The organism is Streptomyces lincolnensis, from assembly GCF_021173675.1.
GTDB lineage: Bacteria > Actinomycetota > Actinomycetes > Streptomycetales > Streptomycetaceae > Streptomyces > Streptomyces lincolnensis_B.
Map to the genome: position 1 here is coordinate 571,689 of NZ_JAIHON010000005.1, position 115,343 is coordinate 687,031.

93 protein-coding genes, 3 tRNA genes and 1 pseudogene (2 of these 97 cut by a window edge) are annotated in these 115,343 nt (G+C 70.9%); 26 read left to right on the forward strand and 71 right to left on the reverse strand.

Annotated features, from left to right (window positions below; genetic code table 11):
* Positions 1–426, reverse strand: partial view of an MFS transporter gene (locus tag K4B79_RS16825; protein ID WP_269463519.1) — the 5' end (the start) only. The gene continues 1,047 nt to the left of window position 1, outside the view; 426 of the gene's 1,473 nt are visible here — the first part of the coding sequence; it begins with the start codon at positions 424–426; the stop codon falls past the left edge of the window.
* Positions 427–546: 120 nt separating this feature from the next.
* Here K4B79_RS16825 and K4B79_RS16830 point away from each other — a divergent pair, with 120 nt between their 5' ends.
* Complete coding sequence (locus K4B79_RS16830; RefSeq protein WP_232027400.1) at positions 547–1,398, forward strand: helix-turn-helix transcriptional regulator; 852 nt, start codon at positions 547–549, stop codon at positions 1,396–1,398.
* Between the two features lie 68 nt (positions 1,399–1,466).
* On the opposite strand, the gene K4B79_RS16835 is transcribed toward K4B79_RS16830, so the two are convergent.
* The 7 genes from K4B79_RS16835 to K4B79_RS16865 form a co-directional block, all read right to left on the reverse strand.
* A tRNA-Ala gene (locus K4B79_RS16835) sits at positions 1,467–1,539 on the reverse strand.
* Between the two features lie 93 nt (positions 1,540–1,632).
* Positions 1,633–2,289 carry a histidine phosphatase family protein gene (locus K4B79_RS16840; protein ID WP_232027401.1) on the reverse strand — a complete coding sequence of 219 codons (657 nt, stop codon included), beginning with the start codon at positions 2,287–2,289 and terminating at the stop codon, positions 1,633–1,635.
* On the reverse strand, positions 2,286–2,729 hold the full coding sequence (rsfS, locus tag K4B79_RS16845; protein ID WP_232027402.1) for a ribosome silencing factor: 444 nt from the start codon (positions 2,727–2,729) through the stop codon (positions 2,286–2,288). The genes K4B79_RS16840 and rsfS overlap by 4 nt, the downstream gene beginning before the upstream one ends.
* Before the next feature lie 97 nt (positions 2,730–2,826).
* Positions 2,827–4,617, reverse strand: coding sequence for an LCP family protein (locus K4B79_RS16850; RefSeq protein WP_232027403.1), 1,791 nt, complete (start codon positions 4,615–4,617; stop codon positions 2,827–2,829).
* Between the two features lie 16 nt (positions 4,618–4,633).
* On the reverse strand, positions 4,634–5,344 hold the full coding sequence (nadD, locus tag K4B79_RS16855) for a nicotinate-nucleotide adenylyltransferase (RefSeq protein ID WP_232027404.1): 711 nt from the start codon (positions 5,342–5,344) through the stop codon (positions 4,634–4,636).
* A 79-nt stretch (positions 5,345–5,423) separates the two neighbouring features.
* Entirely contained in the window at positions 5,424–5,588 is a 165-nt protein-coding gene (locus K4B79_RS16860) for a hypothetical protein (protein WP_232027405.1), read from the reverse strand.
* Between the two features lie 107 nt (positions 5,589–5,695).
* Positions 5,696–5,857, reverse strand: a complete 162-nt coding sequence (locus tag K4B79_RS16865) for a hypothetical protein (RefSeq protein ID WP_232027406.1) — start codon at positions 5,855–5,857, stop codon at positions 5,696–5,698.
* 133 nt (positions 5,858–5,990) lie between these two features.
* On the opposite strand from K4B79_RS16865, the gene K4B79_RS16870 reads away from it, so the two are divergent.
* A complete protein-coding gene (locus K4B79_RS16870; protein WP_232027407.1) occupies positions 5,991–7,097 on the forward strand; it encodes a M48 family metallopeptidase in 1,107 nt (368 codons plus the stop codon).
* 56 nt (positions 7,098–7,153) lie between these two features.
* Here the strand turns inward: K4B79_RS16870 and K4B79_RS16875 are convergent, their stop codons facing one another.
* From K4B79_RS16875 to proB, 5 genes are all read right to left on the reverse strand, one after another.
* Positions 7,154–8,314: an SCO2583 family membrane protein gene (locus tag K4B79_RS16875; RefSeq protein WP_232027408.1), complete on the reverse strand. Its 1,161-nt coding sequence runs from the start codon at positions 8,312–8,314 to the stop codon at positions 7,154–7,156.
* 99 nt (positions 8,315–8,413) lie between these two features.
* On the reverse strand, positions 8,414–9,001 hold the full coding sequence (locus K4B79_RS16880) for an SCO2584 family spore wall biosynthesis protein (RefSeq protein ID WP_445276262.1): 588 nt from the start codon (positions 8,999–9,001) through the stop codon (positions 8,414–8,416).
* 149 nt (positions 9,002–9,150) lie between these two features.
* Positions 9,151–10,437, reverse strand: coding sequence for a glutamate-5-semialdehyde dehydrogenase (locus K4B79_RS16885; RefSeq protein WP_232027410.1), 1,287 nt, complete (start codon positions 10,435–10,437; stop codon positions 9,151–9,153).
* A 170-nt stretch (positions 10,438–10,607) separates the two neighbouring features.
* Positions 10,608–11,087, reverse strand: a complete 480-nt coding sequence (locus K4B79_RS16890) for a hypothetical protein (RefSeq protein WP_232027612.1) — start codon at positions 11,085–11,087, stop codon at positions 10,608–10,610.
* Positions 11,088–11,312: 225 nt separating this feature from the next.
* Positions 11,313–12,419, reverse strand: coding sequence for a glutamate 5-kinase (gene proB, locus K4B79_RS16895; RefSeq protein WP_232027613.1), 1,107 nt, complete (start codon positions 12,417–12,419; stop codon positions 11,313–11,315).
* Positions 12,420–12,843: 424 nt separating this feature from the next.
* Between proB and K4B79_RS16900 the strand changes: the two genes are divergently transcribed.
* The gene (locus tag K4B79_RS16900; protein ID WP_232027411.1) at positions 12,844–14,850 is read left to right on the forward strand and encodes a CDP-glycerol glycerophosphotransferase family protein; all 2,007 of its coding nucleotides are present in this window, start codon (positions 12,844–12,846) and stop codon (positions 14,848–14,850) included.
* Positions 14,851–14,905: 55 nt separating this feature from the next.
* Here K4B79_RS16900 and K4B79_RS16905 read toward each other — a convergent pair whose 3' ends face one another.
* From K4B79_RS16905 to K4B79_RS17000, 20 genes are all read right to left on the reverse strand, one after another.
* A complete protein-coding gene (locus tag K4B79_RS16905) occupies positions 14,906–16,129 on the reverse strand; it encodes a glycosyltransferase family 2 protein (RefSeq protein ID WP_232027412.1) in 1,224 nt (407 codons plus the stop codon).
* Positions 16,130–16,350: 221 nt separating this feature from the next.
* Positions 16,351–18,462 (reverse strand): CDP-glycerol glycerophosphotransferase family protein, encoded by a 2,112-nt coding sequence (locus tag K4B79_RS16910; protein WP_232027413.1) that lies wholly within the window; start codon positions 18,460–18,462, stop codon positions 16,351–16,353.
* 158 nt (positions 18,463–18,620) lie between these two features.
* Positions 18,621–20,120, reverse strand: a complete 1,500-nt coding sequence (locus tag K4B79_RS16915; RefSeq protein WP_232027414.1) for a bifunctional cytidylyltransferase/SDR family oxidoreductase — start codon at positions 20,118–20,120, stop codon at positions 18,621–18,623.
* A 227-nt stretch (positions 20,121–20,347) separates the two neighbouring features.
* Positions 20,348–21,541, reverse strand: a complete 1,194-nt coding sequence (locus K4B79_RS16920; RefSeq protein ID WP_232027415.1) for a hypothetical protein — start codon at positions 21,539–21,541, stop codon at positions 20,348–20,350.
* Positions 21,542–21,660: 119 nt separating this feature from the next.
* Positions 21,661–23,211: an alkaline phosphatase D family protein gene (locus K4B79_RS16925; RefSeq protein WP_232027416.1), complete on the reverse strand. Its 1,551-nt coding sequence runs from the start codon at positions 23,209–23,211 to the stop codon at positions 21,661–21,663.
* Between the two features lie 166 nt (positions 23,212–23,377).
* The gene (locus tag K4B79_RS16930) at positions 23,378–25,018 is read right to left on the reverse strand and encodes an FG-GAP-like repeat-containing protein (RefSeq protein ID WP_232027417.1); all 1,641 of its coding nucleotides are present in this window, start codon (positions 25,016–25,018) and stop codon (positions 23,378–23,380) included.
* A 152-nt stretch (positions 25,019–25,170) separates the two neighbouring features.
* Positions 25,171–26,610, reverse strand: coding sequence for a GTPase ObgE (obgE, locus tag K4B79_RS16935; RefSeq protein ID WP_232027419.1), 1,440 nt, complete (start codon positions 26,608–26,610; stop codon positions 25,171–25,173).
* A 104-nt stretch (positions 26,611–26,714) separates the two neighbouring features.
* Positions 26,715–26,969: a 50S ribosomal protein L27 gene (gene rpmA, locus K4B79_RS16940; RefSeq protein WP_007381992.1), complete on the reverse strand. Its 255-nt coding sequence runs from the start codon at positions 26,967–26,969 to the stop codon at positions 26,715–26,717.
* Positions 26,970–26,983: 14 nt separating this feature from the next.
* Complete coding sequence (gene rplU / locus K4B79_RS16945) at positions 26,984–27,304, reverse strand: 50S ribosomal protein L21 (RefSeq protein ID WP_007381993.1); 321 nt, start codon at positions 27,302–27,304, stop codon at positions 26,984–26,986.
* Positions 27,305–27,483: 179 nt separating this feature from the next.
* Entirely contained in the window at positions 27,484–28,077 is a 594-nt protein-coding gene (gene rfbC, locus K4B79_RS16950; protein WP_232027421.1) for a dTDP-4-dehydrorhamnose 3,5-epimerase, read from the reverse strand.
* A 10-nt stretch (positions 28,078–28,087) separates the two neighbouring features.
* Positions 28,088–30,088: a glycosyltransferase family 2 protein gene (locus K4B79_RS16955; protein WP_232027423.1), complete on the reverse strand. Its 2,001-nt coding sequence runs from the start codon at positions 30,086–30,088 to the stop codon at positions 28,088–28,090.
* Entirely contained in the window at positions 30,085–31,008 is a 924-nt protein-coding gene (gene rfbD / locus K4B79_RS16960; protein ID WP_232027425.1) for a dTDP-4-dehydrorhamnose reductase, read from the reverse strand. The genes K4B79_RS16955 and rfbD overlap by 4 nt, the downstream gene beginning before the upstream one ends.
* 134 nt (positions 31,009–31,142) lie before the next feature.
* Positions 31,143–32,141, reverse strand: coding sequence for a dTDP-glucose 4,6-dehydratase (gene rfbB / locus K4B79_RS16965; RefSeq protein ID WP_232027426.1), 999 nt, complete (start codon positions 32,139–32,141; stop codon positions 31,143–31,145).
* Positions 32,138–33,205 (reverse strand): glucose-1-phosphate thymidylyltransferase, encoded by a 1,068-nt coding sequence (locus K4B79_RS16970; RefSeq protein ID WP_232027427.1) that lies wholly within the window; start codon positions 33,203–33,205, stop codon positions 32,138–32,140. The genes rfbB and K4B79_RS16970 overlap by 4 nt, the downstream gene beginning before the upstream one ends.
* A 255-nt stretch (positions 33,206–33,460) precedes the next feature.
* Positions 33,461–37,699 carry an Rne/Rng family ribonuclease gene (locus tag K4B79_RS16975; RefSeq protein WP_232027428.1) on the reverse strand — a complete coding sequence of 1,413 codons (4,239 nt, stop codon included), beginning with the start codon at positions 37,697–37,699 and terminating at the stop codon, positions 33,461–33,463.
* A gap of 260 nt (positions 37,700–37,959) precedes the next feature.
* Positions 37,960–38,724 (reverse strand): TIGR03936 family radical SAM-associated protein, encoded by a 765-nt coding sequence (locus K4B79_RS16980; protein ID WP_232027429.1) that lies wholly within the window; start codon positions 38,722–38,724, stop codon positions 37,960–37,962.
* A gap of 48 nt (positions 38,725–38,772) precedes the next feature.
* Positions 38,773–39,906, reverse strand: a complete 1,134-nt coding sequence (locus K4B79_RS16985) for a hypothetical protein (protein WP_232027430.1) — start codon at positions 39,904–39,906, stop codon at positions 38,773–38,775.
* Between the two features lie 15 nt (positions 39,907–39,921).
* On the reverse strand, positions 39,922–40,449 hold the full coding sequence (locus K4B79_RS16990; protein ID WP_232027431.1) for a GNAT family N-acetyltransferase: 528 nt from the start codon (positions 40,447–40,449) through the stop codon (positions 39,922–39,924).
* 258 nt (positions 40,450–40,707) lie between these two features.
* Positions 40,708–41,862, reverse strand: coding sequence for a M20 family metallopeptidase (locus K4B79_RS16995; RefSeq protein WP_232027432.1), 1,155 nt, complete (start codon positions 41,860–41,862; stop codon positions 40,708–40,710).
* 33 nt (positions 41,863–41,895) lie between these two features.
* Positions 41,896–43,545, reverse strand: coding sequence for an AbgT family transporter (locus tag K4B79_RS17000; protein WP_269463520.1), 1,650 nt, complete (start codon positions 43,543–43,545; stop codon positions 41,896–41,898).
* Positions 43,546–43,599: 54 nt separating this feature from the next.
* Here K4B79_RS17000 and K4B79_RS17005 point away from each other — a divergent pair, with 54 nt between their 5' ends.
* Genes K4B79_RS17005 through K4B79_RS17015 form a run of 3 tightly spaced genes read left to right on the forward strand, consistent with a single transcriptional unit; the run spans position 43,600 to position 46,660 of the window.
* The gene (locus K4B79_RS17005) at positions 43,600–44,688 is read left to right on the forward strand and encodes an Lrp/AsnC family transcriptional regulator (RefSeq protein WP_232027433.1); all 1,089 of its coding nucleotides are present in this window, start codon (positions 43,600–43,602) and stop codon (positions 44,686–44,688) included.
* The gene (locus K4B79_RS17010; protein WP_232027434.1) at positions 44,685–46,079 is read left to right on the forward strand and encodes a M20 family metallopeptidase; all 1,395 of its coding nucleotides are present in this window, start codon (positions 44,685–44,687) and stop codon (positions 46,077–46,079) included. Before K4B79_RS17005 ends, K4B79_RS17010 begins: the two co-directional genes overlap by 4 nt.
* Positions 46,076–46,660 (forward strand): TerD family protein, encoded by a 585-nt coding sequence (locus tag K4B79_RS17015; RefSeq protein WP_232027436.1) that lies wholly within the window; start codon positions 46,076–46,078, stop codon positions 46,658–46,660. Before K4B79_RS17010 ends, K4B79_RS17015 begins: the two co-directional genes overlap by 4 nt.
* 93 nt (positions 46,661–46,753) lie before the next feature.
* Here the strand turns inward: K4B79_RS17015 and K4B79_RS17020 are convergent, their stop codons facing one another.
* Positions 46,754–47,878, reverse strand: a complete 1,125-nt coding sequence (locus tag K4B79_RS17020; RefSeq protein ID WP_232027437.1) for an amidinotransferase — start codon at positions 47,876–47,878, stop codon at positions 46,754–46,756.
* Positions 47,879–48,082: 204 nt separating this feature from the next.
* Between K4B79_RS17020 and K4B79_RS17025 the strand changes: the two genes are divergently transcribed.
* The gene (locus K4B79_RS17025; RefSeq protein ID WP_232027438.1) at positions 48,083–48,778 is read left to right on the forward strand and encodes a DUF899 domain-containing protein; all 696 of its coding nucleotides are present in this window, start codon (positions 48,083–48,085) and stop codon (positions 48,776–48,778) included.
* An 80-nt stretch (positions 48,779–48,858) separates the two neighbouring features.
* On the opposite strand, the gene K4B79_RS17030 is transcribed toward K4B79_RS17025, so the two are convergent.
* The 14 genes from K4B79_RS17030 to K4B79_RS17095 all read right to left on the reverse strand — a co-directional run bounded on the left by K4B79_RS17030 (position 48,859) and on the right by K4B79_RS17095 (position 67,558).
* On the reverse strand, positions 48,859–49,950 hold the full coding sequence (locus K4B79_RS17030) for a DNA polymerase III subunit beta family protein (protein WP_232027439.1): 1,092 nt from the start codon (positions 49,948–49,950) through the stop codon (positions 48,859–48,861).
* Positions 49,951–50,083: 133 nt separating this feature from the next.
* Positions 50,084–50,410, reverse strand: coding sequence for a CbrC family protein (locus tag K4B79_RS17035; RefSeq protein ID WP_232027440.1), 327 nt, complete (start codon positions 50,408–50,410; stop codon positions 50,084–50,086).
* A 177-nt stretch (positions 50,411–50,587) separates the two neighbouring features.
* On the reverse strand, positions 50,588–52,561 hold the full coding sequence (locus K4B79_RS17040) for a TIGR03960 family B12-binding radical SAM protein (protein WP_232027441.1): 1,974 nt from the start codon (positions 52,559–52,561) through the stop codon (positions 50,588–50,590).
* Between the two features lie 89 nt (positions 52,562–52,650).
* Positions 52,651–54,156, reverse strand: coding sequence for a CYTH and CHAD domain-containing protein (locus K4B79_RS17045; protein WP_232027442.1), 1,506 nt, complete (start codon positions 54,154–54,156; stop codon positions 52,651–52,653).
* Between the two features lie 86 nt (positions 54,157–54,242).
* On the reverse strand, positions 54,243–55,442 hold the full coding sequence (gene rodA, locus K4B79_RS17050) for a rod shape-determining protein RodA (protein WP_232027443.1): 1,200 nt from the start codon (positions 55,440–55,442) through the stop codon (positions 54,243–54,245).
* Positions 55,439–57,685 carry a penicillin-binding protein 2 gene (gene mrdA / locus K4B79_RS17055; protein ID WP_232027444.1) on the reverse strand — a complete coding sequence of 749 codons (2,247 nt, stop codon included), beginning with the start codon at positions 57,683–57,685 and terminating at the stop codon, positions 55,439–55,441. The genes rodA and mrdA overlap by 4 nt, the downstream gene beginning before the upstream one ends.
* A 146-nt stretch (positions 57,686–57,831) precedes the next feature.
* Positions 57,832–58,509, reverse strand: coding sequence for a rod shape-determining protein MreD (gene mreD, locus K4B79_RS17060; RefSeq protein ID WP_232027446.1), 678 nt, complete (start codon positions 58,507–58,509; stop codon positions 57,832–57,834).
* A gap of 12 nt (positions 58,510–58,521) precedes the next feature.
* Positions 58,522–59,463 (reverse strand): rod shape-determining protein MreC, encoded by a 942-nt coding sequence (gene mreC / locus K4B79_RS17065; protein WP_232027447.1) that lies wholly within the window; start codon positions 59,461–59,463, stop codon positions 58,522–58,524.
* Positions 59,464–59,605: 142 nt separating this feature from the next.
* A complete protein-coding gene (locus K4B79_RS17070) occupies positions 59,606–60,625 on the reverse strand; it encodes a rod shape-determining protein (RefSeq protein ID WP_004931372.1) in 1,020 nt (339 codons plus the stop codon).
* Positions 60,626–60,921: 296 nt separating this feature from the next.
* Positions 60,922–61,335, reverse strand: a complete 414-nt coding sequence (ndk, locus tag K4B79_RS17075) for a nucleoside-diphosphate kinase (protein WP_232027448.1) — start codon at positions 61,333–61,335, stop codon at positions 60,922–60,924.
* Between the two features lie 94 nt (positions 61,336–61,429).
* Positions 61,430–61,792, reverse strand: coding sequence for a DUF4233 domain-containing protein (locus tag K4B79_RS17080; protein ID WP_232027449.1), 363 nt, complete (start codon positions 61,790–61,792; stop codon positions 61,430–61,432).
* A gap of 10 nt (positions 61,793–61,802) precedes the next feature.
* Positions 61,803–63,287, reverse strand: a complete 1,485-nt coding sequence (folC, locus tag K4B79_RS17085; RefSeq protein WP_232027450.1) for a bifunctional tetrahydrofolate synthase/dihydrofolate synthase — start codon at positions 63,285–63,287, stop codon at positions 61,803–61,805.
* Positions 63,288–63,473: 186 nt separating this feature from the next.
* Positions 63,474–66,098 (reverse strand): valine--tRNA ligase, encoded by a 2,625-nt coding sequence (locus K4B79_RS17090; protein WP_232027451.1) that lies wholly within the window; start codon positions 66,096–66,098, stop codon positions 63,474–63,476.
* Positions 66,095–67,558, reverse strand: coding sequence for an RNA-guided endonuclease InsQ/TnpB family protein (locus K4B79_RS17095; RefSeq protein ID WP_232027453.1), 1,464 nt, complete (start codon positions 67,556–67,558; stop codon positions 66,095–66,097). Before K4B79_RS17095 ends, K4B79_RS17090 begins: the two co-directional genes overlap by 4 nt.
* Positions 67,559–67,740: 182 nt before the next feature.
* On the opposite strand from K4B79_RS17095, the gene tnpA reads away from it, so the two are divergent.
* On the forward strand, positions 67,741–68,208 hold the full coding sequence (tnpA, locus tag K4B79_RS17100; RefSeq protein ID WP_269463614.1) for an IS200/IS605 family transposase: 468 nt from the start codon (positions 67,741–67,743) through the stop codon (positions 68,206–68,208).
* A gap of 86 nt (positions 68,209–68,294) precedes the next feature.
* Positions 68,295–69,251: a hypothetical protein gene (locus tag K4B79_RS17105; RefSeq protein WP_232027457.1), complete on the forward strand. Its 957-nt coding sequence runs from the start codon at positions 68,295–68,297 to the stop codon at positions 69,249–69,251.
* 93 nt (positions 69,252–69,344) lie between these two features.
* Here K4B79_RS17105 and clpX read toward each other — a convergent pair whose 3' ends face one another.
* From clpX to K4B79_RS17130, 5 genes are all read right to left on the reverse strand, one after another.
* Positions 69,345–70,631 (reverse strand): ATP-dependent Clp protease ATP-binding subunit ClpX, encoded by a 1,287-nt coding sequence (clpX, locus tag K4B79_RS17110; RefSeq protein WP_232027459.1) that lies wholly within the window; start codon positions 70,629–70,631, stop codon positions 69,345–69,347.
* 183 nt (positions 70,632–70,814) lie between these two features.
* On the reverse strand, positions 70,815–71,495 hold the full coding sequence (locus tag K4B79_RS17115) for an ATP-dependent Clp protease proteolytic subunit (protein ID WP_306501478.1): 681 nt from the start codon (positions 71,493–71,495) through the stop codon (positions 70,815–70,817).
* Between the two features lie 50 nt (positions 71,496–71,545).
* Positions 71,546–72,151 carry an ATP-dependent Clp protease proteolytic subunit gene (locus tag K4B79_RS17120; protein ID WP_232027615.1) on the reverse strand — a complete coding sequence of 202 codons (606 nt, stop codon included), beginning with the start codon at positions 72,149–72,151 and terminating at the stop codon, positions 71,546–71,548.
* 280 nt (positions 72,152–72,431) lie between these two features.
* Positions 72,432–73,814: a trigger factor gene (gene tig, locus K4B79_RS17125; protein WP_232027460.1), complete on the reverse strand. Its 1,383-nt coding sequence runs from the start codon at positions 73,812–73,814 to the stop codon at positions 72,432–72,434.
* 207 nt (positions 73,815–74,021) lie between these two features.
* Positions 74,022–74,098, reverse strand: a tRNA-Pro gene (locus tag K4B79_RS17130).
* Positions 74,099–74,300: 202 nt separating this feature from the next.
* Here K4B79_RS17130 and K4B79_RS17135 point away from each other — a divergent pair.
* A tRNA-Gly gene (locus tag K4B79_RS17135) sits at positions 74,301–74,371 on the forward strand.
* A 52-nt stretch (positions 74,372–74,423) separates the two neighbouring features.
* Here K4B79_RS17135 and K4B79_RS17140 read toward each other — a convergent pair.
* Positions 74,424–74,618 carry a hypothetical protein gene (locus K4B79_RS17140; RefSeq protein WP_059191782.1) on the reverse strand — a complete coding sequence of 65 codons (195 nt, stop codon included), beginning with the start codon at positions 74,616–74,618 and terminating at the stop codon, positions 74,424–74,426.
* Positions 74,619–75,117: 499 nt separating this feature from the next.
* Between K4B79_RS17140 and K4B79_RS17145 the strand changes: the two genes are divergently transcribed.
* On the forward strand, positions 75,118–76,302 hold the full coding sequence (locus tag K4B79_RS17145; RefSeq protein WP_232027461.1) for an acyltransferase family protein: 1,185 nt from the start codon (positions 75,118–75,120) through the stop codon (positions 76,300–76,302).
* Here K4B79_RS17145 and K4B79_RS17150 read toward each other — a convergent pair.
* From K4B79_RS17150 to K4B79_RS17165, 4 genes are all read right to left on the reverse strand, one after another.
* On the reverse strand, positions 76,299–76,784 hold the full coding sequence (locus K4B79_RS17150) for an HD domain-containing protein (RefSeq protein WP_232027462.1): 486 nt from the start codon (positions 76,782–76,784) through the stop codon (positions 76,299–76,301). The two genes, K4B79_RS17145 and K4B79_RS17150, sit on opposite strands and share 4 nt — an antisense overlap.
* Positions 76,781–79,240 (reverse strand): FtsX-like permease family protein, encoded by a 2,460-nt coding sequence (locus tag K4B79_RS17155; protein WP_232027463.1) that lies wholly within the window; start codon positions 79,238–79,240, stop codon positions 76,781–76,783. Before K4B79_RS17155 ends, K4B79_RS17150 begins: the two co-directional genes overlap by 4 nt.
* The gene (locus K4B79_RS17160; protein WP_232027464.1) at positions 79,240–79,995 is read right to left on the reverse strand and encodes an ABC transporter ATP-binding protein; all 756 of its coding nucleotides are present in this window, start codon (positions 79,993–79,995) and stop codon (positions 79,240–79,242) included. Before K4B79_RS17160 ends, K4B79_RS17155 begins: the two co-directional genes overlap by 1 nt.
* 403 nt (positions 79,996–80,398) lie before the next feature.
* Positions 80,399–81,580 carry a PP2C family protein-serine/threonine phosphatase gene (locus K4B79_RS17165; RefSeq protein WP_232027465.1) on the reverse strand — a complete coding sequence of 394 codons (1,182 nt, stop codon included), beginning with the start codon at positions 81,578–81,580 and terminating at the stop codon, positions 80,399–80,401.
* A 162-nt stretch (positions 81,581–81,742) separates the two neighbouring features.
* On the opposite strand from K4B79_RS17165, the gene K4B79_RS17170 reads away from it, so the two are divergent.
* On the forward strand, positions 81,743–82,996 hold the full coding sequence (locus K4B79_RS17170) for a GNAT family N-acetyltransferase (protein WP_232027467.1): 1,254 nt from the start codon (positions 81,743–81,745) through the stop codon (positions 82,994–82,996).
* A gap of 7 nt (positions 82,997–83,003) precedes the next feature.
* Here K4B79_RS17170 and K4B79_RS17175 read toward each other — a convergent pair whose 3' ends face one another.
* Entirely contained in the window at positions 83,004–83,813 is an 810-nt protein-coding gene (locus K4B79_RS17175; RefSeq protein WP_232027468.1) for an Fpg/Nei family DNA glycosylase, read from the reverse strand.
* A gap of 48 nt (positions 83,814–83,861) precedes the next feature.
* Between K4B79_RS17175 and K4B79_RS48630 the strand changes: the two are divergent.
* Positions 83,862–84,038: pseudogene (locus K4B79_RS48630) on the forward strand (cobyrinate a,c-diamide synthase); the annotation flags it as partial.
* 70 nt (positions 84,039–84,108) lie between these two features.
* Here the strand turns inward: K4B79_RS48630 and K4B79_RS17180 are convergent.
* The gene (locus K4B79_RS17180; RefSeq protein WP_232027469.1) at positions 84,109–84,594 is read right to left on the reverse strand and encodes a ribose-5-phosphate isomerase; all 486 of its coding nucleotides are present in this window, start codon (positions 84,592–84,594) and stop codon (positions 84,109–84,111) included.
* Positions 84,595–84,809: 215 nt separating this feature from the next.
* Between K4B79_RS17180 and K4B79_RS17185 the strand changes: the two genes are divergently transcribed.
* Positions 84,810–86,273, forward strand: coding sequence for an amino acid permease (locus tag K4B79_RS17185; protein ID WP_232027470.1), 1,464 nt, complete (start codon positions 84,810–84,812; stop codon positions 86,271–86,273).
* 71 nt (positions 86,274–86,344) lie between these two features.
* On the opposite strand, the gene K4B79_RS17190 is transcribed toward K4B79_RS17185, so the two are convergent.
* The gene (locus K4B79_RS17190) at positions 86,345–88,549 is read right to left on the reverse strand and encodes a serine/threonine-protein kinase (protein ID WP_232027616.1); all 2,205 of its coding nucleotides are present in this window, start codon (positions 88,547–88,549) and stop codon (positions 86,345–86,347) included.
* A 276-nt stretch (positions 88,550–88,825) separates the two neighbouring features.
* Here K4B79_RS17190 and K4B79_RS17195 point away from each other — a divergent pair, with 276 nt between their 5' ends.
* Positions 88,826–89,569, forward strand: coding sequence for a hypothetical protein (locus K4B79_RS17195; RefSeq protein ID WP_232027471.1), 744 nt, complete (start codon positions 88,826–88,828; stop codon positions 89,567–89,569).
* A gap of 92 nt (positions 89,570–89,661) precedes the next feature.
* Complete coding sequence (locus K4B79_RS17200) at positions 89,662–90,987, forward strand: FAD-binding oxidoreductase (RefSeq protein WP_232027472.1); 1,326 nt, start codon at positions 89,662–89,664, stop codon at positions 90,985–90,987.
* Here the strand turns inward: K4B79_RS17200 and K4B79_RS17205 are convergent.
* Entirely contained in the window at positions 90,977–91,552 is a 576-nt protein-coding gene (locus K4B79_RS17205; RefSeq protein ID WP_232027473.1) for a biotin transporter BioY, read from the reverse strand. The two genes, K4B79_RS17200 and K4B79_RS17205, sit on opposite strands and share 11 nt — an antisense overlap.
* Before the next feature lie 301 nt (positions 91,553–91,853).
* On the opposite strand from K4B79_RS17205, the gene K4B79_RS17210 reads away from it, so the two are divergent.
* Positions 91,854–93,236 (forward strand): amino acid permease, encoded by a 1,383-nt coding sequence (locus K4B79_RS17210; protein ID WP_232027475.1) that lies wholly within the window; start codon positions 91,854–91,856, stop codon positions 93,234–93,236.
* On the opposite strand, the gene K4B79_RS17215 is transcribed toward K4B79_RS17210, so the two are convergent.
* A complete protein-coding gene (locus K4B79_RS17215) occupies positions 93,237–95,429 on the reverse strand; it encodes a tetratricopeptide repeat protein (RefSeq protein WP_232027477.1) in 2,193 nt (730 codons plus the stop codon).
* Positions 95,426–95,845: a hypothetical protein gene (locus K4B79_RS17220; RefSeq protein ID WP_232027479.1), complete on the reverse strand. Its 420-nt coding sequence runs from the start codon at positions 95,843–95,845 to the stop codon at positions 95,426–95,428. Before K4B79_RS17220 ends, K4B79_RS17215 begins: the two co-directional genes overlap by 4 nt.
* A gap of 149 nt (positions 95,846–95,994) precedes the next feature.
* On the opposite strand from K4B79_RS17220, the gene K4B79_RS17225 reads away from it, so the two are divergent.
* On the forward strand, positions 95,995–96,636 hold the full coding sequence (locus tag K4B79_RS17225; RefSeq protein WP_232027481.1) for a superoxide dismutase: 642 nt from the start codon (positions 95,995–95,997) through the stop codon (positions 96,634–96,636).
* Positions 96,637–96,762: 126 nt separating this feature from the next.
* Here K4B79_RS17225 and K4B79_RS17230 read toward each other — a convergent pair whose 3' ends face one another.
* From K4B79_RS17230 to K4B79_RS17240, 3 genes are read right to left on the reverse strand one after another with little or no spacing between them, the layout of a single operon-like run.
* Positions 96,763–97,539 carry an SAM-dependent methyltransferase gene (locus tag K4B79_RS17230; protein WP_232027483.1) on the reverse strand — a complete coding sequence of 259 codons (777 nt, stop codon included), beginning with the start codon at positions 97,537–97,539 and terminating at the stop codon, positions 96,763–96,765.
* A gap of 4 nt (positions 97,540–97,543) precedes the next feature.
* Positions 97,544–98,224, reverse strand: coding sequence for a histidine phosphatase family protein (locus tag K4B79_RS17235; RefSeq protein WP_232027485.1), 681 nt, complete (start codon positions 98,222–98,224; stop codon positions 97,544–97,546).
* Positions 98,221–99,678, reverse strand: a complete 1,458-nt coding sequence (locus K4B79_RS17240) for an FGGY-family carbohydrate kinase (RefSeq protein ID WP_374208477.1) — start codon at positions 99,676–99,678, stop codon at positions 98,221–98,223. The genes K4B79_RS17235 and K4B79_RS17240 overlap by 4 nt, the downstream gene beginning before the upstream one ends.
* A 175-nt stretch (positions 99,679–99,853) precedes the next feature.
* Between K4B79_RS17240 and K4B79_RS17245 the strand changes: the two genes are divergently transcribed.
* From K4B79_RS17245 to K4B79_RS17260, 4 genes are all read left to right on the forward strand, one after another.
* Positions 99,854–100,888, forward strand: a complete 1,035-nt coding sequence (locus K4B79_RS17245) for a 2-hydroxyacid dehydrogenase (RefSeq protein WP_232027487.1) — start codon at positions 99,854–99,856, stop codon at positions 100,886–100,888.
* A 154-nt stretch (positions 100,889–101,042) separates the two neighbouring features.
* Entirely contained in the window at positions 101,043–102,470 is a 1,428-nt protein-coding gene (locus tag K4B79_RS17250) for an FGGY-family carbohydrate kinase (protein ID WP_232027488.1), read from the forward strand.
* A 98-nt stretch (positions 102,471–102,568) separates the two neighbouring features.
* Positions 102,569–102,811, forward strand: a complete 243-nt coding sequence (locus K4B79_RS17255) for a hypothetical protein (RefSeq protein WP_232027489.1) — start codon at positions 102,569–102,571, stop codon at positions 102,809–102,811.
* 10 nt (positions 102,812–102,821) lie between these two features.
* Positions 102,822–104,753 (forward strand): glycosyltransferase family 2 protein, encoded by a 1,932-nt coding sequence (locus K4B79_RS17260; protein ID WP_232027490.1) that lies wholly within the window; start codon positions 102,822–102,824, stop codon positions 104,751–104,753.
* 465 nt (positions 104,754–105,218) lie between these two features.
* On the opposite strand, the gene K4B79_RS17265 is transcribed toward K4B79_RS17260, so the two are convergent.
* Positions 105,219–105,881, reverse strand: coding sequence for a mycothiol-dependent nitroreductase Rv2466c family protein (locus tag K4B79_RS17265; protein WP_232027491.1), 663 nt, complete (start codon positions 105,879–105,881; stop codon positions 105,219–105,221).
* A 171-nt stretch (positions 105,882–106,052) separates the two neighbouring features.
* Here K4B79_RS17265 and pepN point away from each other — a divergent pair, with 171 nt between their 5' ends.
* From pepN to K4B79_RS17280, 3 genes are all read left to right on the forward strand, one after another.
* On the forward strand, positions 106,053–108,641 hold the full coding sequence (gene pepN / locus K4B79_RS17270; protein WP_232027492.1) for an aminopeptidase N: 2,589 nt from the start codon (positions 106,053–106,055) through the stop codon (positions 108,639–108,641).
* 208 nt (positions 108,642–108,849) lie between these two features.
* On the forward strand, positions 108,850–109,896 hold the full coding sequence (locus K4B79_RS17275; RefSeq protein ID WP_232027493.1) for a hypothetical protein: 1,047 nt from the start codon (positions 108,850–108,852) through the stop codon (positions 109,894–109,896).
* Positions 109,897–109,916: 20 nt separating this feature from the next.
* Positions 109,917–110,471, forward strand: coding sequence for a GNAT family N-acetyltransferase (locus K4B79_RS17280; RefSeq protein WP_232027494.1), 555 nt, complete (start codon positions 109,917–109,919; stop codon positions 110,469–110,471).
* A gap of 87 nt (positions 110,472–110,558) precedes the next feature.
* On the opposite strand, the gene K4B79_RS17285 is transcribed toward K4B79_RS17280, so the two are convergent.
* Both K4B79_RS17285 and K4B79_RS17290 read right to left on the reverse strand, forming a co-directional pair.
* The gene (locus K4B79_RS17285; RefSeq protein WP_232027496.1) at positions 110,559–111,695 is read right to left on the reverse strand and encodes a serine hydrolase domain-containing protein; all 1,137 of its coding nucleotides are present in this window, start codon (positions 111,693–111,695) and stop codon (positions 110,559–110,561) included.
* Positions 111,696–111,730: 35 nt separating this feature from the next.
* Positions 111,731–112,882, reverse strand: a complete 1,152-nt coding sequence (locus tag K4B79_RS17290) for a serine hydrolase domain-containing protein (RefSeq protein WP_232027498.1) — start codon at positions 112,880–112,882, stop codon at positions 111,731–111,733.
* A 289-nt stretch (positions 112,883–113,171) separates the two neighbouring features.
* Between K4B79_RS17290 and K4B79_RS17295 the strand changes: the two genes are divergently transcribed.
* A complete protein-coding gene (locus tag K4B79_RS17295) occupies positions 113,172–114,410 on the forward strand; it encodes an RNA-guided endonuclease InsQ/TnpB family protein (protein ID WP_232027499.1) in 1,239 nt (412 codons plus the stop codon).
* Here K4B79_RS17295 and K4B79_RS17300 read toward each other — a convergent pair.
* On the reverse strand, positions 114,407–115,343 hold the 3' portion of the coding sequence (locus tag K4B79_RS17300; RefSeq protein ID WP_232027500.1) for a TIGR03767 family metallophosphoesterase. Its footprint extends 839 nt past the window's final position; only the last 937 of its 1,776 coding nucleotides appear in the window; its start codon lies beyond the right edge, outside the window — the gene reads right to left on this strand; it ends in the stop codon at positions 114,407–114,409. The two genes, K4B79_RS17295 and K4B79_RS17300, sit on opposite strands and share 4 nt — an antisense overlap.

Sequence of the window (115,343 nt, forward strand, 5' to 3'; positions counted from 1 at the left end):
GCTGAGCACCTGCGGGATCATCACCGCCGATCCCGCTCCCTGCACCAGGCGGAACACGATCAGTTCGGTGGCGCCCTGCGCGAGACCGCAGGCGAGCGAGGCCGCCGTGAACAGCGCGAGCCCGGCGAGGTGGATCCGGCCGTGGCCGAACCGGGCGCCGAGGCGGGCGCCGGTGATCAGCAGCACGGAGTAGGTGATGGCATATCCGGCGATCACCAGCTGGAGTTCGCCGCCGGACGCGTGCAGGTCGGCGCCGATGGTGGGTGCCGCGACGTTCACGATGAACACGTCGAGCAGCGCCATGAACTGGGCGGCGAGGACGAGCGCGAGCAGCGGCCGGGACCCGTTGTCAGTGGTGGACGCTTTACTGGTCGCAGGATGTGGAACGGGCGCGGGACCCGGTTCCGTCCGGGATGGTGTCGTCATGCCGTCGAGCCTGACGACGCCCCGGTACGGGTGCCGAGAGCCCGTCGATGCTGGTACTGACAGCACCTGGCAGGGGACGGGCCGGGTACCGAGGATGGTCGTGACGAGGGGGACGTGACGATGACGACGACACAGCGACGGCGGCCCGAGCTGGCCGCGTTCCTGCGCAGCAGGCGGGCCCGGGTGACTCCGCGGGACGTGGGGATGCCGCCGGGCCTGCGGCGCCGCACGCCGGGGCTGCGCCGCGAGGAGGTCGCCCAGCTCTCCGGTGTGGGGGTCACTTGGTACACGTGGCTGGAGCAGGGACGGCCGATCAACGCCTCCGCGCAGGTGCTGGACGCGGTCGCGCGCACCCTCCGGCTCGACGCGCCGGAGCGCGAGCACCTGTACCACCTCGCCGAAGTCCCGTACGCCGCCGCCCCCGAGGCCCTCACGCGCGCCGTGGGCCCGGAGATCCAGGGCATCCTCGACGCCCTCGTGCCACGTCCGGCCGTGGTCTACACCTCGCGGTACGACATCCTGGCCGCCAACTCCGTCTACCGGGCCCTGTTCCTCGCCGGGGTGTCACCGTCCGAGGGCCTTCCCAACGCCCTGTGGGAGTTGTTCGCGGTGCCCGAGGAGGACTGTCCCCTGATGTTCCGGGACACGGAGCTGCCGGTGATGGTGGCGACTTTGCGCGCGGCCTACGGCGTGCATGCCGGGGAGCCGGCCTGGGAGGGCTTCATACGCGGGCTGTCGGCGGCGAGCCCGCTGTTCGCGCGGCTGTGGGAGAGCGGCGACGTGGCCGAGCCCGGGCGGCGGGTGAAGGGCTTCCGGCACGCGGAGCTGGGCGAGCTGCACATGACGTCGCTGTCCCTGTCGATCAACGGAATGCCGGAGTGCCGGATCGTGGTCTACACACCGGAGGACGAGGAAACCGCACGGCGCACGGCCCTGTTGGGCTCCCGGGGAACAGAAAATCCCGCCCCTTGAGGGACGGGATCTTCATCACCGATCTTTGACAACTCAACAGAGTGACAACCCGACAGAGTGTCGATCTGTGGAGCTAAGGAGAATTGAACTCCTGACCTCCTGCATGCCATGCAGGCGCTCTACCAACTGAGCTATAGCCCCGCGCGTTCTTCCCGCTCGGCGGGCGAACAAGAAGAACTTTAGCCTGCGACCTGCCGGAAAGTGAAATCCGGCTCCGCCGGGCCGTGAGGCCGCTCAGTCGTCGTCGCCGAGCACCGGTTCCGGGAGGGTGCCGGCGTTGTGCTCCAGCAGGCGCCAGCCGCGGGCGCCCTGGCCGAGCACGGACCAGCAGCAGTTGGAGAGACCGCCGAGGCTCTCCCAGTGGTGGGCGTCCAGACCGAGGAGCCGTCCGATCGTGGTGCGGATCGTGCCGCCGTGGCTGACCACGACGAGCGTGCCCTCCTCGGGCAGCTTCTCGGCGTGCCGGACCACGACGGGAGCGGCGCGGTCGGCGACCTCCGACTCCAGTTCGCCGCCGCCCCGGCGGACCGGCTCGCCGCGCTTCCACGCGGCGTACTCCTCGCCGTGGCGGGCGATGATCTCCTCGTGGGTCAGCCCCTGCCAGACGCCCGCGTAGGTCTCGCGCAGGCCCTCGTCGTGGGTCACCTCCAGGCCGGTGAGCGCGGCGAGCTCGGCGGCCGTGTTCGCGGCCCGCTTCAGGTCGGAGGCGATGATCGCGTCGGGCTCCAGGGAGGCGAGCAGCCGGGCGGCGCGGCGGGCCTGGGAGACGCCGGTCGCGGTGAGCTCGACGTCCGTGGTGCCCTGGAAGCGGCGCTCCACGTTCCACGAGGTCTGGCCATGACGCCAGAGGATGACTCGGCGGCCCCTTCCGGGCCCGGTGAAGGTGCTCACCGCAGCTCCCCGAACTCGGTGGCATCCTCCTCGGCCGCCAGCTTGGCGTGCTCCTCGGCCTTGCCCCGGGTGGCCTTGGCGTCGGCCGGGAGCTCGATCTCAGGGCAGTCCTTCCACAGCCGCTCCAGGGCGTAGAAGACGCGCTCCTCGCTGTGCTGGACGTGGACGACGATGTCGACGTAGTCGAGGAGGATCCAGCGGGCGTCGCGGTCGCCCTCGCGGCGCACCGGCTTGGCGCCGAGCTCCTTGGAGAGCCGCTCCTCGATCTCGTCGACGATCGACTTGACCTGGCGGTCGTTGGGGGCGGAGGCGAGCAGGAAGGCGTCCGTGATCGACAGCACATCGCTGACGTCGTAGGCGATCACGTCGTGCGCGAGCTTGTCGGAGGCCGCCTGCGCGGCGGTGGTGATGAGTTCCAGGGAGCGGTCAGTCGCGGTCACTACAAGGCTTTCGGTCGGCGGTCACGTGACCTCAAGGGTCTCACGACCGCCGAGGGCACCCCACGCGTTTGTCGTCGCACGTGGGGTGCCGCCCCGGTCAGGAGGACGACGGCTTGTAGTCCTGGCCGAGGATCACGGCGACATCGGCGTTGGCGGAGACGCTGCCCTTGGACACCGCGCCGTCGGGCAGGCCCAGGGTCTTGGCGACCTCGGTGGCGTTCTGCTTCTCGGCCGCGTCCGCGTAGAGGACCTTGGAGGTGGCCCGGGACGCCGAGGCCGTGCCGCCGTCGAGGAAGGTGAAACCGCCGTTGAGGAGGACCACGCGGGTCTTCTCGGTGTTGTCCCTGACGCCGGTGGCGTTCTGGACGGAGACGCTGACGGCCGCGTCCTTGTCGGGGCTCTTCGCGGCACCGCCGAGGACGTCCTTGACCACGCTCTCGCTGGCCGACGCGCTGAGGGTGCCGTCGGCCTGGACGGGCAGCAGCGCGGTCTTGTAGTCGCCGCCCTTGGCGAGGTCGGCGAGCTTGGCCAGGAAGGTGCCCAGGTCCTTGTCGGTGAGCGGCGGCTCGATGATCTGGCCGAGCGTCTGGACGGTGACGGTCGCGCCCTGGGCGTCGGAGGACAGCTTGCGCAGCACGCCCTGCATGACCTGGCCGAACCGCTCCAGCTGGGCGTCCTGGGCCTCGCCGGAGGCGCGGTAGGTGGCGTAGGCGACGGCCATCTTGCCGCTGAGGGTCTGGTCCTTGCCCTTGCTCACCAGGGGCGCCTCGCCCTTCTTCTTGGCGGCCGGGTCGGGCACGTCGATGTTGGTGTCGACGTTGATGTTGCCGACGAGGTCGACCAGGTTCTGGAGGTAGGGGGTGTCCAGGCGCCAGGTGCCCTCGATGTCGGTGCCGAGGACGGTGTCGAGCGAGTCGACGGTGCCGGAGGAGCCGTCCTCGTCGACGGACTTGGCCAGCGTGGTCGTGGTGCCGTCGTCGTCGGTCACGACGAGGGAGTTGGGCAGCAGGACGGTGGTGCCCCGCTTGGTCGTGGTGTTGTCCACGAGCAGCGCCGTGGAGGTGCCGCCCCCCTTGGTGTTGTGCAGGTGGACGACGATCACGTCACGGTTCTGGGCACCCGCGGCCGTCGCGGTGCCGGTCTTCTCGTCGCTGGACGACAGGCCGGGCAGCTTCCCGGCGTACCAGAGGTAGCCGACGCCGCCGACCGCGACCAGCGCCAGGACCACGACGAGGGCGACGAGCCGGCTGCGGGCGCGGCGCTTGGCCTCCTCGCGGCGCTCGGTGCGGTTCTCGGTGAAGTTCAGCCAGTCGATGACGTCCTCGGAGTCGGCGTCCGGGTCCTCGACGAAGGCGAACTGCTCGGTGCGGTACTCGCGTTCGCCGTCGGCCGACTGGTCCCGGCCCAGTTCGGCGTACGGGTCCTCGGCGCCCCGGGGACGCTCCTGCTGGGCCGGGGCCTCCGGCTCCGCCGTGGGGCCGCCCTGCTGCGGGATGTAGGCGGTCTGCTCGGCGACACGGGGCTGCTGACCGCTCGCGGCGGCCCGGCCGTAGGGGTCGTACGCCGTCCCGGGCGCGCCGCCCTGCTGAGTGGCGTTGCCGTAGGCGTCATAGGGCGGCACAGGCGCCTGCCGGCCGGTGCCGTACGGGTCGTAGGCCGGCGTCTGCTGCTGACCGCCGGCGGCGTACGGGTCGTAGCCGTACCCCTGCTGCTGCGCGTACGGGTCGTACGGCTGAGGAGCGGGCTGCTGGTGCTGCTGGGCCTGGCGGTGCTGGACCTGCTGGTACACGGGCCGGCCGTACTCGTCGTAGCCGACGATCTCGTACTGGCCGCCCTCGTACTGGTCGCCCTGGTCGCCGCCGTGTCCCGCGTCGTATCGGTCGTTCACCGGTGCCCCTCTCGGCTCACTCGCCGCGGTACAGCTCGCGCTTGTCGATGTAGCGCACGACTCCGTCCGGCACCAGATACCAGACGGGGTCGCCCTTGGCGACTCTCGCACGGCAGTCGGTGGAGGAGATGGCGAGAGCGGGGACCTCGACGAGCGAGACGCCGCCCTCCGGGAGGCCGGGGTCGGACAGGACGTGGCCAGGCCGGGTGACCCCGATGAAGTGCGCGAGGGAGAACAGCTCTTCCGCGTCCCGCCAGGTCAGGATCTGGCCGAGGGCGTCCGCGCCGGTGATGAAGAAGAGGTCGGTGTCGGGGTTGAGCGCCTTGAGGTCGCGCAGGGTGTCCGTCGTGTAGGTCGGGCCGCCGCGGTCGATGTCGATGCGGCTGACGGAGAACTGCGGGTTCTCGGCGGTCGCGATGACCGTCATCAGATAGCGGTCCTCGGCCGCGGAGACCGCGCGGTGGGTCTTCTGCCACGGCTGGCCGGTGGGGACGAACACCACCTCGTCCAGGTGGAACTGCGCGGCGACCTCGCTGGCCGCCACCAGGTGCCCGTGGTGGATCGGGTCGAACGTTCCGCCCATGACGCCGAGACGGCGCTTGCCGGGGCTCGACGGGCCGTTTCCGGGACCGTCGGTCCGCCCGGCCGGCGGGCGGTCCCGCGTGTCGCTCGCCGCGTCCTCAGGCGTGTCGTTCGCCGGACCGGTAGGCATGTCCTGCTCTCCCATGCGTGCAGACCCTACCGGCCCGGCCTGAGGGCCCCGGCCGCCGGACGCCCGGAGCGCCCCGGTACGGGCAGGGGGTGACTCAGCGGTCGCGGTTGAAGCGGGTGGTGATCCACAGCAGAAGCATCAGGATGACGAAGGCGGCACCGCCGACGACCGCCGGGTTCAGGCTCTCGTGGTTGCCGCCGTGCTCCTCGCCCTCGGCTGCGAGGGTGACCAGCTGGGTGGCGGCGCTGTGAAGGCTCATCTTCTGCGGGACCTATCGGTGAGGGCGGGAAAAGATGTCGGCCCATGGTAATCGGGAGCCTGCGCGGCGATCACGCCGACTCCGCCATCGGGAACCTTCCCGTCGCCTCAGTCGTCCTTCCGCTTGTACCCCCGCAGCAGGAACCACGCGGTGAGCACACAGCCCAGCACCATCACGACCAGGACGATCCGGAGCAGATTCCCCGGCCCTTGCCGCTCGGCGGCGCTCGCGGCCTCGGTGAGCCAGGCGGCTGCGGGACTGTGCTCCATGGCGTGGAACTCCTTCGCTGTAGTGCCCGTCCACGGTATCTCCGCCTAGGCTGGGCTCTGCTTCGGGGGCGCAAAGGACCGCACAAGGGTCTGCAAAGGTCAAAGGGCCACTCACACGCGCATGGGGGATCACATGTCCGACGACGGCCACCAGCAGAACGGGCACGAGAACGTACCGAGCAGGCAGCGCAGGCGTTTCCCCGGGATCTCCTCGCGCGCGTACGAGCACCCGGCCGACCGCTCCGCCCTGGTGGCGCTGCGGAAGCTGAGCGGTTTCGACACGGTCTTCAAGGCGCTCAGCGGTCTGCTGCCGGAGCGCAGTCTGCGGCTGCTGTTCCTGTCCGACTCGGTGCGTGTCTCGGACCAGCAGTTCGCGCACCTCAACGACATGCTGCGGGACGCCTGTTACATCCTGGACCTGGAGAAGGTCCCGCCGATGTACGTCAACCAGGACCCTCAGCCCAACGCGATGTGCATCGGTCTGGACGAGCCGATCATCGTCGTGACCACGGGACTCGTCGAGCTGCTCGACGAGGAGGAGATGCGGGCGGTCGTCGGCCACGAGGTGGGGCACGCGCTGTCCGGCCACTCCGTCTACCGGACCATCCTGCTGTTCCTGACCAGCCTGGCCCTGCGGGTGGCCTGGATCCCGCTCGGCAACCTCGCGATCATGGCGATCGTGACCGCGCTGCGCGAGTGGTTCCGCAAGTCGGAGCTGTCCGCGGACCGTGCGGGCCTCCTGGTCGGCCAGGACCTCACGGCCTCGATGCGCGGGCTGATGAAGCTCGCCGGCGGCAACCACCTGCACGAGATGAACGTGGACTCCTTCCTGAAGCAGGCCGAGGAGTACGAGGCCGGCGGCGACCTGCGCGACTCCGTGCTGAAGATCCTGAACGTGCTGCCGCGCTCCCACCCCTTCACCACCATCCGGGCCGCCGAGCTGAAGAAGTGGTCGGAGTCCCGCGACTTCCAGCGGATCATGGACGGCCACTACCCGCGGCGCAGCGAGGACAAGGAGACCTCGGTCACGGACTCCTTCCGCGAGTCGGCCTCCCACTACGCCACGCACGTCAAGACCTCCAAGGACCCGCTGATGAAGCTGGTCAGCGACATCGCCGGCGGGGCCGGTGACCTGGGCGGCCGGGTCCGGCGCGGCTTCGGCGGCTTCGGCAACGCGGCACCGCCGCGCGAGGACGAGCCGCCGACGGACACCACCCCGGACGACCGCGACCGGAACTGACCGAACGGGCTCACCGGCCAGGCTGATCAACCGGACACCGGACTGATCGACTCGGGCTACACCTTCGGCTGCGCGCTGATCGCCAGCGACCCGCACAGCGCCGTCGCACTGCCCGTCGCGTACGGATCCGTGCCGGCCGGCCCGCCCGCCTTGGCGGTCTGGCCGGCCAGCAGCGGGTGCAGGCGGTTCGCGGAGTCCTCGGCGCAGGACAGCGGCCCGGCCTGGACGTAGGAGACGACGAGCTGGGCGGTGTGCAGGCGCAGGTCGTCCCGGTCGAAGCGGAAGTGCAGCTCGCGCCGGACGGTGAACAGCGACACCTCGGCCTCGGCCCGGGCCCGGTCACCGGCCTTGTCCTCTGCCGCCCCCGCCGCCCCCGCCGCCCCTGTCGGCTCTGTCGGCCCCGCCGCCCCCGCCGCCCCCGCCTTCCCCACCGGCCGCAGCGCGTACACGAACGTGTGGTCCGCCGTGACCTCCAGCGTGGACGCGTCGGTCTCGGCGGCCTGGAGGGTGCCCTGGACGCGGATCCTGTCGTCGGCGAGTTCCAGGGCGGCCGGGTCGAAGCGGACGAGCCATCCGGTGGGCGCGTGCCGTCCGTCGGCGGCGGGACGGTCGAAGCTCTCGTCGAACTGGTCGAGTTGGTCGGCGTCGAGCAGCACCCGCACCGGCCGGACCTGCCCGCCGGTGAGGACCCCCGGATCGAGCGAGGACCGCACGATGTAGTCCTTGGCGGTCATCAGGGCGTCCACCACCTGGCCGTCCGAGAAGTGCGCGGTACGCCGGGAGGCGGGCAGCGGGATGCCCTCGGCGCCGATGCGGTACTGCGCGGCGGGGCTGTGCGCGTACAGGTACTCGGGATCGGTGTGGCCGGGCACCCTGCCCTGGGGGGCGAGCGGGATGACGGTCATCCGCGCGGGCTCGACGGTCGGCTGGGCCGTGGGGGTCTGGTAGGGGTGCCGTACGCCCATGTAGATCGCGGTACCGAAGGCCACGGCGATGAGGACGACCAGGATCAGCGCCTGCCGGGACAGTCCGCGGCGCACGGGCTGGCGACGCCGTACGGCGGGCGCGTGGTCGGTGATGCGCTCCTGCGCGGAGAACTCCTGGAGGCGGGCAGCACGGACGAACGACTCGTCGAAGACGACGGATCGGTACTCGTCGTCACCACCTCCGGGGCCGCCCTCGGGTGTCCCCTCAGGTGGGTCTCCAGGCCCTCCCATATCTTCAGAGTAGGTCGCGGAGGGCTCGGGTAAACGCCCCGCTGTGCGACAAGTTCTGACAGGTTCTCACCAGGACCGGCCACATCCCGCCGGGCGGTGTCAGGGCGTGCGCGGGACCGCGGACACGGCCGGCTGGGAGTAGTCCGCGGACGCGGAGGGCGTCGCCGAGGTGCCCTGCTCCATCTCGGTCGAGGCGGGCGGCAGCGGCTGGTCCCGGCCGCCGGAGGAGGCGCTGCGGTAGACCGCCGCGAAGGCCAGCGCGACCATGCCGATCCCCATCAGCAGGGCGAGCAGCCAGGCGACGGGGCGGTGCCAGCGGACCTGTTTGCCGTACGTCCCGGAGGCGCCGTAGCGGCGTTCCCATGCCTGAGGGTCCTCGGTGTCGTCCGGGTCGTCGAGGTCCGGATCATGGCCGAAACCTCCGGGGTCGTCGGAGCCGAAGCCGTCGTCGTAGCGCTCGCCCCTGCCGTGGGCGCGGCGGGCGGCCTCGGCCTCGGAGGCCTCGGCTCTCGCCTGGGCGGCGGCCAGGAGGCGTTCCACGGCGGTCGGCTCGTGCACCACGGCCGCCCGTACGAAGGCCTCGTCGAAGACCACGGAGGCGAACTCTTCGTCCGACACCCCGCGGTCGTGGTCGTCGTCGGGCTCCCAGCCGTCAGGGAACGGCGTGCCCCCCACGTCCTCCGGCACGGATCCAGAGTAGACCTGGGGGGTCAATTTGGGCAGACGGTATGGAAATTCATCTGCCGTGTGAGACAGCTCTCGTGCGGCACGGACACCGCGCCCGGGCGCGTGCCCAGCGCATATGCCCAGGCCGCGCGCCCCCTGTCCGTCGGGCGTCAGCGCCGTACGTGACCGTCGCCGGTGACGATGTACTTGGTGCTCGTCAGCTCCGGCAGGCCCATCGGGCCGCGCGCGTGCAGCTTCTGCGTCGAGATGCCGATCTCCGCGCCGAAGCCGAACTGGCCGCCGTCGGTGAAGCGGGTGGAGGCGTTCACGGCGACCGTCGTGGAGTCGACCAGCTGGGTGAACCGGCGTGCGGCCTGCTGGGAGGTGGTGACGATGGCCTCGGTGTGCCCGGAGGTCCACAGCCGGATGTGCTCGACGGCCCTGTCCAGCGAGTCCACGACGGCGGCGGCGATGTCGTAGGAGAGGTACTCGGTCTCCCAGTCCTCGGCCGTGGCCTCCACGAGGGTCGCCTTGGAGTCCTTGGCGTAGGCCATCACGCGCTCGTCGGCGTGGACGGTCACGCCCGCCTCCGCGAGGGCGTCCAGGGCACGCGGCAGGAACTCGGGGGCGATGTCCTGGTGGACCAGGAGGGTCTCGGCGGAGTTGCAGACGCTGACCCGCTGGGCCTTGGAGTTGATCAGGATGTCGATCGCCATGTCGAGGTCGGCGTGCGCGTCGACGTAGACGTGGCAGTTGCCGGTGCCGGTCTCGATCACCGGGACGATGGATTCGGAGACCACCGTCCGGATCAGCGAGGCACCACCGCGCGGGATGAGCACGTCGACCAGGCCCCGGGCGCGCATCAGCTCGCGCACGCTCTCGCGGCTCTCGCCGGGCACCAGCTGAACGGCGTCGGCGGGCAGCCCGGCACCGCCGACGGCGTCGCGCAGGACCCGTACGAGGGCGGTGTTGGACTCGTAGGCGGAGGCCGAGCCGCGCAGCAGGACCGCGTTGCCGGACTTCAGGCACAGGGCGGCGGCGTCCACGGTCACGTTCGGGCGGGCCTCGTAGACAATGCCGACCACTCCGAGCGGGACGCGGACCTGACGCAGGTCGATGCCGTTGGGCAGGGTCGAGCCGCGCACCACCTCGCCGACCGGGTCGGGCAGCGCGACGACGTCCCGCACGTCGGAGGCGATCGCGCGCACCCGCTCGGGGGTGAGCGTGAGCCGGTCGACGATCGACTCGCTGGTGCCGGCCTCGCGGGCCTTGGCGATGTCCTTGGCGTTCGCCTCGACGATCTCGCTCGTACGGACCTCCAGCGCGTCCGCGATGGCGAGCAGCGCGTCGTCCTTCTCGGCCCGCGGCAGCGGGGCGAGGTCGGCGGCGGCGGCCTTGGCACGGTAGGCGGCCTGGGTGACCGGGGACATGGAGTCGTACGGCGAAAGCGTGGTCATGAGGGAAGCGTAGTGCGCCCCGCTCACGGACCCACCGGTCATTCCACACCCCGAGACGGAACCGATAGGCGCCACTCGCCCTCTTTTGCCCCCCACGCACCGCAGCCATCAATTGAGGAACCCCAACGGCGCGCAACCAGGTCCGCGAGAGCGACGCCGGTTCAGGCGCACTAGAAGGGATGGACGCCCACCGGTGACGCCGGCGCGGGACCGTATCCCTCGGAGATGCGCTGGTGATACGTCTGGCGGTCGATGACCTCCAGGCCAACGATCTCCCAGGGCGGGAGCCCCGCGGTCTGCCGGTGCTCGCCCCACAGCCGCAGGGCGACGGCGGCCGCGTCGTGCAGGTCGCGGGCCTCCTCCCAGTACCGGATCTCGGCGTGGTCGTTGGCGTATCTGCTGGTCAGGAGAAAGGGGTGGTCGTGGGCGAGCTGTTCGAGGGCGCGCCGGACCTCCTTCAGCGGGGCCTCCTCGCCGGAGACGCTGAGCGTGACGTGCCACAGGCGCGGGAGGTCCTCGGGCTCGCCCTCGAAACGGTCGCCGGCCGCCACGCTCGTCAGGGCACGCCCCTCGCCGACCGCGCGCGCGGCCGCGCCCGAGGCGCCGCCGGCACCACCGCGGGACGCCGCTGCCCCTGCCCCAGGGCGCACTCGCCTCACGACGGCCTCCTTTACGCGATGACCGAGCCGCACAGCCCGGTCGTGGTCGTGTCCTGCGGAACATGTCCCCGAGACTGTCCCTGAGACAAAGTGGAGCAGGCCGCACGGGCTCGCGGGGCGGTTTTGCGGAACGTCCACCTCAGGGCGACGCTCTTGTCAGGTCGTTCACCCCGTTTTCGGGTGTCACACGCACCGGCCGCGGTCCGGCCCAGGCCGTCAGGGGTGCAGGATCACCAGATCGTCGCGGTGCACGACCTCGCGCTCGTACGCGGGACCGAGCTCGCGGGCCAGCTCCCGGGTGGAGCGGCCGATCAGCCGGGGGATCTCCTTGGCGTCGAAGTTGACCAGCCCGCGGGCCACCGCGCGCCCCTCGCCGTCCCGCAGCTCGACCGGGTCGCCCGCGGTGAACTCGCCCTCCACGGAGGCGATCCCGGCCGGCAGCAGCGACTTGCGGCGCTGCACGACCGCCTGCACGGCACCGTCGTCCAGGGTCAGGGAGCCCTGCGGGGTGGAGGCGTGCTGGAGCCACAGCATGCGGTCGGCGGAGCGCTTGTCGGCGGGGTGGAAGTAGGTGCCGGTGTCGCCGCCGGACAGCGCGTCGGTGGCGTGGATCGCGCTGGTGAGCACGACGGGGATGCCGGCGGCGGCCGCGATCCGGGCGGCCTCGACCTTGGTGACCATGCCCCCGGTGCCGACGCCCGCCTTCCCCGTGCTGCCGATGTCCACGCCCGCCAGTTCGGCCTGCCCGCGCACCTCCGCGATCCGCGAGGTCCCCGGCTTGCTGGGGTCGCCGTCGTAGACGCCGTCCACGTCGGACAGCAGGACGAGCAGGTCGGCGTGGACCAGGTGGGCCACCAGGGCCGCGAGGCGGTCGTTGTCGCCGAAGCGGATCTCGTCGGTGGCGACGGTGTCGTTCTCGTTGACGATCGGCAGGGCGCCCATGGCCAGCAGCTTGTCGAGGGTGCGCGAGGCGTTGCGGTGGTGGGCGCGGCGGCTCATGTCGTCGCTGGTCAGCAGCACCTGGCCGACGCGGACGCCGTAGCGGGCGAAGGAGGCGGTGTAGCGGGCCACGAGCAGGCCCTGGCCGACGCTGGCGGCGGCCTGCTGGCGGGCCAGGTCCTTGGGGCGGCGGCGCAGTCCCAGCGGGGCGAGTCCGGCCGCGATGGCGCCGGAGGAGACCAGGACGATCTCCTTCTCTCCCCCGCTGCGGCTCTTGGCGAGGACGTCGACGAGCGCGTCGACCCGGTCGGCGTCCAGACCGCCGGAGGCGGTGGTCAGCGACGAGGAACCCACCTTGACGACGATCCTGCGAGCCGAGTTCACGGCCTGCCTTGCCCCTGCCACGTTGCTTTCCGTCCCCTCGCACATCGGCTGACCGGCAATTTACGCGAAGGGGGCCGGGTGGTGCGCACCGGTCCATCCCCCGGACACGCCATGTCACCCCGCGCTCACCCGGAGGTCCGGGACACGCGCGTGTCGTCCGGAGGTCGGCGCGCGTTAACCCGATCGTCCGTCTTGCGACGACCTTGGAGTGACCGCAGTGCTCAGACGCCTCCCCCGCCGACGGCCCCCCGCGCAAACCCTCCGCACCGAGACCGCCCGTACGAAATCCCCTCGTACCAAAACCCCCCGTGCGAAGTCTCCCCGCACCAAAACCCCCCGTACGAAACCCCTCCGCACCAGGCCCGCCCGTGAGAAAACCTTCCGCCTCCGGCCGCCCGCCGTACCTCTGCCCCGCCCCCAGACCGTGGTCAGGGCGCTCGTCGTCGCCGTGCTCGCGGGCGCGTTCGTCGCGCAGACCGTCGCGGCGCTGCGGCCGCACATTCCGCTGCTGCTCGCCGCCACGGCCGTCTCGCTGGCCGCCGAGGGCGTCCTGTACCGGTGGCAGCGGGGCGTGGTGTCGTTGTTCGCCAAGTCGCAGGCGGACCTCACCGTGCGGCACGTGCTGCGGGACCTGCTGCTCGTCGTCGGGCTGCTGCGGGTCGGCGAGCAGGACCGGGAGACCGCCTACGCCCCCCTCGTCGCCGGTCTGCTCGCGTTCTACGCGCTGCACTGCGCGATCCAGGCGGCGTCCGTCCTGGTCCGCCGCACCCGCACGCTGCCGGTGGTCACCCGGAACATCGACGCCTCCGCGCTGCGCCTGTCCCCCGCCCCGCCCGCGCTGCTGCGCCGCCCCGGCCCCCGGCTGCTGGCCTTCGGCCTGCCCTCGACCGCCGGTCTGCTGGCCACGGCGGCCACCGGCGAGCCCGTCGGCGCGGCCTTCGGCATCGCCGTCTCGCTCGGGCTCGCCCTGAAGGGCCTGTACGACCTCCTCCTGCGGCTGCTGCCGAGCCGCCGTCCGGCGGGCGAGCAGGAGGTCCTCGACTGGTTCGACGCGTGGCTGGCGGAGTACCGGCCCACCGTCGGGCTGTACTTCTCCGGCGGGGCGTCCTCGGCGTACCAGGCGAACATGTGGCTGGAGCCGCTGGCGGGGCTCCAGGGCCGGCCCCTGATCGTGCTGCGCGAGCGGTTCATGGTGCAGAAGATCGCGGCGACGGACGTACCGATCGTCTGCCTGCCGAAGGTGTCCACCCTGATGCGTCTGGAACAGTCCTCGCTCGAGGTCCTGGTCCACCCGTCGAACTCCGGCAAGACCTCCCAGGTCCTGCGCATCCCCACGCTGAAGCACACCTTCGTCAACCACGGCGAGAGCGACAAGCTCTCCTCGTGCAACCCGTACGCGAAGGCCTACGACGAGGTGTGGGTGGCCGGTCCCGCGGCGCGCGAGCGGTACGCGACGGCCGAGGTGGGCGTCGAGGACAAGGACGTGGTGGAGATCGGCCGCCCGCAGCTGGACGCCGTACGGCCGTACGCGGGCCCGCCGGCCGGTGACCGTACGACGGTGCTGTACGCGCCGACCTGGGAGGGCTGGGACGGCAACCCCGGGAACACGTCGGTGATCGAGGCCGGCGAGAACCTCGTACGGGCGCTGCTCGCCGACCCCGGGGTCCGGCTGCTGTACAAGCCGCATCCGCTGACCGGGTCGGTGGACGCGCGGGCGGGGGCCGCCGACCGGAGGATCCGGGAGCTGATCCGGGCGGCGAACCGTGAGGAGCGGGCGCCGAAGCGGACCGCGCCGGACGCCGAACTCGACCGCCTCACACGCGAGTTGGACCGGCTCACCACGGCCACCTTCCGGGCCTCGGCGGACCAGACCGAGCGGATGCTGCTCCAGGGCGTGCCCGAGCCGGGGCGGGCGGCGGCGGTGGCGCGGGCCACGGCGGCCTGGGAGGAGGCGTACTGGGCCGCGCTGCCCGCGTCCGAGCACCAGATCGTCACCGACGTCCGGCCCGCGCTGTACTCCTGCTTCAACCAGGCCGACCTGCTGGTCAGTGACGTGTCGAGCGTGGTCAGCGACTTCCTGGCGAGCGGCAAGCCGTATGCGGTGGCCAACACCAGCGGCCTGTCCGAGGAGGCGTTCCGCTCGGCCTTCCCCACGGCGGGTGCGGCGTACGTCCTGGCACCGGACGCGGCCGGGGTGCCGGAGCTGCTGGCCGCGGTACGGCATCCCGAGCGGGACGAACTCGCGGGCGCGCGGGCCGAGTTGAAGCGGCACCTGCTCGGTCCCGACGAGCCCGTGTCCCAGGTGCGCTTCGACCGTGCCGTACAGGCCCTGTGCGCGTCGGCGCGGGAGCACCGGGCGCGGATGGCGGACCGGGCGGCGGCGGAGCTGCCCGCTCAGCGCAGGGAAACGGCTCCCGCCACATCCGCTTGAGGAGAACGGCCGGACCGGGCCACCGCCCCACTCGGTCCGGCCGGGAAGGCCGCCGTCAGGCCGCCGCGGCCCGCCCGCCCGGTGTGTTCGCCCGGGTGGACAGCATCCGGCGGGCCTTGCGGCCTGCGCGGCGGAGGAAGATCTCGACCTGGCCCTCCCGGTAGCCGGGGAAGGCGCGGGCCTCGCGGGGTTCGGCGCGGTAGACCGCGTCGGGGATCCCGGCCTCGGCGTCCCGGAAGCGCGGGTAGTCCAGGTAGAGGCGGCGGCCCTTCTTCTCCAGGACGGCCGGTGCCTCCTTCCTGGCCCGGAGGAACTCCACGACCTCCAGGAGGAGGTCGGGCCGCCCGGTGGCCAGCAGGTGCAGCCGCAGGCGCTCGTTGACCCGGAGCCGCCGGGCCACGTCCGCGTTCCAGTAGGCGTCCATGAGGGGCTTGGCCAGTTCGAGCTTGTGCCGCCGGACCTCTTCGCTGTCCTTGAGGAACGGCGGCCCGAACTGGGGAAGCAGCGTGACGAGGAACGGGCGGACCATCAGCACGTCCCGCTTGGGACCCGGCGGGAGCATCTCCGCGAGGAGGGTCATCAGGGCGCGGGCGGAGTCGAACCGCAGGACGTAGCCCCCGGTCCGCGTCACGTGCTTGCCGTCCTCGCGGCCGACCAGGTAGTAGCAGGTGTAGTCGGCGATCACGGAGACGCCGTCCGCCCTCAGATACGCCTCCATCGTGAACAGCGCGTCCTCGCCGGTCCACAGGGACTCGTCGAACCGCATGTGGTGCCGGGTCAGCAGGTCGCGGCGGAACAGCTTCTGCGCGCTCAGCGTGAACTTGATGTTGGAGGAGTAGACGTCGGTGCGCTGGAGCGTCTCGCCCCACATCGACCCCGGCGGCTTGCGGTTGACGCCCTCGACCCTGCCGAGGACGACGTCCGTGCGGTTCTCGTCGGCCATGGCGACCATCCGCGCGAGGGCCTCGGGGCCGAGCCGGTCGTCGGCGTCCAGGAAGAAGACGTACCGCCCGGCGGCCTTGCCGAGTCCGACGTTGCGCGGGCCGCTGGGGCCGCCGGAGTTCTCCTGGCGGATCACCGTGACGGGCATGGGGGCGCGGGCCGCGAACTCCTCCAGGTACTCGCCCGTCCCGTCCGTCGAGCCGTCGTCGACCGCGACGACCTCGATGCGCGCCGGGTCGAGGGTCTGTGCCTCGACGGACGCCAGGCACTCGACCAGGTAGGGCATCGCTTCGTACGCCCCGATGATCACGGTCACATCAGGCTGCGCAACGGTCACTCTGCCCCCTTGTCACGGAGAATTTCCTCCGAAATCCCTCTTCGGCAAGCTGCTAGACGGCCGAGTACGGAAACCGGTTGCTCGGGCGGGACCGGTTCGTGACTCACCTCACGCGCGCTCGCGCACGCGTACTCGTCTCGCGTACGCGTAGTCATACGGAAAAGGGCCCGGTTTTCGAGGATCACTCCTCGACAACCGGGCCCTTCCTGGCACGGACTCCGTCAGGCGCCCACGCCGTCCGCCTCACCGGACGGCCCCGACCCCCGCTGCACGGGCATCGCCTCCGCCAGCTCGCCCTCGGACTCCGCGGCTGCGGCGGCCCGTGACTCCTGGCCGACGTTGCGCGCCTCGGCCTTGATCGCGAGGTTCGCCACCGCGGTGTTGAACTGCTCGATGGAGGTGGGCTCGTCCGGGCCCAGCAGATACCGCTTGAGCTCGCCGCGGTCCGCCGCCAGCGGGTCCTTGGCCGGCTCGCGCACGGCGTCGAGCAGCCCGCCCAGCTCGGCGGCGCTGTTGGACAGGATGGTGGCCGCGCGCACGGCGGTGTTCTGCCGCTTGAACTCCTCCACGCCCAGCTCGGCGGAGTCCGTGACGGCGTACGGCTTGCCGCTCGCGATGAAGTCGGAGACCACCGACGAGATGTCGGAGACCATCGCGTCGGAGACGTTGAAGCAGTCGTACAGCCGCGGCTCGGCGCCGGTGATCACCCGGTGCTCCCATTCCGGGAAGGAACGCCAGTAGGCCTCGTTCCACTCGCCGCGCAGGCGGGCGATCTCCTCGTGCTTCTTCACGTCGACCACGCCGTCGCGGGTGGCCTCGGCCTCGTCGCCCTTGTCGCCGCCGTTGCCCGCCAGCGCGGCGAGCCGGGCCTCGATCCGGGCCAGGTCGGCCTTGGCCCGCTCCTGGACGGCCGTCTCGGCCGTGTAGCGGGCGTCGGCGGCGCGCTCGGCGGTGGCCTTCTCGATCAGCGCGGTGATGCGCCGGTGCGCGGCGTCGGCCTTGGGGAGGACCGTGCCGGTGAAGGGGTGCGGCTTGTAGAGGACGCGGACCGGCGGGTCGGCCTTCAGCAGCTTCTTCACGATGTTCTCGCCGGCCAGCATCAGCGAGGTGTTGCCCGGGTTGCCGTCCCAGCCCTCCCAGGTGGGGGCGTAGAGCACCGTGGGCAGGTCCGCGGCGGGACCGTCCTCGCGGCTGCGGATCGGCGCCAGCTGCGGGCGGCCGACCTCCACGATGTCGTCGTCGCGGACACCTACGTCGGCGATGGCGTACCGGTCGCGGCCCGCGCGGCCGGCGGTCCACACCTCGTCGTAGACCTTGCTGAACGGGTTGACGCTCGCCAGCTTGTCGCTGTCGCCGTGGCCGATGAAGACGTGCTTCATGGTGGGGACGCGCAGCAGGTGGATGTTCTTGCCGACGTTCGCCGCGTACAGCGCGACGCGCACCGTGGACAGGTCCATGTTCATCAGGTGCACCCCTCCGGGCACGCAGATGACGGGGACCGTGGTGGGCGCCAGATTCTGGAGGATGACCCGCTCGCGCAGGATGATCAGCGGCTTGGAGTCCAGCTGCTCCATGGTCTCCAGCCACATGTTGACCTGGTAGGCGGAGTCCTTGGAGCCGGAGAAGTACAGCACCGTCTCGGGCTGGTACTCGCGCAGCCAGCCGTCGACCGCGACCAGCACCTGCTCCGCGTTCGGCGGGATCTTCTTGCCGCGCACGTACGGCATCAGCGCCGCGACGTACAGGGTGCCGACGCCCAGCGTGACGGCGATGCCGATGAAGCCGGCCACGGCCGAGTCCAGCTCGGCGGAGACGAGTATGCCGACCACGGCCGCGAGGTCGAGGTGGAGCATCTTCTCCGCGGAGCGGTTCAGCAGGCCCTGCGGCGGCGCGTCCGGGATGCGGATGCGGGAGGCCAGGTCGACGTTCCGGGTGGCGACCGGCATCCGGCGGCGGTTGCGGATCAGGGTGACCAGCGCGCCGTGCGGGGCCTGGAGGCCGTAGAACGCGATGAAGCAGGCGGTCGCGCCGTAGAAGATCAGGCTGTCGGAGAGCTCCAGACGGGCCAGCAGCAGGATGAGCAGAAGCTGTCTGATCAGGAACCGGATCGACAGCCCGGCGCGCACCTTGCTGAGGCGGTTGATCAGATAGCTGCCCTGGCGGTGCAGATAGTGGTCCGCAAGGTACGTCACGGCGGTCGCGGCCGCGAAGGCAGGAACGCTCGGGACGAGCGCGGCCACCATTATGGCGGGGTACCCCGCCAGCATGAGGACCGCCGCGGCCAGCTCGGCCGCACTGCCCACCCGGGCGACGCGAATGGCGGTGGTTATCACTGAGAACCTGCTCTGGGAGGGGTGCTGGTTGTTAGGACGGAAAAGTCCGGAAAAAGTATTGTGAACGCTTCTGAAAATTTACGGACTCAGGCCCCTGCGAATGCGCCGTGAACGGGCAGCCACAGAGGCCTGAATGGCAGAAGACTATTTGTTTCTGATTATGCCACGCCGTCCTGCCGGTCCAGGACACTGGCCAGTGCCTGCTCGAAGCCGGAGGCCTTTCCGGCGGCCGCCGTCGGGTCCTGCTGGCGGACGTCGATGACGTGTCCGGTCAGCTCGGAAAGCAGCACGTCGAGCGAGGTACGGGCCACGGCCTCGGAGGAGAGCAGGCTGCCCGCGGGCTCCTGGCCGAAGGCCTTGGTGCGCATCGGGGTGGCGGTGCGCTCCGGGTTGATGCAGTTCACCCGGATGCCGTCGCCGGCCCACTCGTCGGACAGGGCCTGGGTGAGGTTCACCATGGCGGCCTTGGTCGAGGAGTAGAGGCTGTACTCGGCGCGACCGCGGGTGTAGCTGCTGGAGGTGTACAGCAGCAACTGGCCCTTGGTCTCGGCGAGGTACTTGTACGACGACCGGGCGATCTGCACCGGGGCCAGGTAGTTGACCTTCAGCGCTTCCTCGATGGTCGCGTTGTCGGTCTCCGCCAGCTTGCCGATGCGCAGGACGCCCGCCGTGTTGACGACGTAGTCGATGCGCCCGGTCTCGGCGTACGCCTTGGAGAGCGCGTCGTCGACCTCCTCCGGGTTCTCGACGTGGGTGCCGGTGGTGGAGCGGCCCAGCGCGTAGACCTTCGAGCCGTAGGCCTCGGCGACTTCGCAGATGTCCTTGCCGATGCCGTACGAGCCGCCGAAGACGACGATCGTCTTGCCGGTCAGCAGCTCGCGGTAGGCCTCCTCGGAGACCTGCTCGGGCGCGGCGGTCGAGGCGAGCTGGAACAGCTTGTCGGCGATGAAGACGTCGACGGGCTGAGTGACCTTCATGTTGTACTCGTCGCCCGCGACGACGTGGATCGGCACGTCGGGCAGGTACTTGAGCACGACCGAACAGTCGTCCGTGGCCTGGAAGTTGGGGTCGCCGGCGGCGACCTGGTAGGCCCGCTTGATCGTCGACAGCTTGAACGCCTGCGGGGTCTGGCCGCGGCGCAGCCGGGAACGGTCGGGGATCTCGGTGATGAACTCGCCGTCCTCGCCGTGCGTCCGGGTCACGATGATGGTGTCCGCGGACGGGATGGCGACGTCGACCGCCTGGAAGCGCTCCAGGGCCGTGACGCAGTCGTCGATGACGCGCTGCGAGAGCAGGGGGCGTACGGCGTCGTGGAAGAGGACGTTCAGGTCCTCGCCGTCGGCCAGCCCCTCGCCCAGGGCCTCGATGGCACGCTCGGTGGTCTCGTTACGGGTGGAGCCCCCCTCGATGATCCTCTTGACCTTCTGGAACCCGGCCTTGGCGACGATCTTCTCGACGTCGGGCACGTATCCCGGCGCCATCAGCACGATGATGTCGTCGATCGAGTCCGCCTTCTCGAAGGTGGTCAGGGTGTGCTCGATGACTGCCTTGCCGGCGATCTTCAGCAGCTGCTTGGGGATCGACAGACCCACCCGCTGGCCGGTGCCACCGGCCAGGATCACTGCGGTGGTACGGGGCTTGGCTATGTGCTGGGACACAGGTTGACCTACCTTGGGGCGACAGGGAACGTGGAAATGGTCCCACTCTTAGTTACCGCAGTGCAAGGTGAGCGCTGTCCACCGCATATGTGCGCGCAACCTGTCATTCACCTTGCACTCCTGGTGATTGAGGGGAGACACGTTCCTTCGAAGGAGTGGTCGCCCGCGGAATTGCTGTGAGTAACTCCACAGGGTGTTCGACATTGCTGAGAGTGACGTTCGGGCCGTCAGCGCCTTCGCAGCCTCCTCAGACAGCGGTGTCCGAGCACCTTCACGAGGTCCTTCGAGGGCGTCTGGTGAACGGCGCGCGCCCTGGCCGGCGCGGAGTGCCGCACCGGCGCCGCGGCCGCCGCGGCGAGTGCTCCGTACAGCGCCTGAGCGGCCACCTCAGGGGCGATGAGCGGCTTCGCGGGCACCGCCTCCCCGGCCGGTTCCGGTACGGCGGACAGCAGCGCGGGATCGCCGAGCACCCGTACGCCCAGCGCGCCGATGCGCTCCGTCATGTCCGCGCCGATCCCGGCGGCGGCCTCCACGGCCCACCGCGGAGTGCGGATCTTCACGTCGCCGGGACCGGGAGTGCACGCGTTCTTCATATGCATCACGGCGCCGTATCGGACGAGCCGCGAATAGAGCTCCTCCGGTAGTTCATTTCCTCGGAATTCCTTATTAAGATTCCGCAGCATTTCGGTCTCGGCGAGGGTGAGTGAACGGTTCGCCGCGTCCGGAACGGGCTGGAGGAGATGCGCGGGCAGCCCGAGAAGCCGTTCGAAGGTGCGCATGAGACCGTCCCGGTCGCGGTCGTCGACCACGACGACGGTGACCCGGCCGGGGCCGACCACCCGGGCCCAGCGCTCCACCAGCCGGTCGTGCCGGTGGCGGTGCCAGAAGCTGGGGTTGGGCTCCTCGTACGGGGCCTTCCTGAGCATGTGGTCGAGCCAGTTCTCGTAGCCCATGCGCAGACCGTTCTGCACGTACTGCTGCCACTGCGAGGGCATGATCCGCGTCAGGGGGCGCAGGGTGACCAGGACGTGCACGCGGTCGCCGCCGAGCTGCTGGACCACGCGGGCGATCGTCCCGTCGTCCTGGGCGTCGGCGAAGAACTCGCTGCTGATCACCGAGGTGCGCCGGCCGCCGGCGCGCACCTGGTCCAGCAGCTGCTCCCAGTGCCGCTCGGTGGGCCGGGTGTTGCCCATCATCCCCGGCCGGGCGCAGGCGGCCAGGACGGCCTCCATCGGATGCCGGGTGGCGGCCGGGAAGGCGACACCGCGTTCGGCCATCGCCTCCTTCGCCTCGAACAGCGCCCCCTGGATGGAGGTCGTGCCGGTCTTGTGGGGGCCGATGTGCAGCAGGCGGGTGCCGGTGGGCAGCGGAGGGATCCCGGCGTTCACCCCGGCGTCATCGTTCGTACAGTCCGTCTCCATGGTCAAAGGACGGTAAGAGGAGTTCCTGAGACTGACGTGAGAGAGACCTGGGACATGAATAAGTCCCAGGTCTCCGTGGTGCCCGAGGTGCTGCAGGCGCCAGAGGTCCTGAACGGTGGTCAGACGAGCCCGACGCCCGGCCGGCCCGCGTCCACCCGCAGCCGGGCCAGGGTGCTGGGCACGGCCTGCGGTTTGAGGACGGTGTCGACCACCCGGACCTGCGCGTCGATGCGGTCGCGGCGGACGTCGAAGAGGTGGTAGCCGCGGTGGGCGTCGATGAACTTCCAGTGCGGGTTGTCCGGCATCAGCGGGTCCCACTGGCGGTGGAAGGCGTCGAGGTCCTGGTCGCCGTTGCTGGAGATGGAGGTGCCGACGAACTCGGCGCCCACGACCTGGGAGGCCGGGTTCGCGTAGTCCGTCTTCAGGTCGCTGATCATCGTCAGGTGGCGGTCGCCGCTGAGCACGACCGGGTTGCGGACCTCGCGGAACTCGTCCAGGAGCGCGTTGCGTTCGGCCTGGTAGCCGTCCCAGGCGTCGTAGAACCAGAGCTTGCCCTCGCCGATCTGGAGGTCGGTCTCGGCCATCATGATCTGCGAGGCGATGAGGTTCCAGCGGGCGGGTGAACCGTGCAGCCCGTCGAGCAGCCACTGCTTCTGCTCGGCGCCGAGCATGGTGAGCGCGGGGTTCTGGGCGCCGGCCTGGCTGGTGGCCTGGTCGCTGCGGAACTGCCGGGTGTCCAGGACGCTCAGGCGGGCCAGCCGGCCGAAGTCGAGGCGGCGGTGCATGCGGATGTGCGGGCCGTTCGGCACGGCGGTGGCGCGCACCGGCATGTGCTCGTAGTAGGCCTGGTAGGCCGCGGTCAGCCGGGCCACGAAGGCGTCGTGCGGCTGCTTGTCGGGGTCCTGCGGGATATCGCCGGCGAAGTCGTTGTCGACCTCGTGGTCGTCGAAGGTGACCACGAAGGGCGCGTTGGCGTGGATCTCGGCGAGATCGGGGTCCAGCCGGTACTGGGCGTACCGGTTGCGGTACTGGGTGAGGGTGTACGGCTCTCCCGTGCCCTCGTGCCGGCGGATCGCCGTCGCGGAGGGCGCCGACTCGTAGATGTAGTCGCCGACGAACAGCACGACGTCCGGGTCCTGGGCCAGCATGTCGGCGTACGGCGTGAAGTAGCCGTTCTGCCAGTTCTGGCAGGAGGCCAGCGCCACCCGCAGATGGCCGCCGGTGCTGTGCGCCGGCGGCGCGGTGCGGGTGCGGCCGGTGCGGGAGATCTGGCCGCCGGCCCGGAAGCGGTACCAGTAGACACGGCCGGCGCGCAGACCGCGTACGTCGACGTGAACGCTGTGCCCGTATGCGGGCAGGGCCTGGGCGGTGCCCCGGCGGACGACCTTTCTGAACCGTTCGTCCACGGCGACCTCCCACTGCACCGGCACCGCGGCGTCGGGCATGCCGCCGCCGTTGAGCGGGTCCGGGGCCAGGCGCGTCCACAGCACGACCCCGTCGGGCAGCGGGTCGCCGGAGGACACGCCCAGGCCGAAGACACCGTCGGGCAGCGGTGTCTCGGCCGCCCGCGCGCTGTTCGGCAGCCAGAGCTGTGCGGAGGCCGCGGCGCCGACCACGGCGGCACCGGCGGTCAGAAAACGGCGTCGGTCGGGCGATGTTGCTCCGGTCATCAGCAAACTCCCTTGCCTCTCTGGCCTCGTGGACACTGGGAAGCTCACGCCCGCGGACGGACGGTCCGCTGAACCGCAGGCCTCGCGTGCATGACAACTAGGAAGACAACAAAAGACCCGTTGCGGCACAAGAACTCATTCTTGCCGCAACGGGCCTGACAGATGATCAGCCGACGAAGTTCGATCCCAGTCGTGCCGCCGTGCCGTTCACTCCGAGGGCGGAGCTCCCCCAGGAAGTGGTGCCCTTCTCCCCCACGAGGGTGGACGGGATCGGCGAACCGCCCGGCACCACGACGTACTCCGCCCGGGACCGGAAGGCCCACACATACCCGGCGTTCGCGTTCTCCCCGGGCGCGCCGACGGCCACGTCGGCCAGGCCGTCGTGGTTCGCGTCGCCGGTGAACAGGGCCTGGCCGAAGACGTCGCTCTTCTCGGCGGCCCCCGGCACACCGTTGTCGTTCTGTGTGTACACCTGGTGGTACGGACCGGCGCCGGTCAGCCCGCCGGCCCTGCCCTTCAGTACGACGACGGCGCCCGCGTCGGGCCAGGCGTCCCGGTCCGTCGGGGTGCCCAGGTCCTCGCCGGGCACGCCGGTGACCACGTCCGGGTATCCATCGCCGTCGACGTCGGCGAGGTGGATGTCGGTGCCGAAGCGGTCGCCCATCTCGGGCTCGCCGGGCACCCCCGGGCTGGACTGGTTGAGGAACTGCGCCTTCACCCCGTCGGGCCCCTGCGCGGTGCCCGGGATCCAGGCGACCCGCCCGCCCTTGGCGAGATAGGTGTCGAGGTCGCTGTCGTGGCCGTCGATCGTGCGGCCCACGACGATGTCGTCGTAGCCGTCCCGGTTCACGTCCCCGACGTCGAGGTTCTCGCCGCCCTGGAGTCCGGCGCCGTCGATGTCGTAGACCAGGGTGTAGGGCGTGAGTCCGGCGCGCGTGCCGTACCAGTAGACGATCCGGCGGGAGTCGAAGTAGTTCTGGTCGTTCTCCGCGGCGACGACGTCGGTGATGCCGTCGCCGTTGATGTCACCGGCGGCCAGGTCGAGGACGGCGCTGGAGTACTTGTCCGGAACCAGCTGCTCGCCCTTGGCCGAACCGTTCCTGCCGAAAGGGCCCTTGAGGACACGCAGGTCGTGGCCGTTCTGGACGGTCACCAGGTCGGTCGCCCCGTCGCCGTGGACGTCGGCCGCGGTGAGCCGGCCCTGTGTGCCGAGACGGTCCTGGGCGCGCCGGCCGGCGGCCAGGGAGGCGGCGCCGGACAGGCCCCGGGCGCCGCCCCAGACGACCTCCACATAGCCGGAGTCGGTGCCGAAGGAGGTGTCCTCGCCGCCGACGCCGACGACCAGGTCGGTGTATCCGTCCCGGTCCAGGTCGGCCGTGGTGAGCGCGCTGCCGAACCGGTCGCCCTTCTCGGCGGTGCCGGGGACGCCGGTGCTGTTCTGCGTGAGCAGCTTCCGGCTGCCGCCGATCCAGCCGGTCCGGCTGCCGTACTGCACGGCGACGTATCCGGCCTGCGCCCTGCCGCCCACGGTCGCCGAGGGCGCCGCGACGGCGAGGTCGGCGTATCCGTCGCCGTTGAAGTCGTCCTGGATCCTGGTGGCCGAAGGGGCCGAAGGAGCCGAAGGAGCCGAAGGAGCCGAAGGAGCCGAAGGAGCCGAAGGAGCCGAAGGGGCCGAAGGAGCCGAAGGAGCCGAAGGAGCCGAAGGAGCTGATGGGGCCGAAGGAGCCGAGGGAGCCGCCTGGGCCGTCGGCAGGGCGAGGCCGGTGGCGGTGAGGAGGGCGAGTGCGACGACGAGGGTACGTCTCATGGGCTCGACTCCGGGAAAGTAAGGGGCGGTTGACCAGAGAAGAGGTCAACCGCCCCTCCCTGCTGCCCCGTACGACTCACCGCACGGACAGAGGGTTGTCCCGCCGTATGCCCGGACTCTCCCCGGAGTTCACTCCGGACCGGAGGTGCGCTCTAGAACGGCTCGAAATCGTCGAACTCCTGGGACGCCTCGTCCCGTTCGGCCTGCTTGTCCCGGCGGCGCTGGGCCGCGGGGCGGGGTGCCTCGAAGCGGTGGTCCTCGCCGCGGCGGCCGAGCATCTCGGCGCCGGCCATGACCGTCGGCTCCCAGTCGAAGACGACGGCGTTGTCCTCGGGGCCGATGGCGACGCCGTCGCCCGAGCGGGCGCCCGCCTTCATCAACTCCTCTTCCACACCGAGGCGGTTGAGGCGGTCGGCGAGGTAGCCGACGGCCTCGTCGTTGCTGAAGTCGGTCTGCCGCACCCAGCGCTCCGGCTTCTCGCCGCGCACCCGGAACAGCCCGTCCTCCTCCTGCGTGACGGAGAAGCCGGCGTCGTCCACGGCCTTGGGCCGGATGACGATCCGGGTCGCCTCCTCCTTGGGCTTGGCGGCCCGCGCCTTGGCGACCACGTCGGCCAGCGCGAACGACAGTTCCTTCAGCCCCATGTGCGCCACCGCGGACACCTCGAAGACGCGGTAGCCGCGCGCCTCCAGATCCGGCCGCACCATCTCGGCGAGGTCCTTGCCGTCCGGGACGTCGATCTTGTTCAGGACGATCATGCGGGGCCGCTTGTCGAGCCCGGCGCCGTACTGCCGCAGCTCCTCCTCGATGACGTCGAGGTCGGAGACCGGGTCGCGCTCGGACTCCAGCGTGGCCGTGTCCAGGACGTGCACGAGGACGCTGCACCGCTCGACGTGGCGCAGGAACTCCAGGCCCAGGCCCTTGCCCTGGCTGGCGCCCGGGATGAGCCCCGGCACGTCGGCGATCGTGTAGACGGTCGAGCCGGCCGTGACCACGCCCAGGTTCGGGACGAGGGTGGTGAAGGGGTAGTCGGCGATCTTCGGCTTGGCGGCACTCAGCACCGAGATCAGCGAGGACTTGCCCGCGCTCGGGTAGCCCACCAGGGCCACGTCGGCGACGGTCTTCAGCTCCAGGACGATGTCCTGGAGATCGCCCGGCACACCGAGCAGCGCGAAGCCGGGGGCCTTGCGACGGGCGGAGGCCAGCGCCGCGTTGCCGAGCCCGCCGCGGCCGCCCTGGGCGGCGACGTACGAGGTGCCGTGCCCGACCAGGTCGGCGAGGACATTGCCAGCCCGGTCCAGGACGACCGTGCCGTCCGGCACCGGCAGGACCAGGTCCTGGCCGTCCTTGCCGGAGCGGTTGCCGCCCTCGCCGGGCTTGCCGTTGGTGGCCTTGCGGTGCGGGGAGTGGTGATAGTCCAGGAGCGTGGTGACGGACTGGTCGACGGTGAGGATGACGTCACCGCCACGCCCACCGTTGCCGCCGTCGGGGCCGCCCAGCGGCTTGAACTTCTCACGGTGGACGGAGGCACAGCCGTGGCCTCCGTTACCCGCGGCGACATGCAGCTCGACGCGGTCCACGAAGGTGGTCATGGGATGTGCCTCCAGTTACGTACGGGATTGTCTTTGTACCAACACGCGAAAGGCGGACCCGCTTCCCACCAGGGAAGTGAGGTCCGCCTCGCGAAAGCTTCCGATCAGGCGACCGGAACGATGTTCACGACCTTGCGGCCACGGTGGGTGCCGAACTCCACCGCACCGGCGTTCAGCGCGAACAGCGTGTCGTCGCCGCCACGGCCGACGCCCGCACCCGGGTGGAAGTGGGTGCCGCGCTGGCGGACCAGGATCTCGCCCGCGTTGACGACCTGACCACCGAAGCGCTTCACGCCGAGGCGCTGAGCGTTGGAGTCACGACCGTTACGGGTGGACGATGCGCCCTTCTTGTGTGCCATCTCTCCTCAGTCCCTTACTTCGCAGCCGCGGGGATCTCAGTGACCTTGATCGCCGTGTACTGCTGGCGGTGGCCCTGACGACGGCGGTAGCCGGTCTTGTTCTTGTAGCGAAGGATGTCGATCTTGACGCCCTTGTGGTGGTCCACGACCTCGGCCTGGACCTTGATGCCGGCCAGCACCCACGGGTCGCTGGTCACAGCGTCGCCGTCGACAACGAGCAGGGTCGAGAGCTCGACCGTGTCGCCAACCTTGGCAGTGGAAATCTTGTCAACCTCAACGATGTCGCCGACAGCAACCTTGTGCTGGCGACCACCGCTGCGCACGATGGCGTACACGCGGATCTCACTCTCTCGCTCGGGGACGGCACCCCCGCAGTCCAGCCGCTCGGCGGAGCAGGCGGCCTCTCCCGGCCGGAAAGCCCGGGAGGAAAAGGTTTACGGGGATGTGGCGTGTCACCTGTGGACACGCCGACGGTCAAGGTTACGGGGCCGCTCAGGTCCGGTCAAACCGAGCCTCAGCCGCCGAGGCTCTCCCGGTACGCCACACAGTCCTCGTAGCGCGGCAGCAGGCCCTGGGCCTCCGCCTCCGCCAGGGTGGGCGCCTGCTCGTCCTTGGCGGACAGCAGCGGGACGACGTCCGCGGGCCACTCGATGCCGAGGGCCGGGTCGAGCGGGTGGACGCCGTGCTCGCGCTCGGGGGCGTAGCCCTCGGAGCACAGGTAGACCACCGTGGCGTCGTCGGTGAGCGCCATGAAGCCGTGCCCGAGACCCTCGGAGAGGTAGACCGCGTGGTGGTCCTGGTCGTCCAGGCGGACGATCTCCCACTGGCCGAAGGTGGGCGAGCCGGTCCGGATGTCCACGATCACGTCGAGGACCGCGCCGCGCACGCACTTGACGTACTTGGCCTGGCTGGGCGGCACGTCCGCGAAGTGGATGCCCCGCAGGGTGCCCCGGCTGGAGACCGACATGTTGGCCTGGGCCAGGCTCAGCCGGTGGCCGACCGCCTCGGCGAACACCGGGGCCTTGAACCACTCGTGGAAGCTGCCGCGGCCGTCGGGGAAGACCTTCGGCTCGTGCACCCAGGCACCGGAGATGGAAAGAGGTCGCATCACAGAGTCCTCAGCTCTTCTTCTGGTTCGTCAGAGCGCGCTTCAGGCGCCCGGCGGCCCGGCGCCACAGCGGACGCGACTGGGCGGGCCTCTTGGGCGCGGCCGCCTTCTTCGCGCCGGGCTTCGCCGGCGCGGTGTGCCGGTCGATCACCCGGGCGGTTCCGTCGGCGGCCACGACCACGTCGACCGGGAGCCGGGTCCACTTTGCCTCACCGCGGGCCGCGGACGGCACACCGATCCGGACCGCCCAGCGCTTGCCGGTCAGCTTCTCCAGCGGCAGCGGGGCGCTCACGGTCCGGCCGTCCAGCACGGCGTCGGCGGGGAACTTGCCCACGTTCTTGCGCTCGAAGCGCAGCTGGACCGGGTCGCCGGAGTCCGCCGCGAGGTGCAGCGGCAGCGGGAGCCGGACGGTGGAGCCCTCGACCACGGCCTCGGCCGGGTCCATCAGGGTCACCGCCTGGCCCTCCAGCTTGCCGGTGTGCTGGTCGACGTCGAGGGAGAGGTTGCCCGGTCCGTCGGTCCAGTACGGCAGGACCAGCCGGCGCGGCTCGCCGGTGAGCGCGGCCATGCGCTGGGCCTCCACGTCCTCGCCGCGCACCGCGCCGAGCCGGGTCTCCTTGCTCCAGCCGCAGGACTTGATGCGCAGGTGGAGGTCCCAGATGCCCTTGCCGAGCGGCTTGCCCGCCGCCGCGGTCTCCGGGTCGAGGACCGCGCGGGCGGTGATCCGGAGCCGGAAGGTGCCGTCCTCGGCCTCCACGCGGTGCAGTTCGCAGTCGACCGGGAGGTAGTACTGCGTGGCGTCCTCGCGGTGCCGGGCCACCAGGTCCACGTCGCTCTTGCCGACGGGGGCGTCCAGGGTGATCTTCTGGTCGGCCAGCGCCTTCAGTGCCTCCTCCGAGAGCGGCAGGTCGAGCAGGTCGCGCTCGCCCTCCCGGCGGAAGGTCATCGGCTCGCCGTCTACCTGGTACTCGGAGGTGAAGCCGACGGTCAGCGCGCCCTTCTCCCAGGCCAGGGAGTCCAGGCTGCCGGTGGGCTTGATCCCGGCCTCCCAGCGGGCGAGGGCGCGGATGTCCTCGTAGTGGTCGGCGGCGATGAGCCCGGCCACCACGCGCTGGGTGGGGGCGACCTTGGCGAACACGCCCGGCCCGAAGCGCTCGGTGACGACACCGCGGATCTCGCGGTACAGCTCCTCGGCGTAGTCCTCGGGGAGCTTCAGGAGCCGGTTGCCGCGCAGTCGCTCCACCATCTCGTTGCGCAGCCAGCGGCTGTAGAGCTTGTCGCGGACGGCACCCGGCTCGGTGAGTTCCTCGACCACGTCGAGAGCCTCACGGAGGTTCGTGAAGTAGCCGACCGGGTCGAAGCGCTGGAAGCCGGCGTTGGAGCCGTCGTCCCGGGTGATGTGGTAGTAGCACAGGTAGTCGCCGAGCACGGAGACGTTCTTCGCCCGCAGGTAGGTCTCCACGACGAAGACGTGGTCCTCCAGCCGGCGGCGCCCCTCCTTGAAGCGGATGTCGTGCTCGTTGAGGAACTCCCGCCGGAACATCTTGTGCGGGGTGAGGCTGTCGATCAACGGCGCGTTCGCGACCGTGGCCTTGGGCCGGTTGACCCGGAACAGCTCCTGCGGGACCGGCCGGCCGATCCCGGCCATCTTTCCTACGACGACGTCGGCCTCGTTGGCCTTGCCGTACTCGTACATCCGCTCAAGGGCCTCGTCGCCGAGCCAGTCGTCGTGGTCGACGAACATCACGTACTCGCCTTGGGCGGCCGCGATACCGGTGTTGCGGGGCTTGCCCGACCAGCCGGAGGACTCCTGGTGGATGACGTGGAAGTGCGGGTGCTCGGCCGCGAGCTGGTCCAGGCGGGCCGGGGTCTCGTCGGTGGAGCCGTCGTTGACGAAGAAGACCTCGAACTCGTCGGGGGTGAGGCTCTGCCGCAGCAGGCCCGTGATGCAGTCCTCGACGTACTTGCCGGGGTTGTAGACCGCGATGACGACGCTGACCTTGAGTGTCACGCCGTGTTCTCCTTCGTCTGGACCCGGTGGATCTCCGGGAAGGCCTCGGTGAGGGCCGCGCGCCAGTCGCGCAGCGGCTCGATGCCGGCCTCGGCGAACCGGCCGTGACCGAGGACGCTGTAGGCGGGTCGGGGGGCGGGGCGTACGAACGCCTCGCTGGTGGTGGGGCGGACCCGGTCCGGGTCGGTGCCGAGGAGCGAGAAGATCTCCCGGGTGAAGCCGTACCAGGTGGTCTCGCCGGAGCTGGTGCCGTGGTAGATCCCGGCCGGGGCGGTACCGGCCAGGGCGCCGCGGCCCAGGGCCAGCAGCAGTCCGGCCAGGTCGGCGCTCCAGGTGGGCTGGCCGCGCTGGTCGTCCACGACGTCCAGGGTGTCCTTGACGCCCTCCAGCTTGATCATCGTACGGACGAAGTTGGGGCCGCCCGCGCCGTACAGCCAGGCCGTGCGGACCACGTAGCCGTGCTCCGGCAGCGTCTTCAGGACGGCCTGCTCGCCGGCCAGCTTGGTGCGGCCGTAGGCGCTGCGGGGGGCGGTGGGGGCGTCCTCGGCGTACGGTTCCTCGGCGTCACCGGCGAACACGTAGTCGGTGGAGACATGGAGCAGGACGGCGCCGGTGCGGGCGCAGGCGGCGGCGAGGTGGGCCGGGCCGTCGCCGTTGATGGCGAGCGCCTCGTCCTCCCGGCTCTCGGCGTCGTCGACGGCGGTCCAGGCCGCGCAGTTGACGACGACGGCGGGCCGGTGCCGTTCCAGGGCCTCCTGGACGGCCGCGGGGTCGGTGAGGTCCAGCGCCGCGCGGTCCAACGCGACGGCCTGCTCGCCCTCGGCGGCCAGCACGGCCAGCACGTCCTGGCCGAGCATGCCGCCCGCCCCGGTGACCAGCCAGCCGGTCGGGGCGCTTGCCTGTTCCTGGATCGGGTTCATGCCTTCTTCTCGTCCTCTGTGCAGGATGGCGCGGGTGTGGGGGATGTCGCGGGCCATCACCGGTCACCCGGGGGCACGCGGAGAACGACCAAACGGGCCCGGGGCGAACCCGGGCCCGAGGAGTCGGGGGCGCGTCAGCCGAGGGCCGCGCGCTCCTTCAGCGGTTCCCACCATGCACGGTTGTCGCGGTACCACTGCACCGTTTCCGCCAGACCCTGCTCGAAGCTCTTGCGGGGCTCGTAGCCGAGTTCCTCGCGAATCTTCGTGCAGTCCACCGAGTAGCGGCGGTCGTGGCCCTTGCGGTCGGTGACGTACTCGACGCTGGTCTCCCAGTCGGCGCCGCACGCCTCCAGCAGCAGCCCGGTGAGCTCCTTGTTGGAGAGCTCGGTGCCGCCGCCGATGTTGTAGACCTCGCCGGCGCGGCCCTTGGTGCGGACCAGCTCGATGCCCTGGACGTGGTCGTCGATGTGCAGCCAGTCGCGGACGTTGCCGCCGTCGCCGTACAGCGGGACCTTCTTGCCGTCGAGGAGGTTGGTCACGAAGAGCGGGATGACCTTCTCGGGGAAGTGGTGGTGCCCGTAGTTGTTGGAGCAGCGGGTGACGCGCACGTCCAGGCCGTGGGTGCGGTGGTACGACAGCGCGATCAGGTCGCTGGAGGCCTTCGCCGAGGAGTACGGCGAGTTGGGCTCCAGCGGGTGCGTCTCGGGCCAGGAGCCCTCGTCGATCGAGCCGTAGACCTCGTCGGTGGAGATGTGCACGAAGGTCTTGATGCCCGTCCGGTGCGCGGCGTCGATCAGCGTGTGCGTGCCGACCACGTTGGTGCGCACGAACTCCGCGCCACCGTCGATGGAACGGTCGACGTGGGACTCGGCGGCGAAGTGGACGACCTGGTCGTGCTCGGCCATCAGCTTGCCGACCAGCTCCGGGTCGCAGATGTCGCCCTGCACGAAGGCGAAGCCCGGGTGCTCGCGCACCTCGTCGAGGTTGGCCGGGTTGCCCGCGTACGTCAGCTTGTCCAGGACGGTGATCGAGACGTCACCGGGGCCTTCGGGGCCGAGCACGGTACGGACGTAGTGCGAGCCGATGAAACCGGCACCGCCGGTCACCAGGATCCGAGTGGCGGGGGTTGTCATGAAGATATCTGCACCTTGCTGTGATCACCGAGCACGAGCCGGTGGGCCTTGGGGTTACGGGGGGCGGGCGTGACTTCGACATCGCGTCCGATGAGCGAGGCCTCCACCCGGCGCACACCGGTCACGGACGAGCCGCGCAGCACGATCGAGTACTCGATCTCGCTGTCCTCGATCCGGCAGTCCTCCGACACGGACGTGAAGGGGCCGATGTACGCGTCGTTGACCACCGTGCCGGCACCGATGATGGCAGGCCCGACGATACGGCTGCCACTGACCCGCGCGCCCGCCTCGATCCGGACTCGGCCGATGATCTCGCTGGCCTCGTCGACCGTGCCCTCGGTCACCGGCTCCACGGTCTCCAGGACCGACCGGTTGACCTCCAGCATGTCGGTGACGTTGCCGGTGTCCTTCCAGTAGCCGGAGATGGTGGTGGAGCGGACGTCGCGCTTGTCGTCGATCAGCCACTGGATGGCGTGCGTGATCTCCAGCTCGCCGCGCCAGGAGGGCTCGATGGAGCGGACCGCCTCGTGGATGGCCGGGGTGAACAGGTAGACACCGACCAGCGCGAGGTCACTCTTGGGCTGCTTCGGCTTCTCCTCCAGGCCCACCACCCGGCCTGCGCCGTCGAGTTCGGCGACGCCGAAGGAGGTGGGGTTGGGGACCCGGGTCAGCAGGATCTGGGCGTCGGGCCGCTCCGCGCGGAACTCCTCCACCAGACCGGTGATGCCACCGACGATGAAGTTGTCGCCGAGGTACATGACGAAGTCGTCGTCACCGAGGAAGTCCTGCGCGATGAGGACGGCGTGGGCGAGGCCCAGCGGTGCTTCCTGCGGGATGTAGGTGACCTTGATCCCGAACTGGGAGCCGTCGCCGACCGCCTCGCGGATCTCGTCGGCGGTGTCGCCGACGACGATGCCGACCTCGCTGATCCCGGCGTCCGCGATCGCTTCCAGGCCGTAGAAGAGCACGGGCTTGTTGGCGACCGGCACCAGCTGCTTGGCGGAGGTGTGGGTGATCGGGCGGAGGCGGGTACCCGCTCCCCCGGAGAGCACGAGTGCCTTCACCTGATGTGCCCCAATACTGTCCTATAGGGGGATGTAACCCCGCTGTATGAATTTGCCGACTATCTCGGCTCACATCATAACCGCGACGGCGGAACGTCGATTCACGGATCGTTCGCACATTCGACACCCGTAAGACGGTCTCCAGGCCACCGGGGTTGTAAGCGAAACGCAAAGAATCACGATCCGTGAGAAAAACGTGATCCGCCCCCGGTCCGATGGACCGGGGGCGGATCACGTATGTCACGGCGTGGGGCGTCAGGCCTCGTCCGCCGTGGTCGAGACGGACGGCGCCGACTGCTGCTCGGCCGCCACCGTCTTCTTCGCGGCCGCCTTCTTGGCGGTCGTCTTCTTCGCGGCGGTCTTCTTCGCCGCTGTCTTCTTGGCCGCCGTCTTCTTGGTGGCGGCCTTCTTCGCCGTGGCCTTCTTGGCCGTCTTGCGGGCCGTCTTCTTGGCCGGAACCGCGTCCTCGGCGGGCGCCTCGGCGGCCGGGGCCTCGTCGGCGGTGGCCGCGGGGACGACCACGACGGCCGCCTCCTCGGGCGCGGTGGGCGCGGTGGCCTTGCGCACGGCGCGACGCCTCGGGCGAGCCGGGGCGGCGCTCTCGGCGGGCGCCTCGGCCGGGGTCTCCGGCTGCGGCTCCGGAGCCTGCTCGGCCTGCGGCTCGGCGGCCGGCGCGGTCTCGGCGACCGTCACCACGGCCGCCTCGGCACCCGCCGGGGAACCGGCCGGCGCGGAGACCTTGCGGGTGGCCCGACGGCGCGTACGGCCCTTGGGGGCCGCCTCCTCGGCGGCCGGGGCCTCGACCACCGGGTCCTCGGCGGCGACGGGCTCGGCCTGGGCGACCGCGGCCGGCTCCGGCTGGACCGGACGGGTGATCTCGTCCTCGGCCGTCACGTCCTGAGCCGTGGGAACCTCGGCCGGGGCCTCGGCCTGCGCCTCCTCGCGCCTGGCGGCGCGCTTGTCCGCACGCCGCTCGTCGCGCTTGTCGTCACGGCGGTCCTCGCGCTTGTCATCACGCTTGTCGTCGCGCCGGTCCTCCCGGTTCGGAGCCCCTGCCGGGGCGGACGCCCGACGGCTCGCCCGGCGCCGGGTACGGCCACGGCCGGCCGCGGCCTCCGCCTCGGCGACGCTGCTGTACAGCTCCTCGTCGGGCACGAAGTCGGGCTCGGCGAGCGCCATGGGCTCGGCGACCTCGGCGGCCACTTCCTCCGCGGTCTCCTCGACGGCCTCGGCGCTCTCCACTGCCGCCTCGTGCTCGTGGACATGCCCGTCGCCGCCGCGGCCGCGCTTGCGCCGCTTGCCACCGCCTCCGGCGGAGGACGGCTGCTCCATGTGGACGATGACACCGCGGCCGTTGCAGTGGACGCAGGTCTCGGAGAAGGACTCCAGCAGGCCCTGGCCGACCCGCTTACGGGTCATCTGGACCAGGCCCAGCGAGGTGACCTCGGCGACCTGGTGCTTGGTCCGGTCCCGGCCCAGGCACTCCAGCAGGCGCCGCAGCACCAGGTCCCGGTTGGACTCCAGCACCATGTCGATGAAGTCGATGACGATGATGCCGCCGAGGTCGCGCAGCCGCAGCTGACGCACGATCTCCTCGGCCGCCTCCAGGTTGTTCCTGGTGACCGTCTCCTCCAGGTTGCCGCCCTGGCCGGTGAACTTGCCGGTGTTGACGTCGACGACGACCATCGCCTCGGTCCGGTCGATCACCAGCGAACCGCCGCTGGGCAGCCAGACCTTGCGGTCCAGCGCCTTGGCGAGCTGCTCGTCGATCCGGTAGGTGGCGAAGACGTCGACCTCGGAGGTCCACTTCGACAGCCGGTCGGCCAGATCGGGCGCGACGTGCGAGACGTATCCGTGGATGGTCTCCCAGGCGTCCTCGCCGCTGACGACGACCTTGGTGAAGTCCTCGTTGAAGATGTCGCGGACGACTCGGACGGTCATGTCCGGCTCGCCGTACAGCAGCGTCGGCGCGTTGGAGCTGCCGCCGTTCCGCGACTTCTTCTGGATGTCCTCCCACTGCCCCTGGAGCCGCTCGACGTCACGGCGCAGCTCGTCCTCGCTCGCGCCCTCGGCGGCGGTGCGCACGATGACGCCCGCGTCCTCGGGGACGATCTTCTTGAGGATGGTCTTCAGCCGGGCCCGCTCGGTGTCGGGCAGCTTGCGGCTGATGCCGGTCATGGAGCCCTCGGGGACGTACACGAGGTAGCGGCCCGGCAGGGAGACCTGGCTGGTCAGACGGGCGCCCTTGTGTCCGATCGGGTCCTTGGTGACCTGGACGAGCACCGACTGGCCGGACTTGAGGGCGGACTCGATGCGGCGCGGCCCGTTGGCCATGCCGAGCGCCTCGAAGTTGACCTCACCGGCGTACAGGACGGCGTTGCGGCCCTTGCCGATGTCGATGAAGGCGGCCTCCATCGACGGCAGCACGTTCTGGACCTTGCCCAGGTAGACGTTGCCGACGTAGGAGGTGGACTGCTCCTTGTTGACGTAGTGCTCGACGAGCACGCCGTCCTCCAGGACGCCGATCTGCGTACGGTCGCCGTACTGGCGGACGACCATCACACGCTCGACGGCCTCGCGCCGGGCCAGGAACTCGGCCTCGGTGATGATCGGCACGCGGCGCCGGCCCTGCTCGCGGCCTTCCCGGCGGCGCTGCTTCTTGGCCTCCAGGCGGGTCGAGCCCTTGATGGACTGCACCTCGTCGGACGCCTCGGCAGCCCGGTCCCGGGCGGGCCGGGGCTCGCGGACCTTGACGACCGTGCGCTCGGGGTCGCCGTCGCCGGGCTCGGCGTCGACGGCGGTGTCACCGGCGCGACGGCGACGCCGCCGGCGCCGACGGCTGCTGCTGGATCCGGACCCGCCGGACTCCTCGTGCTCGTCCTCGTCCTCGCCGTCCTCGGCGTCCTCCTCGGCCTGCTCGGCCGTGTCCTCGGCGTCCTGGGCGGTCTGCGCTGCGAACTCGTCGCCGTCGGCCTCCTGGCCCTCGCTCGACTCGCCGTCGGCGGAGTCGCCCCGACGGCGGCGACGGCCGCCCCGGCGGCGACGGCGGCGCGAGCCGGTCTCCTCGGTCTCGTCGTCGGCCGCGTCCTCGGCCTCCTCGGCGTCCTCGGGCTCTTCCTCGACGACGGTCTCGGCGGCGGGCCGGGCCTCGGGCTCCTGCCCGCCCCGGCGCCGGCGCCTGCGGCGCGAGGCACCCTGTTCCTCGGCGAACTCCTCGGTCTCCTCGACCGCTTCCGGCTCTTCGGCCTCTTCCGGCACCGTCACCGCGGCGGCCTCGGCGGCCGCCCGCTCGGGCGTCTGGAACTGCGGCTCGGTGAAGACGGGCGCCTGGAACACGGCCATGGCCGGACGCGCCGGCCGACGCGGGGCGTCGTCGTCCCCGGCGTCCGCGCCACCGGCCGACCGCGCGGGCGCGGCGAACCCGGTGGCGGCCTTGCGCACGGCCCGGCGACGCCGCCGCGGGGCCGCGTCCTCGACGGACGCCTCGGCGGCGGGGGCCTCGGCGGCGGGCGCCGCCGGGGCTTCGGTCTCGGGGGTGCTGGTCACCACGGCCTCCTCGGCCGACTCGGAAGTGACGCCGGCACCGCTCGCCGCGGGCGTCTCGGCGGGCGCGGTCACCCGACGGGTGGCACGCCGACGCGTACGACGCGGAGCGGCGTCCTCGGCCTCGGTCTCGGCGACCTCGGCGGTCCCCGCCGGTACGTCCACCGGCTCACCCGCGTTCTCGGCGGTCCGGGCGGCCTGAGCGGCCTCGACGGTCTCGTCGGCGGCGGCCTGCGGCGCGCCCGTGGGCGCGGTGGCACGACGGGTGGACCGCCGACGCGCACGGCCGGCGGGAGCGGCCTCCTCGGCCGGGGCGGGAGCAGCGGCCTCGACGACGGTCTCGTCAGCCACCTCGGCCTTCTCGGGCTTCTCGGCCGCTTCGGCGGTCTCGGCGGCAGCGGCGGGCGCGGTCACCCGACGGGTGGCACGCCGACGCGTACGACGCGGAGCGGCGTCCTCGGCCTCGCCGATCTCGGGAGTCCCGGCGTTGTCGGCGGGCCCGACAGGCTCGGCCTGCTCACCGGCATCGGCGGCGGCCGTCACGGGCACGACCGTCTCGGCGGTCTCGACCGTCGCGGCCGGTCCGGCGGGCGCGGAAGCGCGGCGCGTGGCCCGCCTGCGCGGACGACCGGCGGGAGCGGCCTCGACGGCCACCGCGGTCTCCTCGGCGTCGGCGGCACTCTCGATGCCCTCGACGCCCTGGTCCTTGTCCTGATCCGCGTCCGTGTCCTCGTCGACGGTCTCGTCGGCGACCGCTTCGGTCACGAGATCCTCGGCGTCGGCGGCCGGTATGGCCGGCGCGACCGTCTCCTCGGGTACGTCGGCGGCGGCGACCGGCGGACCCGCCGGCCGGGAAGCGGCACGGCGCCGACGACGCGGCGGCAGGGTGTCGCTGGGAGTGTTCGGTTCGGAGCCCAATGTGGACTCAGTGGGTTCGGTCGGTTCGAGCATGCGGGCTTTTCTCCCGTCAGGCTCCCGGGCGCCGCGCCTGGTCCGGCGAGAATGCCGGTGACGTCCGCGGCTCGCGCTGTGCGCGGTGCCGCCGTCCGGGGCGCGGGCGCCGCACGGGAGCTCTCTGTGTCCTGTCTCGCCGGTTCCGTACGCCGATTGCGTACGGCCTGGCGAAAGTCTTCTGGTCGGTGCGCTGCCCGACCCAGGTGGCTCCCGAGTACGAGGGCGGCGCTACGACGTCCGTCCCTTCGGAACCTTCCTTACGCCGGCGCCGTCGCGGCGGCAGCGGGAGCGGCCTTCGAGAGGGCCGTCGCTGCCTCGCGGTCGGGCGCGAGCGGGTCGGTCACCGTGCCGGTCTCTTCATCGAACAGCCCCTGCGCCAGCCTGGTCACCGCTGCGGGGACCGGCGGCGCCAGGTCGGCCACGGCGCGGAGACCGGACAGGACGTCGTCGGGTCGTACGGCAGGCGTCACGTGCCGAACAACCAGCCGCAGTATCGCACAGGGCTCGTTGTTCGGCCTATCGGCCTGGGAACTGTGCGTTTCGAGCCGGACGACCGCCGATCGGGCGTCGAAGGTCCGTACGCCGTTCTTGGTGGTGCGCTGGACCTCGACGGTCTCCGCGGTGGTGAACAGCGCCACCGCCCGCTCGGCCTCGGCCGGGTCGACGCCGTCCAGCCTGAGCTCCCACACGGAAGCCGTCAGCCGGTCGGCGAGCCCGGAGGTCCGGGCCTCGACCGCCTCGATGATGTCGAGGCCGGTGGGCATCGACTCGTCGAGCAGGACCCGCAGCTGCTCCGGGTCCCGTGCCTGGGTGAGCGCGATCTCCAGGTACTCCGCCTCACTGCCCGTGCCGGTGGGTGCGGCATTGGCGTACGACACCTTCGGATGCGGCGTGAACCCCGCCGAGTAGGCCATCGGCACCTCGGCGCGGCGCAGCGCGCGCTCGAAGGCGCGCTGGAAGTCACGGTGGCTGGTGAACCGGAGGCGGCCGCGCTTGGTGTAGCGCAGTCGGATGCGCTGCACCGCGGGTGCGGGCGGCGGGCCTTCGGGCTGTCGCTTGCCCAGTGTCGTTCAGTCCTTCGTGAGAGCGGTCGTACTGCTACCAAGAGTACGTGTCTCGCGGCCCGTAGGTTCCCGGTGGGCCACCGGTTCCGGCCGCCGCGGTTCGCCGAGGAGCATCCGCCGGAAGTCTGCGCGGGCCTGCCGTACGGAGTCACGGGCGGTGGCGAGGGCCTGTCGGGTGGCCCGTCCCACGGCGCGCGCGGCCTCGGTGGCGGGGCGCAGCACGGTGTCCCGGATCACGTGGCCGACGGGGGTCAGGACGGTGCGGTACACCCAGCGCACCGGCTCCACGAAGATCCACCGGAAGAGGGTCGCGAGGAACCGTCCGACGGCCAGCGAGATGTGCCCGGCGACCCGCCAGGCGTGCCCGAGGGCGTCCCGGATCTCCCGTCCGACGACGGCGAGGAGGCGTCCGACGGGCGTGAGGATCCAGCGCCACACGGCGAGCGCGGGCAGGACGAGCAGGATCCGGGCGATCCAGTACAGGGCCGTTCCGATGCCGGTGACGATCACGCGCGCGAGCCACGCGACGCCCTTGGCGCACCAGACGACCGCGTGTCCGACGGGCGTGAGGATCCACGCGTACACCCAGGTCGCGGGTACGACGAACAGGTACCGCGCCAGCCAGGCCAGGGCGGTGTACACCCCGAGCCCGACGGCGGCGAGCACCGCGCCGACGCCCCTCAGCACCCACAGGAAGGCGTGCCCCACGGGCGTCAGCAGCCGCGTGTACATCCAGGCCAGCCCGGCCCCGATGCCGCGGGCGATCCAGGCGATGCCGTGGCCGAGGGGGGTCAGGACGGAGCGGTAGAGCCAGACCAGGGGGACGACGACCAGGACGTTCCCGAGCCATCCGAGCGCCCGGCCGACGGGGACGACGACGTACCGCCACAGGGCCACCCAGGGCCAGACGAACAGCGCCCGCCCGATCATCAGCAGGGTCCAGGCCAACGCACGCCCCACCGGCCGCAGCACGGTGTCCCGCAGGAACCGGCCCGCGACGACCAGTGCGTCCCACACCATCCGCACCGGGACGACCAGCACGAGGACGACGATCCGCACGGGGATCCGGATCGCGACGGCGAGACACCCCTCGGGGTTCTGCCGCGGGGGCTGTTCGGGGGTCCGCTTCTCCAGGTCCATATCCGTCTGGACGCCTCAGTCGCCCGTCCGGATCCAGTACCGCAGCTTTCCGCCCCGTTCGTCCTCGAATTCCCCACCACCGGCTTCGATCACCTTGCGGGAACCGGTGTTGGTGGTGTCGCAGGTGACCAGCACACGGTCGATCCCGAGGTCCCGGCAGACGGGCAGGGCCCGGCGGAGCATGGCCGTGGCGTGGCCGCGCCGCCGGGCGGTGGGGCGCACGTCGTAGCCGATGTGGCCGCCGCGCTCCAGGAGGAAGGGGGTGAGGCGGTGCCGGATCGCGAGTCTGCCGAGGAAGGTGTCGTCCTCGACGTACCAGAGGGTCGTCATGGGCACCCAGTCCGGCCGGCGCGGCCGTGCCACCTCGGCGCGCAGCATCGCGACGTAGGCCGCGAACTCCGCCGGGCCCCGCCACTTCTCGCCGTACTGCTCGATCTCCTGGGCGATCAGGGTGTCCGGGTCCGTGCCCGCGGTGGCGAACTCCCCCATCGCTTCGAGGAAGGAGGCGCGGAAGCGGACGTCGGGCGAGGTCAGGCGGGGCATGTCCTCATGATGGCGAGTGGTCGGGTCGCACGGCCACGGCTTTGGTCGCGCAACCACGGTTTGGTCGCACGACCACGGATTTGTCCTGCACGGGGTGGGAACCTCGGCGGGCCGGGCGGTGTACCAGAAGTGACAGGCGGCTCGCGGACGGGCCGCACGGGGACGGTCCGGCCGGAGGTTGGGATGCGGGGGCTTCGACATGAGCGCGATGACGGCCGACGGCGTGGACACGCCCGGCAGGGGCCGTCCGGGCTCCGTTCACCCCGCGCTCGCCGTCAGCAGGCCTGCGATCAGGGCCGTGCGGGTGGGGAGGTGTTCCAGGACGACGTGCTCGTGCCGGGCGTGGGCGCCGTCGCCGACCGCGCCGAGACCGTCGAGGACCGGGCGGCCGAGGGCGGCCACGAAGTTGCCGTCGCTCGCGCCGCCGACGGAGGTCTCGTGGGCGGTCCAGCCCAGCTCGGCGGCGATCGCCTGGGCCTGCTTGAACAGCAGCCGGGAGGCGGGGTTGGGCACCATCGGGGGGCGGGACCAGCCGCCGGCGAGCGTGACCGAGATCCGGGGGTCGGAGGGCCGCAGGGCGGCGAAGGCGGCGTCGACGCGGGCCGTCTCGGCGGGTTCCGCGATCCGGACGTCGATGCCGCAGCGGGCGCGCCCGGCGACGACGTTGCGTCCCGTACCGCCACTGATCACCCCGACGTTGACCGTGGTGCCCAGCTCGGGGTCGCCCCACCCGACCATCCGGGTGACGAGCTCGGCCAGGGCGTGCACGGCGCTCGCGCCCCGCTCCGGGTCGAGCCCGGCGTGCGCCTCCACACCCTCCACCGTCAGCTCGAAGATGCCGCCGCCCTTGCGGCGCGTCTTCAGCGCCCCCTCGGGACCGGCCGACGCCTCGCACACCAGGGTGGCCGCCACGTCCTCGCTCAGCCGCTCGACGTGTGCCTGGGAGGCCGGGCTGCCGATCTCCTCGTCGCCGTTGAGGAACAGGCGTACGGCGGGCCGCGGCAGGTCCAGTTCGCGCAGCAGCCGCAGCGCCCACACCGCCTGCATCAGACCGCACTTCATGTCGAACACGCCCGGCCCGCTCGCCCGGCCGTCCTCGGTGATCCGGAACGGCCGCTCGGCGAGGGTGCCGGCCGGCCACACCGTGTCGTAGTGGCACAGCACCAGGACCGTCTCGGGCGAGGTGCCCTCGTAGAGCAGTTCCAGCATGTCGCCGTGCGGGCCGCCGTCGTGGTGCCGCCGCTCGTCCGGCGGGCCGAGGCGGCGGCGGGCCCACTCCTCGATCGCGGCGAGCCCGGCGGTGAGCAACTCCTTGTCGTCACTGGGGGTTTCCAGCTCGACCAGCATGCGCAGGTCGTCGGTCATGTCGGGCAGGGCGGTGCGGGCCAGGGACTGGACGCGGGACAGGGACACGGGCGGCTCTCCTCGTACGGGTGGGGTCGGTGGTCAGCGGACGGGCGCCCCGGGTCCCAGCGGGATGCCCAGCGCCCACCAGGCGTAGAACAGCAGCGTCCAGGCGACCAGCATGGTCAGGCACAGCGGCAGGGTCAGGGACAGCAGGGTGCCGATGCCGGCCGAGCGGCGGTAGCGCTGGATCACGCCCAGGGTCATGACGAAGTACGCGCTCATCGGGGTCATCGCGTTGGTGCAGGAGTCGGCGATCCGGTAGACCGCCTGCGTCACCTCGGGCGAGATGTCGAGCAGCATGAACATCGGCACGAACACCGGCCCCACCAGGGCCCATTGGGCGGAGCCGCTGGTGACGAGGAGGTTGATGCAGGTGCACACCAGCAGTACGCCGAGGAAGGCCACCGGTCCCGTGATGCCCGCCGACTTCAGCAGGTCGGCGCCCCGGATCGCCATGACCTCGCCGACACCGGTCCACTTGAAGTACGCCAGGAACTGGGAGATCGCGAAGAACAGCACCAGGATCGGCGCCATCTCGCGCAGCCCCTTCGCCATGTGGTCGGGGATGTCCCGGCCGGTGCGCACGGTGCCGACGGCGTGCCCGTACACCGCGCCGACGAGCAGGAACGCCACCGCCAGGACGACCGCGACACCGGTGAGCACCGGCGACTCCACGATGCTGCCGCCCTCGCCCCGCAGCGGCGAGGAGGACGGGATCATCGTCACGACGATCAAGGCGGCGTAGCCGAGGAACGCGAGGCCCGCCCGGCGCAGGCCGCGCCGCTCCTCCTCGCGCAGGGTCAGCAGGTCCGTGCTCGCGCCGTCGCCACCGCCCGGGGCCGCCGGGTCCGCAGCCGCGCCCTCGGGCTCGTCCTCCTCGGGCATCTCGGCCACCCGCCGGGCGATGACCTTCTCGGTGACGACGGTGACGACGACGGCCAGCACGACCGACGATCCCAGGGAGAAGAAGTAGTTGGACAGCGGGGTGACCACATATCCGGGATCGATGGTCTGCGCGGCGGCGGTGGTGAGCCCGGAGAGCACCGCGTCCGTGGGTGTGACCAGCGGACTGGCGTCGTACCCGGCGGACACCGACACGAACGCGACGACCGCGCCCAGCATCGGGCTGCGCCCCACGGCCCGGAAGGCCATCGCGCCGAGCGGCACCAGCACGACGTAGGCGGCGTCGGAGGCGGCGTGCGCGACCATCGCGGTGAAGGCCAGCGTGAAGGTGAGCCAGCGGGCCGGGACACGGGCGACGGCGGCCCGCAGCATCGCGGGCAGCAGTCCGGACCGGTCGGCGACGGCCACGCCCAGCATGACCACGAGGATCGTGCCGAGCGGCGGGAACGTGGCGTAGTTGGTGACCGCGTCGCTGATCATCATCCGCAGGCCCTCGCCGGAGACGAGGCTGTGGACGGTCACGGTCTTGTCGGTGGCGGGGTTCAGCGCCGAGGCACCGGCGGCGGACAACGCCCAGCTGGCGAGGGCCAGGACGACGCTGAGCACGCCGAACAGCCAGAAGGGGTGCGGCAGTCTGTTGCCGAGGCGCTCGATGCGGCCGAGCACCCCGAGCAGTCGGGAGAGCGGTTTCGCGGGGCGGGGTGTGGTGGCGGTCACCTCACCTATTGGCGACCAAGAGACAGGATCATGCAAGTAAAATGCAGATGTCGCTTGTATCGTTCTCATGAATCCGCAGACTGACGGATTCGTTCTGTGGGCATCTATGGGTGAATGGACGACATGACGGCTCTGGACGATGACGACCTCGACCTCGTCGCCGCGCTCCAGCACGCCCCGCGGGCCCCGCTGAGCCTGTTGGCGGAGGTGCTGGGGGTCTCGGCGAGCACCGCGGGGCGCCGGCTGGCCCGGCTGGAGTCGGACCGGCTGCTGCGGGTGATCGGCCAGCTCGACTGGTCCGTGTCCGGCGAGGGCAACCCGTGGCACGTGTGGGTGACGGCGGAACCCGGCCGCGCCCCGGAGGTGGCCCGGCGCCTGGCCGATCTCCCCGAGAGCAGCCATGTGGCGGTCACCGCGGGCCACTCGGACGTCTACTGCGCCGTCCAGCCGGCCCGCCGCGACCGCACCACCGACCTGCTCTCCCGCACGATCCCCGCCACCCCCGGAGTCCGCTCGGCCCGCTCCGAACTCATCCTGTCGGCCACCACCAAGTCCGACTCCTGGCGCCTGCCACGGCTGGCCGAGGGCCAGGTACGACGGCTCACCGAGCACGCGGCCCCCGACCGTGCGGTCGATCCCCCGCCCCACCGCGCCACCCTCACCGACGACGAACTGCGCACTCTGCGCCTGCTCGCCACCGACGCCCGGGCGTCCGCCGCCCAGGTCGCCCGCGAGCTCGGCATCGGCCAGTCCACCGCCTACCGCACCACCCAGTCCCTGCTCCGGCGCGGCCTGCTCCGCCCCCGCGTGGAGATCGAGCCCGGCCTGCTCGGCTACGCCCTGGAGGTCGCCGTCACCCTGACCGTCGCCCCCAGCGCGACGGCCGGACTGGCCCGCTCGCTCGCCCGGCACCCCTCGGCCCGGTACGTGGTCATCACCGCCGGCACCTCCTGCGTGCTCCACCACGGCGTCTTCCGCGACGAGGAGGGCCTCGCGGAGTTCCTCACCCGGGATCTCGCCGACCTGCCCGGCGTGACGTCCTTCGACGTCTGCGTCGTCCTCGACGCGCTGCGCCGCCACTGGCTCGACCGCGACGACGGCCGCCTGGCGGCGCACGACAAGCCGGACGACGCGCATGGCGAGCGGACAGCCGCGCACAACCGGTCGGAAGCCGCGGACGACAAGCCGGAGAACGGAACCGACCCCGCATGACCACCCGCGAGACCGCCATCGCCCGTGCGACCGCCTACTACGACTCCGGCGCCTTCCTCACCGACCTGCGCCGCCGGATCGCGATGCCGACGGAGAGCCAACCGCCCGCCGACACGGCCCGTCTGCACGCCTACCTGAACCACGAACTCGCCCCCGCCGCGAGCCGTTTGGGAGCCGAGGTCCGCGTCCTCGACAACCCGGACCCCGCCGCAGGCCCCTTCCTGCTCGCCCACCGCCACGAGGCGGACGGCCTGCCCACGGTTCTGGTCTACGGCCACGCGGACGTCGTCCCCGGCCAGGACGACCGCTGGCGCGAGGGCCTGTCCCCCTGGCACCTCGTCGTCGAGGGCAACCGCCTCTACGGCCGCGGCACCGCCGACAACAAGGGCCAGCACACGGTCAACCTGGCCGCCCTGGAACAGGTGCTGACCGCGCGCGGCGGCCACCTCGGCTTCAATCTGAAGCTGCTGATCGAGACGGGCGAGGAGTCCGGCTCCCCGGGCCTGCACGAGTTCTGCCGCCGTATGAAGGACGACCTGGCCGCGGACGTCCTGATCGCCTCCGACGGCCCCCGGCTCGCCGCCGACCGCCCCACCCTGTTCCTCGGCTCGCGCGGCGCCGCCAACCTCCGCCTCCGCGTGCCCCTGCGCGAGGGCGCCCACCACTCGGGCAACTGGGGCGGCGCCCTGCGCAACCCGGCGACCGTCCTGGCGTCCGCCCTCGCGACCATGGTCGACGCCCACGGCCGCATCCTCGTGGAGGGCCTACGACCGCCCGCGATCCCCGCGCCGGTCAGGGCGGCGCTCGCCGACCTCACCGTCGGCGGCGGCCCGGACGATCCCGACGTCGACACCGACTGGGGTGAGGCGGACCTCACGCCCGCCGAGCGCGTCTTCGCCTGGAACACCCTGGAGGTCCTGGCCCTGTCCGCCGGGGACCCGGCCAAGCCGGTGGGCGCGATACCCGGCAGGGCGCATGCGGACGTCCAGCTCCGTTTCGTCGTAGGCACGGACTGGGAGCGCCTGGCGGAGATCGTCCGGGCCCATCTGGACGCCCACGGCCTGCCCATGGTCGAGGTCGAGGTGCTCCAGGCGGTGCCCGCGACCCGGCTGAGCCCCGACTCCCCCTGGGTGCGCTGGGCCGCGGAGTCCCTCCACCGCACCACCGGCAAGACCCCGGCGATCCTCCCCAACCTCGGCGGCACCCTCCCCAACGACGCCTTCGCGGAGATCCTCGGCCTGCCCACGGTCTGGGTGCCCCACTCCCACCCGTCCTGCGCCCAGCACGCGCCCGACGAACACCTGCTGGGCCCGGTGGCCCGGGAATCCCTGGCCGTCATGGCGGGACTCTTCTGGGACCTCGGGGAAAGCCGGGGCACTATGGGCGCATGATTACGCTCACGAAGGAAGACGGCCCGGCCGACCTGGACGGCGTGACGCACCTGGCCATCGGGGTCTCCTGGGACCCCACGGCCGGCGCCAGCGGCGGAGTGCTGGGCAAGCTGCGCCGCAAGACCGGCACCGACCTCGACCTGATCGCCATCGCCATGCACGACGGGGACCCGGTCCGCCTCGCGGGCCTGGACTCCCTCGACCCCATCGGCAACGGCTCCCTCCTGCACAGCGGCGACAACCAGACCGGGCACGGCGACGGCGACGACGAGACCGTCACCGTCGAGTTCGCCAAGATCCCGCCGCACATCACCTCGATCGTCTTCGTCGCCGCCGCCTACAAGAAGGGCAGCTCCTTCCAGAAGGCCCGCAACATCAGCTTCAAGGTCTACGACGCCACCGGCGGCAGCACCCAGCAGGTCGCCGACATCTGGCCCTCCATGCTCACCTCGGACAACGGCTGCGCCGTGGCCAAGGCAGTCCGGTCCGGCAGCATCTGGAAGCTCCAGGTCATCAACGACACCGGCAAGATCAAGCAGGGCGACCAGCTGGCCCTGATGCGCTTCGCCGCCAGCAAGTAGCCGCCGGCCGGGGCCCCTCGGGACGTACGCCGCGGGTGCGGTGCGTCTGGCACAGCACGACTCAGGCGCAGCACGACTGACGCGCAGTCCGCCTCAGGTGCAGTACGACTCCAGGGTGCCCCGCCGCCGGACATCGAGCGTCGCGCAGTGGAACGATCCGCCGAACGGCGCGTAGTGCAGCAGATCGCAGGGGATCGGCTCGAAACCCCACCTCTCCAGCGCGCGCAGCATCCCCGTGTGATGCCGCTCCGCGATCACCCGCTTCTCGTCGATCATCAGCACGTTCAGGCTGAGCCACTTGCCGCACATCGACGTCACCCTGAGCAGCGGCTCGTCGATCGGGTCGGGCTCCGGCGCGACCAGGATGTCCCACGAGTCCAGCGCCTCGGGCAGCCGGTCGGGATCGACGTACTCGGGATTGATCAGCGCCTTGCCGGGCCCGAGCGGCAGGAACGTGGTGTCGATGTGCATCGGCGTCTGGCAGCCGCTCTCGATCTCGTGGACGCGGTAGCCGGGTCCCAGATGGCGGCGCAGCCACTCGATGCCCATCCGGTTGGTGACATTGCTCGGCGTCACGAACAGATCGCGCCCCGCGCGCACGAAGTCCGCCGCGTCGAACACCGGCTCGAACTCGGTGAGGATGCGGCGCACCGGCTCGCCCTCACCCGAGACCCGGAAGTCCGTCTCGAACAGCTCCTCGGTGAGCTGCGGCTTCGGCGCCGACGTCCAGCGGGCCCCGCGCCGGAAGTAGTCCTTCAGGATCCGGCGGTAGGAGTGGGTCTCGAAATACCGGCACGGCCACGCCATCGGCGTCTCGATGATCTCGTCACCGATCACGAGCAGACTGTCCCGCGGACAGGTGTTGCAGAACCCCCGCGACGACCAGTCCGGCGTACCGAAACGCCGCCGGTGATTAACCGCGTCGGGCCGCACGACCGTGACCCCGAGCCCCTCCAGCAGCGCGACGAACCCGTCCAGCTCCTGCTGCGCCCGCTCGATCAGCAGCCGCGGATATCTGAAACCCGCGACCATCCCCTGCACCCGCCCCGCCCACACCGGCATGTTGCACGACACCACCGGATGCCTGGACGGAATCGTCGCCCCCTCCAGTCGCCCTACGACGACCTCCTCCAGCGGATCCCACTCGTTGTGCGAACTGACGGGCGCCACAAGGGATTCCGCACGCCTGTCGGTCACGCCACTCTGCACCACCGTCATGCCCAGCCACTCCCGATCACCGTGACCACCACGACCCGGGCAGCCCTCGCCCCCTGCCCACGCGTCAGCTACCACGTCCCACGAAACGCGCCCCCCAAACCAGCGGCCCCGCGGCGACCCGGCCGGATACCGATGAGTTCTGGAGCCCGACGGGGTCTGCCTCAGCGGAAGGGAAAACCGCGCACGAGCTCTGTAAGGGGAACCATGACCACCCACGCACTACCGCCCGTCGTCGACGCCGCGACCTGGGAACAGCGGCTCGAGGCCCTGCGTACCCGGGAGAAGGCGGCCACGCGGGAGCTCGACGCCATCGCCGCCGAGCGCCGCCGGCTGCCGATGGTCGAGCTGCCCGACTACACCCTGGAGGGCGAGGACGGACCCGTGAGGCTGGCGGACGTCTTCGACGGCAAGCGGCAACTGATCGTCTACAACCACATGTGGACCGACGGCAACGAATGGCAGTGCCCGGGCTGCACGGGGTTCACCTCGCAGTACACCCGCCTGGACTTCCTGGACAACTACGACGCCCGGTTCGTCATCGTCACCCAGGGCCCGATCGAGGAGGCCCTCGCCTACAAGCGGCGGGTCGGCAACCGGATGACGTGGTACTCCACCGCGAACAGCCCTTTCGGGTCCGACGTCGGCGCACCCCCGGACGCGGGATTCGCGGTCAACGTCTTCCTCCGCGACGGCGACACCGTCTACCGCACCTGGCACACCGACGGCCGGGGCACCGAACAGCTCAGCCACACCTTCGCCCTCATCGACCTCCTGCCGTACGGCCGCCAGGAGGAATGGCAGGACTCCCCCGAGGGCTGGCCCAAATCCCCCACCTACAGCCGCTGGTCGACGTCCAAGGACATCGCCGCGCTCTACGGCCCGGGATCCGACGACGGCTGATCCGGCGGCGATCGATCCGACGACGACGCATCCGACGGCGACCGGCGGTCGGGCCGGTTCAGGGCGGGGCGCCCGTGCCGTCAGTCCTCCAGACGGACCGGCATCAGGACCGAGAAGGCGCCCTCGTCGTCGGGCCGGCGGATCGCGATCGGTGCTGTGGGGGCGCCGAACTCCAGGATCAGGCGGTCCCTGGCCCCGGCGGCCAGCGCGTCCAGCAGGAACGCGCGGTTGACGGCGACCCGGTTCGGTTCGCCGTCGCCGTCGCCGTCGGCACCGTCGGCACCGTCGGCGCACAGGGTCACCATGCCCCCGTCCTCCGCCCTGAGCACGCTGAGGTCGGGCGCCCCCACCTCGCCGGAACGGACAGGACCCGTCTCCAGGGCCTTCCGGAAGGCCGCCACCTCGACCAGCGCGCGGCGTCCGCCGGGCACCGGCAGGAGACGGCGGTAGTCGGGAAAGTCGTGGTCGAGGCACTGACCGGCCGCCTGCCTGTCCCCGGCCTCCAGGGACACGCGGTCGCCGTCGACGGAGAGCCGCACGGGCCCCTCGCCGTCCAGCAGCGCCCGCATCGCATCCGCGAGGGGGCCGGGCACGATGACCTGCACGCGACCCCCGTCGTGCCCGGCGACACCGGCCCGCCCGACGGCCATGCGGTACCGGTCGGTGGCCACCACATGGAGGCTCTCGCCCTCGATGTCGAACAGGACCCCACCGAGCATCGGCAGCTCCGGGTCTGAACTCGCCGCGAACCGGACCGTGTCCAGCGCGGCGGCCAACTCGGGCGCGGCGACGGACAGTCGGACGGTGGCGCTGCGGAGCGAGGTCATGACGTTCTCCCTGTGATCGAGTAGTGCTCGGAGCGCGGAGAACTCGCCGCGGGCATCGGACAGCCCCTGCTCAAGACGGCGCAGATGCGCCTCCAGCAGCTTCCGGACCAGATCACTGTCCGCACCGGACCAGCCGGCCAGCACCAGCCGGATGTCCGCCACCGGCATCCCGGCCCGCCGCAACCGGGCCAGCACCCGGGCCTCTTCGAGCTGCCCGGGCTCGTACCACCGATAACCGCTCACCGGATCCACCCAGGCCGGAACCAGCACACCCGCACGGTCGTAGAACCGCAGGGCACTCACCCCCAGACCACTGCCACGGGCCATGTCGCCGATGCTGCGCATGTCGCTCTCCACACCCGGCACTCTGGCCCCTGAACAAGGTCGAGGGTCAACCCCCACCCACACCAACACCCACCGGCACCTCGACATGCGTGCAGCCCCGTTGAGGGGAAAGGCACGTCTGGGTCGGGTTTGTCTACGAGGCGTCGGCGTAGGCGAGGTGGGTGCCACAGACCGTGCAGCGGAAGAGCATGGCGCTCGCGCCCTGCCCCAGGTGGGTCAGGAAGCTCTCCAGCTGCGATGCGTCGTGCCATCCGCCCATCCGCAGGTCGCTCCGAAGCTGGTCGCGTGCCTCGGGGTGGGCGGCGAGTTCGGTGTGTCCGACCTCACCGAGGGTGACATGCTCCAGGATCTCCTCGCCGACCCCGGCGAGCCCGTACGAGTCGGCGAACTCACCCTCAACCGGTACTGCGCTCGCAACAGGATCAGGGTGATAGCGGAATACGGGCAGGGCAGCGCTCACCAGCGAGCCTTCCTGTACCAGAAGGTGACCGCGTTGGCGCGGGTGGCCCGAGCACGGGACACCGACGGCGCCGACCGACGAGAGAGTGAGACACCGACCGCGGACAGTACAGCCGTCACCCCGCCCTCGCCGGCCCCCGCCGGCGCCTCAACCACCCGATCGAGCGGCTCACTCAGCTCAGTGAGCGTGACCGCTGGGCGCCGGCGCCGCGTTCTTGACCGTAAGAGGCAGCAGCTTCTTCCCGGTCGGTCCGATTTGGATAGCCGTGTCCATCTGCGGACACACCCCGCAGTCGAAGCAAGGCGTCCAGCGGCAGTCCTCGACCTCCGTCTCGTCGAGGGCGTCCTGCCAGTCCTCCCAGAGCCAGTCCTTGTCCAGGCCGGAGTCCAGGTGGTCCCAGGGGAGGACTTCCTCGTAGGTCTTCTCGCGGGTCGTGTACCAGTCGACGTCCACGCCGAACGCGGGCAGCGTCTTGTCGGCGCAGGCCATCCAGCGGTCGTAGGAGAAGTGCTCGCGCCAGCCGTCGAAGCGGCCGCCGTCCTCGTAGACGGCCCGGATGACGGCGCCGACGCGGCGGTCGCCGCGGGAGAGGAGGCCCTCGACGATGCCGGGCTTGCCGTCGTGGTAGCGGAAGCCGATGGAGCGGCCGTACTTCTTGTCGCCGCGGATCTTGTCGCGGAGCTTTCCGAGGCGCGCGTCCGTCTCCTCGGCGGAGAGCTGCGGGGCCCACTGGAAGGGGGTGTGGGGCTTGGGGACGAAGCCGCCGATCGACACCGTGCAGCGGATGTCGTTCTGGCCGGAGACCTTGCGGCCCTCGGCGATCACCCGGGTCGCCATGTCCGCGATCTGGAGGACGTCCTCGTCGGTCTCCGTCGGCAGGCCGCACATGAAGTACAGCTTCACCTGGCGCCAGCCGTTGCCGTACGCCGTGGAGACCGTCCTGATCAGGTCCTCTTCCGAGACCATCTTGTTGATGACCTTGCGCATGCGCTCCGAGCCGCCCTCGGGGGCGAAGGTCAGGCCCGAGCGGCGGCCGTTGCGGGTCAGTTCGTTCGCCAGGTCGACGTTGAAGGCGTCCACGCGGGTGGAGGGGAGGGACAGGCCGATCTTGTCCTCCTCGTACCGGTCCGCCAGGCCCTTCGCGATGTCGCCGATCTCCGAGTGGTCCGCCGAGGAGAGCGAGAGGAGGCCGACCTCCTCGAAGCCCGTCGCCTTCAGGCCCTTCTCGACCATCTCGCCGATGCCGGTGATGGAGCGCTCGCGCACCGGGCGGGTGATCATGCCGGCCTGGCAGAAGCGGCAGCCGCGCGTGCAGCCGCGGAAGATCTCCACCGACATGCGCTCGTGGACCGTCTCGGCCAGCGGGACGAGGGGCTGCTTCGGGTACGGCCACTCGTCCAGGTCCATGACCGTGTGCTTGGACACGCGCCACGGAACGCCCGACTTGTTCGGTACGACACGGGCGATACGGCCGTCCGGGAGGTACTCGACGTCGTAGAACGCGGGGATGTAGACGGAGCCGGTCTTCGCCAGGCGGAAGAGGACCTCCTCGCGGCCGCCGGGCTGCCCCTCCGCCTTCCACTCACGGATGATCCGGGTCATGTCGAGCACGGCCTGCTCGCCGTCGCCGATGATCGCCGCGTCGATGAAGTCGGCGATCGGCTCGGGGTTGAAGGCGGCGTGTCCGCCGGCCAGCACGATCGGGTCGTCCGGGCCGCGGTCCTTCGACTCCAGCGGGATGCCCGCCAGGTCCAGCGCCGTCAGCATGTTGGTGTAGCCGAGCTCCGTGGAGAAGGAGAGGCCGAAGACGTCGAAGGCCTTCACCGGCCGGTGGCTGTCCACCGTGAACTGCGGGACGCCGTGCTCCCGCATCAGCGCTTCCAGGTCCGGCCACACGCTGTAGGTGCGTTCGGCGAGGACGCCCTCCTGCTCGTTCAGGACCTCGTAGAGGATCATGACGCCCTGGTTGGGCAGCCCGACCTCGTAGGCGTCGGGGTACATGAGCGCCCAGCGGACGTCGGACGACTCCCACGGCTTGACGGTGGAGTTGAGCTCTCCGCCGACGTACTGGATCGGCTTCTGCACGTGCGGGAGCAGAGCTTCGAGCTGCGGAAACACGGACTCTGCGGCCGCAGCGACTTCGGCAGGCATCTCGCGAACCTTCGTGAGCGGGACTGAACTGACAGGGGTGACCATCAAGACTAACGCGGCCACGGCCACCCCTCGCACGCCCGAAGGGCTCAGAGGTCCGCCGCCGCGTCCTTGACCTCGTCCCAGAACCCGGGCAGCTCGGCCTCCACGGTCGCGGCCCGGTGCTCCTCGCGCCCGTACAGCAGCCCGTACGTGAACGCGCTCTCCCCCGCCGCGTGCGCGACCGCGGACAGCTCGCGCAGGGTCCCGCGGGCCATGACGCTGTCCTGATGCTCACCGAGCAGGTTCTGGAGGGACTTCATGGACTTGACCAGGTCCTTGGCCGGCTTACCGAGGGCCGGACGGGCCGCCTCCGCCGCGTAGCGGGTCCGCTTGGTCTTCTTACGGGCCTCGTGGATGGCGACGTCCCGGTCCGTGCCGGGGTCCAGCTCCAGCGCCTGCCCGACGAGCGCGGACACCTTCGCGAAGTCCTTCTTCACCGCCTCGGGGATCACCTTCCCGGGTTTCTTCCCGGCCGCCTTCAGCAGGGGCGGGTCGGCGAGCAGTGTGTCGAGGGCATCGAGCAGGGCCAGGTAGCGGCGGGAGTCGAGGATCCCGATCAACCGGCCGCTCGCGCCGCCGGTCCGGTCACCCGCCCAGGCGGCCAGCCGCTCGGCGACCGGACCGGAGACCAGCGTGGCGGGCACCTGGTCCAGGGCCGCGGACAGGCGTTCGTTCAGTACCTCGCGATCCCGGTCCACGCCCAGCTCACCGGCCAGCCACTTCAACTCGTCACCGATCGGTTCGGTGATGGCCCGGTCGAGGATCTTGCCGAACGACTTGAAGGTGCTGCGCATCCGGCGGGTGGCGACACGCATGCTGTGCACGGAGTCCTCGACGTTGCGGCGCACGGCCGGGTCGAGTTCGACGATCGCGTCCCGCTGGTCGCGGACGTAGGCGAGGACGTGGTCACCGGCGGTCACCGGGGCACCGGGGGCGGCGGGCCGACGCTTCTTCTCCGGCGCCGTCTCCGCCAGCGCCCGCGCCAGCTTCGACACCGACGTCGAGGGCCGCACCCCCGCCTTGCGCAGGCGTTTCTCCACCTTGTCGAGGAAGGCCGGGTCGCCCCCGTCGGCCAGTTCCACCTCGATCTCGGTCCACTGGGCGCTGCCGCCCTCCCCCGTGAGCCGCTCGGCCCGTACCGCGTCGACGCTCACCTCGGCGAGCAGCCGTCCGTCGCCGTCCACCAGGTCGCGCACGTCCCGGTCCGAGCGCAGCCGCACCACGGGCCGCAGCTCGGCGTCGCGGACGCGGGAGCGGACCAGGCCGGCGAGAGCGCGTGGCACGGTGTCGGAGAGCGGCGCCTGGACCTCGTCCCGCACGCCCGGGGCCACCGGGAACTTCAGATGCCAGCCCGCGTCCGATCCGCCGGTGCGGCGGCGCAGGGTGAGCGCGGACGCGGCGAGGCGTTCGTCGACGGTGTCGTAGTAGGTGGCGTCCAGGTGCGCGACTCCCTTGTCGATCACGGCCGCGACCCCGGCGACGCCGGTCAGGTCCGGCAGCCCGCTCTCGTCGGACTCGTACTTTCGCTCGATCTCGCGCTTGATGTCCGCCATGACCCGAATCTAGTGGGCGAAGGCCCGTTACGGCAGGGGGCACTGTGGATGGCCCCCGGGGAAACCGGGGGCGACCACACGTGCCGTCAGGCCGACATGGGCCGTTGCACCCGGATGGACTGCAACAGCCCCACCGCCACCCAGACCGCGAACATCGACGAGCCTCCGTAGGACACGAACGGCAGCGGCAGGCCCGTGACCGGCATGATCCCGAGGGTCATACCGATGTTCTCGAAGGCCTGGAAGGCGAACCAGGCCACGATCCCGGCGGCGACGATCGTGCCGTAGAGCTCGGTCGTCTCGCGGGCGATGCGGCAGGCGCGCCACAGGACGACGCCGAGCAGCACGATGATCAGGCCCGCGCCGAGGAAGCCGAGTTCCTCGCCCGCGACGGTGAAGACGAAGTCGGTCTGCTGCTCGGGCACGAACTGGCCCGTCGTCTGCGAGCCGTGGAACAGCCCGGCGCCCGTCAGGCCGCCCGAGCCGATGGCGATACGGGCCTGGTTGGTGTTGTAGCCGACGCCGGCCGGGTCGAGGCTGGGGTTGGCGAAGGCCGCGAAGCGGGCGATCTGGTACTCGTCCAGGATGTGCAGCTGCCATACGGCGATGGCGCCGGCCGCGCCCGCGCCGATCAGCCCGAACACCCACCGGTTGGAGGCGCCGGAGGCGAGCAGCACGCCCAGCACGATGATGACCATCACCATGACCGACCCGAGGTCGGGCATCAGCATCACGACCAGCATCGGTACGGCGGCCAGGCCCAGGGCCTGCATCACGGTGCGGTGGTCCGGGTAGGGCTTGTCGCCCGCGTCCACCCGCGCGGCCAGCAGCATCGCCATGCCCAGGATGATCGTGATCTTCACGAACTCGGAGGGCTGGAGCGAGAAGCCGCCGCCGAGCACGATCCAGGAGTGGGCGCCGTTGACGGTCGAGCCGAGCGGGGTCAGCACCAGCAGGATCAGGAACACCGAGGCGCCGTAGAGGATCGGGACGGCGGTGCGCAGGGTGCGGTGGCCGAGCCAGACCGTGCCGATCATCAGGGCGAGTCCGATGCCGGTGTTCATCAGGTGCCGGATCAGGAAGTAGTACGGGTCGCCCTGGTTGATCTCGGTGCGGTTGCGGGTGGCCGAGAAGACCAGGACCGAGCCGATCAGTGACAGGGCGACGGCCGAGAGCAGTATCGGCCAGTCCAGCCGGCGGGCCACGGAGTCCCGGGCGAACAGCCTGGTCCAGCCCGCCCGTTGCGGCCCGTATCCGGAGACCTGGAAGCTGTTGACGCCGGTCATGCGAGCGTCCTCCGGCTTCCCCGGGTCCGGTGTCGCCGGCGCGCGTTCCGGTTGCCCCCGGCGGCTGTCGGCACCGTGGCGGCCAGTTGCTGGGTGTCCGGCTCCTCCGTGCCCTTCTGGCTGATCCGCTGCTCCTTGGCCGGGTCCTTGGAGACCTTCGGAGACGTGATCGAACCGTCCGGCTTGATCTTCGGCAGGCTCTTCTCCGGGGTGGGAAGCAGCGCGTTCCTGGGGTTGATCGTGCCGTCCTCGGAGACGCCGTACAGCGCGTTGTAGATCTTGCGCACGGCGGGGCCCGAGGCGCCGGAGCCCGTACCGCCCTGGGAGATGGTCATGACGACCGTGTAGTCCTTGGTGTAGGTGGCGAACCAGGAGGTGGTCTGCTTGCCGTAGACCTCGGCCGTACCCGTCTTGGCGTGCATCGGGATCTTGTCCTGCGGCCAGCCGCCGAACCGCCAGGCGGCCGAACCGCGGGTCACGACTCCCGCGAGGGCGTCGTTTATCTCGGCGAGCGTCTGCTTGGAGTCCGGCAGCTTGCCGTGCGACTTGGGCGCGATCGCCTGGACCTGCTTGCCGTCGGCGCTCACGATCGCCTTGCCGACGGTCGGGTCGTAGAGGGTGCCGCCGTTGGCGATGGCCCCGTAGATCGTCGCCATCTGGATCGGCGTGACGAGGGTGTCGCCCTGGCCGATGGAGTAGTTGACGGCGTCACCGGCGCGCATCTTGTTGCCTTCGAGGCAGTTCTCGTACGCGATCTGCTCCGCGTACGAGCCGCCCTTCTTGCCGTACTTGCACCAGGCGTCCTTGTTGGCCTTCCAGTAGTCCTGCTTCCACTGGCGGTCGGGGATGCGGCCGCTGACCTCGTTCGGGAGGTCGATGCCGGTCTCCTTGCCGAGGCCGAACTGGTGGGCGGTCTTGTAGAACCAGTCCTCGGCGTTCTTCTTCGGGGTGGTGCCGCCGTCCCGCTGCCATTCCTGGTGGGCCAGGCGGTAGAAGACGGTGTCGCAGGAGACCTCCAGGGCGCGGCCGAGGTTGATCGGGCCGTACCCCTTGGACTCGAAGTTCTTGAAGACCTGGCCGCCGATGGAGTACGAGCTGGAGCACTCGTAGTTGCCGTCGAAGGGGTAGCCGGCGTTGACCGCGGCCGTGGAGGAGACGACCTTGAAGATCGAGCCGGGGGCGGCCTGGCCCTGGATCGCGCGGTTGAGCAGCGGGTAGTTGGAGTTCTTGCCGGTGAGCCTGGCGTAGTCCTTGGCGGAGATGCCGCCGACCCAGGCGTTCGGGTCGTAGGTCGGGTTCGAGGCCATGGCGACGACCCGGCCGGTCTTGGCCTCCATCACCACGACCGCGCCGGAGTCGGCCTTGTAGTTCTCGCCGGTGTTCTTGTCGAAGGTCTTGCGGGCTTCCTTCATCGCGTCGTTCAGCTCGTACTCGGCGACGCGCTGGACGCGGGCGTCGATGCTGGTGACGAGGTTGGAGCCGGGCTGCGCGGGGTCGGCCTGGGCCTCGCCGATGACGCGGCCGAGGTTGTCGACCTCGTAGCGGGTGACACCGGCCTTGCCGCGCAGTTCCTTGTCGTACTCGCGCTCCAGGCCGGAGCGGCCGACCTGGTCGGAGCGCAGGTAGGGCGAGTCGGTGTCCTGGGCCTTGGTGATCTCCTCGTCGGTGACGGGCGAGAGATAGCCGAGGACCTGGGCGGTGTTGGCCTTGGCGGGGGCTGCGTAGCGGCGGACGGCCTCGGGCTCGGCGGTGATGCCGGGGAACTCCTCGGCGCGCTCGCGGATCTGCAGGGCCTGCTTGGCGGTGGCCTCGTCGGTGATGGGGATGGGCTGGTACGGCGAGCCGTTCCAGCAGGGCTGGGGGGTCTTGGAGTCGCACAGCCGGACCTTCTCCATGACCTCCTTGGGCGTCATGCCCAGGACGCCGGCCAGCTTGGCGAGGACGGCCTTGCCGTCGTCCTTCATCTTCAGCAGGTCGGTGCGGGAGGCGGAGACCACCAGACGGGTCTCGTTGTCCGCCAGGGGTACTCCGCGGGCGTCCAGGATCGAGCCGCGGACGGCGGGCTCGACGACCTGCTGGACGTGGTTGCCGGAGGCCTTCTTGGCGTACTCGTCGCCCTCGCGGATCTGGAGGTACCACAGGCGCCCGCCCAGGGTGCCGAGGAGGGAGAGGACGAGAACCTGGATGACGATGAGCCGGATCTGGACCCGTGGGGTCCTACCGGTCTCGGGGATGTTGGTCACTGCGGCTGCCTCCCCCTCTCAGTGCGTCGACGTGTACGAGGCGCCGGTGTACGTGTCGGTCGTGTGTGCGCGTACGCATGATGAACGGCGGACCTGTGAGCGCGCGTTCCGACGCCACGCCCTCGTTCGGGTGAACTCCAGCGTGTTCACAGCCGCTTGACCCCCTTGATGCGGCCGACGCGCGCGGTGCGGGTGCGGGCCTTGGTCTTCAGGCCGCCGAGTCCACCGCGCTGGCCGCCGATCCTCAGGCCCGTGCCGGAGGAGAGCCAGCCGGAGGAGATGTCGGTGGCCTTGGCGGCCGTGTTGGTCTCGGCGAGCGGGTCGTTCTCCGCGCGCCGGGCCAGGGCCATGATCCCGGGGACGACGAACGGGGCGAGCAGCAGGTCGTACAGGGCGGCCGTGAACAGCAGGCTGGGCAGGCCGACATGGCGGGCGGCGGTGTCGCCGACGAGGGCGCCGACCCCGGCGTACAGCAGGGTGGAGCCGATGGCGGCGGCGACCACGACGAGCATGGGGCCGGTGGCGGACTTCAGCCGGCCGTTCTCCGGTTTGGCCAGTCCGGCGAGGTAGCCGATCACGCAGAGCACCAGGGCGTAGCGGCCGGCGGCGTGGTCGGCGGGTGGGGCGAGGTCGGCGAGGAGACCCGCGCCGAAGCCGACGAGGGCGCCGCCGACATGGCCGTAGACCAGGGCGAGGCCGAGGACGGTGAGAAGCAGCAGGTCGGGGACGGCGCCCGGCAGGTGCAGGCGGGCGAGGACGCTCACCTGGAGGACCAGGGCGACGACGACCAGGGAGGTGGAGAGCAGGATCCGGTTGACGCGCATGGCTTACAGCTCCTACTGCTCTTCTTGGATCTGACCGTCGACCGGGGCGGACGGCGTGACGGTCACCGTCACGGTCGGCCTCGGGGTCGGCTGCGGCTTGGCGGGAAGCACCGTGTCGCGCGGGTCCTTCTTCGGGGCCTGGACGACCACGCCGACGATGTCGAGCTTGGTGAAGCTGACGTACGGCGTGACGTAGAGGGTGCGGGTGAGGCCGCCGCCGGAGGGGTCGACGCGGGAGACCACGCCGACGGGCACGCCGGGGACGAAGGGCTTGTCGGCCTGGGAGCCGAAGGTGACCAGACGGTCGCCCTTCTTGATCTCGGCCTTGCCGTTGAGGAGTTCGACGCGCAGCGGGCGGTCGCCCTGTCCGGAGGCGAAGCCGAGTTCGTCGCTGGCCTCCATGCGGGTGCCGACGGTGAAGTCGGGGTCGTTGGCGAGGAGCACGGTGGCGGTGTCCGGGCCGACGGTCGTGACCCGGCCGACGAGCCCGTCGCCGTTGAGGACGGTCATGTCGCGCCGGATGCCGTCGTTGGCGCCGACGTCGACGGTGATGGTCCAGGAGAAGCCCTGGGCCGCTCCTATGGCGATGACCTGGGCGCCCTTGATGCCGTACTGGCCCTGGCCGGCGATCTTCAGCATCTTGTCGAGCTGGGCGAGGCGGCTGCGGTTGCGGTCGTCGCTGCCGAGCTTCGCCTTGAGGGCCGCGTTCTCCTTCTCCATCTCGGCGAGACGGTCGTGGCGTTCGCCGGAGTCACGGATGGCGGAGACGGCGTTGCCGACCGGGTCGACCGCGGTCGACACGCCGTCCTCGATCGGGCCGAAGACGGCGGCCGCGGCCTGGCGGGCACCGTCGACCGGTGAGTCCTCCCCGCCACGGATGTCCACCGTGATCAGCGCGAACGCGACGGCGACCAGCAGCACCAGGAGCAGCCGGCTCTCTCGTGTGTCCCTCACGTGCGGCGGCCGTGCCCTTCCTCATAGGAATTCGTGTGCAGTGTTCAGGTTTCGTGGTGTGTGGGGGCGAGCTTATGCCTCTATATCAACGATCCGCCGCACGAGAGGAGATCATCTCGTACGGCGGAATCGCGATGCCACGTCATCTGCGCGGCTGGGCGTCCAGTACCTGCTGGAGGGCCTCGAACTCCTCGACGCACTTGCCGGAGCCGAGCGCCACGCTGTCCAGGGGGTCCTCGGCGATGTGGATCGGCATGCCGGTCTCCCGGCGCAGCCGCTCGTCGAGACCGCGGAGCAGGGCGCCGCCGCCCGTCAGGACGATGCCGCGGTCCATGATGTCGCCGGACAGCTCCGGCGGGCACTTGTCGAGGGTCGTCTTGACCGCGTCGACGATGGCGTTGACGGGTTCCTCGATCGCCTTGCGGACTTCGGCGGCCGAGATGACGACGGTCTTGGGCAGCCCGGAGACGAGGTCCCGGCCGCGGATTTCGGTGTGTTCGTCAGCGTCGAGGTCGTACGCCGAACCGATCGTGATCTTGATCTGCTCGGCCGTCCGCTCACCCAGCAGAAGGGAGTACTCCTTCTTGATGTGCTGGATGATCGCGTTGTCCAGCTCGTCGCCCGCGACCCGGATGGACTGGGCGGTGACGATGCCGCCGAGGGAGATGACCGCGACCTCCGTGGTGCCGCCGCCGATGTCCACCACCATGTTGCCCGTGGCCTCGTGGACCGGCAGGCCGGAGCCGATGGCCGCGGCCATGGGCTCCTCGATGATGTGCACCTGACGGGCGCCGGCCTGGGACGACGCCTCGATGACGGCGCGGCGCTCGACGCCCGTGATGCCCGAGGGCACGCAGACGACGACCCGCGGACGAGCCAGATACCGCCGCTTGTGGATCTTCAGGATGAAGTAGCGGAGCATCCGCTCGGTGATCTCGAAGTCGGCGATGACGCCGTCCTTCAGCGGACGTACGGCAACGATGTTGCCGGGCGTGCGCCCGATCATCTTCTTGGCTTCGGCGCCGACCGCGAGGATGCCACCGGTGTTGGTGTTGATCGCGACGACGGACGGCTCGTTGAGTACGATCCCGCGACCCCTGACGTACACCAGCGTGTTGGCGGTCCCGAGGTCGACAGCCATGTCACGGCCGATGAACGACATTGAGTTCCCCATCAGGATTCGACTGGCCTTCCCGGGAGCTTTTGAGGGCATTTCAGGTCGGCGAAGTGGGTGCGGTGACGTGAAGGCTTCCATCGTAGACGCGCCTGCCCGAACACCGCGCGAGGGTCTTCGCCATTGTCAGCAGATGAAGCACCGCCTCGCTTGTGGAGACGGTCCATCGGGGGCACTCGTTCCCCCGATCGCCACGCATATGCCGAAGGACGGCCGAAAGTGCGCGGCCGTCCCAGGTCAGACGGGAGAGCGAGCTGACGCTCCCTCAGAAAAAGCCACGAAACCTACGCACGTCCGGGGAAGAAGATCTTCACCTCGCGCTCGGCGGACTCCTCGGAGTCGGACGCGTGGATCAGGTTCTCGCGGACGATGACGCCGAAGTCGCCCCGGATGGACCCGGGCGCGGCGGCGATCGGGTCGGTCGGGCCGGCGAGCTGCCGCACCCCTTCGATGACCCGCTCGCCCTCCACGATCAGCGCGACGACCGGACCGGAGGCCATGAACTCCACCAGCGGCTCGTAGAAGGGCTTGCCCTTGTGCTCGCCGTAGTGCTGCTCCAGGGTGTCCTGGTCCAGCGTGCGCAGCTCCAGCGCGGTGATCTGCCAGTCGGCCTTGCGCTCGATACGGCTGATGATCTCGCCGGTCAGGCCACGACGGACGGCGTCGGGCTTGAGCAGGACGAGGGTGCGCTGGGTCACGAAGGGCTCCTTCGGATCAAGGGCTGTGCGGGTGAAAGGCTGTGCGGGATTCTCACGACAGACCCTGAGGTTACAGGGCGTGTCGACGCACTTGTCACACAGCGTCAGGTGTAGAGGAGGCGGAGCCGGCCTGGGCGGCGAATCTCGCCTTCGCCTCGTCGATCTTCCGGCCGTAGTGCACCGACGCCCACCACAGCGCCGCGAAGAGCACCCCCATCAGGAACATCGTGGGGACGACGAAGCCGGAGGCGATCAGCGCGACCTGGAGCGCCCAGCCCATGGCGATGCCGCCCGGCCGGGTCACCAGCCCGCACAGCACCAGGCACAGGAACATCGCGATGCCGCTGACCGTCCACACCGTCGACATGGGCAGGTCGGGATCCTTCATCGCGACCAGTCCGGCGAAGCCGATGACGAAGAACTCGCCGATCAGCGTCGAAGCACAGAGCGTACGCATGTATCGGTCCTCAGCCCTTCCCCAGCAGCAGCCGGGCTTCGCCGACGGTGATGACGGAGCCGGTGACGAGCACACCGCCGCCGGTGAACTCGCCCTCCTCCTCGGCGAGCGTGATCGCCTCCTCCAGGGCGTCCGGCAGCCGCGGCTCGACCTGCACCCGCTCCTCGCCGAACACCTCGACGGCGATCGCGGCGAGCTCGTCGGCGTCCATGGCCCGGTGGCTGGAGTTCTGCGTGATCACGACCTCGGCGAAGATCGGCTCGAAGGCCTCAAGGACCCCCCGCACGTTCTTGTCGGCGCTCGCGCCCACCACACCGATCAGCCGGCTGAAGTCGAAGGCCTCCCCGACCGCCTCGGCGGTGGCCCGGGCGCCCGCCGGGTTGTGCGCCGCGTCCAGGACGACGGTCGGGGACCGCCGTACGACCTCCAGACGGCCCGGGGAGGTGACGGCCGCGAAGGCCTTGCGGACCGTGTCGATGTCGAGCGGCTCGGGCCGCTGGGAACCGACGCCGAAGAACGCCTCCACGGCGGCGAGGGCGACCGCGGCGTTGTGCGCCTGGTAGGGGCCGTGCAGCGGGAGGTACACCTCCCCGTACTCCCCGCCGAGCCCGCGCAGCGTGAGCAGCTGTCCGCCGACGGCGACCGTCCGCGCGACCACCCCGAACTCCAGCCCCTCACGGGCCACCGTGGCGTCGACCTCGACGGCCTTCTTCAGCAGCACCTGGGCCGCGTCCACCGGCTGCTGCGCCAGGATGACCGTCGCGTCCTGCTTGACGATGCCGGCCTTCTCGGTGGCGATCTCGGCGAACGTCTCGCCCAGCCGGTCGGTGTGGTCCAGGTCGATGGGGGTGACCACGGCGACATCCCCGTCGATCACATTGGTGGCGTCCCAGGAGCCGCCCATCCCCACCTCCACGACGGCCACGTCGACCGGCGCGTCCGCGAAGGCGGCGTACGCCATGCCCGTCAGCACCTCGAAGAACGACAGCCGGTACTCCTGCTGCGCGTCGACCATCTCGATGTACGGCTTGACGTCCTGGTACGTCTCGATGAAGCGCTCGGCGGAGATCGGCGCCCCGTCCAGGCTGATCCGCTCGGTGATCGACTGCACGTGCGGGGAGGTGTAGCGGCCCGTCCGCAGCTCGAAGGCGCCCAACAGGGCCTCGATCATGCGGGCGGTGGAGGTCTTGCCGTTGGTGCCCGTGATGTGGATCGAGGGGTACGACCGCTGCGGCTCGCCCAGCACGTCCATCAGCGCGGCGATGCGGCTGACCGAGGGCTCCAGCTTGGTCTCGCCCCAGCGGGTGGCGAGCTCCGCCTCGACCCCGCGCAGGGCCCTGTCGATCTCGGGGTCCTCGGGGCGGCCGGGCACGTCCGGCTCCGGCGGGCCGCCCTGGGTGCGCAGGGTGCGGCTGCCGGCCTCGATGACCGCGAGATCGGGGTCGCGGTCGGTCTCGTTCGCGATGATCTCGTCGAAGGGGTCGCTGTCACTCACGGGGTCAGTCTACGGAGGGGGACTGACAGGGTGCCTATGGAGTGGGGTGGCTGGGCTTCGCGGGCGGCTGCGGGTGTGTGGGGGCTGGTCGCGCCCACGCGGCGGAGCCGCAAATCGACACAGCCCCGCGCCCCTGGGTGTGCCGCAGGACCCGGGGTCCAGAAGACCCCGGAGCCCCGCGAGCCCTCACGCCTCAGGCAGCCTGTCCAGCTGGGCCTGGATCCTCGCGATGTCCTCGTCCGCCTTCGCCAGGCGGCCTCGGATCTTCTCCACCACGTTGTCCGGGGCCTTCGCCAGGAACGCCTCGTTGCCGAGCTTGGCGTTCGCCTGGGCCTTCTCCTTCTCCGCTGCCGCGAGGTCCTTCGCGAGGCGCTTGCGCTCGGCCGCCACGTCGATCGTGCCGGAGAGGTCGAGGGCGACCTCGGCGCCGGCGACCGGGAGGGTCGCGGTGGCCGTGAAGTCCTCGCCCTCCGGCTGGAGGCGCAGGAGCTGGCGGATGGCGGCCTCGTGGGGGGCCAGGGCGGTGCCGTCGAGGGTCAGACGGGCCGGGACCTTCTGGCCGTCCTTGAGGCCCTGGTCCTTGCGGAACCGGCGGACCTCGGTGACGACCCGCTGGACCAGCTCGATCTCGAGTTCGGCGTCCTGGTCGCGGAAGCCGCTGTCGGCCGGCCACTCGCCGACGACCAGGGACTCGCCGCCGGTCAGAGTGGTCCACAGGGCGTCCGTCACGAACGGGATGACCGGGTGCAGCAGCCGCAGCGTCACGTCGAGGACCTCGCCGAGGACCCGCCCTGAGACCTTGGCCTGCTCGCCGCCCGCGAAGAACGTCGTCTTCGACAGCTCGACGTACCAGTCGAAGACCTCGTCCCACGCGAAGTGGTAGAGCGCGTCGGCGAGCTTGGCGAACTGGTAGTCGTCGTAGTAGGCGTCGACCTGGGCGACCGTGGTGTTGAGCCGGGAGAGGATCCAGCGGTCCGTCGCCGACATCTCGGAGGCGTCCGGCAGCGGGCCCTCGACCGTGGCGCCGTTCATCAGGGCGAAGCGGGTCGCGTTCCAGATCTTGTTGGTGAAGTTCCGGGAGGCCTTGACCCAGTCCTCGCCGATCGGCACGTCCGCGCCCGGGTTGGCGCCGTTGGCGAGGGTGAAGCGGACGGCGTCGGAGCCGTAGGCGTCCATCCAGACCAGCGGGTCCACCGCGTTGGGGTTCGACTTCGACATCTTCTTGCCGAACTCGTCGCGGACCAGACCGGTCAGCGCGATGGTGTGGAAGGGGGCCTGGCCGTCCATGGCGTAGAGGCCGAACATCATCATCCGGGCGACCCAGAAGAAGATGATGTCGTGGCCGGTGAGCAGGACGTCTGTCGGATAGAACTTCCGCAGGTCCTCGGTCTGTTCGGGCCAGCCGAGCGTGGAGAACGGCCACAGGCCGGAGGAGAACCAGGTGTCCAGGACGTCGGAGTCCTGGGTCCAGCCCTCACCGGTGGGCGGCTCGTCGTCGGGACCGACACAGACGACCTCGCCGTCGGGGCCGTACCAGATCGGGATGCGGTGGCCCCACCACAGCTGGCGCGAGATGCACCAGTCGTGCATGTTGTCGACCCAGTCGAAGTACCGCTTCGACATGTCCTCGGGGTGGATCTTGACGCGGCCGTCGCGGACCGCGTCACCGGCGGCCTTGGCGAGCGGGCCGACCTTGACCCACCACTGGAGGGACAGACGCGGCTCGACCGTGGTCTTGCAGCGCGAGCAGTGGCCCACGGAGTGCATGTAGGGGCGCTTCTCGGCGACGATGCGGCCCTGCTCCTTGAGGGCGCCGACGACGGCCGAGCGGGCCTCGAAGCGGTCCTGGCCGAGGAAGGGGCCGTGGACGGTGATGACGCCGTGCTCGTCCATGATCGTCAGGGACGGCAGGTCGTGGCGGCGGCCGATCTCAAAGTCGTTCGGGTCGTGCGCCGGGGTCACCTTGACCGCGCCGGTGCCGAACTCCGGGTCGACGTGGGTGTCCGCGACGACCGGGATGGTGCGGTCGGTGAGCGGCAGCTTGATCTGCTTGCCGATGAGGTGCTGGTAGCGCTCGTCGTCGGGGTGGACGGCGACGGCCGTGTCACCGAGCATCGTCTCCGCGCGCGTGGTCGCGACGACGAGGCTGTCCTCGCCCTCGCCGTAGCGGATGGAGACCAGCTCGCCCGCGTCCTCCTGGTACTCCACCTCGATGTCCGAGATGGCCGTCAGACAGCGCGGACACCAGTTGATGATGCGCTCGGCGCGGTAGATCAGCTCGTCGTCGTACAGCTTCTTGAAGATGGTGAGGACGGCCTTGGACAGACCCTCGTCCATGGTGAACCGCTCACGGCTCCAGTCGACGCCGTCGCCCAGGCGCCGCATCTGGCCGAGGATCCTGCCGCCGTACTCCTCCTTCCACTGCCAGACGCGCTCGACGAACTCCTCGCGGCCCAGGTCGTGGCGGGACTTGCCCTCCTCGGCGAGCTGCTGCTCGACCTTGTTCTGGGTGGCGATGCCGGCGTGGTCCATGCCCGGCAGCCACAGTGCCTCGTAGCCCTGCATGCGCTTGCGGCGGGTCAGGGCGTCCATGAGCGTGTGCTGGAAGGCGTGCCCGAGGTGGAGGCTGCCCGTGACGTTCGGCGGCGGGATGACGATGGTGTACGGCGGCTTGTCGCTCTTGGCGTCGGCCTCGAAGTAACCCCGCTCCACCCAGCGCTCGTACAGCGGCCCCTCTACGTCGGCCGGCGCGTACTGGGTCGGCAGTTCGGTGTGGGGCGCTGTGGGCTGCTGCTGAGCGTTCTCGGTCACGGGCCCAGTTTAGGGGTGTCACGCGGCAGTCCCGAAACGCCTTTGTTCTTTGACATCCTCCCAGCAATGACCTGCCAGGATTCCTTGTAGCCCTCGGTATCCGACGAAGGCTGGGCCGCCGCGGACGAGGGGTTCAGGGGTTCACGCGTGCGCCCCGTACACGGACGGGGCATAGCAGGCCGGGCTTGGCCTGTCGATGCGTGCTGTGCACCGCAATGTCCTGCGGCAGAGGCCGTGCGAACCTGGTCGGGGAAGGCGCGACTGAGGATGAGGACCGAGGCGTTGTGGTCCGCGTCGTCGGTGTGCCCACACCCTGTGCAGGCGAAAGCGTCCCGGTTGATCCGCGATGCGGGGTCCCAGAGGTTGCAGGCACCACACGTCTGGGATGTCCTGGCCGGTGGCACCAGGACGAGCTCGGATCCGTAGGCCGGGCATTTGTAAGCCAGCTGTCGTCGTCGCTCACCCGGAGTATTGTCGCGGACCGCCCTGTTCAGACCGGCTTTCTGAGAGACATGTGCGCCGGGCTCGGACTGCGTACCCCTCGCGCTGCGCGTCATCTGCTTCACGCGAAGATCTTCAATGGCGACCAGGCCGTGGCTCTTGGCCAGGTCGGTGGTGAGCTTGTGCGTAAAGTCCGATCGGCGACGGGCTTGCCGCGCCTGCCGCTCCGCGATGGCACGGAGTGTGCGCTGTAGCCGGTTGCTGTACTTGCCCCCTCGATGCCTCTTGGCTTCCCGGATCTGCCTTTCTCTGCGTCGTTCCAGCCCTGCCAGCCTCCGCTGCTCGCCTTTGGTCAGCGTCTGAGGCATGAGCCGAGGCTCTGTCTCATCCGAGAGGTACGCCGCCTGCTTCACGCCGAAGTCGACTCCCACCGCCGGTTGCCCGTTCGGCGGCGCGGCGGTCCTGCTCGTATGGACGCCGAAACTGACGTACCAACGTCCAGTCGCATCCCTTCGGATCACCGCATTCTTGATACGGCCGCCAAGGGGACGCGTCAGCCTGAACTTGACCTCTCCAAGCTTGGGGATGCGCACGCAGGCCCACGTGCGGTTCAGCTTGGTCACGCGGACGGCCTGCCCGGGGAAAGGGATCGTCAAGCGCGAGGTGCGCTTCTTGAAGCGAGGGAACGCTGCTGGATGCTCCGGGTTCCAGAAGTTCTGGTAGGCCTGGTCTAGATGCCTGAGCACCTGCTGGGGCACCTGGGAGGGGAGGTCAGCGATCCATTCGAGGTCATGGCGAGCCTGAGTCAGGTAGCCACACTGTTCATCAGCGCGCAGGTTCTTACGCCGTTGCGTGTAGACGTAGAGCCGTTGTTCCAGAGCTACGTTCCATACGGCGCGGCAGGTGTGGCCCCAGTTGCCGAGCCGTTCGGCTTGTTGTGGCGTGGGATGAAGACAGTACTTGCGACCGGCATCAGCTGGGTCCTTGACCTGCCTGCCCGTCCTCTTGACCTTCGCCACCGCCATCCGCTCCCCATCGTCAGGACCCAACTGGCCTCTTGGCCGTGAAATCCATGACAGGCGATCGACTCACACCCGCAGAGGCCGCCGAGCGGCTCGGTATATCCCGAGAGGCCGTGTACGTCCTCAACTCCAGGAAGAGAAACGGGTTTCCGCAGCCCCTCTACGTTGGCCGAACTCCGATGTGGACGCCGGAACAGTTGGACACCTGGCGAGCAACGCACCCCTCGAAGGGTCCCGCAAGGAACGAGCGCCCCGGAGCCCTGGAGCGAAGGGCGCCCGTTGAGTGGCATAACCTCCGCACGCACTTGGCCTTCGCGACGCGACAACGCCATCCGATCCTTACAGCCGACCTGCAGTCCCTCACCGAGGATGCGATGCACACAGCCGCGCAGGAACTCGACGCGGAGATCGAACAGTTCGCGGGCCAGGCCGATCTCATCCAGATCACCGTGAGGTACCCGGCCCGCGTATCCGTCGCGAACCTGGCCAAGCGGCTCAGAGGAGCCGCAAGCCGAGCGCTACGGCAGTCACACGGCATCCGGGGAAATATCTGGTCGAATCCGTACTATGCGACGTCCATCAACGCGCACCAGCCAGCCGGGCTCAGTCGGTACGTCCAACATCTGGAACAGCCCGTCAACAACTAGGCATCAATACACCCCGGGTACCTCGCCCCCTTGTCCCTTCCGTCAAGATGTCCGGAACACATAAGCAACTGGAGGGGAACCCAGTAATGAGCTACAACCAGCCGGGCCCGTACGGCGGGCAGCCCCAGCAGCCCGGACCGTACGGTCAGCAGCCGGGTCCCTACGGCCAGCCGCCGCAGGCTCCGCCCGGCCAGCCCGGCTACGGCTACCCTCAGCAGGCTCCGCCGGCCCAGCCGGGTTACGGCTACCCGCAGCAGCCCGGCCAGGGCGTACCGCCCCAGCCCAACGCCTACGGCCAGCAGCCGCCCTACGGCCAGGCTCCCTACGGGGTCCCGCAGCCGCCGGCGCCCGGCGGGGGCAAGAAGAAGACGGGGATCATCATCGGCGCGGTCGCGGTCGTCGCCGCGATCGCGGTCGGCGCGTACTTCGTCATCGGCGGCGGCTCGGGCGGCTCGGACATCGCCGACGACGGTCCGCACACCCTGACGACTCCGGCGACGGTCCTCAGCGGCGAGTACAAGAAGGGCGAGGACTCCAGCAGCGGCGGGTTCTCCAAGGACGACATCAAGGACGCCGAGAAGCACGGCGTGAAGAACGCCAAGGACGTCAGCGCCGGCTACCAGTCCGGCGACGAGGCCAACCCGTTCGCCATGAAGATGCTCAACTTCATGGGCGTCTACGGCGACATCGAGGACCCCGAGGCGGTCGTCGACGGGATGTTCGCCGAGATGAAGAAGAACGCCGCCGAGGACAACGAGGGCGAGGTCGTGGGCAGCCCGACGGCCTACACGCCGAGCGCTCTCAAGGACGCGGTCCTCAAGTGCCAGGAGATGAAGGTCAAGAACGACAACGCGGGGTCGACCGGGTCGTCGTCCGGCCCGAGCGAGATCCGGATGCCCGTGTGCATCTGGGGCGACCACAGCACGCTCGGCGTCACCATGAACCTCGACCTGGCCAGCGCGATGACCGGCAAGTCGATGGACCTCAGTGCCGCCGCCGAGATCACGGCCAAGTTCCGCAACGAGGTCCGCAAGCCCGCCTGATGACGCGGGCCTCGCCCAGGCCATGACGAAGGGGCCCCGGTCGGTCGACCGGGGCCCCTTCGCTTGTCCGTTTCGCTCGTCCGCGTACGGCGGTTACGCCGTCTTCTGCTCCCCGGAGCCGCGCCCCCGCGAATCCCTCGGGATCAGCGTCGGGTTGACGTTGGAGAGGACCACGTCGGCGGTGATGACGACGCGGGCGACGTCCTTGCGGGAGGGGACCTCGTACATGACGCCCTGGAGGACCTCTTCCATGATGGCGCGCAGGCCGCGTGCGCCGGTCTGGCGGAGGATGGCCTGGTCGGCGATGGCTTCGAGGGCCTCGCGCTCGAAGTCCAGCTCCACGCCGTCGAGTTCGAAGAGACGCTCGTACTGCTTGACGAGCGCGTTGCGGGGCTCCACCAGGATCTGGAGGAGTGCCTCGCGGTCCAGGTTGTGGACCGAGGTGATGACCGGGAGGCGGCCGATGAACTCGGGGATCATGCCGAACTTGACGAGATCCTCGGGCATGACGTCCTCGAACTGGTCCTTGGCCTCCAGTTCGCGCTTGGAGCGGATCGTCGCGCCGAAGCCGATGCCCTTGGCGCCGGCCCGGGACTCGATGAGCTTCTCCAGGCCCGCGAAGGCACCGCCCACGATGAACAGGACGTTCGTCGTGTCGATCTGGATGAACTCCTGGTGCGGGTGTTTGCGGCCGCCCTGGGGCGGAACGGAGGCGGTGGTGCCCTCCAGGATCTTCAGCAGGGCCTGCTGCACACCCTCGCCCGAGACATCGCGGGTGATCGAGGGGTTTTCACTCTTCCGCGCGACCTTGTCGATCTCGTCGATGTAGATGATGCCCGTCTCGGCCTTCTTGACGTCGTAGTCCGCCGCCTGAATGAGCTTCAACAGGATGTTCTCGACGTCCTCGCCGACGTAACCCGCCTCGGTGAGCGCCGTCGCGTCCGCGATCGCGAACGGGACGTTCAGCATGCGCGCGAGGGTCTGGGCCAGCAGGGTCTTGCCGGAGCCCGTGGGGCCGAGCAGGAGGATGTTGGACTTCGCCAACTCGATGGCGTCGTCGCGGCCCTGGGCGCCGCCGTTCTCGCCGGCCTGGACGCGCTTGTAGTGGTTGTAGACCGCCACGGAGAGCGCCTTCTTGGCCTGCTCCTGGCCCACCACGTAGCCCTCGAGGAACTCGTAGATCTCGCGGGGCTTGGGGAGTTCCTCCCAGCGCACCTCGCTGGTCTCGGCCAGCTCCTCCTCGATGATCTCGTTGCAGAGGTCGATGCACTCGTCGCAGATGTAGACACCGGGCCCTGCGATGAGCTTCTTGACCTGCTTCTGGCTCTTGCCGCAGAACGAGCACTTGAGCAGATCGCCGCCGTCACCGATGCGTGCCACGGTGTGCTTCCCCTTCGCCTGGGAGACGCCTAGGTCCAGCGGCTCCTGGTGCTGCCTTATGTCCGACGGTACCTTGCCGAGCCCCCCGTTCGGGCCCCCCTTGGCACGGTTCACTTTGACGTGCACGGTGTCGTGCGCGGCGGTGAACCGTGCCGAGGAGCGGCAGACGATACAGCGTCGCCGTCAGCGCACGCTCGCGTTGTTCATCTTCCGGGTGGAGATGATCTGGTCGATCAGGCCGTACGCCAGGGCGTCATCGGCCGTGAGGATCTTGTCGCGCTCGATGTCCTCGCGGATCTTCTCGATCGGCGTGGTGGAGTGCTTGGCCAGCAGGTCTTCCAGCTGGGCGCGCATCCGCAGGATCTCGTTCGCGGCGATTTCCAGGTCGGAGACCTGACCGCGGCCGGTCTCGCTGTAGGGCTGGTGGATCAGCACCCGGGCGTTCGGCAGCGCCATGCGCTTGCCGGGCGTACCGGCGGCCAGCAGGATGGCGGCGGCCGAGGCGGCCTGGCCCATGCAGACCGTCTGGACGTCCGGCTTCACGAACTGCATCGTGTCGTAGATCGCGGTGAGCGCCGTGAAGGAGCCGCCGGGGCTGTTGATGTAGACCGAGATGTCCCGGTCGGGGTCCATCGACTCCAGGCACAGCAGCTGGGCCATGACGTCGTTGGCGGAGGCGTCGTCGATCTGCACGCCGAGGAAGATCACGCGCTCTTCGAAGAGCTTGGCGTACGGGTCGTACTCGCGGATGCCCTGCGAGGTGCGCTCGACGAAGCGGGGGATGACGTACCGGGACTCGGCGACCGGCACCGTGCTCTCGGCGCGTGTGCGGTCGTACAGGCCGCTGCCGGGGAAGTCGTTCACTGTCTCTCTCCTAGGGGCTGAGGCGGTCGGCTGGGGGCGCTGCGGGGGTCTCAGGCCCCGGTGCCGCCGCCGCCCGGCATACCGGCGGCCGTGGCGATGACCTCGTCGATGAGGCCGTACTCCTTGGCTTCGTGGGCGTCGAACCAGCGGTCGCGGTCCGAGTCGCGGGTGATCTGCTCCATCGTCTGGCCCGTGTGCTGGGACGTGAGCTCGGCCATGCGCTTCTTCGTGTGCAGCAGCCGCTCGGCGTGGATCTTGATGTCCGAGGCCGAGCCGGCCAGGCCGGCGGAGGGCTGGTGGATCAGGATCTCGGCGTTCGGGAGCGCGAAGCGCTTGCCGGGGGTGCCCGCGCTGAGCAGGAACTGGCCCATGGAGGCGGCGAGGCCCATGGCGATGGTCACCACGTCGTTCTTGATGTACTGCATGGTGTCGTAGATCGCCATGCCGGCCGTGATCGAGCCGCCGGGGCTGTTGATGTACAGGAAGATGTCCTTGTCCGGGTCGGCGGCAAGGAGCAGCAGCTGTGCGGTGATCTTGTTCGCGATGTCGTCGTCGACCGGCTGGCCGAGGAAGATGATCCGCTCGTTGAGCAGCCGGTTGTAGACCTGGTCGCCGAGGCCACCACCGATGGAAGGCTCGCCGGCGGCTGTAGGCATCAGATTCGTCACGTATCCACCTGCTCGTCTTACGACGGCGCCGGGGCCGTCTTCACGTTTCCCTGCGGGGCTGGAGCCGTTGCGGGACTCCTCGCCCTCCTAGTCATGGACCCTAACGCGCTGGTCCCTTCGGAGAATCCCGGATACGGGGCTGTTCGCCGGGGGCGTAGAGCCACCGGCGGCCCACCTGCTGGTGGCTCTACACCCCCGGGTAGGACAACGGGCCCTGGGGTCGATGTCCCCAGAGCCCGTCCCGCGTCCTTCAGAGGCGCCGTGGGTGTCAGCCCTCGGTCTTCTCCTCGGCCGGGGTCTCCTCGGCGGCGGCCTCGGTCGTCCCGGTCTCGTCGTCTTCCTCGTCGTCGAGGTCGATGACCTCGCCGTTGGTGTCCTTGACGGTGGCCTTCTCGACCACGGCGGCGAGCGCCTTGCCGCGGGCGACCTCGCCGACCAGCATCGGGACCTGGCCGCCCTCGACGACCGCCTGGGCGAACTGGTCGGGGGACATGCCGGAGGAGGCCGCGCGCCGCATGAGGTGCTCGGTGAGCTCCTCCTGGTTGACGTTGAGCTTCTCCTGCTTGACGAGCTCGTCCAGGACGAACTGCGTCTTGATGCCCTTGACCGCGGCTTCCTTGGTCTCGGAGTCGAACTCCTCGACCGTCTTGCCCTGGATCTCGAGGTACTTCTCCAGGTCCAGGCCCATCTGGCCGAGCTGGTGGTGCTCCAGGTTGTGCTTGCGGGTGTTGATCTCGTCCTCGAGGAGCTTCTCGGGGACGGGCACCTCGACGAGCTCCAGCAGCTTCTCCAGGACGCGCTCCTGGGCCTGCGTGGCCTGGTCGTACTGCTTCATGTTCTCGAGGCGCTTGCGGCTGTCGGCCTTCAGCTCCTCGAGGGTGTCGAACTCGGAGGCGAGCTGCGCGAAGTCGTCGTCCAGCTCGGGCAGTTCGCGCGCGGCGACCTGGGTGACCTTGACGGTGACCTCGGCCTCCTTGCCGGCCGCCGAGCCGCCCTTGAGCTCGGAGGTGAAGGTGGTCTCGCCACCGGCCTCCAGGCCCTTCACGGCGTCGTCGATGCCGTCGAGGAGCTCACCGGAACCGATGGTGTAGGAGACGCCGCTCGCGACACCGTCCTCCAGGACCTCGCCGTCGACCTTGGCCTCCAGGTCGATGGTGACGACGTCGCCGTCCTCGGCGGCCCGCTCGACCGGGGAGGTCGACGCGAAACGCTCGCGCAGCTCGGTGACGGCCTTGTCGACGTCCTCCTCGCTGACCTCGACCGCGTCGACCTCGACCTCGATGCCGGAGTAGTCCGGGATCTCCAGGGCGGGACGGACGTCGACCTCGGCGGTGAAGTTCAGCGTCTCGCCGTCCTTCAGCTCGGTGATGTCGACCTCGGGCTGGCCCAGGACGTTGAGCTCGGCCTCGTTGACCGCTTCGGTGTAGAACTTCGGAAGCGCGTCGTTGACCGCCTCCTCCAGGACCGCCCCGCGGCCGAACCGCTGGTCGATGACGCGGGCCGGGATCTTGCCCTTGCGGAAGCCCTTCACCGTGACCTGCTGGTTGATCTTCTTGTACGCCGCGTCGAGGCTGTCCTTGAGCTCCTCGAAGGGCACCTCGACAGTGAGCCGAACCCGAGTCGGGTTCAGGGTCTCCACGGCGCTCTTCACGGTTCGGTCTCCTTGTGGCTGACTTCTTGGTTTCTGCCGGCGCCAGACTGGCCCGGCGGATGTGCGCCGCCCGGAGGGCTTCAGTGGATGAGGCACACGGGCGTGCAGCTTGCATAGTAACGGCAGCGGCGACACGCCCCAAAGGCGATCACAGGACGCGATCACGTGAGGTGACCGGGCCGGTGGCCGGTGACGGCCGGACGAAGGTGGTCGGGGTGGCGGGATTTGAACCCACGGCCTTCCGCTCCCAAAGCGGACGCGCTACCAAGCTGCGCCACACCCCGTGCTGGTGCGACACGTAGGGTACATGCCCGCAGGCGGCCCGGCCTCCGCATTGGACGAGCCCGGAGACGGGCACGGAGGCGAGCCGGAGCCGGGTACGGACGCGGGCGCCGGAGACAAGGCGGGAAGGGGTGTGCGGCGAGGCGGGGCGACCCGCTACGATGCTTTCAGTGCCGCGGTCGCCCGACCTGCGGCGCGCGTTGTGCGGGCGTAGCTCAATGGTAGAGCCCTAGTCTTCCAAACTAGCTACGCGGGTTCGATTCCCGTCGCCCGCTCTGACAAGGCCTCCGGCCCGAACCGCACCGGTTCGGGCCGGAGGCCTTTTGTCTAGAACTGGATCGAGTTGATGGTCTCGGCTATCGAGTTCAGGAACCGTTGGATGTCGTCGGCCATGCCGGTGGAGGCGAGGAAGAAGCCGAAGAGCACGGCGACGACGGCGGGTCCGGCCTTGAGGGAGCCTCCCCTGATCAACACCACCATGATGATCGCCAACAGCAGCACCACTGACAGCGAAATGGCCACAACTGATCACACCCTACGGTCGGTCCGCTCTCCCGGCCCGGAGGTGCAGCTCCGCACACCCCCGCCAGGACCATCGTGCCACCAACGAGGCCCGCATATGCGGCGCGTGACCCAACGTTGGCCATGCCCCCGCCGGATCCGCACGCGCCCCCGCGCACGGCGCGGCACCGCGGCCGCTCCCGCACAGAAATTCGACACGGCACCCACACAGGGAATTCAGGGCGATCATTTCAGCGCCCACACAATGCGTTCGCAGCTAATGCGAATTGCCACCACACGACGCACATGGGGTCACAACAACAGACCAAATGCCCCGTTTAGTCCATATGAATCCCGACAATCAGGACATCGATGGTGTGCCAATCGGCGCTTTTATGTGTGTCGACCATCACGCGCCCGACAACGTCAACTCCAAGAAAACGGGGGTACTCGCGGCGATTAACCAGGAATGACGTGGACGGTTTTACGAATACCCACGCTCATCGCTAGGGTGCCTCAGATGTTCCACGCCGCCTCGTCCCGAACACCGCTCCCCCCGCAGTCGGCGGACGGAGTGCCGAGTCCGCGCTCGCCCCAGAAGCAGCAGAGCGACCAGCAGTCCCGGCCGGGCGGCAACCCCGGCAAGCAGCGGGACGCGTTCTTCGACAACGCCAAGTACCTGGCCATCGTCCTGGTCGCCGTGGGCCACTCCTGGGAGCCCCTCAAGGACGACAGCCGGATCCTGGAGGGCCTCTACCAGGTCGTCTACGCCTTCCACATGCCGGCGTTCATCATCATCTCCGGGTTCTTCTCGCGCAGCTTCGACATGCGCCCGGACCGGCTGAAGCGGCTGATCACCGGCGTCGCCGTGCCGTACATCCTCTTCGAGACGGCCTATCCGCTCTTCAAGCGCTACGCCGACCACGACCCGAGCCAGGAGATCAGCCTCCTGGACCCCTGGTACCTGACCTGGTTCCTGGTGGCGCTGTTCGTGTGGCGGCTGACCACGCCCATCTGGAAGCTGGTGCGGTGGCCGCTGCCGCTCGCGCTCGTCATCGCGATGCTGGCGAGCGTCACGCCGGAGATCGGTGACGACCTCGACCTCCAGCGGGTGCTCCAGTTCCTGCCGTTCTTCGTGCTCGGGCTGTCCCTGAAGGCCGAGCACTTCCGGCTGGTGCGCCGGCGCTCGGTGCGGATCCTGTCCGTGCCGGTGTTCGCGGCCGCCGTGGCCGTCAGCTGGTGGGCGGTGCCGCGCATGAACACCGGCTGGTTCTACCACCGGGACGCCGCGCAGGAGTTGGGCGCGCCCTGGTGGACCGGGCCGGTCATGGTGCTGGCGCTGTTCGGCTGCTCGCTGCTGCTGACGGCCTGCTTCTTCTCCTGGGTGCCGGGCCGGACCATGTGGTTCACCGCTCTCGGCGCCGGCACGCTCTACGGCTATCTGCTGCACGGCTTCCTGATCAAGGGCGGCGACTACGCGGGCTGGTTCGACCACCCGGCCCTGCACCGGCCGCTCGGCGAGATCTTCGTGAGCGTCCTGGCGGCCGCCGCCGTGACCCTGCTGTGCACCGCCCCGGTGCGGCGGGTCTTCCGGTTCGCGATGGAGCCCGACATGAACTGGGCGTTCAAGCGGGACGCCGCCGAGGTGGCCCGCGGACGCGAGCAGCGGACGGCGGCCCCGGCACGCGAGAAGGTCGACGCCTAGGCGCCGGCGTTCCCGTTCCCGTTCCCGTTCACCACGAGGCCGAGAAGGGCGCGCATCCGCGCGTACTTCTCGGTCAGTCGTTTCCGGGTCGGTTCGTCGAGGACCGCGAGGCGGGCCGGGTCCGCGTTGTGCGCCAGGTCCGCCTCCTTGACCAGGAGGGCGCCCGGAGTGGCGAGGACGCGCCCGGCGTACGCCTCCGGCGACTCCCCCGCCCGCTTGGTCAGCGCGCGCACGATGTCCTTCGTACGGCGGCTCAACGCGGCCTCCTCCAGCCACTGTTCGGACAGGGCGTCGTCCTCGACGGCGTCGTGCAGCCAGGCCGCCGCGATCTGCTCGGAGTCGCCGCCCCGCGCGCGGACGCCCTCGGCGACGGCCTGGAGGTGTTCGGCGTACGGCCGTCCCGCCTTGTCGGTCTGGCCGGTGTGGGCGGCGCGGGCGAGGGCTTCCACCTCGGCGAGGTGCAGCTGGGGGTTCGGGGTCACTCGTCCAGTGTGTCGCCCTTGAGGGCGGCGCGGGCCGGGAGGGTGGCCGCGGTCAGGCCGAGCACCACGACCGTGCCCGCGAAGGCGCCGTAGACCAGAGGCGGGATGTAGGGCCCCTCCCCCGTCAGGCCCTTCATCATCGGGACGAGGGTGGCCAGCGCGATCGCCGTGCCGAGGACGATGCCGGCGAGGGCGACCAGGAGGGCCTCCCAGCGGACCATGCGCAGCACCTGGCGGCGGGTGGAGCCGATGAGGCGGAGCGTGCCGAGTTCGCGGCGGCGGTCGAGGACCATCATGACCAGGGTGTTGACGGCGGCGACGGCCGCGAAGCCGCCGAGGACGGCCGCCATGACCGTGTTCGCCCAGGCGTTGAGCTCGCGGTCGACGGACCGGGCGGTGGTGTAGTCGGCGCGGTCGAGGACGGTGCCGAGGTCCCGGAGACCGGCCGCCGTGCCGCCCTTCGTCCACAGTTCGGTGTCGAAGGCGGTGCTGACGTGGGTCGCGAGGTCGGCGCGGTTCATGGTCACCTGGGACAGCCCCAGGCCGCGTCCGTACGTCGCCACGATCCGCGGCTCGGTCTTCGTGCCGTCGGGCAGGCGCAGGGTGAGGCGGTCGCCGACGGCGCGGTTGGCGCCGTCGGCGAGGGCGGCGTCGACGGCCACCTCCCCGGATTTCAGGGACAGTCGGCCGCGCTCGACGTCCAGGTCCTGTACGGCGGCCAGGGCCTGCGCGGAGCCCGTGACGCCCTGCGCGGAGGCGGAGGTGATGACCCCGCCCGAGGCGGGTACCAGCACCGAGGTCCGCAACAGGCCGACGGCGGCGGTGACTTCGGGGGCGCGTGCGGCCTTCCGTACCGCGTCCGGTGCCAGGCCCGGGTCCGCGGTGACGAAGTGGTCGGCGAGGATGCCCTCGCGCTGCTGCCGTGCGGTGGCACGGTCCTCGCTGGTGTGCATGAAGACCAGCACCGACGAGAAGGCCATGGCCAGCACGATCGGGGTGATCGCGGAGGCCAGTCGGCGGGCGTTCGTACGGGAGTTGGCGGCGGCCAGGGAGGCCGAGGCGCCCGCGCCCCTGAGGGGCAGGCCAAAAAGGGCGGCGCACAGCCGGGCGACCAGCGGGCCGAGCAGGGCCACGGCGAGCATGAACAGCATGACGATGCCGAGGGCCGCGTTGGCGGCGTCCTCGCCGGTCAGCGAGGCGGACAGGCCCGCGCAGACGAAGCCGCCGGCCGCGGCGGCGATGCCGAGCGGGGTACGGATCCAGCCGAACCGCAGCCGCTCCACGGACGCCTCGCTCAGCGCCTGGCCCGGCTTGATGCGGGAGCTGCGGTGGGCGGCCATGTACCCGGCGCCCAGGGCGCCGACGAGGACGGCGCCCGCGGCCGAGACCAGCGGGATCCAGGAGACGGACAGGTCGACGGCCTCCGGGATCGCGCCCTTGTCCTTCAGCTGCCCGAACCACCAGGCGGCCAGGGCCGTTCCGGGCAGGCAGCCGGCCACGCCCGCGAGCGGGGCGATCAGGAGGGTCTCGGTGGCGATCGTGCGGCGGATCTGCCGCGGGGTGGCGCCGACGGCACGCAACAGGGCGAATTCCCGGGCGCGTTGGCCGACGGCGAGGGCGACGGTCCCGGCCGCGGTGAACACGGCGACCACGGTCGCGATGCCGCCGAAGGAGCCGCCGATGCCGGTGAGGTTCTCCTTGGCCATGCCGAGGGCCGGGTCCTCCACGGTGCCGCGGTCGTCACCGGTGTGGACCTCGGCGCGGTCGCCGAGGGCGCGGGCGACCTGGGAGGCGAGGGCCGCGGTGGTCACGCCGGGTTCGGGGAGTACGGCGATGGCGTCGATGCGGTTCGGGTGCCCGGACAGGCGTACGGCTTCGGCGTCGGCGAACCAGACGGTGGCGCTGTCGGCCTTCGGCCCGCTGTCCGGGGTCCGGTCGCCTTCCGTCGTACCGGAGACGCGGTAGGTGCGGGTGCCGTCGGGGGTGGTGAGGGTGACGCGGTCGCCCACGGTGCCCTGGGTCAGGGCGACTTCGCCGGGGCCGGGTGCGCGGCCGGAGGTGAGGCGGTCGCCGGTGAAGGTGGTGGAGGCCCAGTTGTGGGCGGTGAGGGGGCCGCGCGGGCCCTTGGCGAAGAACGTGACGTCGGGGACGGCCGCGCGGGCGCCCGGGGCCGAGGCCGCCCTGGCGACCAGGGAGGCATCGAGGCGGGCGCGGTCCGGGACCGGTTCGCTGTCCGCGCTGTCGCCGTGGCCGTAGTGCGCCTTCTGGTCGGCGGCGGCCACGACGGGGGCGGCGGCGTAGCGGTCCGGCGGGACGCCGGCCCGCAGGCCCGTCTCCAGGAGGATGCCGCAGGCCGACACGATCAGCGCGGCCATCGCGAGCGCGACGAACGTACCGACGAAGCCGGAGGGCCGGAAGCGGACGGCGGCGCGGGCCAGGCCGTTGGGGCGGAACATCAGGCGGCCGCCTTCGCGAAGGCCGGGGTGGTGAGGGTGGCCATACGGGCGGCGATCCGGTCCGCCGGGGCGCGGTCCAGGCGGTCGACGATCTCGCCGTCGGCCAGGAACAGGACGCGGTCCGCCCAGGCTGCGGCCGACGGGTCGTGGGTGACCATCACGACGGTGGCGCCCTGGGTGTCCACGGCCTGCCGGAGCAGGGAGAGGATCTCGGCGGCCGTGGTGGTGTCCAGGGCGCCAGTGGGCTCGTCCGCGAAGACCACGTCGGGGCGGGTGACCAGGGCTCGGGCGATCGCGACGCGCTGCTGCTGGCCGCCGGAGAGCTGGCCGGGGCGGCGGCGGGCCTTGTCGGCCAGGCCGACCTGGGCGAGCATCTCGGCGGCGCGGCGGCGGTCGGGGCGGTGGCCGGCCAGGCGCATCGGCAGGACGACGTTCTGCTCGACCGTGAGGGACGGGAGCAGGTTGAACGCCTGGAACACGAAGCCGAGGCGGGTGCGGCGCAGGGCTGTGAGCTTGTTCTCCTTCATGCCGGTGATCTCCGTGCCGCCGAGGCGGACCTTGCCGGCGGTAGGGCGGTCGAGGCCTGCCGCGCACTGCAGGAACGTGGACTTTCCCGAGCCGGAGGGGCCCATCACTGCCGTGAAGGTGGCCGGGGGGAGGGTGAGGTCTATGCCGCGCAGGGCGTGGACGGCGGAGGTGCCTCGGCCGTAGCGGCGGGTCACTCCGTGCAGTTCTACGGCCCAGTCGGCTGCCATGGGTGTGTTCCTCCGGTCCGTGGTTCTTGGTGGTGCTTCGAACGTACGGAGCGGGGGTGTGCTGGGGCGATGCGGTGGGCTGGCGGATGTGGGCGGGGGTTTTCCCCACTGTGGGTCTTGTGAGCGGTGGGTTTGCGACCCGTGGGTGTGCTTGTGCCCGGGGGTGCGGCTCGGGGGTGGGTTTTCGCTCGCCCGCGCTTGCGGGGTGCCGCCTTTCTGTGGGTCGGGAGCCGCCCCAGCGGCACGATTGCCCGCAGTCATGGCAACGGCGAGCGCGGCGCCCGCAGCTCGGGTGACGGTGACCGCACTCACCTAAGGAGCGCGGGGCTGTGTCGATATGCGGCTCCGCCGCGTGGGCGCGACCAGCCCCCGCCGGGCCGCAGGTGAAGGACTGCCGCGTAGGTCAGTGGGGCATCGCCTGGGCCGTGGGGCCCTCTCGGCAGATCAGGAGGAGGGCGCGGTCGTCGTTGACGTCCTTGGCTACCGCTTCGATGAGGTGCCAGGCGGCGCCGTGGAAGCCGCCGGCGACGTAGCGGTCGGCCTCGCCGGTGAGGCGGTCGATGCCTTCGACTATGTCGCGGTCGGAGGTTTCCACGAGGCCGTCCGTGAAGAGCATCAGCACGTCACCGGGACGGAGCGAGCCCTTCACGGGGTCGAACTGGGCGCCGTCGTAGACCCCGAGGAGGGGCCCTTCCGCGGCCTTCTCCTCCCAGCGGCCGCTGCCCGCGCTGAGCTGGAGGCCCGGCGGATGACCGGCGGAGTACAGCTCGTAGTCGCCGGAGTCGAGGTCCAGGACGAGGTGGATGGAGGTGGCGAAGCCCTCGTCCCAGTCCTGGCGGAGGAGGTAGCCGTTGGCCGCGGGGAGGAACGCGTGCGGGGGCAGCGAGCCGAGCAGGCCGCCGAAGGCGCCGGACAGCAGCAGGGCGCGCGACCCGGCGTCCATGCCCTTGCCGGAGACGTCCGTGAGGACGACCTCCATGGTGCGGCCGCCGTTGGTGCGGGCCGCGACAACGAAGTCACCGGAGAACGACTGGCCGCCCGCCGGGCGCAGCGCCATCTCGCGGTGCCAGCCGTGCGGCAGCTGCGGGAGCTTGCTCTGTACCCGGATGCGTTCGCGCAGGTCGAACAGCATGGTGCCGCCGCGCCGCCAGGGCACACCGACCCGGCTGCGGAACTGGGCGATCAGCAGACCGAAGAATCCGCACGCGGCGACCACGAGCACGATGCCCGGCGTGACCCGCGAGGCCCCCTCCGTGTAGGGGCCGAGCTGGATCGACTCCACGATCAGCGCCGTCGCCGCGGCCGCGTACAGGCCGAGCAGGCTCGCCGGGCGCAGCAGCAGTCCGCCCGCGACGATCGGCAGGACCAGCGCGGCCGGGGAGCACCACACCGAGTTGGCCAGGGTGATGGCGGTGATGACCGGGACGGTCAGGAGCAGACCGGCCAGCGCGATCCAGTCCGAACCGTCGCCGCGGAAGTAGTCCACGGCACTTCTGCGCAGGCCGACGCGAGCCCGGTGCCACTGCATTCTCAACCGGGCCGTGAACGTCTCGGCTTCCGCGCGCCGCTCTCGTCCTGCTGCCATTAGTTCGGGACCCTATCCATCGGACCAGCTGCTTGGCACGGGAGGTCCCACTTGTCCCCCGTCCGAGGTTCAACTTCACAGTGAACTTCACAGAAAGCCACCGCGCCGCCACCAAGACGAAATTCCCTGGCCCGTCCCGCAATGCCCTGGTAGGCATGGTTCATGGGGACTGACTTCGCGGCCCGGGCCGCCACCGAGCTACGGGTGCTGCGGCCGGACGACTGGAACCAGTGGTACGACAACCTGCTCCGGGCCTTCGGCGGAGTGCCGGAGTCCGCCGACGAGCGGGAGCTGTGGAACTCCCTCACGGAGCCTGACCGCTCCATCGGCGCCTGGGACGGCGACACGTGCGTGGGCACGGCGGGGGCGTTCAGCTTCCGGCTGACGGTACCGGGCGGCGCCTCGGTGCCCGCGGCGGGCGTGACCATGGTCAGTGTAGCCGCCACGCACCGGCGGCGCGGAGTGCTGCGGTCCATGATGCGGCGGCAGTTGGACGACGTACGGGAGTGGGGGTGGCCGCTGGCCGTCCTGACCGCCTCCGAGCCCGCCATCTACGGCCGGTTCGGGTACGGCGCGGCCACGCACTGCGTCAACGTCGAGGTCGACACGACCCGTGTGAGCCTGTCCGTGCCGCCCGGCACCGATGACGTACGGCTGCGGTACGTCGCGCCGGCCGACGTACTGGACGCCTGCGAGGCGCTGTACGCGCGGCGGGTGGCCGAGCGGCCGGGGATGCTGGCGCGGCTGCCCGGCTGGGAGCGGCTGCAGGTGCTCGACCCGGAGAGCGAGCGCAACGGTGGCTCTCCGATGCAGTGCGTGGTCGCCGAGCGGGACGGCGAGCTCGTGGGGTACGCCCGCTTCCGGGTCAAGCCGCAGTGGGACACCGCCGGGCCCAGGGGCGAGGTGTTCCTGCTGAACACGGAGGCGCTGGACCCGGCGGCGCACGCCGCGCTGTGGCGCTTCCTGTTCGAGATCGACCTGACGTCGACGGTGCGTGCGCACGGGCGGCCGTCGGACGAGCCCTGGCTGTCCATGGTGAGCGACCTCCGGCGGTGCGGGCTGCGCGTGCGGGACTCGTTGTTCGTCCGGCTCGTCGACGTCGGGGCGGCGCTGGAGGCGCGGACCTATCAGGCGCCGGTGGACGTCGTGTTCGAGGTCGAGGACGCCTTCTGCCCCTGGAACGCGCGGCGTTGGCGGCTGAGCGGCGACTCCAAGGGCGCGTCCTGCGCTCCTACGACCGACCCGGCCGATCTCGCCTTGTCCGTACGGGAGTTGGGGGCCGCGTACCTCGGTGGCGTGAGCCTGGCGTCGTTGGCGGCGGCCGGGCGGGTGCGGGAGGTCCGGCAGGGGGCGTTGGCGGAGGCGGCGGTCGGGTTCGGGTCGGCCGTGACGCCGTGGTTGCCGCACGGGTTCTGACGCCGGCTCAGTTCCGTTGGCAGGTCGGGCACCAGAAGAGGTTGCGGGCGGCGAGATCGGCGGTGCGGATCTCGCCGCCACAGATGTGGCAGGGCATCGTGGCCCTGCGGTACACGTACACCTCGCCGCCGTGGTCGTCGACGCGGGGTGGGCGGCCCATCGCCTCCGGAGTGTGTTCCGGGCGGACGGTGTCGATGCGGTTGGTGCGGACGCCCTCGCGCATGAGCTCGACCAGGTCGGTCCAGATCGCGTCCCACTCGGCGGGGGTGATGTCCCGGCCCGCGCGGTACGGGTCGATGCCGTGCCGGAAGAGGGTCTCTGCGCGGTAGACGTTTCCCACGCCCGCGATGACCTTCTGGTCCATCAGCAGGGCGGCGATCGTCGTACGGCTGCGGGAGATCCTGCGGTAGGCGGTCTGCGGGTCGGCGTCGTCGCGGAGGGGGTCGGGGCCGAGGCGGTCGTGTATCGCCTGCTTCTCGGGGGGTGTGACCAGGGCGCAGGTGGTGGGGCCGCGGAGGTCGACGTACGACGTGGTGTTCGCGAGGCGGAGGCGGACGGTGTCCGTGGGTGGGGGTGCGGGAGCGGGGCCGAAGGTGACCTTGCCGAAGAGGCCGAGGTGGATGTGGATCCAGTCGGTGTCCCTGAAGGCGAGGAAGAGGTGTTTGCCGTGGGCCTCTGTGGCGGTGAGTTCCGTCCGGGTGAGGAGGGCGGCGGCGTCGGTGAACTTGCCCTGGGGGCTGGTGACGTGGGGGGTTGAGCCGAGGAAGGCGGTGGCGTAGTCCTGGGCCAGGCGGTGGATGGTGTGGCCCTCTGGCACGGGGGGTGCTCCTCGGTCTTTCGGGTGCCGTCTTTCGTCTTCTGTGGGTGGGGGTGCGGGTCTGGGAGTTCGCCCCCGCCGCCCCTGCCCGTCCCATCCCCAGGTGCTGCCGCCCCTTCGACCCCGCCCAGGGGGCTCCGCCCCCTGGACCCCCTGTCGGCCCTTGAGGGGCCTCGTCCTCAAACGCCGGACGGGCTGAAAACGCGGGCGGGTGGGGGATCGGGACGGCAAGAGGTCGTCCTCAAACGCCGGACGGGCTGGGAATGCCCGGGCCGGTGTTCCGGTCTGGGTGGGGTTACTGCTGGGGGTGGTGGGGCGGGATCGGGGGGAGGTCGCCCGTGGACTCGTAGGCGGCGAGCATGTCGATGCGGCGGATGTGGCGGTCGTCGCCGGAGAAGGGGGTGTCGAGGAAGGTCTCGACGAACCTGGTCGCCTCGTCCTGGGTGTGCATGCGGGCGCCGACCGCGATGACGTTGGCGTTGTTGTGCTGGCGGCCGAGGGAGGCGGTCTCCTCGCTCCAGGCGAGGGCCGCGCGGACGCCCTTCACCTTGTTCGCGGCGATCTGCTCGCCGTTGCCGGAGCCGCCGATCACGATGCCGAGGGAGTCCGGGTCGGCGGCCGTGCGCTCGGCGGCGCGGAGGCAGAAGGGCGGGTAGTCGTCCTGGGCGTCGTAGATGTGGGGGCCGCAGTCGACGGGGTCGTGACCGGCCGCCTTGAGCCAGTCGACGAGGTGGTTCTTGAGTTCGAAGCCCGCATGGTCGGAGCCGAGATACACGCGCATGGGATGAGTGTGACACGCGTGTTTCCGGGCAGCAGCCTCGGGGGCCGACCCGGAAAACTGTGGGCAACACCACGAAACCTCAGGAAAAGCTCAAGTAACGATCTGGATTCAAAGGTTCAAGAATTCCTTTACCTCGGATTCACTGGACCGATTCGTACGCCCCGTGCTCCGCTCGTGCGGGGAAGAGCTCAACCGGCGCAAAGGAAATCCGTCCTATGACCTCGCAGCCGACCCTCCCCAAGGCTGGTCACACCCCCGGAGACCCCGGTGAACCCGGCGGTGGCCTCCAGGCAGGACTCAAGAACCGTCACCTCTCGATGATCGCCATCGGCGGCGTCATCGGGGCCGGGCTGTTCGTCGGATCCAGCTCCGGTATCGCCACCGCGGGACCCGGCATCCTGCTGTCGTACGCACTCGTCGGCACGCTCGTGGTGCTGGTGATGCGGATGCTCGGTGAGATGTCCGCGGCGAATCCGACGTCGGGTTCGTTCTCCGCGCACGCCGACCGGGCGCTCGGGCCCTGGGCCGGGTTCTCCATCGGCTGGCTGTACTGGTTCTTCTGGGTGGTGGTACTGGCGGTCGAGGCGACCGCCGGTGCGGTGATCCTGGAGGGCTGGATACCGGCGGTGCCGCAGTGGGCGTGGGCGCTGATCGTGATGGTCGTACTGACCGCCACCAACCTCGTCTCGGTGGGCTCCTACGGCGAGTTCGAGTTCTGGTTCGCCGGTATCAAGGTCGTCGCGATCGCCGCGTTCATCGTCATCGGCGGGCTGGCCGTGTTCGGGCTGCTGCCGGGTGTCGACAGTGACCAGGCCGGGCTGAGCAACCTCACCGAGCACGGCGGATTCCTGCCCCACGGTGCCGGAGCGATCCTCACCGGTGTGCTGCTCGTCGTCTTCTCCTTCATGGGCAGCGAGATCGCCACCCTCGCGGCCGGCGAGTCGGAGAACCCGCAGCAGGCCGTCACCAAGGCCACCAACAGCATCATCTGGCGCGTCGCCGTCTTCTACCTCGGCTCGATCTTCGTCGTGGTCACCCTGCTGCCCTGGGACAGCAAGTCCATCACCGACGACGGCTCCTACGTCGCGGCACTCGACTCCCTCGGTATCGCGCACGCCGGTCAGATCATGAACTTCATCGTGCTGACCTCGGTGCTGTCCTGTCTGAACTCCGGCCTCTACACGGCCTCCCGCATGGCCTTCTCGCTCGGCCAGCGCGGCGACGCGCCCAAGGCCTTCGCCCGGACCAACAGCCGGGGCGTGCCGATGGCGGCGATCCTCGCGTCCGTGGTGTTCGGCTTCGTCGCGGTGTTCTTCAACTACCTGTCCCCGGACACGGTCTTCCTCTTCCTCGTCAACTCCTCCGGTGCGGTCGCCCTGTTCGTCTGGCTGGTCATCTGCTTCTCGCAGCTGCGGATGCGGAAGATCATCCAGGCCGAGGCGCCGGAGAAGCTCGTCGTGAAGATGTGGCTGTACCCCTACCTGACCTGGGCGACGGCCGCGCTGATCATCTTCGTCCTGGGCTACATGCTGACCGACACCGAGCACGACGGGCGCACGACCGTGCTGCTGTCCCTGCTCGTCGCGGCGATCGTGCTCCTCATCGCCTACCTGAAGGAGAAGGCCAAGGGCGGCGCGCAGAAGCTGGACGACGGCGAGCGCGAGACCAGCAAGGTCTGAGCGGGCGGCTCACCCATCCTTCTTGTTCTTTCCCTCGGCGGGGCCCTGTGTGCGGGGCCCCGCCGTGCTGTTCAGAGCACCGTGAAGCTGTCCCTGACCTCGCCGTAGGTCTTGAGTGCCTGTTCCTCCACGTCCGGCTGGTACCAGGTGTTGATCTGGTACGACTTGCCGTTCTCGTTGAAGCCGAGCAACTGCGCGTGCCAGGCGACTCCCTTGAGCGTGAAGGTGTACTCCCATACGACGGCCTCCTGGCCGCGGAACGTCGTCCTCTCCAGGCGGATCTTCCGGTAGTCCTGGCCCTGGCGGGCGTTCTGCTCCGAGGTCTCCCAGGTCTCCATCAGGTCGCCGCGGGCGAGGGCGGACTTGGCGGCGAGTTCCTGTTTGCCGTCCGGGGAGGTGTAGTGCACCTCCGCCCCCGTCTTCACGTCCCGGCGCCAGCCCTCGGGGGTCGTCCACGCGAACCCGCCCGCCTCCCGGTGCGCGCCCGGCGGCAGGCTCTGCGGCCGTGACGTGCCCTCCACCGTGGGCGACGGACTGCCGCCGGTGGCGGAGGACACCGGCTGCGAGGCCGACGGCGAGGATCCCGCCCTGGTGTCGTCCGGCGACCCGGCCGTCGCCGCCAGCACGATCGCGACGACGGCACCCGCGGTGACCACGCCCACGGCCGCTATGAGAGCCGTCCGGCGCGTACCCCTCCGCGGGGTGCCGGCCGGCACGGCGGGGCCGGGGAGTTCGCCTGAGGGCGGGTTCAGGGGATGGGGGCCCAGGGAGAACGGGGCGTCGGGGGTGCGGCCGGGGGTGGGCGTGAGTGCCGGGACGGGCGCTGGGCGGCTCTCGGTCTCCGCCTCCGCGCGGGTCAACGAGACGCCGGTACCCGTGCCCGGCGCGGTGCGCTCAGAAGTGCCCGACGGGATCTGGGAACGGGTCTCCGAACGCCCCTCCGAGACCGCCTCGGTGGATGCGTTCAGGGGGTGCGCCGACAGGGGTGAAGGCTCGGCGAGAGGGGTGGAGGGCGCCGGGGGCGGGTCCAGGTCCGGTCGCGGGTCCGGTCGCGGGTCCGGTATCGCGTCCTGGATGGGCTCCGCTTCTGGTTCCGGCTGAGACTCGGGCTCGGGCTCCGGTGCCGGCCCCCTCAGGTCGCGCGGCACGCGGAGGGAACGGGTGTCGCCGGACGTCGGTGCGGTTGCCTCCGGCGGCTCCGGTGATGTCGACGGCTCGGGCGACTCGGGGGAGGCGGACGCGCCGGCCGACTCGAACGACTCGGGCGGATCCTGCGGACCCCTCGCGTGGGCTGCCCACGGCGCGGCGGACTCCTCCGGCGTGGCGGATGCCTCCGGTACACCCGTCGGGGCCGCCGGGCCTGCTTCCGGAACAGCGGTCCCCGGAGCTCCCGTCTCGGAAACCCTCCCCTCCGCAGAACCGGAACCAGAACCAGGAGCAAGACCAGGACCAGGACCAGAACCTGCGCGTTCCTCCCCCGGCCCCGCTTCCACCCCTCCCCCCACCTGGACCGTCGGTGTCGGCGCCGGATACGCGAGCGGCCGTAGGGACGCCTCCAGGTCGGACAGGCCGGGGCGGACCTCGGGGTCCTTCTCCAGGAGGGCGGCGAGGATGTCGCGGAGGGGGCCGGTGGTGGTGGGGAGTTCGGGCTCCTCGTAGAGGACGGCGTGGAGGGTGGCGAGGGTGGTGTCGCGGGAGAACGGGGACCGGCCGTTGAGGGCCGCGCAGAGTGTCGCGCCGAGGGACCACACGTCGGACGGCGGGCCCTGGGGGCGGCCGGAGACCCGCTCGGGGGCCATGTAGTCGGGCGAGCCGACGAGCATGCCGACCATGGTGAGCGCCTTGGCGTCCTGCATCGCGGCGATGCCGAAGTCGGTGAGGACGATACGGCGGCCGCCGTTCTCCACCAGGACGTTCCCGGGTTTGATGTCGCGGTGCAGGACCCCGCGGGCATGCACTTGGCGCAGTGCCTCCACGAGGCCGAGTCCGAGGTGTGCGGTCTCCCGCGGGCCGAGGGGGCCGTCCTCCGCCATGATGCGTTCGAGGGAGCGGCCGGAGACCAACTCCATGACGATCCACAGGCGTTCGCCCTCGTCCACGACGTCGTAGATGCGCACGACGTTCGGGTGGTCGATGCGGGCCGTCGCCCTGGCCTCGCGCAGGGTGCGTTCGCGGCGGGTGCGGGCGTCCTCGGCGTCGAGGCCGTCTATGCGCATCTCCTTGACGGCGACCTGCCGGTCGAGTATCTCGTCGGCGGCACGCCACACCCGCCCCATTCCCCCCTGGCCGATACTTTCGACCAGGCGATAGCGTCCCGTCACCAGGAGTCCCGGCACTCCGCCGCTCCTCGTGTTCCCCCCGACTCCCGCGTTTCCCGCGTTCCCCGTGTTTCCCACGCCTTCCCTATTCCCCGGCAATCCGCTGCACCCCCCTCAATGCCTTCCCGATTGAAACACAATGGTCACACTTCGCGCCGTACCAGCATAGTGCGGAGAAATCTTGTGGTACCTCTTCAAGTACTGCGAATTCAGGCGCAGCCAAGGGGGACGAACATGAGTTCTCGTCGTACGACGACCATCGCGGGATCGCTGGTCACCGCATCCTTTTCGGCGGTGATGATCCTTTCCTTCACCGCCAGCGCGGCTGACGAGGGGCCCGGGAGCAGCAAGGGGGGAAAGGCCGTTGACGAGGCACCCGCAGGCGTGAAGCTGACCACGCTGCTGCCCGAGAAGATCTCGGTGGACAACAGCTCGGAAGAAACCGATATCACCGCCACGGTGAAGAACGAGGGGACCAAGGACAGCGGAAAGATCAGGCTCTTGGTCGTCGGTTTCGACGGCCTCACGGTCAAGAATGTTCAAGGCTGCTCTCCGATTGACAAAAAGGATCTGCCGGAGGGCTCGAACAGCGGTTTCGCCTGCCCCATCGACAATCTCGCCGCCGGTGCTTCGAAGTCGTACGCCGTGGATGCGACCTACGACCTGGGCAAGACCGGAAAGATCTGTCTGCCGGTGCAGACCAGCGACGGAAAGAAGACGTTCTGGCAGCAGGGTCCGGTTCCGTTCGGTACGACGAACCCGTCGCCGAACGCCCCCGCCACCCCGCTGCTGCTCGGCACCGACAACAAGCCGGTGGCCCCGGGCGGCGACGCACCGGGCGACACCAAGGAACTCCCCAGGACCGGTCCGGTGCGTGACGTCCTGCCGCTCGGTGCGGCGGGCGCGGCGCTGATGGCCGCGGGAGCGGCCGGTCTGTGGTGGTCGCAGCGGCGACCGGCCACCCGGCCGGAGGGCTGACCCGCACAGAAGGAAACCGCTGGAGGAACCCACTGAAGGATGGGTGCATAACCTGACGGCAGTTGTCAGGTTATGCACCCATCCTCGGCCGCATGAACACCTCTACCGACTTCGCCGACCTGCACGTCCTCCGCCCCGGCGACCCCCGCTACGACGACGAACTCGCCGGATTCCAGACGGGTTTCGTCCGGCGCCCCGAGCTGGTGGTCGCCGCACGCTCCGCCGACGACGTGGTCACCGCGGTGCGGTACGCGGCCGCGTGGAACCTGCCGATCGACGTCCAGGCCACCGGGCACGGCCTGCCCGGCGGGCCGGAGGGCGGCGTACTGATCACGACCGGGCGCATGGACGGCGTCCACGTCGACCCCGAGGCCCGCACCGCCCGCGTCCGGGCGGGCGTCCGCTGGGGCAAGGTGGTGGCGGCCGCCGCACCGCACGGACTGGCCCCGCTCAACGGCTCGGCCCCGTCCGTCGGCGCCGTCTCGTACACGCTCGGCGGTGGACTCGGCATCCTGGCCCGGGAGTTCGGCTATGCGGCCGACCATGTACGCGCCCTCGACGTCGTCACCGCCGACGGCCGGCCACGCCACGTGACCCTCGACTCGGACCCCGAGCTGTACTGGGCGCTCCTCGGCGGCGGTCACGGCCTCGGTGTCGTCACGGAACTGGAGATCGGCCTGGTCCCCGTGCGGCGGCTGTTCGGCGGCTCGCTCGCGTTCGACGGCCGCCAGGTCGACCCGGCGGCCGTGCTGCGGGCGTACGAGGAGTGGACGCGGACCGTGCCGGAGGGGCTGACCTCGTCCTTCGCCGCCGTACCGTATCCGGACCTCCCGGCGCTGCCGCCGCGACTGCGGGGGCGGTACGTCGTCTCCGTGCGGGTGGCGTACACCGGGACCGACGGGGAGCGGCTGGTCGCCCCGCTGCGGGAGGTGAGGCCGGCGCTCGCCGACTCGCTGCGGGAGATGCCGTACTCCGAGAGCCACACCATCCACAGCGACCCGGATGTCCCGCACGCGTACTACGGGGACAGCGCGGTGCTGGGCGAGCTGGACGTCGCGGCGGCGGGCGAGCTGCTCGCCCGTACCGGTCCGGACGCCGGGGCCATGGTCGTCGTACAGCTCCATCATCTGGGCGGGGCGCTGGCGCGGCCCGCGCCGAACTCGGTGCCGTATCGCGAAGGGCGTTTCCTGGTACGGCTGTTGGCCGTGGGCGGGCGGGAGGCGGCTCGTGCGCTGCTCGATCCGGCCTTCGCGCCCTTCGGGCCGGACACGCTGGGCCGGTCGGTCAACTTCGCGTTCGGAGCGGGTGATCGGGCCGAGGGGCTGTACGACGACGAAACGCGGAAGAGGCTCGCCGGGGTGAAGTCGTGGTACGACCCGGCGAACCTCTTCCGCGGGAACGGCTCGCTCAGCGCTTGAGGAGCTTCCAGGCGGTGGGCAGCAGGCCCATCGCCAGGGCGGCCTTGACGGCGTCGCCGATCAGGAACGGGGTGAGGCCGGCCGCGATCGCGGCGGACAGGGACATGTCGGCGGCGTAGGCCAGGTACGGGACGCCGACGGCGTAGATGACCGCCTCGCCCAGCAGCATCGCGCCCGCCGTGCGGAGCATCGAGCGGTCGGCGCCGCGGCGGGCCAGGGCGCCCACGGCGGCGGAGGCGAGGATCATGCCGAGGATGTAGCCGAAGGAGACGGAGATCCCGGAGGTGCCGTTCGCGAACCACGGCACCCCGGCGAGACCGGCCATCGCGTAGACGGCGAGCGCGGCGACCCCGCGGCGGGCGCCGAGGCTGGTGCCGACCAGCAGCGCGGCGAAGGTCTGGCCGGTCACCGGCACCGGGGAGCCCGGCACGGGCACCGCGATCTGCGCGGCGAGGCCGGTGAGCGCGGCGCCACCCATGACGAGCGCGACGTCCCGGACACGGGAGGCGGGCAGCAGGTCGGCGAGGACCTGGCCGGTGCGGGCGGGGGCGACGGCGGTGGTCATGAGGTCTCCGCGAGGGTGTGAGCGGCAAGGGACACCGAGACGCTACCCCGGGGCCCTTGACGCGGACACCGTCACCGCCCGACAAAGCGGGGAACGGCGGCTTGGTGGGCTCCGGACAAAGAATGCGGGTTACACGCGGTACGGCGTGACGCCGGTCACTGAGGTGGGGTGGCGCAGGCTACGGGGAGGCCGTCGGGGGCATCTGTAAGGTTCCGCCAATTCGCCCGAGCGACCGGTGCGCGTCCGGCGCCGTAGACTGTGGGCGTTTTTGCCCTTCTCACGCATTGGACGAGCCGCGCCCATGCCCAGCACCACCGTCAGCACTCCGCGCGAGTCCGACGCCTCGCTCTCCCACGGTCTCAAGCAGCGCCACCTGTCGATGATCGCCCTCGGCGGGGTCATCGGCGCCGGACTGTTCGTCGGCTCCGGCGCCGGTATCGCGGCCGCCGGTCCGTCGATCGTGATCGCCTACGTCCTGTCCGGCCTCCTCGTGATGCTGGTGATGCGGATGCTCGGCGAGATGTCGGCCGCGTATCCGTCCTCCGGTTCCTTCTCCGCGCACGCCGAGCGCGCGATCGGGCCCTGGGCGGGCTTCACCGCCGGCTGGTCCTTCTGGGTCCTGCTCTGCACGGCCGTCGGCCTCGAAGGGATCGGCGCGGCGAAGATCGTGACCGGCTGGCTGCCGGGGACGCCCGAGTGGGCCTGGGTGGCGCTGTTCATGCTGCTGTTCTGCGGGGCGAACCTCGCCGCGGTGAAGAACTTCGGCGAGTTCGAGTTCTGGTTCGCGGCCCTGAAGGTCGGGGCGATCTCGCTGTTCCTGGTGCTCGGCGTACTCGCGATCGCCGGGATCCTGCCCGGCACGGACGCCCCGGGCACCGCCCACCTGGCCGACTTCCTGCCCAACGGCACGGACGGTCTGCTCGTCGGCCTCCTCGCCTCCGTCTTCGCCTACGGCGGGCTGGAGACCGTCACCATCGCGGCGGCCGAGTCCGAGGATCCGGTGCGGGGTGTGGCGGGCGCGGTCCGCACCGCGATGTGGCGCATCGCCCTCTTCTACATCGGCTCCATGGCCGTCATCGTGACCCTCGTCCCCTGGGACTCCCCGGCCGTCGTCTCCAAGGGCCCCTACGTCGCCGCGCTCGACTCCCTCGGCATCCCGGGGGCGGGTCAGCTGATGAACGTGGTGGTCCTGGTCGCGTTGTTGAGCGCCATGAACGCCAACATCTACGGTGCCTCGCGCATCGCCTACTCCCTGGTCGCCCGGGGGCAGGGCCCCAAGGTCCTGGGCCAGGTCTCCGGCGGGGTGCCGCGGTTCGCCGTGCTGGCGTCCAGCGTCTTCGGTTTCGTGTGCGTCGTCCTCAGCTACTGGCGTCCCGACGACGTCTTCCCCTGGCTCCTCAACATGATCGGCGCGGTCATCCTCGTCGTCTGGTTCTTCATCGCCGTCTCCCAGCTGCGGCTGCGGCGCCGGCTGGAACGGGAGGCGCCGGAGCGGCTCGCGGTGCGGATGTGGGCGTTTCCCGTGCTGACGTGGGTGGCGATGGCGGGGATGGTCGCGGTGTTCGTGCTGATGGCCCGGGAGCCGGGGACTCGGGTGCAGTTGTATTGGACCGGGGGGATGACGGCGGTGCTGGCGGGGGTGGGGTACGGGTGGCAGCGGGCCCGGGAGGCCGCGGGGAGTTGATCAGCGCCCGGTGCCGCCTCTCCAGGCGGTGAGCCACTGGCGGTTCTGCACGACGAACGGGTGGTCGGGGCCGAGTACCCGTTCGCGTCGCTCGGTGGCCTCCCCGAGCATGCGCACGGCCTCCTCGGTTCGCCCCAGGCCCTGGGCGACTTGCGCGGTGAGGGTGAGGGCGGCCAGCGTGCGGGGGTGGTCACCGCCTCGGATACGGGTCCAGTCGGCCAGCACATGGCGGGCCAGCGGCTCCGCCTCCTCGTACCGTCCCAGGTCGTGCAGGCCTCCGGCGTGACAGTGCCGGGCCAGCACCGTCGTGGAATGGTCCGGCGGGAGGGCGCGCTCGCAGGCGCTGACGAGCGCGTGGGCCTGTTCCTCGAACTCCTCCACCTTGCGCGCGTCGGCCAGCAGTTCGACCAGGGTCGTCCAGGTGTACAGCGTCTCCGGAGAGTCCTCGCCGAGGACTCTCCGCTGTCCTTCGAGGGCCCGGCGGGACCACTGTTCGGCCTCCTCGGTTCGGCCGAGCACGGCGAGCGGCATCAACAGGCCGAGGCAACTGCGCAGCGTATCCGGATGATCGGCGCCCAGGAGCTGGTCCCGCCGCGCGAGGACTCGACGGTGCAGCGCCTCGGACTCCGTGTAGCGGCCCATGCGGAACAGGGCCCTGCCCTCCACGTCCCTGGCATCCAGCGCCACTCGGTGCCGCATGCCCAGGAGGGCCTCGACCCGGTCGGCGATCCCCGGGGCGAGGGCCAGCACGGCCGGGTACTCCCCCGACTCGAAGACCTGCCACAGGACATGGACGGCCAGCGCGGCGGTCCGCTCGCCCGGCGCCGTCGCCAGCACCGCCGAAGCGTGCGGCGCCAGCAGAGCCAGCAGCCTGCGCGTGCCGGGCGACTCCAGTCCCTGCTCGGGCACCACCCCCTCCAGCAGCCGAGTCACCGTCTCCCCGACAGCGGCTCGCTGCCCTGCCGGCACGCCGGCCGCCACGCTGTCCAGCAGCACTCCGTGCACCCGCACGCACCGAACGCCGTCCACCTCGACCAACTCGGCCAGCGAGTGATCGAGCAGCGCGCGCAACGCGGGTTCCAACCTCCCTGCCGCCAGGGCGGGTTCCAGTCCTTCGGCAACGACCTGCCCGCGTGCCACCGGCGCCAGGACGCCGAGCGGTACCGGGTCCGCCGCCAGGAACGACAGCAGCCGCAGCAGGGTGGTCGCCTCCGGCACCCCCTGTCCCGCCAGCGCGTCCAGGGACAACTGCCAGGTGCGGCCCACCAGATGGCGTGAGTGGCCGCCGCCGTATCCGGACGCGCCGGCGTCGACGATCGCCGTCGACTCCTCCCCCAGCTTGCGGTCGTACTCGTCCATGGACCAGGACTCCAGGAGTTGGTGGGCGAGATGGGACCCGGCCAGGGTCAGGGCCAGGGGGAGACGGCCCAACCGCTCGGCGACCTTGCGGGCCGAGGAGAGGTCGCCCGCGTCCGGGGCCAGGTCGCACAGGACCTGGGCCGCGTCGTCCAGGGGGAGGACGCCCAGGGGGTGTCGGGCGGTCCCCGGGGTCCGCCAGAGCGGGGACGTGGCGTGCCGGGTGGTGACGAGGACCACTCCTTGCCCGCTGGCCCGCAGCCACGCCCCGTCCTCCAGGACCGTCGGGTCGTCGGCGTTGTCGAGGACGAGGAGCCAGGGGTCGGGTGAGTGGTCGAGGTAGTGCCAGACCAGGTCGGCCGCGGCGCGCTGCCCGGCCGCCGCGGCGGCCAACTCGCCCGGCGCCGCGCCCCGGTCGCCCGCGACCGCCAGCATCCCGGCCCGCAGGGACATGCGTTCGGAGGCGTTGACCCAGAAGCCGACGCGGCCGTGGTCGCGGACGGCCGAGGTGAAGAGCCAGTACGCCAGGGCGGTCTTGCCGCAGCCACCCATGCCGTGGACGACGTGGATGTCACCGCCGGGCCCGGCGACGGCGGCGCCCAGCGCCTCGCGGAGCTCCTCGCGGTTGCGGAGGACGCCCGGGGCGCGGCCGACCAGGGGCATGCGGACGGAGTCGGGGGCCGCCGGACCCGCCATGGACGCGGTCGGCACGACCTCGCGGCCGAAGAGCGGGCCGGCGCCGGCGTCGTAGTGGTGGTGGTGCTCCTCTATGTACTGGTCGCCGGAGGTCTGGAAGATCCGCCCCTGGCCGGAGGCACGCGCTCCGAGTTCGCTCATCGTTCGGTGATGTGCTGGTCGCGGCCGGCCTGGTAGACGCGCCCGCTGCCGGAGACCTCGGCGCGCAGGCGGACGTCGACGGAGGGCCGGTCCTCCGGGAGCGCGGGGCTCAACTCCGCCAGGATGCGGCGGAGTTCGTCGGCGACCTCGGGACGGGCCACCAGAAGCCGGCGGACCCTGGCCTGCCATTCGGCGGCGAGTTCGGCCTCGGTGTCGGTGTCGCCGGACCGCTGGGCGAGCAGCAGGTCGTCGCGGGCGGCCTCCAGCTCACCGCCGACGGCCTCCGCGCGGTCGGGCTGGAAGCGCTGCCAGAGGGAGACCAGCCCCTCTCGGGCCGACTCCCAGGCCTGGCCGGCCATCAGCGTCACCATCGTCGTCCCCGCGGTCCGTGCGAGCTCGGCGATCTCCGGTCCCATGGCCGCCCCCTCTCCTACGACAAACGATCGTAGATCGCCTCCCACCGGCCCGCATCACGTTGTGCGTGCCCACGCGGGCCTCTCCACCCTCTTGCTGCTAGCGTGTAGTTGCAAGTAGCTTGCAATAAGAGGTTCGAGGGGATCCCGTCATGCCCGTCTACACGCTTCCTGAACTGCCCTACGACTACTCCGCGCTCGCCCCCGTGATCAGCCCGGAGATCATCGAGCTGCACCACGACAAGCACCACGCGGCCTATGTCAAAGGGGCCAACGACACGTTGGAGCAACTCGCGGAGGCCCGGGACAAGGAGACGTGGGGGTCGATCAACGGCCTGGAGAAGAACCTGGCGTTCCATCTGTCCGGGCACATCCTGCACAGCATCTACTGGCACAACATGACCGGTGAGGGCGGCGGCGAGCCGCTCGCCGCCGACGGCGTGGGGGAGCTCGCGGACGCCATCGCCGAGTCCTTCGGGTCGTTCGCCGCCTTCAAGGCCCAGTTGACCAAGGCCGCCGCGACCACGCAGGGCTCCGGCTGGGGTGTGCTCGCCTACGAGCCGCTCAGCGGGCGGCTGGTCGTCGAGCAGGTCTACGACCACCAGGGCAACGTCGGCCAGGGTTCGGTGCCGATTCTGGTCTTCGACGCCTGGGAGCACGCCTTCTACCTCCAGTACAAGAACCAGAAGGTCGACTTCATCGAGGCGATGTGGCAGGTCGTCAACTGGCAGGACGTGGCCCGGCGTTACGAGGCGGCGAAGTCCCGGGCGGACGTGCTCCTGCTGGCGCCCTGACACCCCCTGCCGCCCCTGAGCGTCCTGCCTCGTGATCGTCTTCTCACCCTTCACGACGGCAGGCGGAAATGAGGAAGCCCCCGCGAGGACGTGACTCGCGGGGGCTTTCCCGTGCCGGTACGGGGATTACGGCTTGCGGGCCAGTCCGCCGTGCTGGCCGATCGGCGGCGGGTTCGTGCCGGGCTCCGGACGCCACAGCGGGACCGACACCACGCCGGGCTCCACCAGCTCCAGGCCCTCGAAGTACGCCTCGATCTGCTCCACCGGGCGCAGGAAGTAGGGGACGGCACCGGTCTCGTTGTAGGCGTCCTGGGCCCGTTCGTAGTCCGGGTCGGTGCCGCGGGAGCCGTCGTTGACGGAGAGGTAGCTGCCGGAGGGGAGACCGGCCAGGAGGCCGCGCACGAGGTCGAGGGCCCGGTCGTGACCGTCGACGTGGCCGAGGATGCCGCTGAGGATCAGGGCGGTCGGCCGGGTCAGGTCCAGCGTCCGGCCGGCCGCCTCCAGGATCCGCGCGGGCTCGAACAGGCTGATGTCCTCGTACGCCGTCGCACCCTCGGGTGTGGAGGTGAGCAGGGCGCGGGCGTGGGCGAGGACCAGCGGGTCGTTGTCGACGTAGACGATCCGGGACTCGGGGGCGTGGCGCTGGGCGACCTCGTGGGTGTTGTCGACCGTGGGCAACCCGGTGCCGACGTCCAGGAACTGGCGGACGCCCGCCTCCTGGACCAGGTAGCGGATGCTGCGGCCGAGGAAGGCGCGGCTGCTGCGGGCGATGGTGGAGATGCCGGGGAAAACGGCGGTGTAGGCGTCGCCGGCCAGCTCGTCCACGGGGTAGTTGTCCTTGCCGCCCAGCCAGTAGTTCCAGATGCGGGCCGAGTGCGGTACCGAGGTGTCGATCTCCGTCATGGGCTCATGGTGCTACGGCAGGTGCCGTTTCGCACGGCACATTGAGGGAGAGGAGCGCTGCGGATCCGTCGGTGTTCACACGGAGTTCGCTGATGGCCGCGTTGCGCAACCGGGGGAACACGCGCCGGTACTCCCCGGCGGGGATCGACAGCAGAGTGCACAGCACCAGGCGGAGCAGGGTGTTGTGGGCGACCACCAGGACGCGGTCACCGGGGTGGGCGGCGGCGATGCGGCGCAGGGCGGCGGTTCCCCGGGAAGCGGCTTCGAGCGGGTCCTCCGCATCGGGAAAGGGATACGCCACCGGGTCCGCCCGGAACGCCTCGGCCGCCTGGGGGACCTCGGCGGCGAACTCCGCGAGGGTACGGCCCTCCAGCACGCCGAAGTCGCACTCCCTGAGGCCGGGTTCGCGGTACGGGGTGAGGCCGAGGGCACGGCAGGCCGGTTCGGCGGTGGCGATCGCGCGGGAGAGGGGCGAGGTCCAGACCGCGTCCGGCCGGTTCGCGGCGGCCCACCGGCCCAGGGCCTCGGCCTGGGCCCGTCCCTCGTCGGTGAGCCCGATGTCGCTCACACCGGCGTACCGGTTCTCGGCGTGCCAGATCGTCTGCCCGTGCCGGGCCAGCAGAAGGGTCGTGCTGGAGGGGGTGCTGGAGGCCGTACCTGAGGCCGTACTGGAGGTCGTACTCATGACTGTGCAGTATCCCGGTCCAGGCGGGCGCGTGCGTGGGCCGCCACGGGGGCCGGGAGCCAGCCGCGGGCGGTGAGTTCGGCGACGAGACGGGCGTACGGCTCGGCGAACCGGGCCGTGCGGTCGGGGCGGGGGGCGAGGACCGTGCGGACGCGGGCCATGCGCTCGGCGACGTCGGCGAGGCCCGGCCCGGCGGATCCGGTCCCGTAGGCGGCCAACGCGGCCATGCCCAGGGCCGGTTCGGTCTGTTCGGGGACGCGGGCCGGGCGGCCGAGGACGTCGGCGCGCAGCTGGTTCCAGTAGGCGCTGCGGGCGCCGCCGCCGGTGAAGGTGAGCGGTCCGTCGAGGGGGGCGCCCAGGTGGTGGAGGTAGTCCAGGCACAGGCGTTCGGTGAAGGCGACGCCCTGGAGCAGCGCGGCCCACAGGTCGGCGTCGTCGGCGGGATCGCCGAGCAGCAGGGCGGTGGCGTCCGGGGCCAGGAAGGGGAAGCGTTCGCCCTGCGCCGCCAGGGGGTAGGCGATCGCGCCGGACGGTTCGAAGGCGGCGGCCCGCTCGTCCATGGCGGCGGGGTCCGCGTCGGCGAAGCGTGCCGTCAGCACTCCGGCGCCCACACTGGACGCCCCGCCGGGCAGCCAAGTCCCGTCCGGGGCACGGTGGTTGTAGACCACGCCGGTGGCGTCCCGGACCGGCTCCGGAGCGGCGCCCTTGAGCACGAGGGTCGTCCCGAGCACCGAGTTCCAGGAGCCGTGCCGCAGGGCGCCCGAGGCGATCTGCGCCGCGCACCCGTCCGTCATCCCGGCGATCACGGGGGTGCCGGCCGGGATGCCGGTGACCTCGGCGGCGGCCGGGCAGACCTCGCCGAGGCGGGTACCGGGCCGTACGACGTCGGGCAGCGCGCCGGTGGGCAGTCCCGGCACCTCCGGCCAGGCCTCGGCCTCCACGTCGTAGGCCGTCTTCAGGGCGTGGCTGGAGTCGGTGGGCACCGGTCCGCCGAGCAGCCGGGCGGTGATCACGTCGGGCTGGTGGGTGATCCGGGCCCCTTCGCCGCCGTACTCCTCCACCAGCCACAGCGCCTTCGGCAACGCCCAGGTGTCCTGCACCGCGAGCCCCGCCTCCCTCAGCCGTGCCGCCCGGTCCGCCGCCCGCCCGTCGTCGTACATCAGGGCGGAAGTCAGGGGCCGTCCCGAGCCGTCGGTGAGCAGGACCGTGCCGGAGGTGCCGCACACGGCGAGGCCGCCGACGCGGGCGTCCGGCAGGGGGGCGAGCGCGGTCCGGGACGCGGCGCACACCGCCTCCCACCAATGCCGGGGATCCTGCTCGTGCCGCACCCCCTCCCGCCGGCCGGCCAGCGGCGCGGAGCCGCCGCCGAGGACGGTGCCGTCGTCGGCCACCAGCAGGACGCGGACGCTCTGCGTCCCCAGATCGATCCCGAGCCATGTCTCGTCCGCACGCACGATCCGGAACCTCCCGCAGGTCGTGACCGGAGCTCCGAGCCTCTCACCTCATGCGGGGGACGACCGGGTCTTCCGTGCTCGTAGTGGGCAGGTATGGGTCAGGTATGGGAACGAACGGGTCCGGGCCGCCCCGGCTCACCCGTGTTGTCGACGCCGAGACGGGAGACGCCCTGCGATGAGCGAGACCCTGCGAGTGGTGGCCGCCGGTGACCACTTCGTCCTGCCGGAGCTGATCGAGCGGGCGGTTGCCGCCGCGGTCGGCGACCGGCCCGTGGAGGTGCGCCCCCTCCGGCTCGGCTGGCCCCTGGAGCCCTTCGGGCCGGTCGCGGAGGTCACCGAGGCCAGTGACGCCGAGGACGCGATGATCGAGGCGCTGGCCGACGCCCAGGTGCTGGTCACCCAGATGGGCCCGGTCACCGAACGCGTCCTGAAAGCCTCGCCGGACCTGCGGCTGGTCGTCGTGTGCCGGGGCGGCCCGGTGAACGTCAACCTCGACGCGGCCAAGACCCGGGACGTCCGGGTGTGCTTCACCCCCGGCCGCAACGCCGCCGCCACCACCGAGTTCACCGTCGGCATGATGCTGGCCGCCCTGCGCCGCATCCCCCAGGCCCACGACCCGCTGGCCGGGCGGGGCAGCTGGGAGGGCGCCGCCTACTACACGTACGAACAGAGCGGTCTGGAGCTGGAGGACCTGCCGGTCGGGCTCGTCGGCTACGGCGCCGTGGGCAGCCGGGTGGCCCGCGTGCTGTGCGCGTTCGGCGCGCAGGTCATGGTCTACGACCCTTATGTGCACCATCACGAGATCCACGGTCTGCGCCTGTCCTCGCTGGACGAGCTCCTGCGCAGGTCCCGCGTGATCTCCCTGCACGCCCGGCTCACCGCCGAGACCCGCGGTCTGATCGGCGCCCGCGAGCTGGGGCTGCTGCCGGAGGGCTCGGTGGTGGTGAACGTGGCGCGCGGCCCGCTGCTCGACGAGGCCGCGCTGTGCGACGCGCTGGAGAGCGGCCGGCTGTCGGCGGCGGCGCTGGACACCTACGAGCGGGAGCCGCTGCCCGCCGACTCACGGCTGCCTGCCCTGCGGGACCGGGTGGTCCTCACCCCGCACCTCGGCGGGGCGAGCCGGGCGGTGGCCGAGAAGGCGGCGGCGATCGCGGCGCTGGAGGTGGGGCGCTGGGTGCGCGGCGAGCCCCTGGCGAACTGCCTGACCTGAGGGTCTGGCGCTGACCTGAGGTCCGTGCGCTGATCTCGGGCCCTTGCGCCGACCTGAGGGCCTGGCGCGAGCGCCGGACCTGCACGAGCACGGGACTTACGCGAGCACGGGACTACGCGAGCACGGGACTACGCGAGCCACGGAGGAGAGACGCATGTACGTCGGTATCGATGTGGGCACGTCCATGGTGAAGGCCGCCGCCTTCGACGGCACCGGCCGTGCGCTGGCCGTCGGGTCCCGCCCGGTGGGCCTGGCCCTGCACGAGGGGTTCGTCGAGCAGGACATGGAGGAGGTGTACGCGGCGGTCGTCGCCGTCCTGGAAGAGGTGACCGGGCAGGTGCCCGAGCCGGTCGAGCTGGCCGGGCTGACCGGGCAGGGCGACGGGGTGTGGCTGGTGGACGCCGAGGGCCGTCCGGTGCGGGCCGCGGCCTCCTGGATGGACGGGCGGGCGCACGAACTGGTCGACCAGTGGCTGGCCGACGGCACCTTCGAGACGGTGTTCCGGCGGACCGGGAGCGCCATGTTCCCCGGGTGTCCCGGGCCGCTGCTGGCGTGGCTGGACCGGCACGAGCCCAAGGCCCTGGACACGGCACGGGCCGCCGTCTACTGCAAGGACATGGTCTTCCAGCGGCTGACCGGGGCGTCCCGGGCCACGACGGACGTGTCGGACGCGTCGATGCCGTTCCTCGACCCGCGCACCCGGATGTACGACAACCGGGTCGTGGAGCTGCTCGGTCTCACGCACCGCAGGGGCCTGCTCGCGCCGGTCAGCGATCCGGTCGCGACCGGCGCCACGCGCGGCGAGGGCCTGCCCGCCGGCACCCGGATCGCCAACGGCCCCTACGACCTGCCGGCCAGCGCGCTCGGCGCCGGGGTGACCACCCCGGGGGACGGTCTGCTGATCGTCGGCACCTGTCTGGCCGCGCTGGTCGCGACGACCGACCTCGACCTCGACGGCGAGCCGGCCGGCCTGTACATCTCCACCGACCGCCCGGGCCACCGGCTGCGTGCCATGCCCGCGATGGTCGGCACGGCCGCGCTCGACTGGGTGCTGTCCACGACGGGGGTCCGCCACGAGGAGGTGGACGACCTGCTCGCCGCCACCCCGCCCGGCGCGCACGGGGTCCGGGTGCTGCCGTACTTCGCGCCCTCGGGCGAGCGCGCCCCCTTCGTGGAACCACGGCTGCGCGCCGAACTCACCGGTGTCTCCCTGGAGTCCACGCCCGCCGACCTGATCCGCGCGACCTGCGAGGGCATCGGCTACGCGGCCCGGCACTGCCTGGAGGCCGCCGGCCTCACCGGTTCCCTGGCGGTCTGCGGCGGCGGCACCCGCAGCGGCGCCTGGATGCGGCTCCTCGCCGACGTCCTCGGCCGCCCCCTGCGGGTCGTCGAGGGCGAGGTCGGCGCCCGGGGCGCGGTCCTCGCGGCGGCGGAACGGTACGGGGTGGAGCTGGACACGGCCGCCTGGACCCGCCCGACGGCCATCGTCGAACCGGACCCGGGCCGTGCCTCGTACTACGCGAAGGGCTACGACGACCACCTGGCCCGCCTCCAGGAGGCACGCGACCGCGCCCGCGCGTGACGTGTGCGCCTGGGTCGGCACCGTAGCGGAGCGGGGGATTTCGGGGACGTCCCCGCCCGATACGCGCTGTACTACCGGGGAGAAGGGGGGCGGGGTCCATGACGGAGATCGAGCGCGAGTGTCCCACCTGCCGCAGCAGGCAGGCGTTCCGCATGCTCAACGGCGCCGAGAAGGCTGCCGTCCGCGAGGAAAAGGGAGCCCGGCACTACGTCGACAACCTCTGGCGCTGCACCGCCAAGGGCTGCCTCTGGTACCAGCCGTACCTGCACACCCGCGGCGGCGGCCTGCTGCCCGAGAAGTTCCGGGAGGAGGCCACCGCGCAGGAAGGGGCGGACGGGTAGGGTCCGTGGAATGCCGAGAGTCAAGGTCAGCGTGATCGTCCCCGTCTACAACACCGGGAAGTACGTCGACGAGTGTGCCCCGTCGCTGCTCGGGCAGAGCCTGCCGCCCGAGGAGTACGAGGTGGTCTACGTCGACGACGGGTCGACGGACGACACGCTGGACCGGCTCCGGAAGATCGCGGACGCGCATCCGAACGTCCAGGTGCACACCCGCCCGAACTCGGGCTGGCCGGGCGCGCCCCGCAACCTCGGCATGCGGCATGCCAAGGGCGAGTACATCCAGTTCGTCGACCACGACGACACCCTCGGGCCCGAGGCCCTGGAGCGGCTGTACGAGCACGCCAAGCGGAACGACGCCGATGTGGTGCTCGGCAAGATGTCCTCCACGATGGTGCGGCCCCGGCGGCTGTTCCGGCACACGATCGACGCCTGCACGATCGAGAACGACGAGCTCATGCAGAGCATGTCGCCGCACAAGATGTTCCGGCGGGCCTTCGTGGAGGAGCACGGGCTGCGGTTCCCGGAGGGGCCGTGGATCCTGGAGGACCTGGCGTTCGTCAGCGCCGCCTACCTCAAGGCCGAGCGGATCGCGGTCCTCGCCGACTACCCCTGCTACTACTGGATGAAGCGGGACGACGGCGGCAACAACACCCAGCACCGGTTCAACCACCGGCACGGCTTCTGGGACAACTGCCGGACGATCGTCGGCCAGATCAAGGACGGCACCGAGGCCTCGGACGACGTCGACGCGCTCCAGAACCGGCTGCTGCACCGCCTCTACCACGTGGAGGTCCTCTCCAGGACCCGTGAGCCGGAGATCCTGCGCGAGGAGCCGGCCGAGCAGCGGCAGCGCTTCGAGGCGGCCCGGGAACTGGCCCGCAAGGAGTTCCCGGCGGCCGTCCGGGAGGGCCTGCCCACCGTGTCCCGCCTGCGCGCCGAGTTGCTGGAGCGCGGTGACTTCGACGGGGCGGTGGTGCTCGCGGAGCGCGTGCGGGAGGTGAAGGCCCGCAGCACGGTCGGCGCGCCTCGCTGGGAGGACGGCCGTCTGGTCGCCGACGTCACGCTGGACCTGCTGCGCGGGGACGGCGAACCGCTGGCCGTCGTCGAACGGGACGGGAAGCGGTGGCTGGACCCGGAGCTGCTGGACGGGGTGCCGGGGACCGAGGACGGCTGGGAGGTCCGCGATCCGTTCCGGCTGGCGTACGCGGAGCTGATCGTCAAGGACCGCGACCGGGAGGACTGGTGGTACCCGGAGGGCGACCTGGAGGTGCGCCTCGAACCGCTCGGCGAGGGGCGGTCCCGGCTCGTCGCCTCCGGGCGGCTGAGCCTCGACCCGGAGCGGCTGGCGGGTGGCCGGCCGTTGGAGCGCGGGGTGCACGACGTGTGGGCGTACGTCCAGCTGCTGGGCGTCGACCGGATGGTCCGCGTGACCGGCGACGGCACCCCCGGCGCCCCGGCCGCGGGCCCGGCGCTGACCGGCGGGCGGCTCGCGCTGCCGTACTGGACGGGGAGCGGTCAGCTCGCCCTCGACGTGGACCAGCGTCAGCGCCGGCTCGGCCCCGACACCGCGCCGGCCGCCGCCGCGAACACCGCGCGCGGGGAACGGTCGCTGCCTCTGCCGTACCTCGCCGCGACCGCCGGTGCCCCGGCTCCCGTCAAGGCCACCGTGGCCACCCTGACCGTGGACGCCACACTGCTCCCGGGCAGCGGCGGAACGGCGGTGCTGCGCCTGCCCGGCCGGCTGAAGCTCCCCACCGGGCGGCACCCTGTCACCCTCCCGAAGGAGAGCACCCCCCTCGCCTACGCCGTCGTCCGCGACGGTCTCCTGCTCCGCCTGGAGGGCCCGGCGTACCGGGCCGGCGGCGGGCGCCGACTCCTCGACGCGGTCGCGGGCAACCGGCAGGTGCGGGGCGTACGGCGGCGGTTGGGCCGGAGGAACTGAGCGAGACGCCGACGCGGGGTCTTCGACGCGGGCCGGGGTGCGGGGTGCGTGCGGCGGGGCGCGTGCGGCGGGGCCGCTGCCGGCCCGGCCCGGGACCCGGACTTGCCACTCCAGCGCGAGCCCCGACCCGCCTCTCCAGCCTGAGGCCCGGACTCGCCACCCCGGCCTGAGACTCGGACTCGCCACCCCCGGCCTGAGACCGCGGTGCGCTCCGTGGGGGGCGGTGTGAGGTCGTGGGGCGGCTGCGGGTGCGTGGGGGCTGGTCGCGCCCACGCGGCGGAGCCGCAAATTGATGCAGTCCCGCGCCCCGGACCCGCCGCCCCGCCCTCGGACCGCGCCCAGCCCGGACGCCGCCGCCCTGGCAGCGCGGCCCCCGGCCGGCGCAGTACCCCAAACGCAGACACCGCCGGGCCCCCTGTCACCGGTCCCGGCGGTGTCTGCGTCGTCCTCCCCGACGGGGGGCCGTCACAGGTTGCTGAAGTCCGGCCCCTTCGTGCGGGTCCGCTTGATCTCGTAGAAGCCGGGGACCGAGGCCACGGCGAGGGTGCCGTCCCACAGCTTGGCGGCGTCCTCGCCCTTGGGAGCGGGGGTGACCACGGGGCCGAAGAAGGCGATCTGCTCACCGTCGGCTCCGGGGACGGCGATGACCGGGGTGCCGACCTCCTGGCCGACCTTGTCGATGCCTTCCTTGTGGGAGGCGCGCAGCTCGGCGTCGAACTCGAAGTCCTTCTGGTCGAAGTACTCGATCAGGTCGGCGGGCAGGCCGACGTCCGCCAGGGCGCCCTCGACGGCCTCGCGGGTGGGGCCCTGTTCCTCGTTGTGGATGCGGGTGCCGAGCGCGGTGTAGAGGGGGCCGAGGACGTCGGAGCCGTGCTTCTGCCAGGCCGCGGTCACCACGCGGATCGGCTGCCAGGCCGTGGTCTCCAGCATCTCGCGGTACTCCTCGGGAAGCTGGTCGATCTTGTCCTCGTTCAGCACGGCGAGGCTCATGATGTGCCAGCGGACCTCGATGTCACGGAGCTTCTCCACCTCCAGCACCCAGCGGGAGGTCATCCAGGCCCAGGGACACAGCGGGTCGAACCAGAAGTCGACGGGGGTCTTGCCGGAGGGGCTCGCGGACGCGGACATGGGTCTCCTCGGAAAGCGGTTCTTTTCCAGCGGCAACACCGGCGCTTGCCCGGTCCATTCCCGGTTGCCGCTCCCGTCTGCCGCGAATCGGCTCCCGTCTGCCGCGGATCGGCGGCACATGGCAGGATCGGCCTGTCCGCATACTGAACACCATCCGAGGGAGCTCCATCCGTGCCCGGTGAGAACCTGTCCCGTGACGAGGCCCGGGAGCGGGCCGCCCTGCTGTCCGTCGACGGCTACGAGGTGTCCCTCGACGTCCGCTCCGCGGTCGGCGACGACACCGGGGACGGACCGCGCACCTTCCGCTCGGTCACCACGATCCGCTTCCGCTGCGCCGAGCCGGGCGCCACGAGCTTCGCGGACCTGATCGCGCCGAGCGTGACCGCCGTCTCCCTCAACGGCAAGGACCTCGACCCGAGCGAGGTCTTCGACGGTTCCCGGATCGCCCTGGAGGACCTGGCCGCGGAGAACGAGCTGGTCGTGGACGCCCGGTGCGCCTACTCCCGTACCGGCGAGGGCCTGCACCGCTTCGTCGACCCCGAGGACGGCGAGGTGTACCTGTACACGCAGTACGAGCCGGCCGACTCCCGCCGGGTCTTCGCCAACTTCGAGCAGCCGGACCTCAAGGCGCCGTTCCGCTTCGAGGTGCGGGCGCCGGAGGGCTGGACGGTGTGGAGCAACGGGGTCGGCGACGAGAGCGAGGGGGTCTGGCGGTTCGCGGAGACGAAGCCGATCTCGACGTACATCACCTGTGTGGTGGCGGGTCCGTACCACTACGTGACCGACTCCTACGAGCGGGAGTTCAAGGACGGCACCCGGCTGGAGATCCCGCTCGGCGCGCTGTGCCGCAAGGGGCTGGCCCCGCACTTCGACGCCGACGACGTGTTCCTGGTGACCAGGCAGGGCCTGGACTTCTTCCACGACCACTTCGACTACCCGTACCCCTTCGGGAAGTACGACCAGGCGTTCGTGCCCGAGTACAACCTCGGCGCGATGGAGAACCCGGGCCTGGTGACCTTCCGCGAGGAGTTCATCTTCCGGGGGAAGGTCACCCAGGCGTCCTACGAGGGCCGGGCCAACGTCATCCTGCACGAGATGGCGCACATGTGGTTCGGCGACCTGGTCACCATGGAGTGGTGGGACGACCTGTGGCTGAAGGAGTCCTTCGCGGACTTCATGGGCGCCTTCGCGCTGGTCGGCGCGACCCGCTTCGAGGACGGCTGGATCACCTTCGCCAACCGCCGCAAGGCGTGGGCCTACCGCGCGGACCAGCTGCCCTCCACGCACCCGATCACCGCGGACATCCGTGACCTGCAGGACGCCAAGCTCAACTTCGACGGCATCACCTACGCCAAGGGGGCTTCCGTACTGAAGCAGCTGGTGGCGTACGTCGGCCAGGACGCGTTCCTGGAGGGCGCGCGCCGCTACTTCAAGCGGCACGCGTACGGCAACACGCGCCTGGACGACCTGCTGTCGGTGCTGGCGGAGACCAGTGGCCGGGACATGGGCACGTGGGCGCGGGCGTGGCTCCAGACGGCGGGGGTCAACTCCCTCACCCCGCAGGTGCTGTTGGACGCCGAGGGACGCGTCGACGAGCTGGCGGTGGTCCAGGAGGCCGCCGAGTCGCACCCGGAGCTGCGCCCGCACCGGGTGGCGGTGGGCCTGTACCGGCGGACACCCGAGGGCGCGCTGGAGCGGTACGCGCGGGCCGAGGTGGACGTCGAGGGTCCGCGGACGGTGGTGGCGGAGCTGGCCGGGGCCCAGGCGCCGGATCTGGTGCTGGTCAACGACGACGACCTGACGTACTGCAAGATCCGCTTCGACGCGAACTCCCTGGAGACGCTGAAGGCGGGCCTGGGTGACCTCACCGACCCCCTGGCGCGGGCGCTGTGCTGGTCGGCGCTGTGGAACATGACGCGGGACGCGCTGCTGCCGGCGCGGGACTTCGTCGGCCTGGTGCTGCGGTTCGCGGGGCGCGAGTCCGGTATCGGGGTGCTCCAGATGCTGCACGCGTGGGCGAACTCGGCGCTGGTCAACTACCTGGCGCCGGAGTACCGGGAGATGGGCGGACGGCTGCTCGCCGAGGGCGCGCTGCGGGAGCTGCGGGCCGCCGGGCCGGGCAGCGAGCACCAGTTGGCGTGGGCGCGGTTCTTCGCGTCGGTGGCGGCGCTGCCGGAGGATCTTCAGCTGCTGCAGGGCCTGCTCGCGGACACGGAGCAGATCGAGGGCCTGGTGGTGGACCAGGAGCTGCGCTGGGCGTTCCTGGAGCCGCTCGCGGCCCACGGCGCCGCGGACGAGGGGGCGCTGGCCGCCGAACTGGCCCGGGACGACACCGCGTCCGGCAAGCGCCACCAGGTGCGCTGTCTGGCCGCGCGGCCCTCGGCGGCGGTGAAGGCGCAGGCGTGGGCGCAGGTGGTCGAGTCGGACGCGCTGTCCAACGCCCTGGTGGAGGCGACCATCGCGGGCTTCGACCGGTCGTCCCAGCGGGAGTTGCTCGCGCCCTACGCCGAGAAGTACTTCGCGGTGATCGAGCGGGTGTGGCGGGAGCGGTCGATCCAGATCGCGATGCATGTCGTCCAGGGCCTGTTCCCCTCGCTCCAGCAGTCCCCGGCGACCCTCGACGCGGCGGACGCCTGGCTCGCCGCCCACGAGGACGCGGCTCCCGCGCTGCGCCGACTGGTCCTGGAGGGCCGGGACGACCTGGCACGGGCGTTGCGGGGACAGGCGTGCGACGCGGAGGCCACGGGGACTGCGGCCTAGATCTTTGGTCAAAGCTTGAGCGTGCGGTCACCGTTACGAAATTCGGTCAAGCGGAACCGTAACCCCTGGTCCACACCCGAACGGACCAGGGGCTTTCCATGCCTACTCGGCACCCGAACACCCGTCCTTTAGTGCGGGCTTGTCCGTATTTGTCGACGGGCGTGTAACAGCGGTTAAGGGGCGGATCGGGTGCGGGAACCTCCCGTGCATGAACCACAACGCCCCGGTCCCCCCGTGCTCCCCCCGCCCCCTGCGCCACCTCGCCGAGGTGCACCGCCGGGTCCAGACGGCCGCGCAGTTGCGTGCCCGCGGCATCTCGGCCGCCGAAGCCGCCGAACAGTGCCGGCCCGGCGGCCCCTGGCAGCAGTTCCTCCCCGGTGTCTTCCTGCTGCACCCCGGCCCGCCGACCAGCGAGGAGCGGCTGCACGCGGTCCTGGCGTACGCGGCACGGGAGCGCGGCGCCGGAGTTCCGGCCCAGCCCGGCGCGGGGGAAGCACACCGCCCCGGCTACGCCGAGGCGATGATCACCGGCCTCGCGGCCCTCACCCTGCACGGCTTCTCCGCCACGCCCCCGCTGACCGCCCTGGACCGGATCGACGTCCTGGTCCCGCGCCTGCGCCGGCTGCGCGCGACGGGCTGCGCCCGCATCGTCCGTACGGGCACCCTGCCGACCCCCGTGGAGGTCACCGGCCTGCCGGTCGCCCCGGTCCCGCGCGCCCTCGCCGACGCGGTCGGCGAACTCACCGACGCGGGCGCGGTCCGCCGGCTGCTGACCGAGGCGGTACGCGGCGGCCACTGCGAACCAGCCGCGGTGGTACGGGAGTTGAACAACGCCAAGCTGCTGAGCCGGCCGCACGTCGTGGACGCCGTCGACTCCCTCCTCGCCGAGGGCCGCGCGATTGCCGAGGACCGGCTGTACCGCATGGTCCACGAGTACGGCCTTCCCGACCCTGTGTGGAACGTGGACCTCCGGCTTCCGGGCGGCCCCCACCTCGGCGGCCTCGACGCCTACTGGCCCGAACAGGCCGTCGCCGTCGAACTCGACACCCGCGCCCCCCGACAGGACGACGACGCCCTCTGGTCCGAGTACGCCCGCAAGCGCGAACACCTGGAGCGACTCGGCATCACGGTCGTCCACATCACCCCCCGAAAGCTCCGGGACACGATGGAACAACAGGCAGCGGTGGTCCGCACAGCCCTCATGGCCTCCGGCGACCGCGACCCGGCGGCGTATGTCGTGGTGCTGCCCCGGTAGTGACGGATAGGTTGCCCGCCATGACCGAACTCGGCCCCGTCGCCTGGCCTCCCGTGCCGATCAGGACCGAGCGGCTCGTGCTCCGCGAGTCCGAGCCCCGGGACCGTGCGACGTTCGTCGAGTTGTTCGCCTCGCCGGAGGTGCGCACCTACCTCGGTGGCCCTCGGCCGCGCGACGAGCTCGAACGCGCGGTGCCCGAGCTGCCCGGGCGGCGCCCCGGAGTGTTCGTGGTCGAGCACTGCGGAGCGGCGATCGGCACGGTCTCGCTCGACCGGCGTGACGCGGAGCGCCCGGGGCACGTCCGCCCGGAGGGCGGGGAGCCCGAACTCGGCTACATGTTCCTGCCGGACGCGTGGGGCCACGGGTACGCCGCCGAGTCCTGCGCGGCGGCACTCGACTGGCTCGCCGACGCGCTGCCCGGCGAGCCGGTCGTGCTGTGCACCCAGAGCGCCAACGACCGCTCCGTGCGCCTCGCGGCGAAGCTCGGATTCACCGCGGTGGAGCGGTTCGAGGAGTACGGGGCCGAGCAGTGGTTCGGCGTGCGGGCCCCACTCACGCCGCCGACGGCCCCCTAGAACGCGGTGGGCGGCGTTCCGGCGCGGAGGGAAGAGGCCGGGCTCCTCCGCGCCGTGACGCAGGCGGTCATCCGCCCACGGCAGGGGCTACTTCTCGCAGTACTCGGCCTCGAACACCGACTCGGTGTTGCCCGACCAGTCGCCGTTGAAGTTGACGGCCACCGAGTGGTGGCCGTTCTCCGTGGTCGCCGCGTCCGTGTTGGAGCCGTGGATGCCGCCGTCGTGGCCCCACACGTGGACCCCGCAGCTGAGTTCGACGTCGACGAGGCCGAGGCCGTAGCCGTACCGCTCCTTGGCCGCGACCGTCGTCTTCATCTTCTTCAGCTGCTCGGGTGGGAGCAGCTTTCCGCGCAGCAGGGCGCTGTAGAAGCGGTTGAGGTCGGCCGAGCTGGAGATCATCTGGCCGCCGCCGTAGGCGATGCCGGGGTTGAGTTCCGTGACGTCGTACGTCGGTCCGGTGTCCGTCCTGGCCAGCTTGGAGTAGGCGCGGCTGCTGGGTCGCGGGAGGGTGACCCGGTCGACGGGGACGGAAGTGGACTTCAGGTCGAGGGGGGTGATGATGCGACGCCGGATCTCGTCGCCGTACGGGTTGCCCGTGGCCTTCTCTATCACCAGCGCGGCCAGGACGTAGTTGGTGTTGGAGTACCGCCACGAGGCGCCCGGCTCGAAGAACGGCTTGTGGGTCATGGCGATCGCGACCAGGTCCTCGGGCTTCAGGCGGTCGTAGCGGTGCTCGAAGAAGCCCTCGGCGGCCATGTACTTCCGCTGGTAGTTCGGGTCCGCCAGGACGTCGAAGATGCCGCTGGTGTGGTTGAGCAGTTGGCGCAGGGTGATCGCGCGGCCGTCGTGGCCGTTGCCCCGGACCAGTCCGGGCAGCCACTCGTCCACCGTGTCGTCCAGCGACAGCCGGCCCTCCGCCTCCAGCTGGAGCACCACGGTCGCCACGAAGGTCTTCGTGACGCTGCCCACCCGGTAGTGGTCGTGGGGTGAGCGCGGCTTGCCGGTCCTGATGTCTCCCACGCCCGCGGTCGTCGACCAGGTGCGGTGTCCTTCCCGCACCGCCAGTGTCACCCCGGGCACGCCCTCGGCCACCGCGGCCTCGGCGGCCTGGCGGGTGAGGTCGTGGTCGCCGCCTCTGCCGGACGGGGCCGCGACCGCGGGGGCCGCCAGGGCGGCCGACAGTGCCACGGCCGTCAGGGCCACCAGGGTCGTCCGTACGGTCATGTCCGTCCCCTTCGCGCTCCTCATTTTCGCGCTCCTCATGTGCCGCAGAACTCCGCCTCGATCACGGCATCGGCGTCCCCCGACCAGTCGCCATTGAAGTTGAAGGCCAGCGAGTGCCGGCCGTCGGCGGTCGTCACTGCCTCCGAGGTCGAGCCGTGGATACCGCCGCCGTGGCCCCACACGTGCACCCCGCAGCTGAGCTTGCGGTCCATCAGGCCGAGGCCGTAGCCGGTGTTCGGGATCACCCCGACGGAGACCGTCGTCTTCATCTCCTTCAGCTGCTTCGGCGGCAGCAACCGGCCCCGCAGCAGGGCGCTGTAGAAGCGGTTCAGGTCGGCGGAGTCGGAGATCATCTCGCCCGCGGAGAAGGCCAGGGACGGGTTCAGCTTCGTGACGTCGTACGTCGGTCCCGTCGCCGTCTCGGCCAGCTTGGAGTAGGCCCGGCTGCTGGGCTGCGGGACGGAGACCCGGGTGCCCGGGACCGAAGTGCCGTCCAGCTCCAGGGGTTTGACGATCCGTCGGCGGATCTCCTCGCCGTACGGACGCCCGGTCGCCTTCTCGATCACCAGGCCGGCCAGGACGTAGTTGGTGTTGGAGTAGTTCCAGGACGTGCCCGGCGCGAAGTCCGGCTCGTGGGCCATCGCGACCGCGACCAGGTCCTCGGGCTCGTTGGTGTCGTAACGGTGCTCGAAGAAGCCGTCCTTGAGGAAGTACGTCCGCCCGAACGTCTCGTCGGCCGTGTAGTCGTAGATGCCGCTGGTGTGGTTGAGCAGCCGGCGCAGGGTGATCGCGCGGCCGTCGTGGCCGTTGCCCCGGACCAGCCCCGGCAGCCACTCGTCCACCGAGTCGTCCAGCGACAGCCGCCCCTCCGCCTCCAGCTGGAGCAGCACCGTCGCCACGAACGTCTTGGTGATGCTCCCGACCCGGTACCGGTCGTCCGCCGAACGCGACTTCCCGCTCCTGAGGTCGCCGACCCCGGCGGTCGTCGACCAGACGGTCCGGCCGTCCTTCGCTGTCAGCGTCACCCCGGGCACCCCGTCCTTCACCGCGGCCTCGACGGCCTGCCGGGTCGGACCGTGCTCGCCGCCCTTGGCGGGCGCGGCCAGGGCGGGCCCGGCGAGGGCGGCCGACACCGCCACGGCCGTCGCCGCCACCAGGGTCGTCCGTACGTTCATGCGCGTGCTCATGTGCTCCCCCTTCTCGTCACACCCGCCGTCGGGCGTGGTCGGGGAGGCAGACCGGGAGGGTGGAGCGAAGGTTGAGGAGGGGGACGGCGGTTGAGTGCGTTTCAGCCCTTCTTCATCGTGTGGTGGCGACGCAGAGCGTCGCGGTGTCCGGGAGTTCGGGCGCGGAGCGCCCGTAGGGCTGTCCGTGGAGCCGGGCAATGTCGAACGTACGGCCAGTGGGTCACTGGATGGTGGGACGGTTGTACGGAAGTGGTCCGTTTGTGCGGACGGCTGTGTAGGTTCGGGTGTCATGAAGCTGGTGGTGCAGGTCAAGCTGTTGCCGACGCCCGGACAGGCAGCGGCACTTGAGGCGACCCTGCACGCCTGCAACGAGGCGGCATCCTGGGCGTCCCAGGTAGCCTTCGTCAAAGATGGCAAGCGGAACTTCGCGCTGCGCGAGCACACTTACACCGAGATCAAGCAGCGGTGGGGCCTGGGCGCGCAGGCCGCCCAGCACACCATCAAGAAAACCTGCGACGCCTACCGCACACTGGCGGCGAATGCGAAGGCCGGGAACCTCGGCAAGCCGTGGTCCAAGCGGTACCAGCGGGCGACGCAGAAGCCGATCGTCTTCCGGCCCGTGGGTGCGCAGCCCTATGACGACCGGATGCTGTCCTGGCAGATCACCGACCGGACCGTCTCCATCTGGACGTTGTCCGGACGGGTGAAGGGGGTTGCGTTCACCGCCTCCCCGGAACAGCTGGCCCGTCTGACCTTGTACCGCAAGGGCGAGTCCGACCTGCTCAATCGGGACGGCATGTGGTTCCTGAACGCCACCTGCGAGATCCCCGAAGCCGAGCAGAATGCCGATCCGGACGGCTTCCTTGGCATCGACCTGGGGATCGTGAACCTCGCGACCACCTCGGACGGTCAGATCATGGCCGGGCGCGCCCTCAACCGGGGACGGCTGCGCGAACGCACGCTGCGGACCAAGCTGCAGAAGAAGAACACCCCGTCCGCCAAACGTCGGCTGAAGAAGCGGCGGCGCAAGGAGTCACGGCGGGCGAAGGACATCAACCACAAGATCGCGAAGCATGTGGTGGCCGAGACAGAACGCACCGGACGCGGAATCGCCCTGGAAGACCTGGGTGGTATTCGTGAGCGGGTACGGCTTCGCAAGCCCCAACGGGCCACCGTGCACTCCTGGGCCTTTCACCAGCTCGGACAGTTCATCGCGTACAAGGCCCGCAGGGCGGGAGTGCCGGTGGTGTACGTCGATCCGGCATACACCTCCCGCACCTGCGCCGCGTGCGGCCACATCGACACGGCGAACCGGGTCTCCCAGGCCTGGTTCGCGTGCCGGTCCTGCGGATTTGTTGATCACGCGGACCGGAACAGCTCCCGCAACATCCGCGCTCGCGCGGAAGAGTTGTGGCGACGCGGGGTGCAGTCAACCGCCCCAGACCCACCCCCGACACCCGAGGGCGGGACCGGACGCAAGCGCAGCACCACAGCCAGTGGCGCCCGCTGTGCAAGCCCGGGACTTTAGTCCCGGGTCGTTGGCCCCTTCTTGAGGACCAGCTCCGTGTTCCGGTCCTTCGGGTCCCCGCCGAGGCCCATGTTGGCGCCCGGGGCGTTGTAGGAGAGCTCGCGGTAGAGGGCGGCGAGGCCGGTCTGGGAGAGGTCGGTGAAGTCGGTGCGGTGAGGGGCGGCGGACTCGACGCAGGTGGTGAAGATCGAGAGGGTGCCGTCCTTGTTGTCCACCAGCTCGATGACGCGGGCGAGTTGGGGGAAGTCGACGTGGGAGGCGGTGGAGATCTCCCAGAAGGAGCGGCCGTCGGGCGCCGAGTGCGGGGTGATGTCGTTGCGGTGGATGTGGCCGTTGACCCAGGCCAGCACGTTGGCGTGGCTGCCGAGGAGGGCGATGACCTCCTGGCCGTTGTGGCGCCGCTCGTTGGGGCGGGCGGGGTCGGGGCGGGTGTTGGTCATGGTCTCGCTGGTGTGGTGACTGAAGATCACCGCGTACGAGTCCTTGTTCTCCCGCAGGGTCCGGTCCAGCCACCTCAACTGGGCGGTGCCGATGGACCCTTGGTAGTGGCCGCCGGCGTCGGTGGTGTCGAGGCTGATGCCGATGACATCGTCGGCGATGCGGAAGCTGTAGTACTGGGTGCCCGCGTCGAGGTTGGCGGTGGAGTAGCCGTGGCCGACCGGGCCGAGGCCCCGGTAGGCCGGGTCGAGGTGGGCCTTGAGGTACTCGGTGGCGGTGAAGGGGGCGCGCCGCTCGTCCGGGGTGACCGAACGCATGGTGCGGGCCTTGGACTTGAGGAAGTCGCGGAAGGCGGTGCCCCGCGGGTCCTTGGCGTCCCTGATGGCGTTCTGGAGCCTCTTCGCCTCGGCCGCGGAGACGCTCATCAGCTTCCGGCCGCCGACGGCGTGCTCGGCGAGCCAGGAGTCGCCGAGGCCGAAGCAGCCCAGCGGCATG

Bases quoted from the DNA above. Each gene is read 5' to 3' on its own strand.
- K4B79_RS16990 (WP_232027431.1), bottom strand. From the start codon at position 40,449: ATGCCCCGCCTGACCTCGCCCGACGTCCGCTTCCGCGCCTCCTTCCTC.
- K4B79_RS17190 (WP_232027616.1), bottom strand. From the start codon at position 88,549: ATGGGGCGGGTGTGGCGTGCCGCCGACGAGATACTCGACCGGCAGGTC.
- rfbD (WP_232027425.1), bottom strand. From the start codon at position 31,008: ATGAACCCGATCCAGGAACAGGCAAGCGCCCCGACCGGCTGGCTGGTC.
- K4B79_RS17275 (WP_232027493.1), top strand. From the start codon at position 108,850: ATGAACCACAACGCCCCGGTCCCCCCGTGCTCCCCCCGCCCCCTGCGC.
- K4B79_RS17080 (WP_232027449.1), bottom strand. From the start codon at position 61,792: ATGCGTACGCTCTGTGCTTCGACGCTGATCGGCGAGTTCTTCGTCATC.
- K4B79_RS17230 (WP_232027483.1), bottom strand. From the start codon at position 97,539: ATGACGGAGATCGACACCTCGGTACCGCACTCGGCCCGCATCTGGAAC.
- K4B79_RS17205 (WP_232027473.1), bottom strand. From the start codon at position 91,552: ATGACCACCGCCGTCGCCCCCGCCCGCACCGGCCAGGTCCTCGCCGAC.
- K4B79_RS17170 (WP_232027467.1), top strand. From the start codon at position 81,743: ATGGGGACTGACTTCGCGGCCCGGGCCGCCACCGAGCTACGGGTGCTG.
- K4B79_RS17160 (WP_232027464.1), bottom strand. From the start codon at position 79,995: ATGGCAGCCGACTGGGCCGTAGAACTGCACGGAGTGACCCGCCGCTAC.
- K4B79_RS17120 (WP_232027615.1), bottom strand. From the start codon at position 72,151: ATGCCTACAGCCGCCGGCGAGCCTTCCATCGGTGGTGGCCTCGGCGAC.
- K4B79_RS17210 (WP_232027475.1), top strand. From the start codon at position 91,854: ATGCCCAGCACCACCGTCAGCACTCCGCGCGAGTCCGACGCCTCGCTC.
- tnpA (WP_269463614.1), top strand. From the start codon at position 67,741: ATGTGGACGCCGGAACAGTTGGACACCTGGCGAGCAACGCACCCCTCG.
- mreD (WP_232027446.1), bottom strand. From the start codon at position 58,509: ATGCGCGTCAACCGGATCCTGCTCTCCACCTCCCTGGTCGTCGTCGCC.
- K4B79_RS17165 (WP_232027465.1), bottom strand. From the start codon at position 81,580: ATGGCAGCAGGACGAGAGCGGCGCGCGGAAGCCGAGACGTTCACGGCC.
- K4B79_RS16920 (WP_232027415.1), bottom strand. From the start codon at position 21,541: ATGGAGACGGACTGTACGAACGATGACGCCGGGGTGAACGCCGGGATC.
- K4B79_RS17215 (WP_232027477.1), bottom strand. From the start codon at position 95,429: ATGAGCGAACTCGGAGCGCGTGCCTCCGGCCAGGGGCGGATCTTCCAG.
- K4B79_RS17220 (WP_232027479.1), bottom strand. From the start codon at position 95,845: ATGGGACCGGAGATCGCCGAGCTCGCACGGACCGCGGGGACGACGATG.
- K4B79_RS17195 (WP_232027471.1), top strand. From the start codon at position 88,826: ATGAGTTCTCGTCGTACGACGACCATCGCGGGATCGCTGGTCACCGCA.
- K4B79_RS17265 (WP_232027491.1), bottom strand. From the start codon at position 105,881: ATGTCCGCGTCCGCGAGCCCCTCCGGCAAGACCCCCGTCGACTTCTGG.
- obgE (WP_232027419.1), bottom strand. From the start codon at position 26,610: ATGACCACCTTCGTGGACCGCGTCGAGCTGCATGTCGCCGCGGGTAAC.
- K4B79_RS16930 (WP_232027417.1), bottom strand. From the start codon at position 25,018: ATGAGACGTACCCTCGTCGTCGCACTCGCCCTCCTCACCGCCACCGGC.
- K4B79_RS17255 (WP_232027489.1), top strand. From the start codon at position 102,569: ATGACGGAGATCGAGCGCGAGTGTCCCACCTGCCGCAGCAGGCAGGCG.
- K4B79_RS16860 (WP_232027405.1), bottom strand. From the start codon at position 5,588: ATGAGCCTTCACAGCGCCGCCACCCAGCTGGTCACCCTCGCAGCCGAG.
- K4B79_RS17280 (WP_232027494.1), top strand. From the start codon at position 109,917: ATGACCGAACTCGGCCCCGTCGCCTGGCCTCCCGTGCCGATCAGGACC.
- K4B79_RS17015 (WP_232027436.1), top strand. From the start codon at position 46,076: ATGATTACGCTCACGAAGGAAGACGGCCCGGCCGACCTGGACGGCGTG.
- rodA (WP_232027443.1), bottom strand. From the start codon at position 55,442: ATGACCGGCGTCAACAGCTTCCAGGTCTCCGGATACGGGCCGCAACGG.
- K4B79_RS17290 (WP_232027498.1), bottom strand. From the start codon at position 112,882: ATGAGCACGCGCATGAACGTACGGACGACCCTGGTGGCGGCGACGGCC.
- K4B79_RS16975 (WP_232027428.1), bottom strand. From the start codon at position 37,699: ATGCTCGAACCGACCGAACCCACTGAGTCCACATTGGGCTCCGAACCG.
- K4B79_RS17045 (WP_232027442.1), bottom strand. From the start codon at position 54,156: ATGGCGGACATCAAGCGCGAGATCGAGCGAAAGTACGAGTCCGACGAG.
- K4B79_RS17040 (WP_232027441.1), bottom strand. From the start codon at position 52,561: ATGCCTGCCGAAGTCGCTGCGGCCGCAGAGTCCGTGTTTCCGCAGCTC.
- K4B79_RS17260 (WP_232027490.1), top strand. From the start codon at position 102,822: ATGCCGAGAGTCAAGGTCAGCGTGATCGTCCCCGTCTACAACACCGGG.
- K4B79_RS17025 (WP_232027438.1), top strand. From the start codon at position 48,083: ATGACCACCCACGCACTACCGCCCGTCGTCGACGCCGCGACCTGGGAA.
- rfbC (WP_232027421.1), bottom strand. From the start codon at position 28,077: ATGCGACCTCTTTCCATCTCCGGTGCCTGGGTGCACGAGCCGAAGGTC.
- K4B79_RS17245 (WP_232027487.1), top strand. From the start codon at position 99,854: ATGAGCGAGACCCTGCGAGTGGTGGCCGCCGGTGACCACTTCGTCCTG.
- K4B79_RS16925 (WP_232027416.1), bottom strand. From the start codon at position 23,211: ATGACCGGAGCAACATCGCCCGACCGACGCCGTTTTCTGACCGCCGGT.
- K4B79_RS17000 (WP_269463520.1), bottom strand. From the start codon at position 43,545: ATGAGAACGATACAAGCGACATCTGCATTTTACTTGCATGATCCTGTC.
- K4B79_RS17235 (WP_232027485.1), bottom strand. From the start codon at position 98,224: ATGAGTACGACCTCCAGTACGGCCTCAGGTACGGCCTCCAGCACCCCC.
- K4B79_RS17250 (WP_232027488.1), top strand. From the start codon at position 101,043: ATGTACGTCGGTATCGATGTGGGCACGTCCATGGTGAAGGCCGCCGCC.
- K4B79_RS17030 (WP_232027439.1), bottom strand. From the start codon at position 49,950: ATGCGCAGCATCGGCGACATGGCCCGTGGCAGTGGTCTGGGGGTGAGT.
- K4B79_RS17010 (WP_232027434.1), top strand. From the start codon at position 44,685: ATGACCACCCGCGAGACCGCCATCGCCCGTGCGACCGCCTACTACGAC.
- K4B79_RS16865 (WP_232027406.1), bottom strand. From the start codon at position 5,857: ATGGAGCACAGTCCCGCAGCCGCCTGGCTCACCGAGGCCGCGAGCGCC.
- K4B79_RS17105 (WP_232027457.1), top strand. From the start codon at position 68,295: ATGAGCTACAACCAGCCGGGCCCGTACGGCGGGCAGCCCCAGCAGCCC.
- K4B79_RS17185 (WP_232027470.1), top strand. From the start codon at position 84,810: ATGACCTCGCAGCCGACCCTCCCCAAGGCTGGTCACACCCCCGGAGAC.
- K4B79_RS17020 (WP_232027437.1), bottom strand. From the start codon at position 47,878: ATGACGGTGGTGCAGAGTGGCGTGACCGACAGGCGTGCGGAATCCCTT.
- K4B79_RS16830 (WP_232027400.1), top strand. From the start codon at position 547: ATGACGACGACACAGCGACGGCGGCCCGAGCTGGCCGCGTTCCTGCGC.
- K4B79_RS17285 (WP_232027496.1), bottom strand. From the start codon at position 111,695: ATGACCGTACGGACGACCCTGGTGGCCCTGACGGCCGTGGCACTGTCG.
- rpmA (WP_007381992.1), bottom strand. From the start codon at position 26,969: ATGGCACACAAGAAGGGCGCATCGTCCACCCGTAACGGTCGTGACTCC.
- K4B79_RS16870 (WP_232027407.1), top strand. From the start codon at position 5,991: ATGTCCGACGACGGCCACCAGCAGAACGGGCACGAGAACGTACCGAGC.
- K4B79_RS17070 (WP_004931372.1), bottom strand. From the start codon at position 60,625: ATGTCGTTCATCGGCCGTGACATGGCTGTCGACCTCGGGACCGCCAAC.
- K4B79_RS16985 (WP_232027430.1), bottom strand. From the start codon at position 39,906: ATGGACCTGGAGAAGCGGACCCCCGAACAGCCCCCGCGGCAGAACCCC.
- nadD (WP_232027404.1), bottom strand. From the start codon at position 5,344: ATGGGAGAGCAGGACATGCCTACCGGTCCGGCGAACGACACGCCTGAG.
- K4B79_RS17200 (WP_232027472.1), top strand. From the start codon at position 89,662: ATGAACACCTCTACCGACTTCGCCGACCTGCACGTCCTCCGCCCCGGC.
- K4B79_RS17295 (WP_232027499.1), top strand. From the start codon at position 113,172: ATGAAGCTGGTGGTGCAGGTCAAGCTGTTGCCGACGCCCGGACAGGCA.
- K4B79_RS16875 (WP_232027408.1), bottom strand. From the start codon at position 8,314: ATGGGAGGGCCTGGAGACCCACCTGAGGGGACACCCGAGGGCGGCCCC.
- K4B79_RS17155 (WP_232027463.1), bottom strand. From the start codon at position 79,240: ATGTTCCGCCCCAACGGCCTGGCCCGCGCCGCCGTCCGCTTCCGGCCC.
- rfbB (WP_232027426.1), bottom strand. From the start codon at position 32,141: ATGACAACCCCCGCCACTCGGATCCTGGTGACCGGCGGTGCCGGTTTC.
- K4B79_RS17180 (WP_232027469.1), bottom strand. From the start codon at position 84,594: ATGCGCGTGTATCTCGGCTCCGACCATGCGGGCTTCGAACTCAAGAAC.
- K4B79_RS17005 (WP_232027433.1), top strand. From the start codon at position 43,600: ATGACGGCTCTGGACGATGACGACCTCGACCTCGTCGCCGCGCTCCAG.
- K4B79_RS17225 (WP_232027481.1), top strand. From the start codon at position 95,995: ATGCCCGTCTACACGCTTCCTGAACTGCCCTACGACTACTCCGCGCTC.
- K4B79_RS16885 (WP_232027410.1), bottom strand. From the start codon at position 10,437: ATGACCACGCTTTCGCCGTACGACTCCATGTCCCCGGTCACCCAGGCC.
- K4B79_RS17145 (WP_232027461.1), top strand. From the start codon at position 75,118: ATGTTCCACGCCGCCTCGTCCCGAACACCGCTCCCCCCGCAGTCGGCG.